Raw genomic sequence first — 89,619 nt, 5'->3', positions numbered from 1 at the left:
CACCGGCGACTCGTCCAGCAGTTGGGCTCCCATCCCGGCCCACTGCGTCCCCTGCCCCGGGAACACCAACACCGTCCGCCCCGACGACTCCGACGACCCCGCACCCTCCACGACGACCTCGCCGAGCCGCACCTGCCGGTACTCGAACACCGACCGGCCCGAAGCAAGACTGAACGCCACATCCAGCGGGCGCAGTTCACCGACCGGCTCCAGCAGTCCCCGTACACGATCGGACTGCTCACTCAGGGCCTTCGCGGAACGCGCCGTGACGACCAGCGGGGCCACGGGCAGTTCCCGTACCACCGACTCCTCAGCCGGTTCGGTCGGGGGAGCCTGCTCCAGGATCACGTGCGCGTTCGTCCCGCTCACCCCGAACGCGGAGACACCCGCCCGGCGCGGACGCTCGACGTCCGGCCACTCGCGCCGCTCGGTCAGCAGTTCCACCGCGCCCGTGGACCAGTCCACGCGGGTGGTGGGTTCGTCGACATGCAGGGTCTTCGGCAGCACGCCCTGTTCGAGGGCCATCACCATCTTGATGACTCCGCCGACACCCGCGGCGGCCTGTGGATGGCCGACGTTGGACTTCAACGAGCCCAGCCACAGCGGTGGTTCGTCGTCCTGCCGTTGCCCGTAGGTCGCGAGCAGCGCCTGCGCCTCGATGGGGTCCCCCAGCCGCGTCCCCGTGCCGTGCGCCTCCACGACGTCCACGTCGGAGAAGCCGAGTCCCGCGTTGGCGAGGGCCTGGACGATGACGCGTTCCTGGGAGGGGCCGTTGGGCGCGGTCAGACCGTTGCTGGCGCCGTCCTGGTTGACGGCCGAGCCGCGCAGGACCGCCAGGACGCGGTGTCCCCTGCGCCGGGCGTCGGACAGCCGCTCCACGAGAACGACGCCGGCGCCCTCACCCCAGCTCGTACCGTCGGCCGCGTCGGCGAACGCCCTGCTGCGGCCGTCGGCCGAGAGCCCGCGCTGACGGGAGAACTCCACGAACAGACCGGGCGCGGCCATCACCGTGACACCGCCCGCGAGGGCGAGGTCGCACTCCCCCGCGCGCAGCGCCTGCGCCGCCTGGTGCAGCGCCACCAGGGAGGAGGAGCAGGCCGTGTCCAGCGAGACCGACGGTCCCTCCAGTCCGAGGACGTACGAGATGCGTCCGGAGACCACGCTGGCGGACTTGCCGGTGAGCAGATAGCCCTCGTGCTCCTCGTCGGCCTCGTGCAGCCGTGAGGCGTACTCCTGGTGGGTGAGGCCCGCGTACACGCCGGTGCGGCTGCCGCGCAGGGAGCGCGGGTCGATACCGGCCCGTTCCAGGGCCTCCCACGAGGTCTCCAGCAGCAGCCGCTGCTGCGGATCCATGACCAGGGCCTCGCGGGGTGAGATGCCGAAGAACTCGGCGTCGAACCCGGCGGCCTCGTGCAGGAAGCCGCCCTCGCGGACGTAGGTGCGGCCGCGCGGCAGGTTCTCGGGTTCGGGGACGAAGATCTCGTCCAGGTTCCAGCCGCGGTCGTCCGGGGCGGGGCCGATGACGTCCCGCTCGGTCATGACCAGGTCCCACAGCGCCTCGGGGGTGGCGGCATCGCCCGGGTACCGGCAGGCCATGGCGACGATGACGACCGGGTCGGCGTCCTCGGCGGAGCCGGAGCCGGTGGCCCTGGCCGTGACGGGAAACGGCGCGGCAGCCCGGGCCTCGCCGAGCAGCCTGCCGAGGAGGTGTTCGGCGAGCACGGCCGGGCTGGGCCGGTCGAAGACGACGGTCGCCGGCAGGGTGAGCCCGGTGGCCGCGTTGAGGCGGTTGCGCAGTTCGAGTGCGGTCAGCGAGTCGAAGCCGGCGTCCTTGAAAGAACGGTCGGGGCGGATGGCGTCGGTGTCAGGGTGCCGCAGCACGGTGGCCGCCTCGGCGCGCACCAACTCGACCAGCACGCGCGGGCGTTCGGCCTCGGGGAGGGCGGCGAGGCGTCCCGCCAGACCGTCGGCCGGTCCGGTGGTGGCGGACCCGGCCGCGGACCCGGCCGTCCTGCCGCGCTCGGCCTCCAGGGCACGGCGGGCCTCGGGCACGGTGGCGAAGGCGGGGCCGGGCCGCAGGGCGCAGGTACGGGGAGCGAAGTCCGCCCAGTCGACGTCGACGACGGTGACACAGACGTCCTCGCGGTCCAGGGCCCGGTGCAGGGCCTCGATGCCCTTGCCGGGGTCCATGGGCCGGATGCCGCGGCGGCGCAGGCTCTCCTCACCGGCGCCTTCGGCCATGCCGCCGCCGCCCCACAGTCCCCAGGCGACGGAGGTGGCGGGCAGCCCTTGGGCGTGGCGCCGCTCCGCGAGCACGTCGAGGGAGGCGTTGGCGGTGGCGTACGCGGCCTGTCCGCCGTTGCCCCAGCTGCCGGTGACGGAGGAGAACAGCACGAAGGCGTCCAGTTCCAGGCCGTGCGCCGAGGTCAGCTCGTGCAGGTGGTGGGCCGCGTCGGCCTTGGGGGCGCGGACGTCCCGCAGGCCGTCGGCCGAGACGGTGCCGATCACGCCGTCGGCGAGCATGCCTGCTGTGTGGAAGACGGCGGTGGGCGGATGTTCCGTGAGCAGCGCGGCGAGCGCGTCCCGGTCGGCGACGTCGCAGGCGGCGAGGGTCACCTCGGCACCCAGGGCGCGCAGTTCGGCGGCGAGGTCGGCGGCGCCGGGGGCGTCGGGGCCGCGCCGGCCCGCCAGGACCAGGTGTGCGGCGCCGCCGCGGGCGGCCCACCGGGCGACCTGGGCTCCGAGGGCACCGGTGCCGCCGGTGACCAGGACGGTGCCGCGCGGGGTGTAGGCGCGGCGCACGGGTGCGGTGCCGGCGCGGCTGATCCGGCGGCCGTACGTGCCGGACGCCCGTACGGCGACCTGGTCCTCGCCGTCCCGGCCGGCCAGCGCGGCGACGACCCGCTGCCAGGCGCGGGCGGCGGCGTCGGCGTCGCCGTCGGCGGGCAGGTCGATCACCCCGCCCCACAGGGCGGGCAGTTCGAGGGCGGCGACCCGGGCGAAGGCCCAGATCTGCGCCCCGGCGTCCTCCGGCACCTCGCCGGGTGCGACAGCCACGGCCGCGCGCGTCAGCGCCCACAGCCGCGTCTCGGCCCCCGCGTCCGCGGCGGCCTGGACGAGGGCCAGGGTCCCGGCGACGGCGGCCGGGGTACGGGCGATTCCGAGCAGGGACAGGATGCCGGTGAGTCCGTCGTGAGCCGCGTCGGCCACGGAGTCCGCGTCGGCCGCGAGGTGCGTGTGGGTCGTCAGCAGGGCGGTCAGTTCCTCGCGGCCGGTGGCCGCCGGGTCGATCACGAGCCGTTCGACCTGGGCCCCGGCGCCGGCGAGCGCCGCCTCGGCCTCGTCGGCCGTCCCCGGCTCCACACCCTGCGGGACGACCAGCAGCCACCGCCCGCTCAACGCACCGGGCGCGTCACCGCCCAGCCCCTGCCAGGTGATCCGGTACCGCCAGGAGTCGGTCTCAGAGGCATCAGCGTCGGCATCGGCAGCGGCAGGAGCAGCCGCGGGGGCAAGGGGCTCGTGCCAGTAGTGCCGGCGCTGGAAGGGATAGGTGGGCAGGTCCACCTGTCGGGCGCCGGTGCCCTCGAACACGGCCGCCCAGTCGATGTGCGTGCCGTGGACGAACAACTCGGCGGCGGAGATGAGGAACCGCGCAAGACCGCCCTCGTCCCGGCGCAGGGAACCCACGGCTGTCACGTCGGCGGTCTCCTGCACGCCCATCACCAGCACGGGGTGCGCACTGGACTCCACGAACGTGCCGAACCCCTTGCCGGTCAGCAGCTTCACGGTGTCCTCGAAGCGGACCGTGTGCCGCAGGTTGCGGTACCAGTACGACGCGTCCAGCGAAGTCGTGTCGACCAGGGCCACGTCCACGGTCGAGTAGAACGGGATGCGGGCGGTACGGGGAGTGATCGGGCCGAGGACGTCCAGAAGTTCCGCCTCGATACGCTCCACATGAGCCGAGTGGGAGGCGTAGTCCACCGGCACCTGACGCGCCCGCAACCCCTCCGCCTTGCACGCCTCCACGAACTCCACCACCGCGTCCGCGTCACCCGCGACCACCGTGCTGGAGGGACCGTTGACGGCGGCCACGTCCAGCCGGCCCGCCCAGCCCGCGAGCCGGGCCTCCACCTCGGCACGCGGCAGGGACACCGACGCCATGCCACCCAGCCCGGCCAGCTCCCGCCCGATCACCTGCGCCCGCAACGCCACCACCCGCGCCGCGTCCTCCAGCGAGAGCGCGCCACTGACGGCAGCCGCGGCGATCTCACCCTGCGAGTGACCCATGACCGCGTCCGGCTCGATGCCCAGGGAACGCCACAACTCGGCCAGGGAGACCATCACCGCCCAGGTGACGGGCTGGATGACCTCCACCCGCTCCAACGCCTCGCCACCCCGCAGCACCTCGACCACGTCGAAATCCACGAACGGAGACAGAGCCGCCGCGCAGTCATGCATACGGGCCGCGAACACCGGCGACTCGTCCAGCAGTTGGGCTCCCATCCCGGCCCACTGCGTCCCCTGCCCCGGGAACACCAACACCGTCCGGCCCAACGCCTCCGACGCCACACCCTCCACGACGACCTCGCCGAGCCGCACCTGCCGGTACTCGAACACCGACCGACCCGAAGCAAGACTGAACGCCACATCCACCGGACGCAGCCCACCGACCGGCTCCAACAGCCCCCGCACACGACCGGACTGCACGCCCAGAGCGGTCTCCGACTTCGCGCTGACCACCAACGGAACCACGGGCAGTTCCCGCACCACCGCATCCTCGACCGGTTCAGTCGGGGGAGCCTGCTCCAGGATCACGTGCGCGTTCGTCCCGCTCACCCCGAACGACGACACCGCCGCCCGACGCGCACGCCCCACCCCCGGCCACTCCCGCAGCTCCGTCAACAGCTCCACCGCACCCGCCGACCAGTCCACCCGGGTACTGGGCTCATCCACATGCAAGGTTTTCGGCAGCACACCCCGCTCCAGGGCCATCACCATCTTGATGACCCCGCCCACCCCCGCAGCGGCCTGCGCATGCCCGATGTTCGACTTCAACGACCCCAGCCACAACGGCTGATCGGCATCCCGGCCCTGCCCATACGTCGCCAGCAACGCCTGCGCCTCGATCGGATCACCCAACCGCGTCCCCGTACCGTGCGCCTCCACCACATCCACATCAGCGGACGTCAGCCCCGCCGACTCCAGCGCCGCCCGGATCACCCGCTGCTGCGACGGACCATTCGGAGCCGTCAGACCATTGCTCGCCCCGTCCTGGTTCACCGCGCTGCCCCGCACCACCGCCAGCACCCGATGCCCCAGCCGACGCGCGTCCGACAACCGCTCCACCAGGAGCATCCCCACACCCTCACCCCACCCCGTACCGTCCGCACCCTCCGCGAACGCCCGGCACCGCCCGTCCACCGACAACCCCCGCTGCTGCGAGAACTCCACGAACATGCCGGGGCCGGCCATCACCGCCGCACCACCGGCGAGGGCGAGGTCGCACTCGCCGGCGCGCAGGGCCTGGCCCGCCAAGTGCAGGGCGACCAGCGACGAGGAGCAGGCCGTGTCCACCGTCACCGCGGGACCCTCAAGACCCAGCGCATAGGAGATCCGGCCGGACAGGACGCTGGCGGTGTTTCCGGTCAGGAGGTAGCCGTCGTAGCCCTGTGCGGGTTCGTGGAGGCGAGGCCCGTACTCCTGCGACATGGCGCCGACGTAGACGCCGGTGCGGGAGCCGCGCAGTGCCGTCGCCGGCATCCCCGCCCGCTCCAGCGCCTCCCACGACGTCTCCAGCAGCAACCGCTGCTGCGGATCCATCGCCACCGCCTCGCGGGGTGAGATGCCGAAGAACTCGGGGTCGAAGTCCCCCGCCACATGCAGGAACCCACCCTCACGCACATACGTACGCCCCGCACGACCCGGCTCCGGATCGAACAACCCCTCCACATCCCAGCCCCGGTCCCCCGGAAAACCCGACACCGCATCCGTCCCCGACACCACCAGATCCCACAGACCCTCCGGCGAACCCACCCCACCCGGAAAACGGCACGCCATCCCCACGATCGCGAGGGCGTCGTCGTCCGGGTCGCCGGCGCGGGTCCGGCCGTGACGGAGCTCGGGGGCCGGCGCGACGCCCGCGGTCTCCTCCCCCGCGACGCCGTCCCGGATCAGGCGGGCGACATCGAGCGGCGTCGGGTGGTCGTAGACCAGGCTCGTGGGCAGCTTCAGGCCGGTCGCGGCGCGCAGGCGGTTGCGCAGCTCGATGCCCTGGACGGATTCGAAGCCCTGGTCCTTGAAGGTCAGACCGGGGCTGATCGTGTCCGCGGAGGGGCGGCCGAGGACGGTCGCCGCGTGCACCTGGACCAGTTCGAGGACGTGGTCCAGCTGGTCGGTCTCGGAACGGACGCGCAGCTCGCGGCTGAGCAGGGTCTCCTCGGGGTCCGGGACGCCGTGGCCCGCGTCGGCCTCGGGTACGGAGTCGAACCAGTACCGGGTGCGCTGGAAGGCATAGGTGGGCAGGTCGACCTGCCGGGCACCGGTGCCCTCGAACACCGCCGCCCAGTCGACGTGCGTGCCCTGCACGAACAACTCGGCCGCCGACGCGAGGAACCGCTCAAGACCGCCCTCGTCGCGCCGCAACGAACCGACCGCCACCACATCGGCGGTCTCCTGCACGCCCATCACCAGCACCGGGTGCGCGCTGGACTCCACGAACGTGCCGAAGCCGTCGGCGGCCAACAGCCGCACGGTGTCCTCGAAGCGGACCGTGTGCCGCAGGTTCCGGTACCAGTACGACGCGTCCAGCGAGGCCGTGTCCGCCAGGGCCGCATCCACCGTCGAATAGAACGGGATCCGGGCCGCACGCGGAGAGATCGGGGCCAGGACGGCCAGAAGTTCCGCCTCGATACGTTCCACATGCGCGGAGTGGGAGGCGTAGTCGACCGGCACCTGACGCGCCCGCAACCCCTCCGCCTTGCACGCCTCCACGAACTCCACGACCGCGTCCGCATCACCCGCGACGACCGTGCTGGACGAACCGTTGACCGCCGCGATCTCCAGCCGGCCCGCCCAGTCCGCGAGGCGGGCCTCCACCTCGGTACGCGGCAGGGACACCGACGCCATGCCACCCAGCCCGGCCAGCTCCCGCCCGATCACCTGCGCCCGCAACGCCACCACCCGCGCCGCATCCTCCAGCGACAACGCACCACTGACGGCAGCCGCCGCGATCTCACCCTGCGAGTGACCCACCACCGCATCCGCTACGACACCCAAAGAGCGCCACAGCTCGGCCAGCGACACCATCACCGCCCACGTCACGGGCTGGATGACCTCCACCCGCTCCAACACCGCACCACCCCGCAGCACCTCGACCACGTCGAAGTCCACGAACGGGGACAGCGCCCTCGCGCAGTCATGCATACGGGCCGCGAACACCGGTGACTCGGCGAGGAGTTGGGCGCCCATCCCGGCCCACTGCGTCCCCTGCCCCGGGAACACCAACACCGTCCGCCCCGACGACTCCGACGACGCCACACCGTGTACGGCGGAGCGTTCCAGGCGGGTGAGGAGTTCCTGCGGGGTCGCGGCCAGGACCACCGCGCGGTGGGCGAAGACGGTGCGGGCGCGGGCGAGGGTCCAGGCGACGTCGGTGAGGGCGAGGTCCGGGGTGTGCTCCACGTGGGCGCTCAGCCGGGCGGCCTGGTCGCGCAGGGCCTCGGCGGTGCGGCCGGAGACGACGACCGGTACCACCGGGAGGCGGTGGGCGGGCTCGGGGCTGGGAGCGGGCTCGGGGGCCTGGGCGAGGACGAGGTGGGCGTTGGTGCCGCCCATGCCGAAGGCGGAGACGCCGGCGAGGCGCGGGGTGCCGGACGGCTCGGTCCAGGGCCGCAGTTCGGTCTGGACGGTGAGGTTGAGCCGGCCGAGGTCGATGTCGGGGTGGGGTGCGCTGTGGTGCAGGCTCGGCGGCAGTTCGCCCTCGCGGACGGCGAGGGCGGCCTTGAGGAGGCCGACGATGCCCGCGGCGCCTTCGAGGTGGCCGACGTTGGTCTTGGCGGAGCCGACGGCGAGGGGGGTGGTGCGTCCCTCGGCGGTACCGAGGACGGCGCCCAGGGCGGCCGCCTCGACGGGGTCTCCCGCGGGCGTGCCGGTGCCGTGCAGTTCGACGTACCGTACGCGGTCGGCGGGGACGCCTGCCTGTTCGTACGCCTCGCGGAGCACGGCCTCCTGGGCCGCCCGGTCCGGTGTGGTCAGGCTGGGGCCGCCGCCGTCGTTGTTGACGGCGCCGCCCTTGATGACGCAGTGCACGCGGTCGCCGTCGGCGAGGGCGCGGCGCAGCGGTTTGAGGACGAGGAAGGCGCCGCCCTCGCCGCGTACGTAGCCGTTGGCGCGGGCGTCGAAGGTGTGGCAGCGGCCGTCGGGTGAGAGGGCGCCCATCATCTCCATGGCGGTGGTGCTGTCCTCGGCGAGGACGAGGTTGACGCCGCCGGTGAGGCAGAGGTCGCTCTCGCCGCGGCGCAGGCTCTCGCAGGCGAGGTGGACGGCGACGAGCGCGGAGGACTGGGCGGTGTCGACCGCCATGCTGGGGCCGCGGAGTTTCAGCAGGTGGGAGAGGCGGTTGGCGGCCATGGCGCGGTGCCGGCCGGTGGCGCTGTAGCCGTCGGTGCGGCCGGCGGCGCGGGTGAGGGTGGCGTAGTCGTCGGAGGCGATGCCGACGTACACGCCGGTGCGGGTGCCGCCGAGCCGGGCGGGGACGATGCCGGCGTGCTCCAGGGCTTCCCAGCCGAGTTCGAGGGCCAGGCGCTGCTGCGGGTCGGTGGCGGCGGCCTGGGCGGGGCTCATGGTGAAGAATCCGGCGTCGAACGCACCGTGTTCCGGCAGGGCGCCGCGCCAGGTGCCGTCGGCCTGCCGGGTGACGGCGTCCCGGGCGTCGCGCAGCAGGTGCCAGAATTCCCCGACGGTGGCAGCTCCGGGGAGCCGGCACGCCATCCCTACGACGGCTATGTCGTTGTCGTCCGCGTGCTGCTCACGGGTCTTGGGCGTCATGAGTTCTCCATAGCCAGGGATAAGTGCGGCAGAGCCACGGGCAAGGATGGGGAACGCGGCAAGAGCGCCGCTGGATCACCAGACGACGGGGAGTTCCACCAGGCCGCGTACGAGCATTCCGCGGTGCCAGTCGAGTTCCGTGGCGGGCCGGGCGAGGCGCAGGCCGGGAAGGCGGCCGGTCAGGGCCTCCAGGGCGCACTGGAGTTCGGCGCGGGCCAGGGGCGCGCCGAGGCAGAAGTGCGGGCCCTGGCCGAAGGCGATGTGGGGGTTGGCGTCGCGGTCGAGGACGATGTCGTCGGGGTTCTTGAAGACGGCCTCGTCGCGGTTGGCGGAGGCGAGGGAGTAGACGACGGCCTCGCCCGCGCGGATGGTGACGCCGCCGATCTCGACGTCCTCGGTGGCGACCCGGCTCGGGCCGACGCTGGCCCACAGGGGGACGTAGCGCAGGAGTTCCTCGACGGCGGCGGGGACGAGGTCGGGGCGGGCGACGAGCCGCTCGTAGCGGCGGGGGTCGTCGAGGAGGACCAGGACCTGTCCGGCGAGCTGGTTGGCGGTGGTCTCGTGGCCGCCGACGAGCATGCCGCCGGTGAGCATGAGCAGTTCGTCCTCGCTGAGCCGGCCGCCTTCGTCGCGGGCCTCGATGAGGGCGCTGAGCAGGTCGTCCTCGGGGTGGGCGCGCCGCTGGGCCACGTAGCCGCGCAGGTAGTCGGCGTACTCCTCGGCGGCCTGGGCGACCTCTTCCTCGGTGAAGCGGCTGGCGGACATCAGCGCTTCGGTGAAGGAGCGGAAGATGTGCTGGTCGGTCCGGGGGATGCCGAGCATCTCGCAGATGACGTCGGTGGGCAGGGGCAGGGCGAGCCCGGACACCAGGTCGGCGGGGCCGCCGCCCGCCACCAGGTCGTCGACGAGGCGGTGGGTGATCTCGGCGATGCGGGGGCGCAGGCCGGCGACGCGGCGGGCGGTGAAGGCGCGGGAGACGAGGCGGCGCAGCCGGGCGTGGGAGTCGGGCGGCATGCCCATGAGGCCGACGGAGTCCAGGGCCCGGGGGGCGGCGCGCGGGACGTCCCGGTCGGCGGCGGCGTGCATGCTCAGCCGGGGGTCGGCGGAGGCTTTCCTGACGTCGGCGTGCCGGGTCAGCAGCCATGCCTCGCCGCCGTAGGGCATGCGGACGCGGGCGACGGGTGCGGTGGCCCGCAGTTCGGCGTAGGCGGGGTCGAGCCGGAGGTCGGCGTGGTCGCCGAAGGGATAGGTGCGGACGGTTCCGCCGCCCGTGGCGGCATGTGGGCAGGTCATGGCGGAATCTCCTCTGTGTGCGGACCCGGGGACATGTCACCGGACGGCGTCCGACCGCGCCGCGGAACGAAAAGCCGCGGGCAGGAGAGGAATTGTGTCAACGGATGACGGGGGAAAGCGGGAATTCGAGTCGCGCTGGAGCGGAATGCGAGCGACCTGCGACGAGCATTTGAGGGCACCGGTACACGGTGGTCACGCACCGCAGGACGACGGGTGACCGCGCCGAGTTCACTCCTGGCAGCCGTGGTGTCGCGATCCTCGACCGGGGGCGTGCCGGCACACCGTATCCGTTTCGCCTCGAAGGGCTGGCCCGATGGCGCACATCGCCTTTTTCATTCTCCCCGCGGCAGGGCATGTGAATCCGACTCTGTCCGTGGCGAGAGAACTCGTCGCGCGCGGCCACCGGGTCACTTACGCCTTGTCGGAGAATTACCGTGACCGTGTGCTGGACACCGGGGCGGAATTCCTTCCGTACGCCATGGACCAGGATCGTTTCTGGGACACGATGGTGCCGAAGCAGGACGCGGCCGAATACACGGACCAGCAGGAGTTCGTGAACATGATGACGTGGATGCTGGATCTCACCCGGCAGACACTGGGGGACTTCGAGCGGCGTCTCGGGGACGCGGCCGACCGTCCCGACGTGTTCGTGTGCGACCCGTCGTCGTTCTGGAGCGGGCACATCCTGGCGGCGAAGTGGGGTGTGCCGGTGATCCGCAGCACGCCGACGTACGTGGCCAACGAGCACTGGTCGCTGCACCCGCCGGTGGACACAGCCGAGGAGCAGGCCGAGGACCCGCAGACGGGCGCCCTGTTCGAGGCGGTGGCCGGACTGCTCGCCGAGCACCGGGTGGAGAAGTCCATCGGGGACTTCGCGGCCGAGGTGCACTCGGGTCCGGCGCTGGTCTATCTGCCGCGGGCGTTCCAGTACGCGGGTGACACCTTCGGTGACGAGGTCGGGTTCGTCGGCCCGTGCACGAGCGCGAACTCCTTCCACGGCACGTGGGAGGCGCCCGGCACCGGCCGGCCGCTGGTGCTGGTCAGTCTCGGCACGCTCTACAACAAGCAGCCGGAGTTCTTCCGGGCCTGTGTGGACGCCTTCCGGGACACCGAGTGGGACGTCGTCATCACGCACGCGGGCGGGGTCGCCGAGGGGGAACTCGGCGAGGTTCCGCCGCACATCCAGGTGCACGACTTCGCGCCGCAGGGCGCGGTCCTCGCGCACGCCTCCCTGATGATCAACCACGGTGGTACGAGCACCGTGCTGCAGGCCGTGTCCGAGGGCGTGCCGGTGATCGCCGTGCCGCAGATGGCGGAGCTGCACGCGACCGCCACCCGGGCCGAGCAGCTCGGCGTCGGCGCCAAGATCCTGCGCAAGGACGTCACGGCGGAGCGGCTGCGCGAGACGGCGCTGGCCCTGACCGGCAGTGCCGAGGTGCGGGCGGCGGTGGCGAAGCTGCGTGGCGAGATCGAGGCGGCGGGTGGTCCGGTGGCCGCCGCCGACGCGATCGAGGCGCTGCTCGTGCCGGTTCCGGCCGCCGCGGCCTGAGCGTCGCGGCGCTGGCCCCTCACCGAACCCCTACCGACCACCAGGAAGCGACATGACGACACAGACCGCCGAAGCCCCCGCTCCCGAGGCCGTCCAGGACGCCGAGACACCCCATCCGCTGGCGCAGCCGGCGGACGCCGACGCCGCCGGGCTGCTCGCCTGGTTCGCGCGCGCCCGGGAGGAGGCGCCGGTGTTCTGGGACGCCACGCGGTTCGCGTGGCAGGTCTTCTCCTACGCGGACTACAACACCGTCTCGACCAACCCTCAGCTCTTCTCCTCGGACTTCTCGCCGGTGTTCCCGGTGCCCGAGGAGCTGGCCCTGCTGATGGGTCCGGGCACCTTCGGCGGTATCGACCCGCCCCGGCACGCGCCGCTGCGCAAACTGGTCAGCCAGGCGTTCACGCCGCGGCGGATGGCGGCGCTGGAGCCGCGGATCGCGGAGATCACCGGCCGGCTGCTGGCGGACCTGGCGGGGCGCACCGAGATCGACGTGGTGAAGGACCTGGCGTATCCGCTGCCGGTGACGGTGATCGCGGAGCTGCTGGGTGTGCCGGCCGAGGACCAGGACCTGTTCCGGGAGTGGGTCGACGTCATCCTCAACAACGAGGGGATGGAGTACCCGAACCTGCCGGACGACTTCGCCGAGACGATGGGCCCGGCCATCAAGGAGTGGGCGGCGTATCTGTACGCGAAGATCGCCGAGAAGCGGGAGCGGCCGTCCGACGACTTGATGAGCGCGCTGATCGAGTCCGAGGTCGACGGGCGCCGGCTCACCGACGAGGAGCTCGTCAACATCGTCGCGCTGCTGCTGACGGCGGGTCACATATCGAGCGCCACGCTGCTGAGCAACCTGTTCATCGTGCTGGACCAGCACCCCGGGGCGCAGGCCGAGCTGCGTGCGGACCGGTCGCTGATCCCGGCGGCCGTGGAGGAGACCCTGCGTTTCCGCAGCCCGTTCAACAACATCTTCCGGCTGCTGAAGGAGGACACCGACATCCTCGGTGTGCCGATGAAGGCGGGCCAGATGGTGGTGGCGTGGAGCCAGTCGGCCAACCGCGACCCGCGGCAGTTCCCGGACCCGGACACCTTCGACGTGCACCGCTCCGCGAACAAGCACATGGCGTTCGGCCACGGCATCCACCACTGCCTGGGCGCGTTCCTGGCGCGGATGGAGGCGAAGGTCTTCCTCAATCTGGTCTTCGACGCGTTCGCGTCGTTCACCGTCCACCACGACCGGGCGGAGTTCTACGAGAACGACCAGCTGACCAGCCGCCATCTGCCCGTCACCGTCGCCCGCGGCTGAGCGGGCCCGCATCCAGGGGAGCTCGATCGTGACGGTGGGGATCACTACGGAAGTGGCGGTGGGCAGGGTCAAGCCCTGCACCGTCATCGACTTGGAACAGCACGTCGACGAACGCGGCAGCCTGTCGGTCGTGGAGTCCGAATGGACGGCCGGGTTCCCGATCCGGCGCGTGTACTACCTGCACGACCCCGATGTCGGCTCCTCCCGGGGCGGTCACGCGCACCGGGCGCTGGAGCAGCTCGTCATCGCCGTGCACGGCGGTTTCACGATCACCGTGGACGACGGGGAGAACCAGGGCGAGTACCGGCTGGACGACGCGGGCCAGGGGCTCTTCATCGGGCCGATGGTGTGGCGGGACCTGAAGGACTTCTCGCCGGGCGCGGTGGCCCTGGTGCTGGCCTCGCTGCACTACGACGAGGCGGACTACTACCGCGACTACGCGGAGTTCCTGGCCGCGACGGGGGGACCGCGGTGACCGCCGCCGCGCCGGCGCGCGCACGGCGGGTGCCCTTTCACGACCTGCGGGACCTGCACCGCCTCGACGGGGTGCAGGAGCTCCTGGACGCCGCCGTGCTGCGGGTGGCGCGCTCGGGCCGCTATCTGCTGGGCCCGGAACTGGCGGCGTTCGAGGAGGAGTTCGCGCGCTACTGCGAGAACGACCACTGTGTCGGCGTCGGCAGTGGCCTGGACGCGCTGGAGCTGACGCTGCGGGCGCTGGAGGTGGGGCCGGGGGACGAGGTGATCGTGCCGGGGCACACCTACATCGCCACCTGGCTGGCGGTGACGGCGGTCGGGGCCCGGCCGGTGCCGGTGGAGCCGGAGGCCGGCTCGTACCTGATCGACCCGCAGCGGTTGGCGGACGCGGTCACGCCCAGGACCCGGGCCGTGCTGCCGGTGCACCCCTACGGGCATCCGGCGGACCTCGACGCGATCGACGCCGTGGCCGCCGCCCGGGGCATCCCGGTGCTGGAGGACGCGGCGCAGGCGCACGGGGCGCGGTACCGGGGGCGGCGGGTCGGTTCCCGGTACGTGGCCGCGTTCAGCTTCTACCCGGGCAAGAATCTGGGGGCGCTGGGCGACGCGGGCGCGGTGGTGACCTCCGACGCGCGGCTCGCCGAGCGGGTGCGGCTGCTGCGCAACTACGGTTCGCGGGTCAAGTACCGGCACGAGGTGCCGGGTACGAACTCGCGGCTCGACGAGATCCAGGCCGCCGCGCTGCGGGTGAAGCTGCCGTACCTGGACCGGTGGAACGCCCGCCGGGCCGAGGTGGCCGCCCGCTACACCGAGGGGCTGGCCGGCCTGCCGGGGCTGAGTGTGCCCGCGGTCCGGCCGTGGGCGGAGCCGGTGTGGCACCAGTACGTGGTGCGCGTGGCCCGTCGGGCCGGCCTGGTGTCGGCGCTGGAGGCGGCCGGGGTGGAGACGCTGGTCCACTATCCGGTGGCCGTGCACCGCTCGCCGGCCTACGCCGGGGCGGTCACCGGGCCGCTGCCCCGCTGCGAGCGCCTGGCGGGCGAGGTACTGAGCCTGCCCATGGGGCCGCAGCTGACCGCGCAGGACGTCACGGCCGTCATCGCGGCGGTCCGCGAGGCGACGGAGACCAGTCATGATTGACGTAGTACGCAACAGCCCGGCCGCTCCCGCGGGGCCCACGCCCTGGCAGTCGCCCGGTGCGAGGACGGGCCGGCCGCGGATGAAGGGGATCGTCCTGGCCGGCGGCAGCGGCACCCGGCTGCGCCCGCTGACGGGCACGATCTCCAAACAACTGCTCCCGGTGTACGACAAGCCGATGATCTACTATCCGCTGTCGGTGCTGATGCTGGCCGGCGTCAAGGACATCCTGATCATCTCGACCACGGACCACCTGGAGATGTTCCGCTCGATGCTCGGCGACGGCGCCCGGCTCGGCCTGGAGCTGAGCTACGCCGCACAGGACGAGCCGCGGGGCATCGCGGAGGCGTTCCTGATCGGGCAGGAGCACATCGGGGACGACCCGGTCGCGCTCATCCTGGGGGACAACGTCTTCCACGGCCCCGGCTTCTCGTCGCTCATCCACCGGGCCGCGGCCCGGCTGGAGGGCTGCGAGCTGTTCGGCTACCCGGTCAAGGACCCGCAGCGCTACGGCGTCGGCGAGGTCGACGCCGAGGGCCGGCTGGTGTCGCTGGTGGAGAAGCCGCCCCAGCCGCGCTCCAACCTGGCGATCACCGGCCTGTACCTGTACGACAACGACGTGCTGGACATCGCCCGCGGGCTCACCCCCTCGGCCCGCGGCGAGCTGGAGATCACGGACGTCAACCGTGAGTACCTGGCCCGCGGCCGGGCCCGGCTGACCGAGCTGGGACGCGGCTTCGCCTGGCTGGACATGGGCACCCACGACTCCCTGCTCCAGGCCGGCCAGTACGTGCAGCTGCTGGAGCAGCGCCAGGGCGAGCGCATCGCCTGCGTGGAGGAGATCGCCCTGCGGATGGGGTTCATCGGTCCCGAGCAGTGCCACGCCCTGGGCCGGGAACTGGGCGACTCCGGTTACGGCCGCTACGTGCGGGAGACCGCCCGCCGGGCGGCCGCCGCCGCGCCGGACGCCGCGGTCGGCTTCTCCGCCGCCTGAGCACCGCGCACGACCCCATCCATCCCCTTCGCGGAAAGGCCCCTGCCGATGCGTGTCCTGGTGACCGGAGGAGCGGGCTTCATCGGCTCGCACTTCGTCAGAGAGCTGCTGTCCGACGCCTACCCGGGCCTCGCGGCGACCCAAGTGGTGGTGCTGGACGCGCTGACCTACGCCGGCAACCCGGCCAACCTCGACCCGGTGCGCGACGACGAACGGCTGCTGTTCGTGCACGGCGACATCTGCGACGCCCCGCTCGTCGGCCGGCTGATGCAGGGCACCGACCTGGTGGTGCACTTCGCGGCCGAGTCGCACGTGGACCGTTCGATCCAGGACGCCACGGCGTTCGTACGCACCAATGTGGTGGGCACCCAGACCCTGCTGGACACCGCCGTCCGGGCCGGCGCGGGACGGTTCGTGCACGTCTCCACGGACGAGGTGTACGGGTCGATCGAGACCGGCTCCTGGCCCGAGGACCACCCGCTGGCGCCCAACTCGCCGTACGCGGCCTCCAAGGCGTCCTCCGACCTGCTGGCGCTGGCCTTCCACCGCACGCACGGGCTCGAACTGTGCGTGACCCGCTGCTCCAACAACTACGGGCCCTACCAGTTCCCGGAGAAGGCCGTTCCGCTGTTCACCACCAACCTCATCGACGGCCTCACCGTCCCCCTGTACGGAGACGGCGGCAACAGCCGGGACTGGCTGCACGTGGACGACCACTGCCGCGGCATCGCGCTGGTCGCCGCGAAGGGCCGGCCCGGCGAGGTCTACAACATCGGCGGCGGCACCGAACTGACCAACCGTCAGCTCACCGGGCGGCTGCTGGAGCTGTGCGGGCGGGACGCCTCGGCGGTGCGCCGGGTCGCCGACCGCGCCGCACACGACCGCCGGTACTCCGTGGACATCACGAAGATCTCCGAGGAGCTCGGCTACGCCCCGCGGACCGGCCTCGGCCAGGGACTCGCCGACACGGTGGCCTGGTACCGGGACAACCGCTCCTGGTGGGAGCCGCTGAAGACGGGCACGGCGGGGGCGGGTGGCCGTGCGCATCGATGAGACGGGCATCCCCGGCACCTACCGGGTGCTGCCCGAGGTGCTGTCCGACGAACGCGGCCACTTCTACGAGTCCGCCCGGCACAGTGAACTGACCGCGCGGACCGGCCTGCCGTTCACGGTCCGCCAGGTCAACAACTCCGTCTCCCGCAAGGGAGTGCTGCGCGGCGTGCACTGCAACGACGTGCCCGACGGCGCGAGCAAACTGGTGACCTGCGTGCGCGGGGCGATCCTGGACGTCATGGTCGACCTGCGGGTGGGTTCGCCCGCCTTCGGCCGCCACGAGGTCACCCGGCTGTCCGCCGACGACGGTGTCGCCCTGTACCTGCCGGGCAGCATCGGTCACGCCTTCCTCACCCTGGAGGAGGGCACCTGTGTCAACTACCTGCTGTCCACCGAGTACGTGCCCGGCGCGATGGTCGACCTGGACGCCCTGGACGCGGAACTGGACCTGCCCTGGGACCTGACCGGGCCGCCCGTGCGCTCGGCCAAGGACGCGGCCGCCCCCTCCCTCGCCGAGGTACTGGCCTCCGGCAGGCTGCCCCACTACTCGCCGCCCCCCGTCCGAGGAGCTGAGACACCGTGACTGTGCCCACTACGACACGCGGGCCCGCCGCCGGCCCCGGCGGATGGCTGCGCCGCTACCGCCCCGCCGACGACGCGGCCCTGCGCCTGGTGTGCTTCCCGCACGCGGGCGGCTCGGCCTCCGCCTATCTCCGTTTCGCCGCCGCCCTGGCCCCCGCCGGGGTGGAGGTGCTGGCCGTGCAGTACCCGGGCCGCCAGGACCGGCGCGGCGAGCCGTTCCGGGACTCCGTCGAGGACCTGGTCGAGGCGCTGCTGCCGGAACTGCGGCAGTGGACGTCCGGCCCGTTCGCCCTGTTCGGGCACAGCCTGGGCGCGACCCTGGCCTTCGAGACGGCCCGGCGGCTCGTGGGGTACGGCGAGCGTCCGGCGCACCTGTTCCTGTCCGGGCGCCGGGCACCGGTCGTGCCGCGCACCGACACGGCCTACCTGCTGGACGACCGGTCGCTCATCGAGCGGGTGACGCGCCTGCAGGGCACCGACCCGGCACTCCTCCAGGACGAGGAACTGCTGCACATGGTGCTGCCGGCGATCCGCAGCGACTACGCGATGGCCGGTGCCTACCGCTACCGGCCGGGCACACCGCTGACGCTGCCGACGACCGTGCTGACCGGCGACGCCGACCCGAACGTGACGGTCTCGGACGCCGAGCGCTGGTCGGAGGTGGTCGAGGGCCCGTTCGCGCTGCGGGTGCTGCCCGGCGGCCACTTCTTCCTCAACGACCGTACGGCGCAGGTCTGCTCACTCATCCAGGAGGCACTGCGCGATGCCCACTGACCTCCGGACGCCGGCCCCGCCGCGGTCCGCCGCCGCGGACCGCGCGGAGACCGCCCGCCGGGTCCTGCTGTCGGCCGGCTCGGCCGGCGGCACGCCGATGACGGCCGACCAGGTGCCCGCGTGGCTGGCCGAGCAGGCCCGCCGGGGCGAGTACCGGGTCACCCCGGTGCCGTTCGACCGGCTGCGGGGCTGGCACTTCGAGGAGGACGGCGGCAACCTGCGGCACGAGTCGGGCCGGTTCTTCTCCGTGGAGGGCCTGCACGTCACGGCCGACGCCCTGCCCGCGGGGGGCCGGCGGCAGCCGATCATCGTGCAGCCCGAGGTGGGTCTGCTGGGCATCGTGGCCCGGGAGATCGACGGCGTGCTGCACTTCCTGATGCAGGCCAAGATGGAGCCGGGCAACGTCAACGCCTTCCAGCTCTCCCCCACCGTGCAGGCCACCCGCAGCAACTTCACCGGCGTGCACCGGGGGCGGGGCATCCCGTTCCTGGACCTGTTCCTGGAACGGGGGCGCGCACGGGTGCTGGTGGACGTCCTCCAGTCCGAGCAGGCCGACTGGTTCCTCGCCAAACGCAACCGCAACATGATCGTCGAGATCGACGAGGACGTGGAGACCGGCGAGGAATACCGCTGGCTGACCCTCGGTCAGCTGCTGCGGCTGCTGCGGCTGGACAACGTCGTCAACATGGACAGCCGCTCGGTGCTGGCCTGTCTGCCGACGGCGGGCGCCGGGCCCGCCCCGGCGAAGGACACGGCCGCCGCCGCGGTGCTGCGCTCCTTCCACGACCCGGCCGCCCCGTCGGTGAACGGCACGACCGAGCTCCACAGCTGGCTGACCGGCATCCGGGCGCTGCGCGAACTCGACCAGCGGCGGGTGCCGCTGCGCGAGGTCGCCGAGGACGGCTGGCGGTTCTCCGGCACCGAGATCGGGCACGACAGCGGCCGGCGCTTCCGGGTGATCGGCGCGGACATCGCGGCCAGCGGCCGGGAGGTGGCCTCCTGGACGCAGCCGATGATCCAGCCCCAGGTACCCGGGCTGATGGCGCTGATCGTCAAGCGCATCCGCGGCACCGTGCACGCCCTGGTGCAGGCGCGGGTGGACGTGGGACACCTGAACGTGGCGGAGCTGGCGCCGACCGTGCACTGCCGGCCCGCCGACCACACCGGACCGGGCTCCGAGCCGTTCCCGCCGTACCTGACGGACGTGCTCACCGCGCCCGCCGCACGGTTCCGCTACGACACGGTGCAGTCCGAGGAGGGCGGCCGGTTCTACCACGCGGAGAACCGCTACACCATCGTCGAGGCCCCCGACGACTTCCCCGAGGACCTGCCCGAGGACTACGCCTGGCTGACGTTCGCCCAGCTCACCGAGTTGCTGACGCACGGCAACTACCTCAACGTCGAGCTGCGGACCCTGGTGGTCTGCGCCCGCGCCCTCGCCTGACACCCCGCCCTCCCCCGACGGCCGACGCCCGCCGGCCCCCGACCCACGGACGGACATGCCCGCTCCCCTGCGTCTCGGTCTGCTCGGCTGCGGGGACATCGCCGCCCGCCGCACCCTCCCCGCGCTGCTGCGCACCCCGCAGCTGCGGCTGTCGGCGGTGGCCGCCCGGGACACCGCCCGGGCGGCGGCCTACGCGGACCGCTTCGGCGGCACCCCCGCCGCCTCCTACGAGGACCTGCTCACCCGTGCGGACGTCGACGCGGTCTACCTGTGCCTGCCGACCCTGCTGCACGCGCGGTGGGCGGAGCGGGCGCTGGCCGCCGGCAAACACGTACTGGTGGAGAAACCCCTGGCGGCCACGGGCGCGGACGCGGAGCGGCTGTTCGCGCTGGCCGCCGGCCGTGGCCTGGTGCTGCTGGAGAACTTCATGTTCCTCCACCACGGCACCCACCGGAAGGTGACCGGACTGCTCGACTCCGGTGTCCTGGGCTCCCTGCGGTCCGTCTCCGCCGCCTTCACCGTGCCGCCGCGTCCCGAGGGCGACCTGCGCCACGACCCGCTGCTCGGCGGCGGCGCCCTGCTGGACAACGGCGTCTACCCGCTGCGCGCCTCCCTGCGCTTCCTGGGCGGCGCTCTCACGGTGGCCGGCGCGAGCCTGCGGCACAGCACCCGCCTCGGGGTCGACCTGTCGGGCGCCGTCCTGCTGACCGCCCCCGACGGCACGCCCGCGCAGCTGCGCTTCGGCATGGAGCACCACTACCGCTCCTGGTACGAGATCCAGGGCGCCGAGGGCACCCTCGCGGTCGACCACGTCTACACCACGGCCGCCGGCCACGCGCCGGTGATCCGTCTCGCGGCCGGCCGCGGGACGCGGGAGATCGCGGTGCCGGCGGAGGACCACTTCGAGGCGGTGCTGCGGTTCTTCGCCACCGCGGTGCGCGAGCGGGCCGCGGTGGAACCGCACCTGCGCCTGCTGGGCGAGGAGTCGCGGCGGCAGGCCGCGCTGCTGGACGAGGTACGCGCGCGGGCGGTCCGCGTCGAGGTGTGACACGGACCGCCCGGGGTGCGCGTCCCGCGCGGGCGCGGGGTGCGCGGGTCAGCCGGTGACGCGCCGGCCCGCGTCCAGTTCGAGGTGGGTGCCCGTGAAGGCGCGGCGCATCCGGCGGTCGTGGGTGACGGTGACGACCGCCCCGGTGTAGCCGGCCAGCGCGGCCTCCAGCTCCTCCACCAGCAGCGGCGAGAGGTGGTTGGTGGGCTCGTCCAGGAGCAGCAGGTCCACCGGGCGGGTGACCAGGCGGGCCAGGTCGATGCGGCGCCGCTGGCCCACCGACAGGGAGCCGACGGGCAGGGCGAGTTCGGCCCGCCGGAACAGGCCGAGCGCGAGGAGCTCCTCCTCGTACTCGTCGGGGTGGCCGGGGCGGCCCTCGGCGAACTCCGCGAGGACCGGCCGGCGGGGCTGCCTGGGCAGCTCGTCCTGGCGCAGCCAGCCGGTGTGCTCCGCCCGGCGGACCGTGCCGCGGTCGGGTGCGAGGTCCCCGGCCAGCACCCGCAGCAGGGTGGACTTTCCCGCGCCGTTCGGCCCGGTGACGAGGAGCCGTTCGCCGGGGGCGATCGCCAGGCGGTCCAGCCGCAGCCGGCCGTCGACCTCCAGGTCCGTCGCCTCGGCCAGCGGGGTGGCGGGATCGGCCGCGGGACCGGTGGCGGGGTCGCCGCCGAGCGCGAGGGAGGCGGTGAACCGCAGCGGGTCCGGCGGGCGCGGCACCGGGTTGTCCTGCAGCCGCCTGAGCCGCTCGTTGGCGTTGCGGGCCTTGCCCGCGGTGGCCGAGCTGGAGGCCCTGGCCCGGTGGTGCTCGGAGCCGCTGAACGCCCAGGGCCCCTTCTTGGCGATACTGGCGAGCATCCGCCCGGCGTTGGCGGCCAGGGTCTGCTGCCGCTCGATCTCGGCGAGGTGGTCCTCGTACTCGCGTTCCCAGCGGGCCCGGGCCGCGGCCTTGGCGGTGAGGTAGCCCTGGTAGCCGTCGCCGTAGCGGTTGACGGTGCGCCGGTCGGGGTCGACCTCCAGGATGGTGGAGGTGACCGCCTCCAGGAAGGCGCGGTCGTGGGTGATGACGACGACCGTGCCGCGGTGCTCGCGCAGGCGCTTCTCCAGCCACTCCACGGCCTGGTCGTCCAGGTCGTTGGTGGGCTCGTCGAGCAGCAGCAGTTCGGGGGCGGCGGCCAGGGTGGCGGCCAGGGCCAGCCGGGACCGCTCACCGCCGGAGAGGGTGTCCACGTCCCGGTCGCGGTCCAGGCCGGGCAGTCCCAGTCCGTGCAGCGCCGCGTCGGCCCGCGCGTCGGCCTCGTAGCCCCCGCGGTCCTCGAACTCGGCGAGCAGGTCGCCGTACGCGGCCAGCGGGCGCGGGCCCTCGTCACCGGCGAGGTCCGCCTCCGCCTCGTGCATCCGCCGCTCCAGGTCCCGGAGGTCGGCGAACGCCCGGTCCAGGACGTCCCGCACGGTGGCCCCGGCCGGCATGTCGAGGCGCTGGGGGAGATGCCCGACACCGCCCGGGGCGGCGACGGTCACCTCACCGTTGTCGGCGCTCTCCGCTCCCGCGATCAGCCGCAGCAGCGTCGACTTGCCCGATCCGTTGTCACCGATGACGCCGGCCTTCTCACCCGGTTTGACGGTGAGGGAGACCCGGTCCAGCACGACGTGGTCGTCGTAGCGCTTGGTGACCTCCTCCAGCGTGAGCTGGGAATGCGCCCGGGACGCGGTGGGTGAGGACAGTCGCACAGGCATCTCCAGGTGGTGGGGGCCGGGTTGCGGGCGGTGCCGCGTCCATCATCGCGGCCGGACCGCGCGCGGTGTACCGACCGTGGCCGGAATCGCTCGAGGACCGCTCAAGACCCGCTCGGGGCGGGGTGTCCGGGGGCCCGGCCTCAAGTGGTGCCTGACCGGTCCTCCGGTGGTCGTTGACAGGGTGACCGGCGTTCGTCCGTGTCGTCACGCCGCCAGGAGGCCGCCATGACCGCGCAGGTTTCGGAGCAGTCGGTGCTGCGGGAGGCACCTGCGCACGCTCCCCGGATCAGGGGGCGGTCGGCCGCCGCGCTCGGAGTGATCGCCGCGTGCAACGCGATGATCCAGCTCGACGATCCGATCGTGAACATCGCGCTGCCCGGCATGCGCGAAGGGCTGGGACTGTCCGCCGTCGGCGCGTCGTGGGTGATCAACGCCTATCTGCTGACCTTCGGCGGGCTGCTGCTGCTCGGCGGGCGGGCCGGTGACCTGCTGGGCCGCCGCCGGGTGTTCATGGCGGGCGTCGCCCTGTTCACGGCGGCCGCGGCGCTGCGTGGCCTGGCCCCGACGGGCGAGTTCATGGTGGCCGTGCGGGCCGTGCAGGGCGCCGGGGCGGCGCTGGCGGCACCGAGCGGGCTCGCGCTGTTGCTGAGCACCTTCGCCGAGGGCGGCCGGCGCGGGCGGGCCATCGCCGTGTGCACCACCGTGGGCGCCGTCAGCACGGCCTGCGGGCTGCTGCTCGCGGGGGCACTGACCTCCCTCGGGTCCTGGCGCTGGGTGCTCCTGCTGGACGTTCCGGTGGGCCTGGTGATCCTGCTGCTCGCGCCGCTGGTGCTGCGGGAGACACCGCGCCACCGCGGCCGGTTCGACCTGCCCGGGGCCCTGCTGTCCGCGCTGGGCGCGGCCGCGCTGGTGTACGGGCTGACCCGGGCCGCCGAACTGCCGTGGAGCGACCCGCGGGTGACCGGCTGGGTGGGCGCCGGGGTTGCGCTGCTGGCCGTGTTCGCGGTGGTCGAGCGGCGGGCCCGGCAGCCGATCGTGGCACCCCGGCTGTTCGCCGACCGCGACCGGCTGCTCGCCTACGCGGGCACGCTCGCGGTGCCGGGTGCGCTGATCGGGACGTACTTCTTCCTCAACCAGTTCTTCCAGGGGCAGCACGGGTGGTCGGCGCTCGCCACCGCCTGGGCGCTGCTGCCGCTGCCGGTCACCATGGCGGCCACGGCGGCCGCCGCCACCCGCCTGGAACGGCACCTGGGCGCCCGCCGGATGTGGGCCGTCGGCGCCTCGCTGCTGGCGGCCGGCAACCTGTGGCTGGCGACGCTGTCGGCAGACGACCCCTACGCGACGTCCGTGCTGCCCGCCCTGCTGCTGCTCGGCGCCGGCATGGCGTGCAGTGTGCTGCCGGCGACCGTGCTGGCCACCTCGGGGCTGCGCGGCGACGAGGCGGGCGGCGCCGCCGGGGTGCTCAACGCGGTGCAGACCCTGGGCGGTTCGGTCGGCCTCGCGACCCTGGTCACGGTCTCCTCGCACACCGACGGCATGGCGGGCGGCTTCACCACGTCGGCGGCCTTCGCCTGCCTGGTCCTGCTGGCCGCGGCCCTGGTACGGGGCCCCGCCCGTTGACCGGCCCGGACCGCCGGAACGACCCGAACGGCCCCACCGGTGCGAGCCGGTGGGGCCGTTGGCGGGACCGACGGGGTCTACGAGGACGGCGGACCGGTCGCCCCGGGCGGCCGGGCCCGGGTGGCGGTGGATTCGAGTGTGCGGGCGAAGGCGTCGTCGGGGGTCGTGGCGCCGGTGAGGACCACGAACGGGGGCCTGCCGCCGTCCGCGGCGACCAGCCGGGCGGCCTCGCAGGCGGCGGTGCCGCCGCCGGAGAAGGTGGCCAGGACCAGCAGCCGGCCGGTGCCGCCGAGGCGGCGCAGCGCGGTGTGGCCGGCGGAATCGCCGTCCGGCGCCGAGCACAGCAGGACGACCGACTCGGGACCCCGGTAGGCCCCGGCGAGGCCGCCGTAGCGGGCGCGCGGGGTGCCCGGGGCCTGGACGAGGCACACCACGCCCGCCCCGGGCTCGGTGGCGGGGCGCAGCGGGACGAGCGGGAGGTCGGCCGGCGTCCCGGGTGCGGCGGCGCGGGGCGCGGCGGCCGGGGCGGCGGTGGCGGTGGTCCTGGCCAGCAGGCGCAGCAGGTCGGCGACGGTGACGGTGTCGGCCGCCAGGTAGGGCACCTCGGTCAGCAGCGACACGCTGTCGGTGAGCACCTCGGTGGCGTCCGTGTGCGGGACGCGGTCGTAGGAGGCGCTCAGGAGGAGCCCCGCGTCGTCGTGCCGGACGACGAGGCTGACGGGGAAGGCGGTCCGCGCGCCCAGCGGTTCGGGCCCTTCCACGCGCACGCCCTGCGCGGCGAGTTCGCCCGACTGGTCGTCGGCGGGGCGCGGGCGGCCCTCGAAGACCAGGAGGCTGCCGTCGGGGACGGCGGACTCCGGTGGCGGGGACCAGTCGCGGATCTGGCCGGGCGAGACCCACTCGTAGGACGCCATGTCCAGGACCCGGTCGCGTATCTCGGTGAGCAGGGTCGCCACCGTGGACCGGGGGTCGACCCGCACGCTCAGGGGCAGCGGGGTGCGCAGGGCGGCGGGCAGGCGCTCGGCGCCCTCGAACAGGATGCCGCGGCCGGTGGCGGAGACGCCGAAGCGGATCCGTGCCGGGCCCTCGGCCCCGCCGGCCCGGTACAGCAGCACCGCCCACAGGGCCTGCAGCACACCGCTCTCGCTGCTGCCCCAGCGTGCGGCCCAGGCGGTGAGCCGTTCGGTGCGGGCCGCGTCCAGGCGTACCTGGGTGTGTCCGGCGACCGGGGCGCCGGCGTCGGTGAGCGGGACGGGGGAGAGCGCGTCGGCACGGTGGGTGGGCCGCGACCAGTAGTCGCGGGCCGGCGCGGTGTCCTGACGGTGCACCCAGCGGATGTAGTCCCGGATGTCGGGGCGCCGTTCACCGCCGGGCAGCCGCCCGCCCGCCAGGTAGGCGCGGTAGAACTCGCGGACGAGCAGGCGTGCGCTCCAGTCGTCGAGCAGCGCGTGGTGGTAGGTGAGCAGCACCCTGGAGTGCGTGTCCTCGCCGGGCGCGGTGGCCGCGCCGCCGAGGACGGTGGCCCGCAGGCCCGGGGGCAGTCGCGGGTCGAGTCCGCGCCGGACGTCGTGTTCGACGAGGTCGTCCCAGGCGAGCGTGCCGTCCGGCAGACACGCGACGTCGGCGGTGACGTCGTCGTGGACCAGGAGCAGCGGCTCGGCGCCGTCGCCGAACGCGGAGCGCAGCACGCTCTCGTGGTCGACGACGGACTGCCAGGCGGCGCGGAACCGGTCGGGGTCGAGCGGACCGTGCCAGGCCCAGGCCAGCCGCTCCACATGGCGGCCGCAGTGGGCGTCGGCGTCGGCGAGCAGCTCGCGCTGCAGCGGCGTGGGCGACAGGGCCTGCGCGGTACGGGCCCGGGGCGCCGGGTGGGTGAGCAGGTCGGCGAGCAGGCCCCAGGGGACGGTGGCGCCGGGCGCCCCGGCGGCGAGCCGCAGTGTGTGGTGCGCGGGGCCCGCGTGGTCGATGCGGTGCGGCCGGGCGAACGCGTCGGGGTGGCGGACGGCGACCTCGTCGAGGACGGCTTCCAGCCGGCTGCCCTCGAGCGGTCCGTGCACCTCCAGGGCGGGTTCGTCGTGGGGGGCCGGGGCGAGGTCGAGCACGACGGTCGTCTCCCGGCCGGGTGGCGGTGGTGAGCCGTGGTCTGTGGTCATCGGCTGTCCGGGGCGCGCACCTTCCGTGGTCACGCGTACGGCGCACGGTCCACGCGTACGGGCTGTGTGCACGACCTCGGCGTGCGACTCGAAGGCCCCTCCCTCCCCTCTGTGCGAACGCGAACGCGCACGCGGATCGAGTATGTGCGGCGGTGCCGACACGGGCCCGACACGGCGCTGACACGGCGCTGGACGCGGCCGCCGGCCGGGCAGGCCGCCCGCCGGCTCAGGCGTCCGTCCGGGCGCCGTCCCCTCCGGCGCCGTGCGGCCCGGTGCCGTCCGGTGCGGTGGTGTCGGCGGGTGCGGTGGTGTCGGGTGCGGTGCCGGCCGCGTCCGGCGGGCCGGGGGCGAGCAGGCCCGCGACGGCGCCCATGAAGCCCTCGTCGAGCATGGTGCGGGCGGCGGTGTCGCGGGAGGTGTCCAGGCCGGCGTCGTGACAGGCCACGCTGAGGAGGTAGCGGCCGAGCACCTGGTGCGTGGTGAAGCCCCATTCGCCGCGGGAGGCGGGCTGTCCCTCGGGGTTCAGCAGCCCCGCCCCGTCGGTGCCGAAGCCGAACTCGGTGAAGCCGAGCCGCAGGCCCTGGCCGATCGCCTTGGTGTACGCCTCCTTCAGCGTCCACAGCCGCAGCAGCGCCGCGGTCCGCCGCTTCTCCGGCAGCAGCTCCAGCTCGGCGCGTTCGGCGGGGCTGCACACATGGCTGTGCATCAGGTCGAACGACATGGCCCGGTCGGCGGCCTCGGCGTCGACGCCGATCCGGCCGTTGCGGCTGACGCCCACGGCGATCAGGTCGTCGGTGTGGGTGAGGCTGATGTCGACCTGGTCGAGTCCGCGCAGATAGGGCCGTCCGCCGATCTTGTACGCCAGATTCAGGTCGGCGGGCTCGGCATCCAGCGCGGCGGCGGCCGTGAACTTGGTGACCAGGCGTGAGGTGACGAACCGGAAGCGGATGAGCGGGTCGGCGGTGCGCCGGTAGCGCTGCCAGTCCCGGCCGAGCAGGGGCCGCAGCCCGGGGTCGGTGAGGGCGGTGCCCAGCCACTCGCCCCAGGTGGTGTAGACGACGGCGTTGCCGCGCAGCCGCATGCCCTCGCGCACCGCCTGCCACGGGCCGTCGGGGCCGCCGACGTGGATCGGCTCGCTGATGCGCTCGGTCTCGGCCGGTCCGGTGGGCGCCAGGCTGTTCACTTGAGTCCACCCCTTTCCGTGGGTCGGGCACTCGGTGGTGCGGTGGGTACGGTGCGTGCCGTCGCCGCGCGGGCGTCGTCGTCGCACGCGGCCGGGTGGCGGCGGGGTGTCACTGCGCGAGGGTCGTGGCGTCCAGGTCGCAGCCGAGGCCGGACCGGTAGCGGCGGGTCAGTTCGTCCAGTACCTGGCGCGTGCAGCCGTCGGGCAGGTCCGGCACCGGGATGCCGAGCCGGGCACCGATCCGGGACAGGGCGAGCACGGCCCAGGCCGGGTCGGCGAGGAACGGGTCCGTGCCGTCCTGGCCCTCCCAGATCCCCAGCACCGCGGCGGCGCTGACGAGCAGGCTGTAACGGTCGCTCAGCACGCACACCGCGGGATCGGCGAGCGCCCGGCTCCCGTACGGGGGCAGCAGGCGACAGGTCTCGCGCAGGGCGCGCAGGTCGGCGACGAACGCGTCGGCCAATTCGGCGAGCGCGCCGATCTGGCCGCCGACCCTGCGGTTCGGGGCGAGCCGGCCGGCCGAGCCGACGAGGGAGGCGGCCATGAAGTCGCCGCCGCCCGCGATGCCCAGGGCCCGGTAGTCCAGTGCGGGCAGGTCGGCGTCGGTGCGGAACAGTTCGGGCGGCGGCTCCTCCTCGGCGAACCAGGCGGTCTCGGCCAGGGTCCGCAGCTGCGGGACGATCACCGCCTGGCAGGACGCGGTGCCGGCGTGGCCGAGTCCGGCGACCGGCAGGTCGCGGACCAGTTTGTCGAGGGCGCCGTACTCGGGGCTGTCGAGGTCGTAGCTGCGGCCGCCCAGCACGGAGGCCAGTTCCTCCAGGTTCTCCCGCAGCAGGTCGGGCACGACGTACTTGACGGCGGCGGCGAACACATGGGCGCGGCCGGGCAGCAGGCCGAGCGCGCGCAGCGCGACGGTGGCCATGGCGTCGCAGGCCAGCAGGTCGGCGAAGACGCCGGTGAGCGGCTTGTGCCAGCGGCGGGCCACGGGGCCGCTGCGCCCGGTGGTGGCGGCCCGGACCGCGGAGTGCAGGACGGTGTCGGCGGCCGCGGTGACGACGCCGCAGATCACGCTGCGGTTGACCTGGAAGGTGCGCAGGGCCAGGGTGACGCCCTCGCCGAGGCTGCCGACGAGCGCGTCGCCGGGCACGTCCCGTCCGTCGAACTCCAGGCCGCTGAAGAGCGCTCCGCGCATCCCGGAGGTCGCCGCCCGCGGCAGGTGGCGCGTCGTGCCCGGCCCGGCCTGGGCGGGGTCGAGGAGGAACACCGAGTGGCTGTGCGGCCCCCGCGCGGCGTCGGTGCGGGCGTAGACGACGTGGGCGTCGGCGCGCGAGGCGTTGATGACGACGTCCTTGCGGCCGGTCAGGAGATGGCCGCCGCCGGGTGCCGGGCGGGCGGTGAACTCGTCCCGCAGGATGGCGTTGGCGTGGGCGAGTTCGTGGTGCAGGATCGTGGCGCGTCCGCCGCCGAGCAGCAGTTCGGCCAGTTCGTGCCGCTGCTGTTCGCGGCCCGCCGCCCAGACGGCGCCGGTGGCGAACATCGAGGTGATGCCGTGGCCGAAGCCGAGGGCGACGTCCCGCCGGAAGACCGGGCGCAGGGCGCGGGCGAGCAGGTCGGCCCGGGTGAGCCGGCCGCCGTACGCGGCGGGTACGAACTCGGCGGCCCAGCCCTCCTCCGCCAGCAGGTTCTCGGTCGCGGACGGAGGGGTGCGCCGGTCGTCGGCGGCGAACAGGGCCCGCAGTCCGTGCGGGTTGGCCGGGTCGTAGGGGTCGCCGAGCAGGGCCTCCAGCCGGGCCGCACGCTCGCGTGCGGCCGCCGCCCAGCGACCGGGTGGGCCGCCGGGCGGCGCGGGTGCACCGCCGGGCGGCGCGGGTGCGGTCTCCGCTGTGCCGGTCATGGCGTGCTGATCAGCTCCTTCGTACCTCATGGGCCGGTCGCACGCCCGGTCGTCACCTTGACAACGTCGCCTCGCACCCGCCCTGAACGGCACTCGAGCGGTGCCGGAGCCGGGTCGCGGGGCGCGCTCTACCGGGCCGCCGCGAGAGACAGCCTGCGCGTGACGAAGGCATCGAGCGCGCCGAGCGTGCGGAAGTTCTCCAGCTCCATGTCCCCGTCCTCGACCGTGATGCCGAACTCGTCCTCCACGAAGGTGACCAGCTGCAGCGCGAACAGGGAGCCGACGTAGCCGAGCGCGAAGATGTCGTCGTCGTCCCCGAGGTCGTACACCGGGAAGAACCTGGAGAGGTAGGCCGCGATCCTGGCCCTGGCGTCCGTGTTCATCGCCTCACCGTCCTGTGGTCGGGGGGTCCGCCAAAGTCCGCGGGGGCCGTGGGGGCTTCCCGGCCGACTGTCGGGGCGGGTGGTGGTGTGTGTCCGGAGCGGCGGTGGACCCCGGGCGCCCGGGTGGTCAGCCGGCCCGGACCACCGACTCCGCGTGCCTGCGGGCCAGTTCGAGGGTCGCGGTGGAGTTGCGGCCGAGCGCCTCGCGGACGTACCGCCTGGCCTGCGTGAGGTCCGCGCCCGGGCCGAGGACCCGTTCGACGGCGTCCTCGCGCAGCACCACGCTGTGCTGGGCCACGGCGGTCGTGCCGTTCTCGCCGGACACCACGGACCACTCGCCGGTGTGCGCCTCCATCAGCGCGGGCGTGGTCGTCTGCTTGTAGACGATGCGGCCGGCGTGCGGGAAGCAGATCCGTACGGACTCCGTGGTGTGCACGGCGCCGTCCGCGGTGAGCGTGTCCATCGCCATGACCTGGACGCCGGGTGTGTCCTCGGTGAGGTCCAGCCGGGACACGTGGGGGATCAGCCGGGGCCAGTCGCCGGCCCGGTGGAGGAAGTCGTGGACCAGTTCGGCGGGCGCGTCCACGTGGACCGAGTCCTCGAAGGACAGCACCAGGTCGTCGAGTCGTGTCCAGCGCTCGGCGAGCCCGCGCAGACTGGCCAGCTCGGCGCGGGAGTTGGTGTCGACCGCCCGCTCCACCCAGGCCACGTCCTGCGCCCGGTCGCCGTGGACGGTGAAGTCGTGCAGCAGGGTCAGCAGGGTGGTGCCGCCCGGCAGTTCCGCGACCGCCCAGGTGCCCCGCATCATGTCCACCGGCGCCTGGGGGTGCGCCTGGCTGAACTCCACCCGCCGGGTGCCCGGGTCCTGCACGCGCCGCGATATCCAGGACCGCACCTGGCCGTTGGCGGTCGCCCACATCCGCAGCCGCTCGTTGGTGCCGTCCGTCTCCAGGCGCTCCACGTGGAGGTTCGGTGGAAAGAACAGCGGCCAGCGCACCGCGTCCGAGATCAGTCCGTAGACGATCCCGGCCGGCGCGTCCACCTCGGTCGAGTGCGACGTCCTGTGCACGCGCTCACCCGTCACCACACACCTCTGCTTCCCTGCCGTGTCTCAGAAATTGCCCGGCCCGCCGCGTCGGGGGCCCGGGGTGGGGGGCCGCTCATCCCGTGCTCGCCTCGACCGTCTCGAACAGTCCGGGCTCGGGGGTGGCGAGCGGGCCGAGCTGCCCGACCAGCGACTGGAACTCCGTGCTGCGTACCGCCCGCCGGTGTGCGTCGGCGTCCTCCCAGACGGCGAGCTCCAGGTAGACGTTCGGGTGCCAGGCGTGCCGCATGACCTGGTGGCTGACATAGCCGGGCTGGGCGGCCATGAAGGCGGTCAGTTTGTTCTTGACGCCGAGGAAGGTGTCGAGGTCGCCGTGCACGGTCAGTTTGTTGACGAAGGTCACCATGGTCGTCCTCCTGCGGATCTCGGGGGGCGCTTCCCACGTTCTGCCGGACCGCTTGAGGAAGGTTCGAAGAGTGCTCGATCCGGGCGGCGGACAGTGGGGTCCATCCGACGGCACGAAAGGCTGGTCCGCATGACCACCGAGACGCTCGACCGCATCGAAGACCTCGCCGGGCAGCGGGGATTCGGTGACCTGTACGCCCGGGTGCAGCGGTTCTACGCGCACCAGATGCAGCTGTTCGACCTGCACGACGCCGACGGGTGGGCCGCGACGTTCACCGAGGACGCCGTCTTCACCGTGCCGACCGTGCCCGGCCCGGTGCGCGGCCGGGCGGAACTGGCGGCCAACGTGCTGCGCAACCGGGCCCGTCAGGGGGACAGCGGCGAGCAGCACCGGCACTGGATCGGCATGCTCGACGTGCAGGGCGGCCCGGACGGCTCCCTGCGCACCCGCTGCTACGCGCTGGTGTACGTCACTCCGCGGGGCGGCAGTTCCGAGGTGCTGCGGGTGTGTGTCATGGAGGACGTACTGGTCCTCGTGGACGGCGAGTGGCTCACCCGGCGACGGGTGGTCACCCGGGACGACCTGGCCTGAGGGGGCTGACGACATGACGGTGCAGACCACGGAACAGCACACGGCGCCCACCGCGGCGGGGACAGCCAGCGAGCGGTTCGCGGCCGGCGACTCCGCCCTGTACGCGCGCGTCCAGCAGTTCTACGCGGACCAGGTCGCGCTGCTGGACGAGATGCGCGCGGAGGAGTTCGCGGCGACGTTCACGCCCGACGGCGTCCTGTCGCCCTCGCCCGCGGTCCCCGCCGCCCACGGGCGGGCGGCCATCGCGGCGGCGCTGCGTGCCGCGCACGAGAGGCGGTTCGGCGCGGAGGCGGTGCGCCGGCGGCACTGGTACAACATGCTGCGGGTGTCGGTGCGTCCCGACGGGGCCCTGCAGACGCGCTACTACACGCTGGTGGCGGTCACCCGGCCCTGGAACCCGGTGCCGGACATCGGGCCGAGCGCCGTGGTGGAGGACCTGCTGGTGTGCGAGGACGGCCGGCTGTTCACGCGGGAGCGCCGCGTCGTCCCGGACCACCTGTCCTTCTGACGGTCCGTCCGCGCGGGGAACGGCTCACGGAGGTCCACGGAGGGCTCCCGGTCCGGCGTGCTCAGGCGCGGCAGACCGGGAGCCCTCCGTGGTAGCGCGTCATCTCCGCGAACAGCGCGGGGATGTCCAGCGGGTCGCCGGGCCGGCCGCCGAGGGCCTCGTGGAAGGCGCGGTGCAGGTTGGGCACGAGCCGTTCGGCGTCGAGCAGGTCGGCGTACGGGCCGGGGCCTGCCTCGCGGGCGGTCTCCAGCGGGCCGAGTCCGGCGGCCAGACCGTCGGCGGCCAGTCGCTGCAGGCGGCGCAGATAGCCCTCGTCGGCGTCGAACAGCTCCGGTCCGCCGACCGGCCCGTGGCCGGGGACGACCGTGCGGGCGCCGAGGGCCCGCAGGGTGCGCAGTGCCTCCAGGGAGCCGGCGACCGATCCCATCGGGCAGAACGGTGTCACCCCCGACATGACGAGGTCCCCGGTGAACAGCACCCGCTGCTCGGGCAGCCAGACGACGGTGTCACCGGTGGTGTGGGCGGGCCCCGGGTGCAGCAGTTCGGCGCGCAGGGTGCCCGCGTGCACGGTCATCCGGTCGCGGTAGGTGAGGTGCGGCGTCACCACCTCCGGTTCGCCCCAGCACACGTCGGGCCACAGGGCGGTCAGGTGCAGTCCGGCCGCGGTGATGTCGTCGCGGGCCCGTTCGTGGGCGACGACCAGCGCCTCGGGGAAGAGGTGGTTGCCGAAGGTGTGGTCGCCGTGGAAGTGGGTGGCGACCAGCAGGCGCGGAGGGCGCGGCACGGTGCGCAGCACCGCCTCGCGCAGCCGCAGGGCCCGTGCGCGGGTCGCGGCGGTGTCGACCAGGACGGCGTCGGCGCCGTCGGTGAGCAGTCCGGCGTTGCTGAGGCACCATCCGCCGTCGGGCTGGACGTGGACGTGCACGCCGTCGGCGACCTCGGTCAGCGGACCGGGGCCGCCGCCCGCGCTCACGCCCGGCTCCGGGCGGCCCGGGGTGCCTGCGATGCCTGCGGTGTCCGGGGCGCGGGGGCCGTGAACAAATCGGTGCGTACGGTGGCCGGGTCGGGGCCGTGGGCGATGCGGTGGGTGATGCGTTCGCCGACGCGGGAGCGGGTGACCACGGCGGCGGCCCGGGAGCGCAGCCGGGTCACGACGGGGCCGCTGCGGCCCAGCAGCGCCTTGGCCTGGACCCGCTGGATCCGGTGCACGGTCGCGGCCGCCGGCCGGCGCCGACGCTCGTAGGGCAGCAGCCGTGTCCGGCTCGCGTCGCCCGCGCGGACGGCGTCGAGCAGGACGGGATGGGCGGCGGCCGCGTCCTGCAGGGCGAGGTTGATGCCCTGGGCGCCGATCGGCCCGTGGGTGTGGGCGCTGTCGCCGACGAGCAGCAGCCCGTCGTCCACCCACCGGTCGGCCTGCGCGGCGAACACGTCGAGCAGGGTGAGGTCCGACAGCGTACGCAGGTGCTCGTGGATCAGGTCCGCGAAACCGGGCAGCATGGCCGCGAGTTCCTGGCGGATGTCGTCGATGCCGCGGACCGCGACCAGGTTCCAGGTGCGGTGCGGCAGGGTCCAGCCGACACGCAGCCGGTCCGGGTGGGCGTCGTGCACGAGCAGCGCGCCGTGGCCGGTGCGGTGCACCCGTACCGCTCCGGTGGCGCGGCCCGGGGCCGGCAGCGAGAACCAGGCCACGTCCTGGTCGAACACCTCCCGGCGGCCGGCGTCGATCCTGGCCAGCATCCGGGTGCGGGAGTGGCGGCCGTCGGCGCCGACGACGACCCCGGTGCGCACGGTGGTGGTCCCGCCGTCGTGCCGGCGGGCCACCACGCCGGTGATCCGTTCGTCCTCGCGCACCAGCGCGCAGACGCGGTGCCCCTCCAGGAAGGTGAAGCCGGGCAGTGCCCGGCAGGCGGTGAGCAGTTCGTCCAGCAGGTGCCGCTGGGGCAGCGCGAGCAGGCAGTCGTACGGCGGTGTCAGCCGGCGGTAGTCGATGTCGAGCAGCACCCGCTCGTCCTGCAGGACCTGGAAGCCGCCGAGTTCGCGGGCGCCCCGGGCACGGGCGGCGGCGAGGACGCCGAGTTCGTCGAGGACGCGCTGTCCGCCGGGCTGGAGTATCTCGCCGTAGAAGTCGCGGCGCAGTCCGGTGGAGCGTTCCACCAGGGTGACGCCGACGCCGGAGCGCAGCAGCATCAGGGTGAGGGCGAGCCCGGCGGGGCCCGCGCCGACCACACAGACGTCGGCGCGCGGGCCGTCGGCCCGGCTCATGGCGGGCACGTTCAGTGAGGAGGTCATCGCGGTGGTCCCCCGTCAGGCGGCGGTGCGTGCGGACAGGGCGCCGTTGACGAGGTCGAGGTACTGGCGCGGCGTCTCCGCCTCGTCCAGCGCCTCCTCGTCGAGCGTGATGCCGTGGTCGCGCTCGACGACGCCGGTGACCTGGAGCAGGGCCAGGGAGTCGTAGCCCAGGTCGAAGAAGGGGGTGTCCAGGACGTCGTCGGTCAGGTCGATGCCTTCCCCCTCGCCGGCGAACGTGCGCAGCAGGACGGTGAGTTCGGTGAGCTCCAGCCGGTCCACGATGGTGCCTCGTCTTCCTTGGGTCCAGGGGTGTCGGGTCCGTCGTCAGCGGGCTGCCCGTACGACCGTCGCGGCGTTGAAGCCGCCCCGGCCGCGGGCCAGTACGAGCGCGGTGCGCAGCCGGGCGGGGCGGGCCCCGCCGGTCACGAGGTCCAGGGGGCAGTCGCCGGCGACGCGCCGGGTGCCGGTGGTCGGGGGGATGACCTGGTCGCGCAGGGCCAGCAGGGCCGCCGCCAGGTCCACCGCGGAGCCGCCCGAGAGCAGCCGCCCGGTCATCGACTTGGGGGCGGTGACGGGCACGCCGAACGGTCCGAACAGGGCGGTCAGGGCCTGTGCCTCCGCCCGGTCGGCGTCGCGTTCGCCGGCCGCGTCGGCGAACACGACGTCCACCTCGGCCGGGCCGATCCCGGCGTCCGCCAGGGCGAGTTCGGCGGCGGCGAGCAGCCGGGGCGGTCCGGTGCCGGGCGCCGGGTCGAAGGTGGCCGCGCAGCCGGCGACGGTGCCGAGGACGGTGGCGCCGCGGGCGCGGGCGGTGTCGCCGTCCTCGATGACGAACAGCGCGCCGCCCTCCCCCACGACGTGGCCGCGGGCGTCGGCGTCGAACGGCAGGTAGGCCCGGTCGGGGTCCTCGGCGGTGCTCATGCCGCCCGCGGCCAGGTGGGCGGTCCACCCCCAGGGGCACAGGGTGGAGTCGGCGCCGCCGGCCACCACGGCGTGCACGCCCCGGCGCAGCTGGCGGCGGGCCTGGGCGACGGCGTCGAGGCCGCCGGCCTGTTCGGAGACGATCACGCCGCTGGGCCCGCGCAGGCCGTGCCGGATGGAGATCTGGCCGGAGTTGGCCGCGTAGAACCAGGCGAAGGACTGGTAGGCGCCGACGTGTTTGCTGCCGCGGCTCCACAGGGCCTGCAGTTCCCGCTGGCCGAACTCGAACCCGCCGGCCGCGTTGGCGGTGACCACGCCGACGGCGTAGTCGGGCAGCTCGGCGGGGTCCAGTGCGGCCGTCTCCAGCGCCTGCGCGGCGGCGGCGAGCGCGAGCCGGGTGACCCGGTCGGTCTGCGGGAGCAGCCGTCCGGGCACGTGCTCGGCGTCGTCGAAGCCGTGCACCTCGCCGGCCAGCCCGACGGGCCAGCCGGAGACGTCGAAGCGGGTGACGGGGGCGATGGCGTTGTGCCCGCTCAGCACGGAAGCCCACCAGGTCTCGGTGCCGACGCCGCCGGGTGCGACGACGCCGAGGCCGGTGACGGCGGCCGTCATGTCGCGGGCCCCGATGAGCCCTCTCTCCTGTGCCGCGAGGGCGGTCATACGGCAACCTCCGGTCGCCTGTCGGTGAGGACCATCGCGCTCTGGAAGCCGCCGAAGCCGCTGCCGACGCTGAGTACGGTGTCGGTGCGCTGCGCACGGGCGGTCAGGGGCGTGTAGTCGAGGTCGCAGTCGGGGTCGGGGTCGTGCAGGTTGGCGGTGGGCGGCACGGTGTCGTGGGCGATGGCCAGGGCGCAGGCGGCGATCTCCAGGGAGCCGATCGCGCCGAGCGAGTGCCCGATCATCGACTTGATGGAGCTGACCGGGACGCGGTGGGCGTGCTCGCCCAGGCTGCGTTTGAACGCGGCCGTCTCGTGCTTGTCGTTCTGCTTGGTGCCGGATCCGTGGGCGTTGACGTAGTCGACGTCCGTGGGGTTCAGGCGTGCCTCCAGCAGCGCGACGCGGATCGCCTCGGCCATCTCCGCGCCGTCCAGCCGCAGCCCCGTCATGTGGTAGGCGTTGGAGCGGCTGGCGAACCCGGCGATCTCGGCGTACACGCGGGCGCCGCGCCGCAGCGCCCGCCCGTACTCCTCCAGGACGAGCACGGCGCAGCCCTCGCCGAGGACGAAGCCGTTGCGGGTGCGGTCGAAGGGGCGGGAGGCGGTCGCGGGATCGTCGTTGCGGGCCGAGGTGGCGCGGATGGCGTCGAAGGAGGCCAGGGTGATCGGGGTGATCGGCGCCTCGGCGGCGCCCGCGACCATCACGTCGGCGCTGCCCTCGCGGATGAGTTCGACGGCGTGGCCGAGCGCGTCCAGGCCGGAGGTGCAGCCGGTGGAGACGACGGCGACCGGGCCCTGCGCACCGGCGTCCCGGGCGACCTCTGCGGCCAGCGAACTGGGCACCAGGTAGTCGCCGAGCCGTGCCTCGGCGCGGGTGTGGTCCAGTTGCCAGTCGGCGCCGTGCTCGCTGACGTGCGCGTAGATCTCGTCGAGGCCGCTGCTGCAGCCGACGGCGCTGCCGAGGACCACGCCGGTGCGCTCGGCCGTGGCGGCGGTGTCCAGGCCGCTGTCGGCGACCGCCTCGCGGGCCGCGACCAGCCCGAACTGGGCGGCCCTGTCCAGGCGTCGGGCCTCGGCGGCGGTGAAGCCGTGCCGGGCCGGGTCGAAGTCGACCTCGGCGGCGATCCGCGACCGGAACGCCGAGGCGTCGAAGAGGGTGATGGGGCGGGTGGCGGTGCGGCCCTCGGTCAGCAGGGACCAGAACGCGGCGGTGCCCACGCCGCCGGGCGCGACCACACCGATCCCCGTGATGGCGACTCGTCTCATCGGCTGTCCCTCACGTCGGTCCTCCTGTGGTCGTCGGTGCGGGGTGCGCCGCCAGCCGGCGTACGACGCGGCAGGCCCGTCCGAGCAGACGGGGCAAAGAGTGCTCCCGTACGAAGAAGTGGTCCCCGGGCAGCGTGCGGGTGATCACCGGTCCTGCCGTCCAGCGGTGCCAGCCGGCCACCACGGCGGGTGGGGCGAGCGGGTCGTCCGCGCCCGCGACGGCGAGTACCGGTACCTGGAAGGGGCCGCCGGTCACCGGCCGGCGGGCGGCGTGGCGCAGGGCGTTCGCGAGGGTCAGGTCGTCGCGCAGCACCGGCAGGACCATGCGCCGCCACAGGTCGCCGGGGACCGTGTCCCCGGGGCCGGCGCCCACGGCGTCGAGCATGTCCCGCAGCCGCTCCGCGGATGTGCCGCAGGCGTCGGAGAGGGCCGAGGCGGCGTCGGGGGGCGGGCAGGCGCCCACGGCGAGCAGCGCGGGGGCGGGAAGGCCGGCTTCGTGCAGGGCGCGGGCAAGTGTGTAGGCGACCAGCGCGCCCAGGCTGTGGCCGTAGAGCACGTACGGGCCGGCGGGGGTGCGGAAGTGGTCGAGCAGGTCGGACAGCAGCGCCTCGCGGCCGGTCACCCGGGGCTCGCGGCGGCGCCGTTCGCGGCCCGGCAGCAGGTGTGGCACGGGCGGCACGCCCTCGCCCAGGCCGGCGGACCAGCCGTGGAAGGCGGAGGTTCCGGCTCCGGCGTGCGCGAAGCAGTGCAGCGGCACCGGCGGTGCGTCGGACATGGACCGTCCCTCCTGTGCGGGCTCCCCGGACTGCCCGTGCTTGTGGCAGCCACGCCCGCCCAGCGTCGTGCGCGCGCCTCGAGCCGTACTCGGACTCAGGCGGCGTACAGGTTGAAGGTGGAGGTACGGCGCGGCCCGCAGACCACGTCGAGGGCGGGGTCGACGGTGAGCATCGCCTGGTGCAGCCGCTGCAGTTGCGGCGACGGCTCCACGCCCAGGTCCTCGATGAGCCGGCCGCGCAGCCGGCGGTAGACGTCCAGTGCGGTGGCCTGCCGGCCGGAACGGTACAGCGCGACGATGGCCTGGGAGTGCAGGCCCTCGTGCTGCGGGTGACGGGCGATCAGGTCGGTCAGCTCGGCGATGAGTTCGGCGTGCCGGCCGAGCCTGAGGTCGGCGTCGATGCGCCGCTCTATGGTGCCGAGACGGCTCTCCTCCAGCCGCATGACCTCGATCTCCAGGATCGGCCCCACCCGGACGTCGACCAGCGCCGGCCCCTGCCACAGGGCGAGGGCGTCCCGGAACAGGTCGGCGGCCCGGTCGTCCCGCGCCTCCTCGAAGGCGGCCTGGCCGGCCGTCACGAGCTGCTCGTAGCGGTGGACGTCGACGCTCTCCGGCGGGACCTGGAGCAGGTACCCGCCGTGCCGGGTGGCGAGGACCTCCTTGGCCCGGCCGGGGACGTCGGGTCCCATGGCGGTGCCGAGGCGGCGGCGCAGCTGGAGTATGTACGTCTGCATGGTCGTCATGGCGCTCTGCGGCATGTTGGTGCCCCAGATCTCCTCCATGAGCGTGGGCACGGGCATGACCCGGCCCGGATAGAAGGCGAGCAGCGCGAGGATCTGCCTCGGCTTGCCCGCAGTCGGAACGATCGAGACCCCGTTGACGTCGGCGCGCAACGGACCCAGAACCTGTATCTCCACGGTTTCCTCCCGTACCGGTTGGAGTGGTCGAGGCCCCTCGTGGCTCAAAGCCGTCGGCCGTGAAGCAAGCTAGCCCGGTTCGCGCCGTACCCCTCGACATCTTTAGTGGCGTTCGAGCGACTCTGCACACGCGGGCCCTTCACCTGGCGACGCCCTGCTCAAGAACGGTTTCACGACCGCTGGAGCGGCACTCGCGGGCACCGGCGCCGATGCCGTTCGGCGGCTATCGTCCGAAGAGTCCGCCCTTGCCACCGGAGCGCCGTCGGACCGGATTACGACCCTCCGGTTTTCGGCCGGACCACCCCGCGGGACGACCCCGCGGGACGACCGGCCCGCACCGCACGACCGGCCCGCCGCCCCATCGCCCCATCGGCCCACCGACCCACTTGTCCGCCGACCCAGCTGTCCGCCGACCCGCCGACCGACGAGGGAGCCCCCATGGATCGCCCACCGGACGGTGCCGTACCGACCGCGTGGCCCGCCGGCGCCGACGGCGGTCCGCCGGCGGGGCCCGAGGCCGCCGGGGAGACGGAGTTCCGGCTGCTGGGCCCGGTGGAACTGCACGACGGCGCGACGGGCGCCGGCATCGTGCCCCCGGGCTCCAAGCAGCGCGCCCTGCTGTCGGCGCTCGTCCTGCACGCCGACCGGCTGCTGTCCGCCGACCGGCTCACCGAGGAGCTGTGGGGCGACCACCCGCCGACGAACGCCGGCAACGCCCTGCAGGCCCATGTGGCCCGGCTGCGGCGGCTGCTGCCCGAACCGGGCGGGAGCGCGGACGGCCATGAGTGGATCAGCACGCTGCCGACCGGTTATCTGCTGAGCCTCGGGCCCGCCACCACCGACGTCCAGCGTTTCCACCGTCTGTCCGACCGGGGCCGGGCGGCGGTCTCGGCCGACCCGCGGCACGCGGTCCGGCTGCTGCGGCACGCCCTGTCCCTGTGGCGCGGCCCCGCCCTCCAGGACAGCCGGTACGGCCCGATCTGCGCGGGTGAGGCGGACCGGCTGGAGGAACACCGGCTGGCGGCCCTGGAGGCGCTGTACGAGGCGAGCCTGCGCTGCGGCCGGCACGGCCAGATCACCGGCGAGCTGGAGAAGCTGACCGTCGACCATCCGCTGCGCGAGCGGTTCTACGACCTGCTGATGGTCGCGATGTACCGCGGCGGCCGGCAGGCCGAGGCGCTCGGCGTCTACGAGCGGGCCCGGCGGCGCCTGGTGGACGCGCTCGGCATCGAGCCGGGCCCGGCGCTGCGTGCCCGGATGGAGGCGATCCTCCACCACGCCCCCGACCTGTCGGCCCCGGCCCCGCAGCTTCCCCGGGGCGAGCCCTCGACCCTGACGGAGGCGCTGGAGCTCGGTGGCGAGATCGCCCGACTGCAGTGGCGCATCGACGAACTGAACCGTTCCCAGGAGGACCTCGTACGCCGCTACGACACGATGGTCGCCCGGCTCCCGCAGAGTCCGCCCCGGCACGTCACGCCCTGACCGGCGGGCCGGAGCCGGCCCTCCCTGGGCCGGCCTCCTGTCCGGCCCCCCTGTCCGGGCGGCCGGCCGTCAGCGTCCCCAGCGCAGCAGCGTCGTCCCCAGGGTCATCCCGCCGCCGAACCCGGCCATCAGCACCAGTTCGCCGTCGCGCGGCTCCCCGCCGCGGCGGGCATGGTCGAGGGCGAGCGGGATGGAGGCGGCGCCCGTGTTCCCGTGCCGGTCCACCGGCAGGTGCACCCGGGCCGAGGTCAGTCCCAGGTGCCCGACGACACCGCGCAGCATCTCCCCGTTGGCCTGGTGCGGCACGAAGTGGTCGACGTCGGCCGCCGCCACCCCGAACGCCGCCAGCGTGCCGGCGACCTCCCGCGGCAGCTCCCGCTCGACGAACTCCCGCACCTCGCGGCCCCGCATCCGGAACCAGTGGTCGCCGCGGGCCACGGTCTTCTCGGAGGCGGGCAGTCTGCTGCCGCCCGCGTGGACCCCGATCAGCTCGTGCAGCCGTCCGTCGGTGCGCATGCCCGTGCCGAGGAAGCCGCGGCCCTCGCGGACCGGCCCGACCACCACCGCCCCCGCGCCGTCGCCGAACAGCGGCGCGGTCCTGCGGTCGCCCGGGTCGATGATCCGCGAGTACACCTCGGTGCCGACGACCAGGGCCAGCCGGCGTCCGCCGCCGTCCCCGTCGGACGCGAGCAGCCGGGTCCCGGTGTGCAGGGCGGCCACGAACCCGGCGCACACGGCGTTGACGTCGAAGGCCGCGGCGCCGTGGGCGCCCAGCCGGTGCTGGAGGAAGGCGGCGGTGGCGGGCTGCGGATGGTCCGGTGTCGAGGTCGCCACGATGATCCAGGCGAGGTCCTCGGGCCGCGCCCCGGCGTCGTCCAGCGCCCGGACGGCCGCCGCGGCGGCCAGGTCGGACGCCGCCTCGTGATCGGCGGCGTAGCGGCGCTCCACGATGCCCGTGCGGCGCTCGATCCACTCGGCGCTCACGCCGGCCGGCGCCGCGACCGTCTCGTTGCTCACCACCCGCTCGGGGAGGTAGGAGCCGGTGCCCAGGACGCCGAGCCCGCCGAGGGCCGGCGCGTACACGGTCATGACGCGACCGCGGGTGCGGCGAACCGGTCCAGACGCTCCGTCAGGAGCCCGGTCATCTCCGCCTGCCGGTCGGCGAGGAAGAAGTGGCCGCCGGCCAGCACGTGCAGGGCGAAGCCGGCCGTGGTGTGCGTGTGCCAGGCCCGCACCTCGTCGACCGACGCCTTGGGGTCGCGGTCGCCGGTGAACGCGGTGACGGGGCAGTCCAGCGGGGCACCCGGCCGGTAGCGGTAGCGGCCCAGGGCCCGGTAGTCGGCGCGCAGCGCGGGCAGGATCATGCGCAGGGTGTCCGGGTCCTCCAGCAGGGTGCTGCCGGTGCCGTTCAGGGCCCGTATCTCGGCGACGACCTCGTCGTCGGTGGCCGGCTGCGGGTCGTCGTCACGGTGCAGCGAGGGGGCGCGGCGCCCGGAGACGAACAGTTCCGCGGGCGCGTGGCCGGCGGCCTCCAGGCGGCGGGCCGCCTCGAACGCGACGACCGCGCCCATGCTGTGCCCGAACAGCGCGTAGGGGCGGTCGGTCAGCGGCAGGAGTTCCTCGGCGATCCGGTCGGCGAGGGTCTCCAGGTCGGTGGCGGCCGGCTCGCCGCGCCGGTCCTGCCGGCCCGGGTACTGCACGGCCAGTACCTCGGCCCGGGGGGCCAGGGCGCGAGCCAGGGGGAAGTAGAAGCCGGCCGAACCACCGGCGTGCGGCAGGCAGACCAGGCGTACGGGTGCCTGCGGTGCCGGGTGGAAGATCCTGCACCAAGGGCTGTCGCCGGGTGTTCCGGTCATGAGCTCTCCTAAGGGCCTGGCGTGCGCGAACCAGCATGCGCGCCGGCGGGGCCCCGGGGACTCCCCTGTCCTCCCCCTGGAACCGGGGCGGGCGAACACCGGGGGTGGTCTGGGGTGCCCGGGCGGCGGCCCGGTGTTCCACGCTGCTGTCCGGGGTGCAGTCGCGCAGCCGTGTCGAGAGGACCGGGAACTCACATGGACGAGATCATCAGTGCCGTCGCCAGTGGTGACGCCTCGTCGGAGGACTTCGCCGCGCTGCCGCTGCCGGAGTCGTACCGGGGCGCGGTGGTGCGCCGCGAGGACGTGGCCATGTTCGAGGGCATGGCCTCCCGGGACAAGGACCCACGGAAGTCACTGCACGTCCAGCGGGTGCCGGTGCCGCTGCCCGGGCCCGGTGAGGCGCTGGTGGCGGTGATGGCGTCGTCGGTGAACTACAACACCGTCTGGTCGTCCGTCTTCGAACCGCTGCCGACGTTCGGGTTCCTGGAGCGCTACGCCCGGCTGTCGCCGCATGCCGCCCGCCACGACCTGCCCTATCACGTGCTCGGCTCCGACCTGGCCGGAGTGGTGCTGCGCACCGGTCCGGGGGTGAACCGGTGGAAGCCGGGCGACCGGGTGGTGGCGCACTGCCTGTCGGTGGAACTGGAGTCGTCCGACGGCCACGGCGACACGATGCTCGACCCCGAGCAGCGCATCTGGGGCTTCGAGACGAACTTCGGCGGCCTCGCGGAGCTCGCCCTGGTCAAGTCCAACCAGCTGATGCCCAAACCGGGTCACCTCAGCTGGGAGGAGGCCGCGTCGCCCGGCCTGGTCAACTCCACCGCGTACCGGCAGCTGGTGTCCCGCAACGGCGCCCAGATGAAGCAGGGCGACAACGTCCTGATCTGGGGCGCGAGCGGCGGACTCGGCTCCTACGCCACGCAGTTGGCGCTGGCCGGCGGAGCCAACCCGGTGTGTGTCGTCTCCAGCGAGCAGAAGGCCGGGATCTGCCGGGCGATGGGCGCGCAGGCGGTCATCGACCGAAACGCCGAGGACTACCGGTTCTGGAAGGACGAGCAGAACCAGGACCCCCGGGAGTGGAAGCGCTTCGGCAAGCGCATCCGTGAACTGACCGGCGGCGAGGACGTCGACATCGTCTTCGAGCACCCGGGCCGCGAGACCTTCGGCGCCTCCGTCTACGTCACCCGCAAGGGCGGCACGATCGTCACCTGCGCCTCGACGTCCGGTTTCCGGCACGAGTACGACAACCGCTACCTGTGGATGTCCCTGAAGCGGATCATCGGCTCCCACTTCGCCAACTACCGCGAGGCGTGGGAGGCCAACCGGCTCGTCGTCAAGGGCAGGATCCACCCGACGCTCTCCAAGGTGTACCGCCTGGAGGAGACCGGGCAGGCCGCCCACGACGTGCACCGCAACCTCCACCAGGGCAAGGTCGGCGTGCTGTGCCTGGCCCCCGAGGAGGGCCTCGGTGTCACCGACCACGCTCTGCGCGCCCGACACCTCGGCGCCATCAACCGCTTCCGCGAAGGGCAGGCTCCGACCTCATGACCCAGCAGACCCCGCGCACCCCCGCCGCGCCGATCGGCATCGTCGGCCTCGGCTCCGTCGGCGAGGCGCTGCTGCTCCTGCTGCACGCGGCGGGCCGCCGTGTCGTCGGCGTGGACACCGACCTCGACGTACTCGCCCGGGTCGGCGCCCGCCTGAAGGCGACGGCCGCCCCCGCCGGGGCACCGGAACCCCTCCTCACCGACGACCTCACCCACCTGCGCGGCGCCGGCCCCGTCGTCGAGGCCGTCGTCGAGGACCGGGCCGTGAAGACGGAGGTCCTGCGCCGCATCGCCGACGTCTGCCCGCCCGGCACGCCGCTGGTCACCACCACGGCGGCCCTGCCCGTCGCCCGGCTGGCCATCGCCTGCGGGCGCCCCGCCGACCTCGTCGGACTGCGCCTGTTCACCCCGCCCTCCCCCGGCGGTCCGGCCGAGCCCGTACCGACCTCCCTCACCTCCGCGGAGGCGGCCGCCGCCGTCCGCGCCCTGGTGACGGAGGCGGGGCTCACCGAGGTCGAGGTCGGCGCGGGCCCCGCCGCCGACGCCGCCGCCCTGGTGTACGGGCTGCTGAACCGGGCGGTCGTCCTGTGCTCCGAGGGCTACGCCTCCCACCAGGACATCGACACGGCGATGCGCCTGGGCTGCGGACTGCCCGCCGGGCCGCTGGAGACGCTGGACCGCATCGGCATCGACACCGCCCACAGCGCCCTGACGGACCTGTGGCGACGCACCGGCGACGCCGCCTTCGAACCCGCGCCGCTGCTCAGCCGGATGGTCTCGGCCCGGCGTCTGGGCCGTAAGTCCGGCAGCGGCTTCTACTCCTACGACGAGACCGGCGCCCAGGTCCGGGAACGGGCCGAGGCGCCGGACGAGACCGGTGCCGGGCCCGTGGGCCGGGTCGGCGTCCTCGGCTCGGGCGCCATGGCCCGGGGCATCGCCGAGGTCACCGCCCTGGCCGGCCACCCCACCGTTCTGGTCGCGCGCAGCGCGGCGAAGGCGGAGGCCGCTCTCGGGTCCGTCGCCGACTCCTTCACCCGGGGAGTGCGGCGGGGCCGGCTGACACCGGAGGCCCGCGAAGCGGCGCTGGGCCGGCTGCGGGCCGCCGCCGGCCTCGCCGCGCTCGCCGACTGCGACCTGGTGATCGAGGCGGTCGCCGAGGACCCGGACGTCAAACGGGCGGTGTTCGCCGCCCTGGGCGAGACCTGCGCCCCGCACACCGTGCTGACGACCACCACCTCCAGTCTGTCGGTGGCCGCCTGCGCCGAGGCGTCCGGCCGGCCCGCCGACGTCGTCGGCCTGCACTTCTTCAACCCGGCCCCGGTCATGCGGCTGGTGGAGCTGGCGCACGCCCCCGCCACGGCCCCCGGCACGCTCGCCACCGCCCGGGCCTTCTGCCGCGGGCTCGGCAGGATCGTGGTGGAGTGCCCCGACCGCACCGGCTTCATCGTCAACAGCCTGTTGTTCCCCTACCTCGGCGCGGCCCTGGCCCTGCTCGACCGCCCCGGCGCCGACGACCGGGTCCTGGAGCGGACGGACGCCGCCGTGGAGCGCGGATTCGGCTACCCCATGGGCCCGTTCGCGCTGCTGGACACCATCGGCCTGGACGTCTCCCACGCCATCCAGCACCGCCTGTACGAGCGCTTCGAGACGCCGGAGCACGTGCCCTCCGGCGCACTCGCCGAGCTGGTGTCCGCCGGGCTGCTCGGCCGCAAGAACCGCCGGGGCCTGCGCACCGCGGCGGCCACCCGCTGACCGGCCCCGAACCCGTCCCCGGCGCTGTCTCCGTCTACGGCGTCCCCGCCTACGGCGTCTCCGTCCACGGCGCGGTGTCGGCCGGCCCGGCGGCACGGGCACCGATCAGTTGCGCCAGGTCGCCGCGCGAGCGCACGCGCAGCTTGCGGTAGACGTGGGTGAGGTGCTGCTCGACCGTGCTGGGCGTGACGTACAGGCGGGCGGCGATGGCCCGGTTCGTGCAGCCGGCCGCGGCGAGCAGCACGACGCGCCGCTCGGCCCGGGTGAGCGCGGCGACCGGGTCGCCGTCCGGGGCGTCCCCCAGCCGGCGCAGCGCCTCGTCGGCGGGCGTCCGCCAGTCGAGCCCGTCCCGCTCCTCCTCGCCCCAGTCCGCCAGCAGGTCGCGGCAGGCGTGGAAGTCGGCGAGCGCGGTCCGCGCCCGTCCGACGGCCAGCAGATGACCGCCCCTGGCCAGCAGATAGTGCAGCCCGGCACGGGTGGTGAACATGGTCTCCGGCACCGGGACGTCCAGCAGCCCCGCCGCCCGGTCGTGCGCCTGCCGGGCGGTCGCCGCCCGCACGGCCGCGGCCAGCGGCACGCCCACGGCCACCCCCCAGGCCGCGGGCGACAGCAGGGCCAGCGCCCGCGCCGCGTGCCGGGCCCCGGCCTCGTACAGGCCGGTACGGACGTGCAGCACGGCGGCCAGCGCCGCCGCGACGGCCTGCCGGGCCGGTGTGGCGGCGGCCGGGTCCGGGCCGGCCGTCAGCTCGCACCACTGCGCGGCCCGGTCCGTCTCCCCGGCGGACAGCAGGGCAAGGAGCAGGGCGGGTACGGAGGGCGGCGGCGCGAGGCCGTGCACGACCGACTCCAGCACCCGTTCGACCGCGTCGGCCCCCGGCGCCCCCGTTCCCGGGACGGCGCCCGGACGCAGCTGGCCGAGCGCGGCCCGCACCTCCCGGACCGGCGCGCCGGCCGATGCGCCGGCCGACGCGTCCGCCACGGCCCCGGCCACCGGTTCGTACCGGCCGTGCCACAGCAGCAGGCCCGCCGCTTCCGTCCAGCGTGCGTCGTCCGGGCGCCGTCCGGCGAGGTCGCGTTCCAGGGCGGGCAGATGACGGATGACGGACGCCGGGTCGCTCTCCCACTCGGCCCGGGTGAGCGTGAGCAGCATGCCGTCCGGCCACCGTCCGCCGTCCTGGAGACGGTGGGCGGTCCGCAGGAACTCGGCGGCGCGGCGCGCCTGCCCGGCCGGCATCGCCTGCCGCGCCGCCTCGGCCAGCAGCGGGACGGCCCAGGGCGGGGCGCCCGCCGCGCCGCCGTCCGCGGCCCGGGCGGCGTCGGCGGCGACGAGGTGGCGGGCCACGGCGGGCGGTTCGGCGCCGGCGTCGTAGAGCACCCGGGCCGCGCGGGCGTGCAGCCGGGCACCCTCCTTCGCGGACAGCGTCCCCAGCACGGCGGCGCTCACCCCCTGGTGCCGCAGCCGGCCCGCGTCGAGCAGCCCGGTCGCCGCGAGTTCCGCCAGGCACGGGCCCACGGCCCGTTCGGGCACGCCGAGGAACCGGGCGAGCACCGTCAGGGTGGCCTGGTCCGCGAGCACGGCCAGGGCGTGCGCGGTCCGCGTGACCTCGCTCCGCGGGCCCGGCAGGCAGCCCGCGACGGCCCGCCGGAAGGCGGTACCGGCGACGGGCCGGGCGGGACGCACCGGCCCGCACTCCCGGTGGTCGGCCAGCAGGCCGTGCAGCAGCCGGGGGTTGCCGCCGGTGAAGCGGTGCCAGTCGGGAGCCTGCCGCCCGGCCGCCGCCGGGTCCACGGCACCCGCCGGATGGACGCGCAGGAACTCCGCGACCCCGTCCTCGGACAGCGTGCGCAGGGGTACGGGCACACAGCGCGGATGCCGCAGGACCTCGCCCAGCGGCAGCGACGGCGCCGCCTGCGGGCGCCCCGCCAGCACCACCAGTACGCCGGCCGCGGTCAGCCGCCCGCACAGGTACAGCAGGCAGCGCGCGGAGGGCTCGTCGGTGTGGTGGACGTCGTCCACGGTCACGACCAGGGGCCGGCCGGCGCCGAGCGAGCGCAGCGCGTCGTGCAGCGCCTCGGGCCGGTTCCCACCGCCGGGGCCGGTCCCGCCCGCCGCGGTGCCCAGGGCGCTCGTGGTACCGCTGAGGAGCTGGCCCACCACACCGAGCGGCAGGTCCGTCTCCGCTTCGGTGGCGCACGCGCTCAGCACCAGCGCGCCCGCGTCGGTGGCCCGGGCGGCCAGGGTCCGCAGCACGGCGCTCTTGCCGGTGCCGGGGCTGCCCGTGAGCACGGCGGCGCTCCCGCGCCCCTGCCGGGCGTCCGTCAACAGGTCCTCCAGCAGCCGGAGTTCACCGTCCCGCTGGACCAGCCTCACTGCCGTTGCCATCCGCTCACCCCGATATCAGCACCGGATCGGGCAGGACCACCAGCCGTGGGGCGGACCGGCCCCACGGGAAACCGTGGTGCAGCTGGAGGACGGGCGCCGCGTCGGTGTCGGCCAGGACGGCCACCGCGACCAGCACATCGGGCACCGGCTCCAGTTCGACGAACCGCCACCGCCGCTCGGTGTCGTTCCCGGGCGGCCGGAACCCGAGGACACCGCGGTCCTCGGCCAGCGTGAAGGAGAACTCGTCGAAGGGCAGGCCGAGACCGAGGCCGCGCGCCTTGGCGTACGCCTCCTTCAGCGTCCACAGCCGCAGCAGCCGCCGGTCGCGGGGCCGGCCGGGCGCCGCCTGCGCCACCCAGTCCCGTTCCGGCGCGGCGAACGTCTCCACGATCGCGTCGAAGCCCTGGTCGCCGCGGTCGAGGCGTTCCACGTCCACACCGATGCGGTGCCGTCGCACCACGCCGAGCAGGTTGTGGCCGCCCGCGTGCGAGAGGTTGAAGTCCAGCTCCCGGCCACCGCGCGGCAGTCCGTCCGGCGGCTTCTGCAGGAACGGCCGGCCCCGGGAGGACCGCCAGATGACGGCCTCGGCCTCCGGCAGCCCGCTCTCCAGGGCCAGTACCCGCCGTACGAGCGTGTGCGCGACGAGGTACTGGCGCCGGTCGCGTTCGAAGAGGAACCGGCCGGCGATCTCCTGCTCGTGTTCGTCCATCCAGTGCCGTGCCAGGGTCGCGGCGATGCCCGGCGCCAGCTCGTCGTTCGGACAGAACCACAGCTTCACGGGCTCGGATTGCGCCTCGGTGGCCGGGGGGCCGGGGGCCAGGGCCTCCTCGGTCATGGGGTCTCCTCGGTCATGGGGCCTGCTCCGTCCGGGCGCCGTCCGCGGGGGCCCGGTCCAGCCACAGCGGCCGGCGCAGCAGGACGGACGGCGGCGGCTCGGCCGGCGCCCCGTGCGGCGACGCGGCCTCCAGCGCGACCCAGTCGACGTCGACGCCGCCCAGCCAGAGCCGGGTCAGCTGCTCGTGCCGGCCCGCGCGCCACAGGGCGGCGAGGTAGTCACGGGTCTCGGGGACGTCGTTCAGGCCCAGCGGATCGGCTCCGCCCGCGCGCAGATCGGCCGTGTCCGCCTCGTCCCCGCCGGCCGCGGTGTCCGCGTGGCGCCGCAGCACGGCGACGAGCCGGGGTACGTCCGGGGCGCGCACCGCGAGGCGGCACGGCATGGCGGCCCGTCCGGTGCGCAGGGCACGCGCGACGCCCGCGAGCAGGGACCGCCCGTCCGCCGGGGGGCCGCCGTCCACGGTCGCGGACAGCCAGTCGGCCAGTCGGCGGGCGGTGGCGGCCAGATGGCCGGGCGTCGGCGCGGACAGCAGGAACGGCCCGTCGTCCCCGCGGGTGTCCTCTTCGCCGTCCTGCCCGGCCGCCGGTTCCGGCGCCTCGTACTCCTCCACCACGGCCCGGGCCCGGCACCCGCCGTCGGTCTCGATCTCGACGGTGGCGGTGCGCGGCAGCCGCCTTCCCGTCCCGTCGTCACTCCGCGGCCACGGGGTCTGTGCGTCCTCACCGTCCCCGGGGGCGGGCGCCTCGTGCCGTACCCGCAGCACGGCGGCGGTCAGCGCCGCGATGCCGGTGACCGCCCCGGCCGAGCCGATCCGCCGCGCGGTCGTCCCACGCGTCTCGTGCTCACCTGTCCCGGCGGCGGCGGCGCCGGGGCGGTTCCCGCGCGGGGCACCACGGCCACTGGCGGTGTCACGGATCAGCGCGTGCACCCGGTCCCCGTCCGCGAGCGCCGCGTGCAGGGGCTTGAGCACCACGGCCCCGACGCCCTCACCGGCGCCGTCCCTGACACGTGAGGGGTGCAGCAGCAGTTCGACGCCCCCGGCGACCGCCGCCGCGCACTCACCGCGCCGCAGCGCGCCGACCGCGAGGTGGACGGCGGTGAGGGCGGAACACTCGGCGGTGTCGACGGCCTGCGCGGGCCCGGTCAGCTCCAGCAGCGCGGCCAGCCGGCCCGGCAGGCCCCAGTGGCCGCCGTCCGGGGGCGTCCCGCGTGCGCCGGCGGCCCATGCCTCGGCGGCCAGCAGGGCGTAGTCGTGGCTGCTCACCCCGACGAACACGCCCACGGCGCGCCGTTCCCCGTCCGCGGTGGTGAGCGCGTCCAGTCGCGGGCCGGTGCATCCCGCGTCCTCCAGCGCCTCCCAGGCGACCTCCAGGAAGAGCCGTTCCTGCGGGTCGATGAGGGCGGCCTCGGCGGGCGCGATGCCGAAGAACTCGGGGTCGAAGGCGGCGACGCCGTCCAGGAAGTGCCCGCGCCGTCCAGGTGCCGCCGGGGAGAGGCCGGGCCGGTCGACGGGCACGGCCGAGGAGGTGTCACGGCCGGTCCGCACGTTCTCCCAGTAGGCACGCAGGTCGGGGGCGAGCGGATAGCGTCCGGCGAGGCCGACGACGGCGTAGCGGTCGTCCACGACGGGGCCCGCGACGGAACCCTCGGGGGGCGGCACGGTGCCCGGCTCCGGGTACGGGTACGCGGCCGCCGGCTCGGGGTACAGGCCGGGCGGCTCGGCATACGGGGCGGGCGGCTCGGCGTACGGGGCGGGCGGCCGGCGGACGAGGTCCGTCCCGGCCGCCGGGGCCCGCGCCGCCGCCAGCAGGCGGGCGGCCTGGTCCCGGTCGAGGGTCCCGGCCTTGAACCGGGTCAGCAGTTCACGTTCGTCCATCGCACACCGGTCCGTTCAGGCCCGCCGGGGCAGCAGGGTGAGGGCCTCGTCCACGGAGATCCGGTCGTCGCGCACGGCGTCGAGGAGGTCCGCGAGGTCCATGGTCCCGTCCGGGGCCGGCGCGGTGGAGGGGATGACGGAGGCGAGGTGCGCGGCCATCGCCGCCAGGTTGGGATGGTCGTAGAGCGTGACGGCACGCTCGTGCAGCCCGTAGATGCCGTTGACCGTCGCCACGAACTCCGCGCCGAGGATGGAGTCCACGCCGAGGAGGTTGAAGGGGTCCGTGGTGCTGACGTCCCAGGGGTCGCAGCACAGGATGCGGGCGAGTTCCTCGCGCAGCACCTCCAGCACCGCCTCCCGGGCCGGGGCGCCGGGCCGGGCGTGCTCGGGCGGCGCACCGCCCTGCGGCCGTCCGGTCACCCGTGCCGCGGGGGCCCCGGTCCGCCGTGGCGGTCCGGACGCCCGCGCCGGGGGGTCGGCGGGCCGCGCGCCGTGGCGGAGCGGCGGGGTGGCCGACGGGTTCCCCCGTTCGCGGATCACGTGCCGGGCGAAGGCCAGCGGAGTGGGCTGGTCGAACAGCGCGTCGGGCCGGACCGCGATGCCGTAGTACGCGTTGACGGTGGCGACGAACTCCACGGTCCGCAGCGAGTCGAGGCCGAGCGACCGGAACGTCTGGTCGGGGTCGATCTTGTCGGGCTTGAGGTGCAGGACGACGGCGAGCATGCCGACGAGTTCGGTCAGCAGGTCGGCCGGGGCCTCGTCGAACGTCGTGGGCGGTCGTGTCCGGCCGCTGTCATGGGACATGGTCTGGCTCCTGAGGGTCCGTTCCGGTCGGCCGGAGAGGGACGGTTCGAAGATGCGTCCGGCCCGCGCGGGACACGGACGGGATACCAACGGTCATGGGTCAGGCCACCTCGGCGGACCGCGCGCCCAGCGTCACGGAGCGGACGTCGTAGCGCCCCACGTGCTCGGCGGGGACGAGGGAGGGCAGCAGGAACCGCCACAACGCCTCGACCCTGCTGCTGAGTTCACCGGGTGACGCACCGGAGCCGGACAGCACCTCCAGTCCGCACACGGCCGCGGACAGCAGGGCCTCCGCCCCTCCCGCGTCGAGGTGCTCGCGCAGTTCCCCGGCCTCGCGGGCGAGGCGGACCAGCCGCAGCACCTCGGCGATCCATGCCTGCCGTACGTCGGCGACCGGGGGCTGCCGCCCCACGCACTCGTCGGTGATGCGGAAGCCGGCCCGGACCACCGGGTCCTCGTGGAGCATCCGCGTCAGCCAGTGCGAGGTGTCGATGAGGCTCTGCACGGGCGGCACGCCGGCCTCGCGCTGCCGGTGCGCGAAGTCGCGCAGTACGGCGTGGGCCTCCTCCTGGACGGCATCGACCAGCCGGTCCTTGGAGCCGAAGTGGAAGTAGAGGGCGCCCTTGGTCATGCCCGCCGACTCCGCGATCTGTTCCAGTGACGCGCTGGCACAGCCGTTCCGGTCGAACATCCGCGCCCCCGCGCGGACCAGCCTGCGCCGCGTCCGCAGCGACCTGGCCTGCATAGCTGTTCACCCCCTCCGGTGCTACCCGACCCGGCTGAGGCGCTCGCCGCCCGCGGGCGCACCGGTCGGGACGGGCTCGGGACCGGACATGAGGATCGAGCGCTGCATCCGGCGCAGCCCCGCGGACGGTTCGAGGCCGAGTTCCCGGACCAGCGCGTTGCGCAGCCGCTGGTAGACGTCCAGTGCCTCGCTGCGCCGGCCGGAGCGGTGCAGGGCGAGCATGAACTGGCCGTGCAGGTTCTCGTGGGTGCGGTAGCGGCTGACCAAAACGGTCAGTTCGCCGAGCAGTTCACGGTGGCGGCCCAGCCGCAGATCGGCCTCGATGCGCTGGTCCAGCGCGCACAGCCGGGTCTCCTCCAGCCGCCTGGTCTCCATCTCCAGCTGGACGCCCGTCTGTACGTCGGCCAGGGCGGACCCGGTCCACAGGGACAGGGCGTCGCGCAGCTGACGGGCCGCGCCCGCGAAGTCGTCGGCGTCCATGGCCCGGTAGCCCAGGCCGGCCAGCCGCTCGAACTCACGGACGTCGCTGGTGCCCTGCGACGTGTTGAGCAGGTAGCCGCCGGGCAGGGTGACGAGCACGTCCTTGGCGGTGCGGGTGGTGTTCTCCGGGTCGCGCTCCAGAGCCACCGAGATCAGCTCCCGGAGCTGGAGCACGTAGGTCTGGAGCGTGGTGCGCGCGCTGCGCGGCGGCCGGTCGCCCCACAGTTCCTCGATCAGCGTCTTGACCGGCACCACCTGGTCCGCCTGAAGGGCGAGCAGTGCCAGCACCTGCCGCGGTTTCGGTGCCGTCGGGGTCACCGATACGCCGTTCTCCCTGACGCTCAGCGCCCCCAGAACGTCGATGTCCATGCCGTCTCCCCTATCCCTGCATGAGTCGTCCTGACACAGCCGCTTCCTGGCATGACTCCACTAAAAAACAGGACGGTTGGTTTGTCAATATCAAACCAACCATGCTGTTTTATTATTCATAACTGACTGGAGTGCCGCTCGAGCCCTCGTGGACGACCTCCGCGAGGAGGGCATGCCGCGCACCCGACCAGCCCGTCCGGTCGGGTGCGGGGGACGCGGAACAGGCCGGCCTCAGGTGCCGTCGTCGGCGCCCGGCACCGGCACGACGGCCCCGCCGCGGTCGGCCCAGGCCGGGCCGACCAGCGCGTGCCGCTCCGTCAGACGCGGCAGGATCAGCTTCCAGAAGCTCTTGACCCGCCCCTCGGAGAGCCACGCCTTGTTCTCACCGCCGAGCACCTCGAAGCCCACCGTCGCGGCGACGACGGCGGTCGCCGCGTCGTCCGCGGAGATGCCCGGGGCGAGCCAGCCGTCCCGCTCCGCGCGGTCCACCATCTCCTCGACCCAGTACTGCCACTCCCGCCGGAGCAGGGCGCCCTCGCCGCGCCCGGGGTCGTCACCCAGCTCGAAGCCGGCCCGCACCACGGTGTCGTCGGCGATCCGGCTCACCAGGCTGTACGTCGCGTCCACCAGGACCGGCAGGGCACGCCCGTCCCGGTCCAGCGCCTCCTGGATGATCCGGCGCAGCGTGGCCAGCGCCTCGTCCTCGACGGCCTGGGCCAACGCCTTCTTGTTCTCGAAGTGGAAGTGCAGGGCGCCGTTGCTGACCCCCGCCGTTCTGCTGATCGTCGACAGCGAGGCGGCCACGAATCCTTCTTTGGCGAACAGTTCCGCCCCGGCACGGATGAGTGCCTGGCGCGTACGGAGCGCCCGCTCCTGCTTGACCATCAGTCGTCTCCTGGCTGGGCCCTGGCCGCATGACACAGGGCACCCGGTGCCGTCATTGCCGCGTCTGTCGTTCGTCGGTTCGTTGCGGGGAGGATTGCCGCACCCGCGTGCGGGCTTTCCGGCGCGTCCGGTCCGGAGGGTCGCCGGGGACCGGAAGGGCGCCCCGGGGCCCCCGATGGGGCCGACGCCGTCGTCGACCGGGCGCGTCCGGCCCGGTGGCGGAGGTTCCGCGGGAGCCGGGGCACCGCACGGGCAGTAGAGGTCGCCATGTCAGGTCCCTCCTGAGACGGGCCGAGGGATCCTGCCTCGGGTATCCACATTAACAAACCGTCCTCGCGGTTTTCAATGTTTGCCCCGTTAGCGACACGATACGCTTCGTCTCATCGCCAGCCGCCGGGGGCCCGGTAGTAATCCCTGCGCCACCGCGGCTCGCTCCAGTCGCCGGGCCCGCGGCCCGCCGGCGTCGCGCACGGCCGCTCCCCGCCGTACAGCGCGAGCACCACCACGGCGACAGCGGCCAGTTCCGTCTCGTCGGCCCGGCCGCGCTCCACGCGCAACGCGGAGCGCGTTCCACTTCGTCCGCCCACACACACCTCCTTGGCCTTCGGCCACGGTCGGCCACCGGCCTGGAGGGGGGCTCTGATTCCGCTTGAGAACGGTCCGACCGACCGCGGAGGCGTCGGCGCGGCCCGGAAGTGCACGGGCGGAATGCGCCGGCGTACACACGCGCGCATTCCGGATTAACGGAGTGCCTCGTACCGCTAGAAATAAAACCGGTTGGTCTCTATCTTTGACGCCCAGAGGTGCTGTCAGCCTCTTTCCCACCATCGTGACCAGGGGGATCAATGACTGTGAGCACGTTCCACGACGAATGCACACCGGTCGACGGAGCGCCGGCGGAGAGCCTGCGGCGGACCGTGAACGTCCTCGGGGCTTTTCACCATATGGCCCTGACCACCACCGTGCCCAAGGAATTCGTCCACCGTGCCGCAGTTGCCGAGGTCATGCTCACGGACTGGCAGCGCACGGACGAGGCACACTTCACGGTAGCCGCCCAGTGGCCTCGCAGCCACAGCTTCTTCACACCGAGCCAGACGGGCCACCACGATCCCCTGATCGCCGCTGAAACAATCCGGCAGGTCGGTACCCTGCTGGGGCACGCGGAGTTCGGTGTGCCCCTCGATCACCAGTTCCTGCTGCAGGAACTCGTCGTCGAGGTGCAGCCGGAGCAGCTCGCGGTCGGCGGCACCCCCGCCTCCCTGGACCTCGACATCACCTGCACGGAGATCAAGAAGCGCGGCGAGAACCTCTCCGGGCTCCGCTACGAGGCGGTGATCCGCCGCGACGGCGTCCTCGCCGCCACGGGCAGCCTCTCCTACACCTGCACCACTCCGGCGGTCTACCGGCGCCTGCGGGGCCACCACGTCCTGGACGGCCCGCTCAACCCGATCGCCCTCACGGCGCCGGCGGCACCGCAGGGCGTCGGGCGCATGTCACCGGTGGACGTGGTCCTCTCCCCCATCGGCGAGGCGGACCGCTGGCAGCTGCGGGTGGACACCCGGCACCCCGTCCTCTTCGACCACCCGGTCGACCACATACCCGGCATGCTGCTGATCGAGGCCGCCCGCCAGGCCGCGGCCGCCACCCTGGGACACGAGTCCTTCATGCCGCTCGGCCTCACCAGCGAGTTCAAGCATTACGCCGAACTGGACGCGCCCTGCTTCATCGAGGCGCGCCGGCTGCCCCGTACGGCTGCGGGCGTGGAGACGGTGCTGGTCAGCGGCCACCAGGACGGCCACGAGGTGTTCCGCTCGACGGTGACCGCGGCGGCGGTCACCGGCTGACGTGCCGCCCGGCGTACCCCCGCACGGCCGCCGGGCGGCACGGCAACCGGTGGGCCTCACCGCCCGCCCTCCTGTTCCGGCGCGGCGGCGAACGCCTCCAGATGGTCCCCGGCCCACGTACGGAAGGGCCGGGCCGGCCGGCCCGTCAGCTCCAGGACCGTGCTCTCGACCTGCGCCTTGGCCCCGGCCCGCTGCCGTTCCGCCGAGGCCAGCAGCGCCTCGACGACGTCCGGGGGCTGTCGCTGCGCCAGCTGTGCCCGCGCCTCGCCCGGACCGATCTCCTCGAAGCGCAGCGGACGGCCCAGCAGGCGGCCCAGCTGGTCCGTCTGTTCGACCGCGCTGATCGGCTCAGGACCGGTCAGGGTGTGCACCCTGCCCGCGTGGCCGTCCTCGGTCAGCACGCGGACGACCACCTCCGCGACGTCCCGCGGGTCCACGCACGCGTTGGGTGACGCCCCGTACAGCGCCCGTACGACCTGCTTCCCCCGCAGGGAGGCGGCCCAGGACAGGGTGTTGGACATGAACGAACGCGGCCGCACCAGGGTCCACTCCAGCCCGCAGTCGCGCAGCAGGTCCTCGTTGCCGCGCTGCCACCGGGTGATCAGGTCGTCGGCCCCGCTGTCCCTGACGGCGGCGGCGGACAGCTTCACCAGGTGCCGCACCCCGGCCGCCCGCGCGCTCCGGACGAGACGGGCGTCGTCGTCGCCCCCGATCCGGCTGGTGACGAGAAAGGCACGGATCACGCCATCCATGGCCCGGCCGAGCGACTGCGGATCCCGGTAGTCGCCGGCGACGATCTCCGCCGTGGCCGGCGCGCCCGTGACCAGCGAGGGGTCCCTGGCCAGGATGCGTACCGCCCGGTCGGCGGGAAGCCGGCGGACCACCTCGCGTCCGATCGCTCCGGTGGCTCCCGTCACGAGGATCATCGCCGTTATCTCCCATCCATCACTCTTCGTCCATTGGTTTTACAGACGTTCTCCGTGTCCGGCTCGCCAAAGGGGGAACACGTAGCTGTAAGATACAAACTGAGCGGTTTTTTTGTGGCCTCGATGACGACGGATTTCTTCCAGGAAGGCGGGGCGGCACTGTGGCGAAGCAGGACCGAGCCATCCGTACCCGACAGTCGATTCTCGCGGCTGCGGCCAGGGTCTTCGAAGAGCGCGGCTACCAGTCGGCGACCATCGCCGACATCCTCACCGCGGCGGGCGTCACCAAGGGGGCTCTGTACTTCCACTTCGCGTCGAAGGACCAGCTGGCCCAGGGCGTGCTCGCCGAGCAGGACCAGCGGTTCGTCATCCCCGACCGGGCCTGCAAGCTGCAGGAGGTCGCGGACGTGGTGCTGCTGCACGCCTACCGCCTGCAGAACGACCCCATGGTGCGGGCCGGCGTCCGCCTGACGATGGACCAGCGGGCGGAGGGCCTGGACCGCAGCGGACCCTTCCTGCGCTGGAGCGCCGTCATCCAGCAGCACCTGGAGAAGGGGCAGGCCCAGGGTGAGCTGTTGCCTCATGTCGTGCCCTCCGTGACCGCCGACATCGTGGTCAGCACGTTCGCCGGCGTCCAGTCCATGTCACAGGCCGTCAGTGACTACGCGGACCTGCGCACCAGGTCCTCGGATCTCCTACGCCACCTTTTCCCCAGCGTGGCGGTGCCGTCCGTGCTCGGTTCGCTGGACCTCTCCGAGGACCGCGGTGAATGGGTCTACCAGGAGATCGTCGGTCTGCTGCAGGAGCGGGACCTTGCGGCCGCCGGCTGAGCCCGGCCGGCCCGCGCCCGTCAGGGGCGAAGGGACCCTGGACAGCACACGGTGGCCGAACCACAGCGTCAGCGCCTCCTCCAGACCGTCACCGCCGGACGTCCAGGCGACGTAGCCGTCGGGCCGTAGCAGCAGGGCGTCGTACGGCACCTCCGCCGTGGGCTCCGCGTGGACGAGGCGCACCACGTCCCCCCAGCGGTGCGCCGGCCTCCCGTACCGGCTTCCCCGCTCGCCGAAGAGCAGCAGCAGGGGGCCGCCCGCCGCCCGCAGCAGGTCGACCACGTCGGTGCGGCCCTGCGGTGTGTCGAGCCCGATGTTCCGCAGAAACCTTCCTTCCCCCGCGGAGGAGCGCTCGGTGCGGCGCGGCAGGACCGTGTCCTGGGCGCTGATCAGGTCGCCGAGGTGCCCGCCCGCCCGGTCCCCCGCCAGCAGCCCGGTGAACAGCGAGCGCAGCGGGTCCAGTTCGGGATCCGGCCGCATCAGGGCGAGCTGCGCCCGCGTGTTGTCGATGACCCGCTGGGCCGCGGGCCTGCGCTCCTGGTCGTAGGTGTCGAGCAGGTCCTGCCCCGCGAGGCCCCGCACGGTGAGCGCGAGCTTCCAGCCGAGGTTGACGGCGTCCTGCACGCCGGTGCTCAGCCCCTGCCCCCCGATCGGGAAGTGCGTGTGGGCGGCGTCCCCCGCGAGGAGGATCCGCCCCGCGCGGTAGGTGTGGGCCAGCCGCGAGAAGTCGCTGAACCTGTTGAGCCAGCGCGGGTCCCGCATCCCGATGTCACGGCCGGCGATCCAGGACGTCTCGTCGCGCAGCTCGTCCAGGGTGAGCGGCAGGTTCCGCCGGGGGGACGATCCCGTCCAGTTCACCGTCCTGATGTGCATGCCGTGTTCGGGGTCGGCCTTGGCGACGATCCAGCCGCGTTCGGTGCGGTGCCAGCCCGGCCGGAGCGCCTCGGGGTCCTCCAGCCGTACGGTGCCCGCCAGGGCGGACACCGTCGCCGGGTACGTCGTGGCGTCGATGCCCGCCTGCGCCCGCACCGTGCCCCTGGCGCCGTCCGCTCCGACCAGGTACTCCGCGACGCAGGTGACCGCGCCCGACGGGCCCTCGACGGTGACCCGCACCCGGTCCTCGTCCTGGTGCACCCCGACCACCTGGTGGCCGCGCAGGATCCGGACACCGGCGGACCGCGCCCGCCGCTCCAGCATGTGCTCGAGTTCGGCCTGCGGGCGCTTCAGGATCGGCTCCGGTTCCCCGGCCGGAGCGGCGATGGACAGTCCGGGGATCCCGGCGAAGTGGAACGGCGCGGTGACCTCGGCCGCGGCATCGCCCGCCGCCTCCGCGGTCCCGGCCGCGCACTCGGTCAGGTAACCGCGTCTGACCAGGGACTGCAGCGCACGGGCATGCAGTGTGGTGGCCCGGGGCCCGTCGTACACCTCGGCCCGCGACTCCACGACGACGGTACGCACTCCCTGGGCGCCCAGCTCGGCCGCGACGAGCATGCCGACGGGCCCTCCCCCCACGACAAGCACCTGAGTGTGCAGACGGCCTGTCATCATTACGACCTCCCCTTGTCCTCGGCCGGCAGCTGCCGCGTGCCCGACGACGCATCCGTGCGCGAAGGGCCGAAGTGCCAGGAGTCCGTCCCCGCGCGTGCCGCCGTCGTGGCGGACTCCCGGGCGCGGGATGAGCACCGCGCTGTCCGGGCGCGCCGGAGTCCCGGCGACCGGTCACCCTTCGGGCGCACCGGCCCGGTTGTGAGAAGCGGATGTCCGGCCCCTGCCGGAGACACCGAATGTGGCGGTGAACGTTCGCACAGCGCCCTCCCCCGTACCGCGGCCCGTCCGGGCCGCCCCCAGATCATGCAGTCGTTCGCTGCGACACAGAAAATATACCGGATGTGCGGTTCTTTTCAACCCTCTGAAAAATCCGCCGCCGAGGGCCACCCGTCCTGAACGACGCACCTGCCGGAAGGAGCGTTGCTCTGCCAGGTCAGGGGGCGGTCGGGGGTGTGTCGGGAGGTGTGTCAGGGGGTGGTGTCAGGGGCTGGTGTGTCAGGGCGCGGCCGGCGGGGACAGGTGCATGAGCGCCCGGGCGGCGAGGCGGTAGCCGAAGGAGCCGAGGCCGACCACGACACCGCTCGCCAGCGGGGCGATCACCGACTCGTGCCGGAACTGCTCGCGGGCCCACACGTTGCTGAGGTGCACCTCGATCCACGGCGGTGCGTAACTGGCGAGCGCGTCGCGCAGGCTCCAGCCGGCGATCATCAGGGCACCGGGGTTGACGATGGCGCCGAGGGTGTCGCCGTGCCGGTGGACGGCGCCGACGAGTTCCCCTTCCGAGTCGTGCTGGACGGAGAGCACCTTCCAGCCGCGTACGCCTATCTCCTCGGCGACCGCCGCCTCGATGTCGGCGAGTGTGTCCGTGCCGTATATCTCCGGCTCCCGCCGTCCCAGAATTCCCAGATTGGGGCCGTTCAGAAGAAGCACGGTACTCAAGGGGGCCACCTCGGTATTCACCTGCGCCCGCGAACTCGGCGGCGGACTGCGGACGTCCTCATGCTGTCGTCGCCGGGCGCGGTGCGCCACTCCCAGAGCTGATAGTCCGGGCGGGCCGCCGCGAGGCGCCCCGTGCGCCCCGGGCCTGCCGCTCAAGGCCCGCTCGTGCGATGGTCCGGACCGCCTACACGCCGCATCGGCGCACGCCGCCGTCGCACCGCCCCGCCCTTACCCTGACCGCACGGACCCCCACTCGGACGGCACGTGTCCCATGACTGGAGATGTGATGCTCGATTCTCCGTTCCGCTTGCGGCTGCCCCCCGTCTTCTCCGTCGTACGCGTCTGCCGGAACGGTTCCTGCGAAACGGCCCGCCTGTCCGAGTCGTCCTTCTCCGCCTGGTCCCGCGGCGCACTCGAAGAGGGAATGCGTCTGGCGGAGGCCGCCGTCCGGACGGAACACGCATGCGACGGAGAGTGCGGGGGTCCGGCGAGACTCTGGTACGCGGCGCTCCTGGTGCATGTCCGTGACCTCCCGGGCGCGGCGCGGATCGTCACCGGCGTCGACGAACCGACGGCGGCCCGGCCCGCGACCGGCCACGGAATCGAAGCCGCCTCGCTGCTCTGTGCGGCGGACCTGGCGTTCGCCGGCGGGGACACCGCCCGCGCCGTCGCTCTCGCGGGCCGGGGCGCCGACCGGGCGCGGCGGGCCGGCCTCCACCACCTCCTGCCCGACGCGCACACCGTGATGGCACTGAGTGCCCTGCGGCAGGGCGACCTGAGCGGGGGCACGGGCTTCGCCGACCAACTGCGGGACTACGCGCTGCTGGGGCGGACCGCGCACGGGCCGAGCCGGTGTGCCTGGGCCGCGGCGCAGCTCCTGGAGGTGCAGGGCGGTGCGGCGAGCGCGGCGCAGCTCGTCGCGGGCATCGTCACCGACGACGGGTTGCTGGGGGAGTTGCTGGCGTCGCAGCCCACCGCCGCCGCCTGGCTGGTCAGGGCCACGCGGAAGCTGGGTGACGAGACGCTCGCCCGGCGGGTGGTCACGGCGGCCTCCGTACTCGCCCTGCGCAACCGGGGGCTCCGTTCCGTGGGGGCGGCGGCGGCGCACGCCCGCGGTCTCCTCGAAGGTGATCCGGAGCAGGTCGTCACCGCGGCCGCCGCGCATCTGGACCCCTGGGCCGCCGCGTCCGCCCACGAGGACACCGGGAAGCTGCTGGCCGCGCGGCCCGCGGAGCGCGAGCGGGCGGTCGCGGCCCTCACGCTGGCGGCGGACGGCTACGCGGCCGCCGCGGCGCCGCGTGACGCGCGCCGGGCCGAGAGCCGGCTGCGCTCGCTCGGGGTCCGGCGCGGGCGCGGCCCGCAGTACGCCGGCCGGGGCGGCCTGAGCACGGGCGCCCTCACCGGCACCGAGGCCGCGGTGGCCGAGCTGGTGAGCCAGGGGTTCACCAACTCCCAGGTCGGCGAACGCCTGTTCATCTCCGGCCACACCGTGGCCTTCCACCTGAAGAAGATCTTCCGCAAGATGAACGTGGCCTCACGCGTGGAACTGACCCGGGCGTGGAGCCGCGTGCCGACCGCGACCACGGGCAGCGACGCCCGCTGACGTCGGATTCAGCGGGGGGCCGGGGTGGGGGTCAGGTCGTGGGGGGCCGGGGTGGTCAGGGTCAGTTTCGCCTCGGCGTTCTCGTCGATACGGGTCATCGCGATGCGGAGGATGGGCGGTGCCATCAGTGAGGTCACGATCGCGACGAGGATGATGACGGTGTACATCTCGGCGCCCAGGACCCCGAGTTGCAGGCCCACCATCGCCACGATGACCTCGATCACCCCGCGGGAGTTCATGCCCGCTCCGAGCGCGAGGGCCTCCCACCGGTCGAGGCCGCTCATCTTGGCGCCCACGTAGGCGCCCACGAACTTGCCGACGATCGCCACGGTGAGCACCAGGCAGGCCGTGGCGAGGACGGTGGGACTGGTCAGGGCGGTCAGGTCCATCCGGATGCCGGCCGTGGCGAAGAAGACCGGCGCGAGGAAGGCGAGGACGGTGGTCCGCAGCGGGGCCAGTTTCTCCCGGTCCAGCTCCCCGCTCGTACCGACCAGGACCCCGCACACGAACGCGCCGAAGACCGCCTCCAGACGCAGCGCCTGCGTGGCCGCCGCGCCGAGCAGCACGATCAGTGTCGCCACCGCGACGGTGGGGACCGGCGACGGGGAGCGGCCCGCCGCCCGCAGTGCCGCCTTCACCAGGGGGCGGCCCACCAGCCAGGCGGCGAGTACGACACCGATCGGGTAGAGCAGGGAGGTGGCGATCGTCCCGGTGCTCAGTCCGGCCGTCGCCATCGCCGACACGATGGAGAGCAGGAACCAGCCGACGACGTCGTCCAGGACACCGGCGGCGAGGGTCAGCTGTCCGATGTCACGGTGCAGCAGGTTCATGTCGATGAGGGTCTTCGCGATCACCGGGATCGCGGTGACGCACATGGCCACACCGAGGAACAGCGAGAAGACCGCCGGGCTCGTGCCGTCCGGTACGAGCGAGGAGGGCAGCAGCAGGCCCACGCCGACGCCGAGCCCCAGGGGCAGGAGCAGACCGGCGAGGCTCACCCGGGCCGCGGTGGCCCGGCGGCGCCTGACGAGGTCGAACTTCAGCTCCATGCCGGTGAGGCCGACGAGCAGCAGGACCCCCAGCTGTCCCACCGCGTCGAGCAGGTGCATCTGCCCGGGGTCCTTCGGCAGCAGCCAGTCGGCGAGGGCGGGCCACAGGTGGCTGAGGACCGAGGGTCCGACCAGCACGCCGGCGAGCAGTTCGCCGACGATCGCCGGCATTCTGAGCCGCGCGGCCAGCTGCCCGAGTGTCAGCGCCAGGCAGAGCAGGAGCGCCAGTTGGAGAAGGAACACCAGCAGTGAGTGATGGGGGATGGTCGGTACGGGCGTGGAACTCAACTCGGTCACCTCGGATTCTGGAGCAGCAAAAGCGTCCGCGGCCCGGAATTGCTCGACCTGACGGACCGTTGCTGCCGATTGCACGGAGGACGCCCGCAATTCTCGTCCCGATTCTGTTCAGGACGCCTCGAATTCCGCTGGAGCGGCACCTTCGATATCCCGGTGAAGGGGCGTCGTATTCGTCCGCCTCGGGCATCATGACCGGGAGCCTGCCGTTCACCCCCGTAGGAGGCGATGACCGTGCGGATAGTCGCGGACACCGGAAAGTGCGTCGGTGCGGGGCAGTGTGTGCGCGTCGCGCCCGAGCTGTTCGACCAGGACGAGGACGAGGGCACGGTGGTCGTACTGGACGCCGAGCCCGAGGGGGTCCTGCTGTCGGCGGCCGACGAGGCCGCCGACCTGTGTCCGGTCCGGGCGCTCTCCGTCGCCGGCTGATCCGGCGCCGTTCTCCGACACCTGCGAGTAGGGACGACGATGACCTCCATGCGCCCGCACGACCTGTACGAGGCCACGCCGGACACGGACGTGGCGGACGTGGCCGTCGTCGGCAACGGGCCGGTCGGTGCCGCCCTTTCGGTGCTGCTCGCCCAGCGCGGTCTGCGGGTGACCGTCCTCGAGCGCCGGCCGCGGCCGTATCTGCTGCCGCGCGCGACCAGTTTCGACGGGGAGACCGCCCGGCTGCTCGCGGACACCGGCATCGGCGACCGGATCGGCCCGGTCACGGAGCCGGCCACCGGCTACCAGTGGCACACCGCGGCCGGTGAGACGCTGCTGGACATCGCCTTCTCCCGCGTGGGGCGGTACGGCTGGCCGGACGCCAGCACCATGCACCAGCCCGCCCTGGAGGAACTGCTCGCGGCCCGGGCGGCCGAGCTGCCCGGCGTCTCGGTGCTGCGCGGGCACCGGGTGGTGGACATCGCCGAACGGGACGAGCGGGTGACGCTGACCGCCGAGGCCGACGACGGGTCGGCCCGTACCGTCGCCGCCCGCTGGGTGGTGGGCTGCGACGGCGCGAACAGCTTCGTACGCGAGCACCTGGGTGTCCCCGTCACGGATCTGGGGTTCTCCTACGAGTGGCTGCTGTGCGACGTCGAGCTGCGCGAGCCGCGCGAGTTCCGTCCGACCAACGTCCAGATCTGCGACCCGGCGCGGCCCACGACGCTGGTGGGCAGCGGTCCCGGACACCGCCGCTGGGAGTTCATGCGGCTGCCGGGCGAGAGCAGCGCCGAGCTGAACAGGGCGGAGACGGCCTGGCGGCTGCTCGCACCGTTCGGGGTCACCCCGGACACCGCCACGCTGCTGCGCAGCACCACCTACATCTTCCGGGCCGCCTGGGCGGACCGGTGGCGGTCGGGCCGGGTGCTGCTCGCCGGTGACGCGGCGCATCTGATGCCGCCCTTCGCCGGGCAGGGCATGTGCTCCGGGATCCGGGACGCGGCCAATCTGGCGTGGAAGCTGGATCTGGCGCTGCGCGGCCTGGCCGGCGACTCCGTCCTCGACACGTACGCCGAGGAGCGGATGCCGCACGTGAAGGAGTCGATCCTCTCGTCGGTGCAGTTGGGCAGGGTGATCTGCGTGACGGATCCGACGGCCGCCGCGGAGCGGGACGCCACGGTGCTCGCGGGGCGGCGCGGCCGTACGGGGCCGGGGGCGCCGGAACCGGCGAAGCCGCTGTCGGGCGGGCTGCTGCGCCGCACACCGGCGGGCGGCCCGGCCGGCGCGGTGGTCCCGCAGGGGCGCGTGGGCGCGCGGGGCCGCCCGGGCCTGTTCGACGAGGTCGTGGGCCGGGGCTTCGTCCTGCTCACCACGGAGGATCCGCGTCCCGCGCTCGGCGAGGACCGGTGGTCCTTCCTGACCTCCCTGGACACCCGTGTGGTGCACCTGCTGCCGGCCGGCCGGGCCGGCTCGGACCCGGCCGGGGTGACCGACGTGGACGGCTTCTACGGCGCGTACCTGGCGGAACACGACGCGACCGCGGTACTCGTCCGCCCGGACCACCACGTCTTCGGCACCGCGAACGGTCCCGAGGACACGGCCGCGCTGGTGGACGCCCTGCGCGCCATGCTGACCGCGCCCGCACCCGCGCCCGTGCCCGTGCCGGCCGCCCCCGGACTGAGCCGGGCAGGCTGACGCGGCCGAACGGGCGGCCCCGCCCGGCCGGTTGCGGGAGGCGGCGCGGGCGAGCGCGCCGGATCACCCCGGGCCGGGCGGCCGTCCGGCGGGGGGACGGATCGTGCGGGAGAGGGCGAGTGCTCCGCGCAGGGAGGACAGGGCTCCCAGGGCGGCGGGGCGTACGGCGAGCGGGGGGTGGCCCGGGCGGGACAGCTCCGCGAGGTGTGCGGACAGGAGGGTGTGCAGGCCCGGGAGGCCGTTGGCGAAGCCGCCGCCGAGCAGCAGGAGCCGTGGATGGACCAGTTCCTGCACACCGACTGCGGCGGCGGCCAGGGCGCGGCAGGTGTGCCGCAGCGCGGTGACCGCCCAGGGCCGTTCGTCGTGCCATGCCTGCCGCAGCGCGTCGAAGGTGACCTCGCTCCCCCGCAGCCGGGCGGCGCGCCGCAGGGTGGCCGGGCCGGAGGCGATCGCCTGGAGGCATCCGCGTCGCCCGCACACGCAGGGCGGGCCGTCCGGTTCGACGACCGTGTGCCCGATCTCGAAGGAGCCGCGGTCCGGGCCCGGACACAGTTCGCCGCGCAGGACGAGGCCGCCGCCGACCCCCGTACCGACTCCCAGGTAGAGGAGGTCCGCGCAGTCCGCGGCCTGTGCCTCGGCGAGGGCGCCGAGGTCGCCGTCGTCCGCCCAGGCGACACCCGCGCCGGGGAACAGCGCGCGCAGCGCGGCGCCCAGGTCGGTGCCGGTCCACTCGGGCCGGCTCGGCCAGGCCGTGATCCGCCCGTCGGGTGCGACGGTCGCCGGCATCGCGACGCCCACGGCCGTCGGGGGCGTACCCAGCCGTTCGCGCACCGAGGCGACCTGTGCGGCCAGTTGGGCCAGGTCGTGGCCGGCGCTGTGCCGTGGTCGCCAGGCGAAGACGCTCTCGTCCACGCACCGCGTGCCGGCCTCCACGCGCAGGGCGACCTTGGTCCCCCCGATGTCGACACCGAGGTGGAGGGTCCTCTCCATGGCGCCGGGCCTGTTCTCAGGCGCCCGGCACGGCCGGGCACAGGGCCAGCAGGTCGGCCGGGCGGCGCAGCACGACGACCGGTTCGGCGGCGAGCAGTTCGCCGGCGTCGGACAGCGCCCACAGCGCGCCGGCCGAGGTCACGCCGGCGCCGTGGGCGCTGGCGATGTCGGTCGGTGCGTCACCGACCATGACGGCCTGCTCGGGCGGGAAGCCCATGAGCTCCAGCGCGAGCTCCACGATGTCCGGCGCCGGCTTCGGGCGGGCGACCTCGTCGGAGCCGATCACATGGTCGAAGAAGGGCAGCAGTCCCAGCCGGCCGAGCAGCGAACGCGCCCGCTCCCCGCTCTTGCCGGTGGCCACGGCGAGCCGCAGTCCGCGCGCCCGCAGGGTGGTGAGCAGGTCCACGATGCCGTCGAAGACCGGTACCTCGGGTGCGAGCCGGTAGCTCTCGCGAACGAAGGGCCCCTCCATCTCCAGGGGCAGGTCCATGATCCGCATGATGTCCGGGAAGAAGCGCCCCAGATGGCGGCGGTACTCGTCGAACGGCGCCGGGCCGTCACCGACGACCTCCCGGTACGCGACGGCGAACGCCTCGTACATCACCGCGAAGCTGTCGACGAGGACGCCGTCCAGGTCGAAGACCACGGCGCGGGTGACCGGCTCCAGCGTCGCCGTCGCCGACCGGCCGGCGTCCGGGGCGGTGGCGGGACCGCGGCCCGTGACGTCGGCCGGGGCTGTCGAAACGGGTGATATCACTGGTTCCTCACTTCCTGGTGATGAGTTCCGGGGTGACGGGTTCCGGGTGACGGGTTCCGGGGTGATGACGTCTAGTGCGGGGCGGGCACGGCGGTCTGCTCGTGCGCGCGGCGGGCGGACGCGTAGAAGCCCTCGATGACGCGGACCGCCGTACGGGCCTCGTCGACGGCCGCGCCGCGCCGGCCCGGGTCGGCCAGGAAGCCGGCCAGCCCGTCCAGCTGCCGCCGGTACTCGGTGCCGACGGGCTCGTCCGGCACCGGCAGGGAGGTCGTGGTGCCCTCCCGGGTCAGCGTGAGCCGCGCGTACGGGTGGCGGTTGGGGCTGAAACCGAAGGTGCAGCTCAGGTCGGCGGTCGCGGCACTGCCCACCACCCGGACCCGGGTCACGTCCCGCGCCTCGTGCGAGGCCCAGCCGGCCCGCAGGAAGACCGAGACGCCGTCGTCGCGTACGAGGAAGCCGCGTGCGGTGTCCTCGACGTCACCGGGGGTGCCGGCGGTGGGCTCGTCCTGCCGCCAGGCCGCGCTCCAGGCGCCGGCGCCCACGAAGTCGTTCGACGTCATGCCGACGACCTGGGTGAAGCGGGCCGGGCCCAGCAGGAACGCGAGCGTGTCGAGCAGGTGCCAGCCGAGGTCGAACAGGACACCGCCCCCGGCCTTGCTGCGCTGGGTGAACCAGCCGCCGGCCCGCGGGATGCCGCGTGCCCGCACCCACGACAGGTCGACATGGCGGATGCGGCCCAGCTCCGGCAGGAGGCGCGCCAGGGCGTTCACATCGGCGCGGTGCGGGGCGGCGCTGCCGGCCAGGAGGGTGGCGCCGCCGTCGCGTTCGGCGGCGGCCAGGGTGCCCGCCTCCTCGGAGGTGAGGCAGACCGGCTTCTCCAGGAAGACGGGGACGCCCTTGCCGAGCAGCTCCGCGGCGACGTGGGCGTGCAGATGGTTGGGTACGGCGACGACGGCGAGGTCGACCGCGGCGGCGGTGAGCGCGTCCACCGTCGGGTGCACGGGGACGCCCGGTACCGCGTCGAGTGCGGCCCGCGCCGCCGGCGCGGGGTCGACGACACCGACCACGTCGAAGTCGGCGTGGTCGGCCAGCCTCGGCAGCCACAGTTCCCGCCCCGCCCAGCCGAGCCCGACGACGGCGGTCCTGACGGTCATACGGCGGCCACGGCGTCCGCGACGATCTCGGCCGTCCGGTGCATGTCCTGCTCACCGGCGAGCAGGACGCGGTGGTGCAGCCAGACGCAGTCCTGGCTGACGGCCTCGGTGTTCGGGCAGCGCCGGGCGATCTCGTCCGCGCTCTCGTCGGGGGCGCCCATCTCCCAGAAGGCGTCGGTGCGGTAGATCGCGCGGAAGGCCGTGAACGCCGGCAGGCCGGCCGCCACGAGCTCGTCCACCAGGGCGTTGCGGCGGTCCTCGCCGATGCCGGGCACGCGGAACATCGCCATGTAGTGCGAAGGGGAGTCGGTGCGGCCGTCACCGCGCTGCGGGACGACGCGGTCGATCGCGTCGAGGAGCGGGGAGAGGGTGGCCCAGCGGCGCTGACGGGTGGCTATCTGTTCCTCCAGGCGGCCGAGCTGAGCCCGCAGGACGGCCGCGGAGAACTCGTTGAGCCGCAGGTTGGTGCCGGCGACCTGGTGCAGGTAGCGGCGGTCGGTGCGCGGCCGGCCGCAGCTGTGCCGCAGGAACGCCGCCTCGTAGGTCTCGGTGTCCGGGAACAGGAGGGCGCCGCCCTCGCCCGCGGTCATCAGTTTGCCGTTCTGGAAGCTGAACGCGGCGACCGTGCCGAGTTCGCCGATGCGTTTGCCCTGCCAGCGGGCGGCGTGGGCGTGCGCGGCGTCCTGGAGCAGCGGGACGCCGGTGTCGGCGGAGAGACCGGCCAGGGCGTCCATGTCGGCCAGGAAGCCCGCCATGTGCACGGGCATGATGGCGCGGGTGCGCGGCGTCACGGCCGCGGCCGCCGCCGCCACGTCGATGTTGAAGGTGTGCGGGTCGATGTCCACGGGGACCGCGACCGCGCCGAGCCGCTGCGCCGCCTGCGAGGAGGAGATGAAGGTGAACGCCGGGACGACGACCTCGGTGCCCGGGCCGACTCCCATGCACTGCAGGGCGAGTTCCAGCGCGTGGGTGCCGTTGGTGACGGCCAGGGCGTGGGGGGCGCCGTGGAGTTCGGCGAATTCCCGCTCGAAGGAGTCGACCTCGTCTCCGCCCATGCGCCACCACTGGCCCTGCTCGAGTGCGCGAATGAGACCTTCCCGCTCCTTTCCGTCGTACTGCGGCCACGCGGGGAATTCTGGCGCCTGTCGCACGTTCATGATTCTCCAAGAATCTCAGGTGGCTCGATGCACGGCACAGAACGGCTTAACGACAGGTCCACGTTAGGTTCCCGCCGGTACCGTCACATCCCTTGGTCCGGTAGTTCTCGACCGAATTCAGCGAAGGTCGAAGAAGGCCCTATAGGAATTCAACTGGCCCTCCAGCATGTGAATACCGTGATGAATACGGTGGCCCCGTGCGGCGGCCTCGCGCAGGAGCCGCGTCTCGTGGGGGCGCATGACGATGTCGGCCACGACGCAGCCCGGATCCAGGGATTCCGGCGAGAAGGGCAGCGGATCGTCCGCGCGCAGCCCGAGGGGGGTGGCGTTGACCGCGAGGCCGACGTCCCGCGGGGGCGGACCGCTCAGGGCGTGCACCCGTCCCGGCCAGTGCGCGTCGAGCCGGGCGGTCAGCGCGGTGAGCTTCGCGGTGTCCGTGTCGTGGAGGGCGAGCCGGTCGACGCCGGCCGCGAGGAGTGCCACGGCGATGGCGCTGCCCGCGCCGCCGGCGCCGACGAGCATCGCCCGGCGGCCCGCCGGTTCGTGTCCGGCCTGGACGAGGCCCGCCACGAAGCCGGAGCCGTCGAAGTTCTCCGCGAGCCAGCCGCCGTCGGCCTCGCGGCGCAGGACGTTCGCGCCGCCGACGAGGTCGACGGTCGGGCCGCACCGGTCGGCGAGGTGCCGGACGGCGGCCTTGTGCGGCACGGTGACGAACATGCCGTCGAGGTTCCGCACGTGCCGCAGGCCGCGTACGACGGTCTCCAGGTGCCGCGGCCCGACGTGCACCGGGACGACCACCGCGTCGAGGTTCAGCCGGGCGAGGACCGGGTTCAGCAGCGCGGGTGCCCGGACCTGGGCGACGGGGTCGCCCAGGACGGCGTACAGCCGGGTGGTGCCCGTGATGGGCGCGACGGGCGGTGGTCCGGTCATCGCGGCCCGTCCTTCGGGGTCTCGGCTCCTCGGGCCGCCAGTTCGGCGATGACGTGGGCGAGTTCGTGTGCCTGGTCCGTGTTGAGGCGGGGGTCGCAGGCCGTGCGGTAGCGGGCGGGCAGGTCGGCCTCCGTCACTCCCGCGGCGCCTCCGACGCACTCGGTGACGTGGTCGCCGGTGACTTCGAGGTGGACTCCGCCGGGGTGGGTGCCGAGTGCCCGGTGCACGGCGAAGAAGCCGGCGATCTCGTCGGCCACCGCGCCGTAGTGCCGGGTCTTGTGGCCGCCCGCCGTCGTGTAGGTGTTGCCGTGCATCGGGTCGCACTGCCAGATCACCTGGTGGCCGCGGGCGGTGACCTTCTCCACGATCGGCGGCAGCACGTCCCTGACCCGGGTGTGCCCCATGCGGCTGATCAGCGTCAGCCGCCCGGGTTCGGCGTACGGGTCGAGGCGGCTGACGTAGGCGGCGGCCTGCTCCGGGGTGGTGCCCGGGCCTATCTTCAGGCCGATGGGGTTGGACAGCAGTTCCGCGAACGCGATGTGCGCGCCGTCGGGCTGCCGGGTGCGCTCCCCGATCCACAGGAAGTGCCCGAGTCCGCTGGCCAGCCGGGGCCCGAACCCGCTGGTGTCCACCCGCAGCGAGGTCTGCTCGTAGTCGAGGAGCAGCGCCTCGTGGCTGACGTAGAGGCCGCCGTCGGCGGCGCCGGTGCGGGCGAGCCCGCGGACCAGTGCCATCGCGTCGGCCGCCTGGGCGTGGGCGCGCAGCATCCGGTCGGGGTCGGGGGTGCGGTCCGCCCGGGTGGGTCCGGCGCCGTTGACGATGTCGCCGCGGTAGGTGGGCAGCCCCTGGGCGTCCATCGCCCGGGAGCGGGGCTTGGCGTACTGCCCGGCCATCCGGGCCACCTTGACGACGGGCAGTCCGGTACGGCGGGTGAACACGTCGGCCATCCCCGTCAGCGTGCGCAGGTTGGCACGCCGGTGGTGCTCGGTGTTCTCGGCGAACGACTCGGCGCAGTCGCCGCCCTGGAGGAGGAACGCCTCACCGCGGGCGACCGCGGCGAGCGCGCCGCGCAGGCGGGCCGTCTCGGCCTGCGTCACGAGCGGCGCGGCGCGGCGCAGCAGTGCCACGACCTCGCGGGCCCGCTCCGGGTCCGGCCAGCGGGGCTGCTGCGCGGCGGGCCGGCCCAGCGCGTCCACCAGCCGGCCGGCGAGCAGCCGCCCGGCACCGTGGGCTCCGCCGATGCCGTCCGCCAGGCCGATGCCGCCCGCTTCGCCGACACCGTCCGGCCCGGCGGCGCCGGCCGGCGGCTGGAGCAGCTGCCTCATGAGCGTGCCGGATCGGTCGTGGCCACGGACGCGCGGCCGGCGGGAGGCGCGTCGTCGGCGACGAGGGCCGCCAGGGGGGCGCGCGGCATCCCGGTGAGGACGTGGGTGACCACGTCGGACGGGACGTCGTGCACCAGTTCGGCGCCGTGCGGTCCGTCGAGGACGAACGTGAGTCCGCCGGCGGCCTTCTTGTCGTGCCGCATCAGCCGCACCAGGTCCGCCGTCCCGGCCTCGGAGGGCACCGCGGTGGGCAGCCCGTAGGAGCGGACGACGTCGTGGTGCTCGGCCACCCGCGCCCGGCCGATGCGGCCGAGGGCGCCGGCGAGCCGGCCCGCGAAGACCGTCCCGACGGCCACGCCCTCACCGTGGCGCAGGGCGAAGCCGGTCGCCTTCTCCAGTGCGTGGCCCAGCGTGTGGCCGTAGTTGAGGATGTGCCGCAGTCCGGCGTCCCGCTCGTCGGCCTGCACGACGCGGGCCTTGAGGCGCACGCTCGCGGCGATCTGCTCGGCCCGCGGGAGCGAGCACAGGTCAGGGGCGCCGATGAAGTGGCAGCGGGCGATCTCGCCGTAGCCGTTGAGCAGTTCCCGCCGCGGCAGGGTGGTCAGGTAGTCCGTGTCGCACAGGACCGCGCTGGGCTGCCAGTACGTGCCGACGAGGTTCTTGCCCTCCGGCAGGTTCACCGCCGTCTTCCCGCCGACGCCTGCGTCGACCTGCGCCAGCAGGGTGGTGGGCAGGTGCACCACGGGCACGCCCCGGTGGTGGAGGGCGGCGGCGAGACCGACCACGTCGGTGGTCGTTCCGCCGCCGCAGGAGACGACGACGTCGGACCGGGTGAGCCCGAAGCGTACGAACTCGCGGCACAGTGCCTCCACCGTGGCGAGCGTCTTGTCCCGCTCGCCGTCGCGGGCCGGCAGCAGCAGGGTCTCCACACCGGTGTCGGGCACCCATTCCCGCGGGCGGGCCGACACGACGACGGCCCGCCCGGCGCCGAGCCGTCCGACGACCTCGGGGAGTGACGTGCGCACCCCGGGGCCGATGAGCACGTCGTACGAGTGATCTCTCAGGCGCAGCGGAATGGATGCCATGACGCCGCTACCGGCCCGCCGTCACCCGGCGGACGCGCGACTCGGACCGCTCCTTGCGGTCGAGCTCGTCCAGTTGCGGGTAGGCCGGGCAGCCGTAGACCCGCTGGAACGGCTCGAACGTGTCCCACTCCTTGCGCCGCCGCATCTCCTGGGCCACCGAGTTGTGCTCGCTCCAGAAGTCGCCCCCGATGAGCCGGACGAGGTACCTCTCCAGGGTGTCGCGGTCGGTGGACCGGGCGGCGTCGGCGGCCATGGCGACCAGCTCGCCGTCGTAGTACGCGTGGATGAGCCGGATGTAGGTGTCGTAGCCGGTCTTGAAGTAGTTGGAGTACCGCTCCAGCAGGCGCTCCTCGGCCGACGGGTCGCTCAGTATCTCCCCGAGTGTCTCCGCGGCGCGCACGGCGGTGGCCGTCGCCACCAGGACGCCGCCGGAGAACATGGGGTCGCCGAAGCAGCCGGCGTCACCGACCAGGAGCCAGCCGGGGCCGGTGACCGTGTCCGCGTGGTAGCAGTAGTCGGTCTCGACCTTGATGTCCATGGCGGGGCGGGTGCCGGTCAGACGGGTGACGATCCGCGGGATCCGGCTCAGGTGCTCCTCGAACCGCTGCTCGGGCGTCGCTCCGCGCAGCACGTCGCGCGGCATGACCGTGCCGACGCTGATGGTGTCCTTGGTCAGCGGGATCGCCCAGACCCAGCCGTCGTCGTGGGCGCCGACCTGGATGTCTCCCTCGACACCGAGGTTGTGGCTCTCGTCGAGACCGCTGTAGTGGCGGAACACGGCGACCATGCGGAGCTTCTCGAGGGTCTTGCGCAGTCCGAAGCGGTGGGCGATGCGTCCCTGCCGGCCGCTGGCGTCGACCACGTAGGCGGAGCGCACCTCGTGCGTCTCCCCGTCGCGCTCGTAGCGGACGCCGACCATCCGGTCGCCCTCCATGAGCAGGTCGGTCACGTCGGCGCCGAAGAGGACCTCGGCTCCGGCGGCCTCGGCCTGTTCGCCGAGCAGCCGGTCGAACCTGGCCCGCTCGACCTGGAACGCGTTGTCGTGGCGGCCCGCGCCCTGCTTGGTGAAGTCCGCCCGGAAGACGCCCTCGAAGAACTTCTTCTCGGTGGGGTCGATGAACTCGCCGCCGAACTTGCGCACATAGCCCTGGGCCGCCACCGTCTCCCGCAGCCCGATGCGCTCGAACAGGCCCATCATGTACGGCAGCAGGGACTCGCCTATGTGGAACCGGGAGTCGCGCTCCTTCTCCAGCAGCACGACGGAATGCCCCTGCCTGGCGAGCACGTAGGCGCTGACCGCGCCTGCCGGCCCTCCGCCGATCACGACCACATCGGCTGTTTCCTTCGCCATCGTTTTCCCTTCCTGGTGCCAACTCGCCGGGCCGGAATGCGGGGTGTTCGGGGGGTGCGGGGTGCGGTTCACCTGGTCGCGCTGAACGCGTCCGAGAGCAGGTGGGAGACCAACCGCTCGTGTTCGGCGTCGTCCGTGACCGTGCGTATCTCCTCGCGGCCGTCACGGACCGTCAGATGGCGTCGCCCCTTCAGGACGACCTGGCCGTTGTCGAAGGTCCGGCCGCACAGGATGTTCCGGCCGTCCTGCGGTCCGGTGTCCGTGTCCGCGGCGATCTCCCTGACGAGGAACTCCTCCATCTGTCTCCAGTCGCTCCACTGCCTGGGCCGGAGCGTGAAGGTGTAGACGACGGTCCACCGGGTGATCCTTCCGCGGCGCTGTAGAGCGATCCTGGATCCGCGGTCGACCAGGCGGTACTGGGAGCCGTACTGGCTCTGCACCGCCTCGCCGACCAGCAGCGGTTCCAGGTAGGAGGGGCCGGGGTAGCCGACGTCCACGAGCCAGTCCTCGCCGTCCAGGGCGACGCGGCCGAACATGTGCTCCACGTCGAGCCCGGACGCCTCCCGCCCCTCGGCGGTGCTGGCGGCCAGCACCGCGACGTCGTAGCCCAGTTCGGTCAGCAGCCGGGCGAACAACCGGTTCAGCTGGAAGCACGTGCCGCCGCGCCCTTGGACGACGCTCGTCTCGAACGTGGCGTCCTCGTCGAGGTCGACGAGCCGCACCCCGTCGCTGAAATCCTGGGTGGCGCCGTTGTACGGCAGCGTCATGAGGTGCTTCTTGTGCAGTCTCCGCAGCGTCGCGATGTCCACACCGGTTTCTCCGGCGCAGCCGATCCGTTCGAGGTACCTGTCCACGTCGAACACGTTCATCACCTTCTTTCGGGGGATCGCCGCTTCACACGGAGACCGCTACGGGGGGCGCGGCGGGGAGCGCCGCCTGTTCGCCGCACATCAGCTCGTGCAGGTGGGCGGCGAGCATGCCCGCCGTCGGGTGGTCGAAGACGAGGTTGGGCGGGAGCTTGCGCTCGCTGAGGTCGCGGAGCCGGTTGCGCAGTTCGATGGAGGTGAGGGAGTCGAAGCCGACCTCGAACAGCCCCTGGTCCGCGTCGATCCGGTAGGTGGCGCTGTGGCCCAGCACCGCGGCGACCTGGGCGCGGACGAGGTCGAGCAGCACGGCCGCCTGCTCGGCGGCCGGGAGTCCGGCCAGCCGCTCGGACAGCGCCTTGCCCTGGTCACCGGCGCTCGCCGTGTGGGCGAGCTGCCGGCCGGCGCGGACCAGGCCGCGCAGCAGGTGCGGCACTCCCCCGCCGCCCGCGGACTGGGTACGCAGTGACTGCAGGTCCAGTCTGGCCGGCACCAGCTGTGCCCGCCCGGAGCCCACGGCGGCGTCGAACAGCTCCATGCCCTCCGCGGGTGAGATCGCCTGGAGGCCGCCGCGCCGGTTCATCCGGGTCCGGGTGAGGTCGTCGGTGTCGGCCGCCATGCCGCTGGTCTGCTCCCACAGACCCCAGGCCAGTGAGAGCCCCGGCAGGCCCGCCGCGCGGCGGGCCGCCATCAGCCCGTCCAGGAAGGCGTTGGCCGCCGCGTAACTTCCGCTGCCCGCGCCCATGAAGACCGCCGACACGGAGGAGTAGACGACGAACGCGTCCAGGTCCAGGCCGCGGGTGAGCTCGTCGAGGTGCCGTACGGCGTCCACCTTCGGCGCGAACACCCTCGCCAGGCGCTCCGGGGTCAGCGACCCGATGACGCCGTCGTCGGTCACGCCCGCGGTGTGGACGACCCCGCGCAGGGGGTGCTCGTCGGGCATCGAGGCGAGGAGCGCCTCGACCTGCCCGCGGTCGGACACGTCACAGGCCACGACGGACACGGCTGCGCCGTGCCCGGTGAGTTCGGCGGCCAGCTCCCGTACGCCCTCGGCGTCCGGGCCCCGGCGACTGGCCAGGACCAGACTCCGTACGCCGTACCTGGCGACCAGGTGCCGGGCCGCCAGGCCACCCAGCGAACCACCGCCCGAGACCAGGACGGTCCCCTGCGGCCCGAACACCGCGGAGGGGTCCGCCGCGGAGAGGTCCGGGGACGGGGTCCCGGCACGGACGAGCCGGGGGACGGAGAGCACCGCGCCGCGCACCGCGACCTGCGGTTCACCGCCGGCCAGCGCCACCCCGAGCGCGGGCATCGCTACCTCAGCGGGCGCCGCCACCTCAGCGGGTGCCGCTCCGTCGGCGGAGACCGCTCCGTCGCCGGAGACCGTTCCGTCGGCGGAGACCGTTCCGTCGGCGGAGACCGGAGAGGCCGGATCGGTGTCGATCAGGATGATGCGGTCGGGGTTCTCGGCCTGTGCGCTGCGCACCAGGCCCCACACGGCCGCCGCGGCCGGATCGGTCACCGTGTCCTCGCCGTCGGCGGGCACCGCGCCCCGGGTCACCACGGCCAGCCGCGTCTCCTCCAGGCCGGGCCCGTCCAGCCAGCACTGCACGACCTCCAGGACCCGGGTGGTCAGCTCCAGCACCGCGCCCTGTCCGTCGTCACCGAGGGCTTCCAGGACGGCCAGCGCCGGGGCCTCGGCCCCCGACTCCACGTCGTCGGCGAGAGTGGCCACCTCTTCCGCGGTGGCCACCGGGACCCAGGACGGGCTGAGCTCCGTCCCCTGCAGCGGCAGCAGTTCGGTCCACTCCACGCGGAACAGCGAGTCGGCGCGTGTGGTGTCCGCCGCCGTCTCCAACTGTTCGGCGGACACCACCCGGGACACCAGCGAGTCCATCGTCACGACCAGGGCGCCGGTCTCGTCCGCCGCCGCCAGCGACAGCGCGTCGCCGTCGCGGCGCGCGAGGCGCACCCGCAGGGCCGAGGCACCCGCGGCGTGCAGCACCAGGCCGTTCCACGCGAACGGCAGCCGCAGCTCCGGCACGCCGGGCCCGTCCGGCCCGGCCTCGGCCTGGGCCTGGGCTTGGGCGTCGCTGTCGCCCGCGGTCGTGCCCGCGCCCGTGATCTGCAGCAGCGGGGAGTGCAGGGCGGCGTCGAGCAGGGCGGGGTGGAGGCCGAACCGGTCGGCGTCCCCGCGGTGTTCCGCGGGCAGGGCGACCTCGGCGAAGATCTCGTCGTCGCGCCGCCACAGCGCGCGTACGCCCTGGAACGCCGGCCCGTAGCCGTAGCCGACCTCGGTGAGCAGGTCGTAGCCGCCGTCGACGTCCACCGCCCGCGCGCCGGGCGGCGGCCAGGCGGCGAAGTCGAACCCGTCGACCCCGGCCCCCGGTTGCCCGGTGGCGGCCAGCATGCCGGTGGCGTGCCGCGTCCACGCGTCCGCGCCGGTCCGGCCGGTGGCGTCCTCGGGTCGCGAGTACACGTCCACGGTGCGTGCGCCGTTCTCGCCCGGCGCTCCCACGGCGACCTGCACGCGCACGCCGCCGTGCTCCGGCACCACGAGCGGCGCCTCGATCACCAGTTCCTCCAGGACGCTGCACCCGGCCTCGTCACCGGCCCGTACGGCCAGCTCCACCAGCCCCGTGCCCGGGACCAGCACCACTCCGCCGACCCGGTGATCGGCCAGCCAGGGCTGCGCCTTCAGCGACAGGCGTGAGGTGAAGACGAGCCCGTCGGAGTGCGGCAGCTCGACGACCGCGCCGAGGAGCGGGTGGTCGGTTCCGGCGAGCCCCAGCGAGGTCGCGTCGGTGACCGCCTGGGTGGACTCCAGCCAGTAGTGCTGGTGATCGAAGGCATACGTCGGCAGATCCACACCCGCCGCAGCGGCACCGGCCCCCACCGGAAGCACGCCGGACCAGTCCACCGGTACGCCCCGCACGAACAGCTCCGCCATCGAGGCCAGCAGCCGACGCAGACCGCCGTCCTCACGGCGCAGCGAACCGGTCACCACCGTGCTGACATGGGTGTCACTGCCGTCGTCGATGATCTCGGTGATCGGCTGGACCAGCACCGGGTGCGCGCTGACCTCGACGAACGTGCCGTGGCCCTCGCGGATCAGCTCGGCGACAGCCGGGCCGAAACCGACCTGGCCGCGCAGGTTGCGGTACCAGTACCCGCCGTCCAGAACACCGGCGTCCTCCACCCAACTGCCGGTGACGGTCGAGTAGAAGGGGATGGTCGGTGCTTGAGCTTCGATGCCGAGCAGGGTCTCGGCGAGGGTGTCACGGATGTCCTCGACGTGGCGGGTGTGGGACGCGTAGTCCACCGCCACCCGACGCACCCGAACTCCGTCGCCCGACAGTACGGCCAAAGCCTCGTCCAGGGCTTCGGCGTCACCGGCGACGACCACCGAGGACGGACCGTTGACCGCCGCCACCTCGACCCGGTCCTCCCACCGCACCAGACGGGCGACGGCTTCAGCTTCACTCAGCGCCACCGAGGCCATACCGCCACGCCCGGCGAGCTGTTCGGCGATGGCCTGACTGCGCAGTGCCACCACCCGCGCCGCGTCCTCCAGCGACAGCGCACCCGACACGCACGCGGCTGCGATCTCACCCTGGGAGTGGCCCAGTACCGCGTCGGGCTCGACACCCACCGAGGACCACACCGCCGCCAGACCCACCATCACCGCGAAGCTCGCGGGCTGCAGCACATCGACCCGCTCCAACAGACCGGGGTCGGCGTCACCACACAGGACGTCGAGGAGCGACCAGTCGATCCACGGCTCAAGCGCCACCGCACACTCCGCGATCCGCTCCGCGAACACCGGCGACGTATCCAACAACTCCCGGCCCATACCCGCCCACTGCGAGCCCTGACCGGGAAACACCCACACCACCTTGCCGGGTGCTCCCGAACCGGTCGCCCTTCCGGTGACCGCGCCGGCCGGGTTCTCGCCCCGCTCCAGCGCCCGCAGCGCGGCGAGTGCCTCGGCTCCCGACCCGGCCACGACCACCGCGCGCTCACCCAGCAGCGCACGGCTGGACACCAGGGCTCCGGCGATGCCCGCGAGCGGCGCCCGGCCGGCTCCGTCGGCTTCCTCTACGTTCCCGATGCGCTCGATGTCTTCGATGAACGCCGCGAGTCGCCCGGCCTGCCCCGCCAGAGCTCCCGCGCTGCGCGCCGACACCACCAACGGCACCACCGGGGGCACCGCCTCGCCGGAGGACAGCGGCGGTTCGTCCATGGCGGGCGCGACGCCGTGGTCCGGCGCCTCCTCCAGGATCAGGTGCGCGTTCGTGCCGCTGATGCCGAAGGAGGACACGCCCGCCCGGCGCGGACGGCCCTCGCTCGGCCACTCCCGCGCCTCGGTCAGCAGTTCCACCGCACCCACCGACCAGTCCACCTGCGAGGTCGGCGCGTCGACGTGCAGCGTGGGCGGCAGCACACCGTGCCGCAACGCCTGCACCATCTTGATGACACTGCCGACGCCCGCGGCGGCCTGCGTGTGCCCGATGTTCGACTTCAACGACCCCAGCCACAGCGGCCGTTGGGGATCACGGTCGCGGCCGTACGTGGCCAGCAGCGCCTGCGCCTCGATCGGGTCACCCAGAGCCGTACCCGTCCCGTGGCCCTCCACCACGTCCACGTCCGCCGGGGAGAGACCCGCACTGGTCAGGGCCCGCCGGATCACCCGCTGCTGCGAGGGTCCGTTCGGAGCGGTCAGGCCGTTGGACGCGCCGTCCTGGTTGACCGCGCTGCCCCGCAGCACGGCCAGGACCTTGTGGCCGCGCTCCCTCGCCACCGAGAGGCGCTCCAGGACGACCAGGCCGACGCCCTCGGCCCAGCCGGTGCCGTCCGCGCCGTCCGCGTACGCCTTGCAGCGGCCGTCGCCCGCCAGGCCCCGCTGGCGCGAGAACTCGACGAAGCTGACCGGTGTCGCCATCACCGTCACGCCGCCCGCCAGTGCCATGGAGCACTCGCCCTGCCGCAGCGCCTGCGCGGCCAGGTGCATCGCCACCAACGACGACGAGCACGCCGTGTCCACCGTGACGGCCGGGCCCTCGAAGCCGAAGACGTACGAGATCCGGCCCGACGCCACGCTCGACGCGGTGCCCGTGCTCGCGAAGCCCTCCAGTTCGGGTGCGACCACGCCGGCCCCGTACCCCTGGCTGGACACCCCGGAGAACACGCCGACGTCCGTGCCCTTCATGGAGGTCGGGTCGATGCCCGCCCGCTCCAGCGCCTCCCACGACGTCTCCAGGAGGAGCCGCTGCTGCGGGTCCATGGCGAGGGCCTCACGCGGCGAGATCCCGAAGAACTCCGCGTCGAAGGAGCCCGCTCCGCGTACGAAGCCACCGCGGCTGGTGTACGAGGTCCCCGCGCTCTCCGGGTCCGGGTCGAACAGGTCCTCCAGGTCCCAGCCGCGGTCGTCGGGGAACGCGGACGTGCCCTCGCGGCCCTCGGACACCAGCCGCCACAGGTCCTCGGGTCCTGCCACCCCGCCGGGCAGCCGGCACGCCATCCCCACGATCGCGACCGGCTCGTCGGGGTCGGCGGCGGGAGCGGCGGTGGCGGCCGGGCTGCCGGTCGTCGCGGTGTCCCCGAACTCCTCGCGCAGGAAGCCGGCGAGGGCCTGCGGGGTCGGGTAGTCGAAGATCAGTGTGGCGGGGAGCCTGAGGCCGGTCGCGTCGCGCAGGCGGTTGCGCAGTTCCACCGAGGTGAGCGAGTCGAATCCCGCCTCGTTGAACGCGGTGTCCGCGCGGACGCTCTCCGGCCCGCTGTGGCCGAGGACGACCGCGGCGTGGGTCCGTACGAGATCGAGGAGCAGGGCCTCCTGTTCCGCCGCGCCGAGTCCGGACAGCCGGCGGGACAGGTCGCCGTCCGCCCCCGCCGCCGCCCGCGCCTGCCGGCGTCCCGCGGTCACGAGAGCGCGCAGCAGGTGCGGGACCACTCCCCCGGCCGCCGCACCGGACCGCGCCCCGCGCAGATCCATCTTGATCGGCACGAGCAGCGCCCGCCCGGACACGAGCGCTGCGTCGAACAGGTCCAGGCCCTCGGTCGCCGCGATCGCCAGGACACCGCCCCGGCTCGCCCGCGCCTGGTCGGCGCCGCCCAGGTGGGCGGTCATGCCGGCGTTCTGCTCCCACAGGCCCCAGGCCAGGGAGAGGCCCGGCAGGCCCGCCGCGCGGCGGGCCGCCATCAGCCCGTCCAGGAAGGCGTTGGCCGCCGCGTAGTTGCCCTGGCCGGCGGACCCGAACACACCCGACGCGGACGAGAACACGACGAACGCGTCCAGGTCGCGGTCACGGGTCAGCTCGTCGAGGTGGCGCACCGCGTCCACCTTGGGCGCGAACACGCCCGCGAGGCGTTCCGGGGTCAGCGCCCCGATCACCCCGTCGTCCAGCACGCCCGCCGTGTGCACGACACCGCGCAGCGGGTGCTCGTCGGGCACCGAGGCGAGCAGGGCCCCGGTCTGGTCCCGGTCGGACACGTCGCAGGCCACCACCGACACGGTCGCGCCCTGTGCGGTGAGGTCGGCGACCAGTTCCCGCGCTCCTTCGGCGTCCGGGCCGCGCCGGCCGGCCAGCACCAGGTGCCGTACGCCGTGCCGGGCGACCAGGTGCCGGGCCACCAGGCTGCCCAGCGACCCGGTGCCGCCGGTGATCAGTACCGTGCCGTCCGGGGCGAACACCCCGGCGGCTTCCGGGACGTGCCGGGCGGCGCGGGCGAGCCGGGGGGCCCGCAGCCCCGTACCGCGGACGGCGACCTGGGGTTCCCCGCCGGCCAGTACCACCCCCAGTACGGGGACCACTCCGTCGTCGGCGGCCGGGTCGGCGTCGATCAGGACGATCCGGTCGGGGTTCTCGGCCTGCGCGGCCCGCACCAGCCCCCACACCGCCGCCCCGGCCGGATCCGTCACCACACCGTCCGTGCCATCCGTGCCATCCGCGGCGGCGGGCACCGCGCCCCGGGTCGCCACGACCAGGCGCGACTCCTCAAGGCCGTCCGTGGACAGCCACGCCTGCACCACTCCCAGCACACGGGAGGTCAGGGCCAGTACGGCGTCCTCACCGTCGCCGTCGCCGTCCCTCCCGCCGCCGACGGCCTCCAGGACCGCCACCGCCGGAACCCCGGCACCGAGGTCCTGGGCCGTCAGGGCCGTCACGTCCTCGGCCGTGGCGACCGGCGCCCACGTCGGGGCGGGCACGGCGCCCTCGGCCGGGGGCAGTTCGGTCCAGTCCACCTGGAACAGGGAGTCGGCGACCGCCGAGTCCGTGGCCGTCCCCAGCTGGTCGGCGGAGACCGGCCGGGACACCAGGGAGTCCAGCGTCACGACGAGGCCGCCGGTCTCGTCGGCCGCCTCCAGCGACACCGCGCCGGGTCCGGCGGAGGTCAGGCGGATGCGCAGGGCGGACGCACCCGCGGCGTGCAGCTCCAGACCGTTCCACGCGAACGGCAGGACCGGCTGCCCGGTGCTCTCCGCCGCCGCGCCCGCGTCCCCTGTGTCCGTCGCCGTGTCCGCGCCGGTGCCGAACATCCCGGCGTGCAGCGCGGCGTCGAGGAGCGCCGGGTGGATGCCGAACCGGTCGGCGGTCTCCCGCTGTTCGTCGGGCAGGGCCGCCTCGGCGAAGACCTCCTCGCCGCGCCGCCACACGGCCCGCAGGCCCTGGAACGCCGGGCCGTAGCCGTAACCGCTCCCCGCCAGGCCGTCGTAGAAGTCGCCGACGTCGAGCCGCTGGGCGCCGGGCGGCGGCCAGGCCGCGAAGTCGAACCCGCCGGCACCGGCGCCGTCGCCCGCGCCGGGTCGGACCGCGGCGGCCAGTGTGCCGGTGGCGTGCCGTGTCCAGAGGTCCGTGCCGCCCGCACCGGTGGCGTCCTCACGCTGGGAGTAGACCTCCACGGTCCGCGAACCGTTCCCGCCGGGCGCGCCCACGGCGACCTGCACGCGCACCCCGCCATGCTGCGGCACGACGAGCGGTGCCTCGATCACCAGCTCTTCCAGTACTCCGCACCCGGCCTCGTCACCGGCCCGTACGGCCAACTCCACCAAGCCCGTACCGGGGAGGATGACGACACCGCCGACGGCGTGATCGCCCAGCCAGGGCTGCGCCTTCAGCGACAGCCGTGAGGTGAAGACGAGCCCGTCGGACTGCGGCAGCCGCACCACGGCGCCGAGCAGCGGATGGTCGGCCGCCGCCTGCCCGAGCGACGCCGCGTCGGTGGCGGCCTGCGCCGTCTGGAGCCAGTAGTACTGGCGGTCGAAGGCGTACGTCGGCAGGTCCACGTCCGCCGCGCCGGTCCCGGCGGCGGCCGGGGTGACCGGGAGCAGGCGGCTCCAGTCCACGGCGACACCCCGCACGAACAGTTCCGCCACCGCGGTCAGCAGGGTCTGCTCCTCCGGGCGGCCGTCGCGCAGTGCGGCCACACAGGTCACCTCGGCGCCCGCCGCGGTGGCCGTCTCCTCGACGAGCCCGCTCAGGGCCGCGCCCGGGCCGAGTTCCACGAACAGCGCGCCGCCGTACCCGACCGCGGCCGCGATCCCCTCGGCGAAGCGCACCGGCCGCCGCACGTGCCCGGCCCAGTACTCGGGGCTGGTGAGGTCGTCGGGCGCGGCGAGGCGCCCGGTCACGTTCGAGATCACCGGGACGGCCGGTGCCCGCCACTCCACATCGGTCAGTTCCGCGGCGAGGTCGGCGAGGACCGGCTCCATCCGCAGGGAGTGGAACGCGTGCGACACCGTGAGGCGCTTCGTCTTGTGACCCCGGTCCCGCAGCAGGCCGGCCGCCGCGAGGACCGCGTCCTCGTCGCCGGAGAGCACCACCGAGGACGGGCCGTTGACCGCCGCGACCTCCACACCGTCGCCGAGCAGTCCGGTGACCTCCTCCTCGGTGGCGGCCACCGCGACCATCGCCCCGCCGGGCGGCAGGGCCTGCATCAGGCGGCCCCGGGCCGCGACGAGACGCGCCGCGTCCCGCAGGGACAGCACGCCCGCCACATGGGCCGCGGTGACCTCGCCGACCGAGTGGCCGATGACCGCGTCCGGCCGTACGCCCCAGGACTCCACGAGCCGGAACAGGGCGCTCTCGACCGCGAACAGGCCCGCCTGCGTGTAGACCGTCCGGTCCAGGAGCCCGGCGCTGTCCGCGACCCTGCCGAGGACCACGTCCCGCACCGGGTGGTCGACCCGTCCGGCGAGCTGCGCGTCCAGTTGCTCGCACGCCTCGTCCAGGGCCCGGGCGAACACGGGGTGGCGTTCGTACAGTTCCCGGCCCGTCCCCACGCGCTGGGAGCCCTGGCCCGGGAAGACCAGCACGACCTTGCCCGGTCCGCCCGAGCCGGGAGCGCGGCCGGTCACGACACCGGCCGCGTGCTCGCCCCGTGCCAGCGCCCCGAGTCCGGCGAGGGCCTCCTGCTCCGAGCCGGCCAGGACCACCGCGCGCTCGCGCAGGAGCGCCCGCTCCGACAGCAGGGCCCCGGCGACGCGCGCCAACGGCACAGCGCCGGTACCTGTGTCTGCACCTGTGTCTGTGTCTGTGTCTGTGTCTGTGTCGCTACTCGTACCGGCGCCGGTGCCGGCGCTGGTGTCGGTGCCGGGCCGGGCGTCCAGGTACGCGGCCAGTCGCTCCGCCTGGCCCGCCAGGGAGGCCCCGCCCCGCGCGGACACCACGAGAGGCACCACACCCGCGGCCGCCGTCCCGTCCCGGGCCGGAACCTCATCCCCGGCCGCACTCCCGTCCCCGGCCGCAAGCTCGTCCCCGGCCGGTGGTCCGTCCTCGGCGGGGGCCTCTTCGAGGATCATGTGCGCGTTCGTGCCGCTGATGCCGAACGAGGAGACGCCCGCGCGGCGGGGGCGGCCGTCGCGCGGCCACTGCCTGGCCTCCCCGAGGAGTTCGATCGCGCCCGCGGACCAGTCGACCTCGGTCGTCGGCTCCTGCGCGTGCAGCGTCGGGGGCAGGACGCCGTGCCGCAGTGCCTCCACCATCTTGATGACACTCGCCACGCCCGCGGCGGCCTGCGCGTGCCCGATGTTCGACTTCAACGAGCCCAGCCACAGGGGGCGTTCAGGATCACGTCCCTGTCCGTACGTCGCCAGCAGCGCCTGTGCCTCGATCGGGTCACCCAGGGCCGTTCCGGTCCCGTGTCCCTCCACCACGTCCACGTCCGCGGAGACCAGTCCGGCACCGGCGAGGGCCTTGCGGATCACCCTCTGCTGCGACGGGCCGTTGGGCGCCGTCAGCCCGTTGGACGCGCCGTCCTGGTTGACGGCGCTGCCCCGGATGACCGCGAGGACCTTGTGCCCGCGCTCCCGGGCCTCCGAGAGCCGTTCCAGGACCACCACGCCCGCGCCCTCGGCCAGGCCCATCCCGTCCGCGCCGTCCGCGTACGCCTTGCACCGGCCGTTGGCGGCCATGCCCTGCTGCCGGGAGAACACCACGAAGGTGCCGGGCGTCGCCATCACCATCACGCCGCCGGCCAGGGCGAGCGAGCACTCGCCCTGCCGCAGCGCCTGCGCGGCGAGGTGGATCGAGACGAGGGACGACGAGCAGGCCGTGTCCACGGACACGGCGGGCCCCTCGAAGCCGAACACGTACGACACCCGGCCCGACGCCACACTCGACGCCACGCCGGTGCCGGTGAAGCTCTCCAGTTCCGGCGCGACTCCGCCCGCGCCGGAACCGTACCCCTGGCTGGACACCCCGGCGAACACGCCGACATCGGTGCCCTTGAGCGAGACGGGGTCGATGCCCGCGCGCTCCAGGGCCTCCCACGACGTCTCCAGGAGGAGCCGCTGCTGCGGGTCCATCGCGAGCGCCTCACGCGGTGAGATGCCGAAGAACTCCGCGTCGAAGAGGCCCGCGCCCTGGAGGAAGCCGCCCTGATCGGTGTAGGAGGTGCCGGGGTTGTCGGGGTCCGGGTCGAACAGGCCCTCCAGCTCCCAGCCCCGGTCCTCGGGGAACCCCGCCACGGCGTCCCGGCCCTCCCGCACCAGCTGCCACAGGTCCTCGGGCCCCGTCACGCCGCCCGGCAGCCGGCACGCCATGCCCACGATCGCTATCGGCTCACCCGCGTGCGAGGAGCCCTGCTTGCGCAGGGTGTGCAGTTCCGTGGTGACGCGCTTGAGGTACTTGAGGAGCTTCTCGTCCGTGGCCATTCTTCAGTCCTCACGAGAGATGTGACGGAGCGGGACACTCAGAACCGGTCTCACACGAGCCCGAGTTCTCCATCGATGAAGTCGAGGACCTCGTCGGCCGATGCGGATTCCAGCTTGTCCGCCACCGTGGCCCCGCCCCCCTGCTCGACGACTCCATTGCACCTGGCCACCAGGCCCTGGAGGCGCAGTGCGATACCGGACCTCATGGATTCGTCGAGGCGCACTGCACCGAGCAGCGACTCGACGTCTGCTATCCGCGCGTTCACCTGCGACAACCCGTCGTCACCGATACCGAGTTCGTCGCGCAGGTAGCGGGCGAGCACGAGCGGGGTCGGGTGGTCGAAGACGAGCGTGGCGGGCAGCTTCCGGCCGGTCACCTCGCGCAGCCTGTTGCGCAGTTCCACCGAGGTGAGCGAGTCGAACCCGACGTCCTTGAACGCGGTCTCCGCCCGGACGCCCTCCGGCCCGCTGTGCCCGAGCACCACCGCGGCCTGGGCCCGCACCAGGTCCAGGAGCACGGCCTCCTGCTCCGGCCCGGTGAGCCCGGACAGCCGGCCGAGCAGGTCGCCGTCCTTCCCGGCCGCCGCCCGCGCCTGCTGCCGCCCGGCGGGTACGAGGCCGCGCAGCAGATGCGGCACCGCGCCACCGGCCGCCGCACCGGCCCGTACGCCCCGCAGGTCCAGCTTGACCGGCACGAGCAGCGGCTCTTCGAGGGCCACCGCGGCGTCGAACAGGTCCATGCCCTCGGCGGGGTCGAGCGCGACGACTCCGTCGCGGTTCGCGCGCCGGCTCATCCGTGCCTGGTCGTCGGTGCTGAGGTGGGTGGTCATGTTGGTGGCGTGCGCCCAGGTGCCCCAGGCCAGCGAGAGTCCGTGCCGACCCGCGGCGTGGCGGCCCGCCATCAGGCCGTCGAGGTAGGCGTTGGCCGCCGCGTAGCCGGCGCTGCCCGCGCCCATGAACACGGACGAGGCGGAGGAGTAGACGACGAACGCGTCCAGGTCCAGGCCGCGGGTGAGCTCGTCGAGGTGACGTACGGCGTCCACCTTCGGCGCGAACACCCTCGCCAGGCGCTCCGGGGTCAGGGTGTCGACGAGCCCGGCCTCGAAGACACCGGCGGTGTGGACGACTCCGCGCAGGGGGTGCTCGTCGGGCATCGAGGCGAGGAGCGCCTCGACCTGCCCGCGGTCGGACACGTCACAGGCCACGACCGACACGGCCGCGCCGTGCCCGGTGAGTTCGGCGGCCAGCTCCCGTACGCCCTCGGCGTCCGGGCCCCGGCGGCTGGCCAGGACGAGGTGCCGTACGCCGTGCCGGACGACCAGGTGCCGGGTGATGAGCTCGCCCAGTGAACCGCCGCCCGAGACCAGGACGGTCCCCTGCGGCCCGAACACCGGTGCCGCGTCCACGAGTCCGGCGCCGGTGGCGCGGGCGAGGCGGGGCACGGAAAGGCGCGTCCCGCGCACCGCGAGCTGCGGCTCACCGCCGGCCAGCACCGCGGCGAGCAGGGAGTCCGGCACCCCCACGACGCCCTCGGTGTCGGCGCCGCTGTCGGTATCGGGATCAGTGTCGGTATCGGGGTTGGTGTCGGTATCGGGGTTGGTGTCGGGGTCGGTGTCGAGCAGGACGATGCGGTCGGGGTTCTCGGCCTGCGCGGCCCGCACCAGCCCCCACACCGCCGACCCGGCCGGATCGGTCACCGTGCCGTCGGCGCCGGCGGGCACCGCGCCCCGGGTCACGACGACGAGCTGCGACTCCTCCAGACCGTCCGCGGCCAGCCATGCCTGCACCACTCCCAGGACACGGGAGGTCAGCGCCAGTACGGCGTCCTCGCCCTCGCCGCCGACGGCATCCAGGAGTACCGCCGCCGGAGCCTCGGCACGTGCGGCCGCCAGGACCCCGACCTCGTCCGAGGTGCCCACCGGCACCCACGACGGCAGGGGGTGCGGTCCCCGGGCCGTGGGCAGTTCGCTCCACTCCACCTGGAACAGCGAGTCGGCGCGCGTGGTGTCCGCCGCCGTCTCCAACTGGTCGGCGGACACGGCCCGCGACACCAGCGAGTCCATCGTCACGACCAGCGCGCCGGTCTCGTCCGCCGCCTCGACCGACAGGGCGTCCGGACCGCTCGGTGCGACCCGCACGCGCAGCGCCGAGGCACCGGCGGCGTGCAGCACCAGGCCGTTCCACGCGAAGGCGAGTACCGGCTGCCCGGCCTCCCCGTCCCCGTCCGCGTCCGGTGTGTCTCCCGCGGACCCGAACGTGCCGGTCTGCAGGGCCGCGTCCAGCAGGGCGGGGTGGATCCCGAACCTGCCGGCGTCCTTGCGCTCCTCCTCGGGCAGGGAGACCTCGGCGAAGATCTCCTCGCCGCGCCGCCACACGGCGCGCACCCCCTGGAACGCCGGCCCGTAGCCGACACCGCGCTCACGCAGTTCGTCGTAGAAGGCGGCGGCATCGACCTCGACGCGCTGGGCACCCTGCGGCGGCCAGGCGGCGAAGTCGACCTCGGTCACCGGTGCCGCCGATGCCGACGCGAGCGTGCCGGTGGCGTGCCGCGTCCACGCGTCCCCGTCCCCGCCGGCGTCCGCACGCCGGGAATGGACCTCCACGGTACGTACGCCGTTCTCGCCCGGCGCTCCCACGGCGACCTGCAGTTGTACGCCGCCGTGCTGAGGCACCACGAGGGGTGCCTCGATCACCAGCTCCTCCAGCACCCCGCACCCGGCCTCGTCACCGGCCCGTACGGCCAGTTCGACGAGTCCCGTGCCCGGGAGGAGCGCCTTGCCGCCGATCGCGTGGTCGGCCAACCAGGGGTGGGACTTGAGCGACAGGCGTGAGGTGAAGACGAGCCCGTCGGAGTGCGGCAGCTCGACGACCGCGCCGAGGAGGGGGTGGTCGGTTCCGGCGAGCCCCAGCGAGGTCGCGTCGGTGACCGCCTGGGTGGACTCCAGCCAGTAGTGCTGGTGCTCGAAGGCGTACGTCGGCAGGTCGAGCCGCGCCGACGTGGCTCCGGCCGGAAGCACGCCGGTCCAGTCCACCGATACGCCCCGGACGAACAGCTCCGCCATCGAGGCCAGCAGCCGACGCAGACCGCCGTCCTCACGGCGCAGCGAGCCGGTGACCACCGTACTGACGTTGCTGTCGCTGCCGTCGATGATCTCGGTGATCGGCTGCATCAGCACCGGATGGGCGCTGACCTCGACGAACGTACCGTGGCCCTCGCGGATCAGCTCGGCGACAGCCGGGCCGAAACCGACCTGGCCGCGCAGGTTGCGATACCAGTACCCGCCGTCCAGAACACCGGCGTCCCCGACCCAACCGCCCGTGACGGTCGAGTAGAACGGGATGGTCGGTGCCTGAGCCTCGATACCGGCCAGGGTCTCGGCGAGGGCCTCGCGGATGTCCTCGACATGGCGGGTGTGGGACGCGTAGTCCACCGCCACCCGACGCACGCGGACACCATCAGCGGCCAGGGCTGCCAGAGCCTCGTCCAGGGCTTCGGCGTCACCGGCGACGACCACCGAGGACGGACCGTTGACGGCCGCCACCTCGACGCGGTCCTCCCACCGCAACAGACGGGCGTCGGCTTCACTCTCGTTGAGAGCAACCGAAGCCATGCCACCACGCCCGGCAAGCTGTTCGGCGATGGCCTGGCTGCG

Annotated in this window: 59 protein-coding genes and 3 pseudogenes (1 of these 62 running past the window's edge); 21 read left to right on the top strand and 41 right to left on the bottom strand. The window is 74.0% G+C overall.

The annotated features are described in order from the left end of the window. Both ACFYXC_RS29805 and ACFYXC_RS29800 read right to left on the bottom strand, forming a co-directional pair. Positions 1 to 9,045, bottom strand: a 9,045-nt coding sequence (locus ACFYXC_RS29805; RefSeq protein ID WP_389555049.1) for a beta-ketoacyl synthase N-terminal-like domain-containing protein, incomplete at its 3' end; no start/stop codon positions are given. Between the two features lie 75 nt (positions 9,046 to 9,120). Continuing rightward, the gene (locus ACFYXC_RS29800) at positions 9,121 to 10,338 is read right to left on the bottom strand and encodes a cytochrome P450 (protein WP_388915716.1); all 1,218 of its coding nucleotides are present in this window, start codon (positions 10,336 to 10,338) and stop codon (positions 9,121 to 9,123) included. 313 nt (positions 10,339 to 10,651) lie between these two features. Here ACFYXC_RS29800 and ACFYXC_RS29795 point away from each other — a divergent pair, with 313 nt between their 5' ends. The 10 genes from ACFYXC_RS29795 to ACFYXC_RS29750 all read left to right on the top strand — a co-directional run bounded on the left by ACFYXC_RS29795 (position 10,652) and on the right by ACFYXC_RS29750 (position 20,693). Further along, positions 10,652 to 11,887 (top strand): macrolide family glycosyltransferase, encoded by a 1,236-nt coding sequence (locus ACFYXC_RS29795; protein WP_389555047.1) that lies wholly within the window; start codon positions 10,652 to 10,654, stop codon positions 11,885 to 11,887. Between the two features lie 52 nt (positions 11,888 to 11,939). Next, the gene (locus tag ACFYXC_RS29790) at positions 11,940 to 13,190 is read left to right on the top strand and encodes a cytochrome P450 (RefSeq protein ID WP_389555045.1); all 1,251 of its coding nucleotides are present in this window, start codon (positions 11,940 to 11,942) and stop codon (positions 13,188 to 13,190) included. Between the two features lie 28 nt (positions 13,191 to 13,218). Beyond that, complete coding sequence (locus tag ACFYXC_RS29785) at positions 13,219 to 13,665, top strand: sugar 3,4-ketoisomerase (protein WP_388915726.1); 447 nt, start codon at positions 13,219 to 13,221, stop codon at positions 13,663 to 13,665. Beyond that, positions 13,662 to 14,801 (top strand): DegT/DnrJ/EryC1/StrS family aminotransferase, encoded by a 1,140-nt coding sequence (locus ACFYXC_RS29780; protein ID WP_388915729.1) that lies wholly within the window; start codon positions 13,662 to 13,664, stop codon positions 14,799 to 14,801. Before ACFYXC_RS29785 ends, ACFYXC_RS29780 begins: the two co-directional genes overlap by 4 nt. Positions 14,802 to 14,880: 79 nt before the next feature. After that, complete coding sequence (gene rfbA / locus ACFYXC_RS29775; RefSeq protein WP_388916048.1) at positions 14,881 to 15,792, top strand: glucose-1-phosphate thymidylyltransferase RfbA; 912 nt, start codon at positions 14,881 to 14,883, stop codon at positions 15,790 to 15,792. 48 nt (positions 15,793 to 15,840) lie between these two features. Further along, on the top strand, positions 15,841 to 16,845 hold the full coding sequence (gene rfbB, locus ACFYXC_RS29770; RefSeq protein ID WP_389555043.1) for a dTDP-glucose 4,6-dehydratase: 1,005 nt from the start codon (positions 15,841 to 15,843) through the stop codon (positions 16,843 to 16,845). Further along, entirely contained in the window at positions 16,832 to 17,428 is a 597-nt protein-coding gene (locus tag ACFYXC_RS29765) for a dTDP-4-dehydrorhamnose 3,5-epimerase family protein (RefSeq protein WP_389555041.1), read from the top strand. The genes rfbB and ACFYXC_RS29765 overlap by 14 nt, the downstream gene beginning before the upstream one ends. After that, positions 17,425 to 18,201 (top strand): thioesterase II family protein, encoded by a 777-nt coding sequence (locus ACFYXC_RS29760; RefSeq protein ID WP_388915738.1) that lies wholly within the window; start codon positions 17,425 to 17,427, stop codon positions 18,199 to 18,201. The genes ACFYXC_RS29765 and ACFYXC_RS29760 overlap by 4 nt, the downstream gene beginning before the upstream one ends. Beyond that, a complete protein-coding gene (locus ACFYXC_RS29755) occupies positions 18,191 to 19,645 on the top strand; it encodes an NDP-hexose 2,3-dehydratase family protein (protein WP_389555039.1) in 1,455 nt (484 codons plus the stop codon). The genes ACFYXC_RS29760 and ACFYXC_RS29755 overlap by 11 nt, the downstream gene beginning before the upstream one ends. A 55-nt stretch (positions 19,646 to 19,700) precedes the next feature. After that, positions 19,701 to 20,693 (top strand): Gfo/Idh/MocA family protein, encoded by a 993-nt coding sequence (locus ACFYXC_RS29750; protein WP_389555038.1) that lies wholly within the window; start codon positions 19,701 to 19,703, stop codon positions 20,691 to 20,693. Between the two features lie 48 nt (positions 20,694 to 20,741). On the opposite strand, the gene abc-f is transcribed toward ACFYXC_RS29750, so the two are convergent. Continuing rightward, entirely contained in the window at positions 20,742 to 22,424 is a 1,683-nt protein-coding gene (abc-f, locus tag ACFYXC_RS29745; RefSeq protein ID WP_389555036.1) for a ribosomal protection-like ABC-F family protein, read from the bottom strand. A 225-nt stretch (positions 22,425 to 22,649) separates the two neighbouring features. Between abc-f and ACFYXC_RS29740 the strand changes: the two genes are divergently transcribed. Beyond that, positions 22,650 to 24,044: an MFS transporter gene (locus ACFYXC_RS29740; RefSeq protein ID WP_389555035.1), complete on the top strand. Its 1,395-nt coding sequence runs from the start codon at positions 22,650 to 22,652 to the stop codon at positions 24,042 to 24,044. A gap of 77 nt (positions 24,045 to 24,121) precedes the next feature. Here the strand turns inward: ACFYXC_RS29740 and ACFYXC_RS29735 are convergent, their stop codons facing one another. The 6 genes from ACFYXC_RS29735 to ACFYXC_RS29710 form a co-directional block, all read right to left on the bottom strand. Then, complete coding sequence (locus ACFYXC_RS29735; protein WP_388915754.1) at positions 24,122 to 26,197, bottom strand: condensation domain-containing protein; 2,076 nt, start codon at positions 26,195 to 26,197, stop codon at positions 24,122 to 24,124. Between the two features lie 226 nt (positions 26,198 to 26,423). After that, positions 26,424 to 27,380, bottom strand: coding sequence for a 4'-phosphopantetheinyl transferase family protein (locus ACFYXC_RS29730; protein WP_389555033.1), 957 nt, complete (start codon positions 27,378 to 27,380; stop codon positions 26,424 to 26,426). Between the two features lie 109 nt (positions 27,381 to 27,489). Beyond that, positions 27,490 to 29,274, bottom strand: a complete 1,785-nt coding sequence (locus ACFYXC_RS29725) for an acyl-CoA dehydrogenase (protein ID WP_389555032.1) — start codon at positions 29,272 to 29,274, stop codon at positions 27,490 to 27,492. A gap of 128 nt (positions 29,275 to 29,402) precedes the next feature. After that, complete coding sequence (locus tag ACFYXC_RS29720) at positions 29,403 to 29,657, bottom strand: acyl carrier protein (protein WP_388915763.1); 255 nt, start codon at positions 29,655 to 29,657, stop codon at positions 29,403 to 29,405. A gap of 127 nt (positions 29,658 to 29,784) precedes the next feature. Beyond that, complete coding sequence (locus ACFYXC_RS29715; RefSeq protein ID WP_389555030.1) at positions 29,785 to 30,741, bottom strand: aromatase/cyclase; 957 nt, start codon at positions 30,739 to 30,741, stop codon at positions 29,785 to 29,787. 76 nt (positions 30,742 to 30,817) lie between these two features. Then, complete coding sequence (locus ACFYXC_RS29710) at positions 30,818 to 31,108, bottom strand: antibiotic biosynthesis monooxygenase family protein (RefSeq protein ID WP_388915769.1); 291 nt, start codon at positions 31,106 to 31,108, stop codon at positions 30,818 to 30,820. A 129-nt stretch (positions 31,109 to 31,237) separates the two neighbouring features. On the opposite strand from ACFYXC_RS29710, the gene ACFYXC_RS29705 reads away from it, so the two are divergent. Further along, positions 31,238 to 31,699, top strand: a complete 462-nt coding sequence (locus ACFYXC_RS29705; protein ID WP_389555027.1) for a nuclear transport factor 2 family protein — start codon at positions 31,238 to 31,240, stop codon at positions 31,697 to 31,699. A gap of 13 nt (positions 31,700 to 31,712) precedes the next feature. Next, positions 31,713 to 32,207 carry a nuclear transport factor 2 family protein gene (locus tag ACFYXC_RS29700; protein WP_389555026.1) on the top strand — a complete coding sequence of 165 codons (495 nt, stop codon included), beginning with the start codon at positions 31,713 to 31,715 and terminating at the stop codon, positions 32,205 to 32,207. Between the two features lie 61 nt (positions 32,208 to 32,268). Here ACFYXC_RS29700 and ACFYXC_RS29695 read toward each other — a convergent pair whose 3' ends face one another. The 7 genes from ACFYXC_RS29695 to ACFYXC_RS29665 form a co-directional block, all read right to left on the bottom strand. Further along, a complete protein-coding gene (locus tag ACFYXC_RS29695; RefSeq protein ID WP_389555024.1) occupies positions 32,269 to 33,180 on the bottom strand; it encodes an MBL fold metallo-hydrolase in 912 nt (303 codons plus the stop codon). After that, the gene (locus ACFYXC_RS29690; RefSeq protein WP_389555021.1) at positions 33,177 to 34,496 is read right to left on the bottom strand and encodes an FAD-dependent monooxygenase; all 1,320 of its coding nucleotides are present in this window, start codon (positions 34,494 to 34,496) and stop codon (positions 33,177 to 33,179) included. Before ACFYXC_RS29690 ends, ACFYXC_RS29695 begins: the two co-directional genes overlap by 4 nt. Before the next feature lie 15 nt (positions 34,497 to 34,511). Further along, positions 34,512 to 34,775, bottom strand: a complete 264-nt coding sequence (locus tag ACFYXC_RS29685; protein WP_388915785.1) for an acyl carrier protein — start codon at positions 34,773 to 34,775, stop codon at positions 34,512 to 34,514. Between the two features lie 45 nt (positions 34,776 to 34,820). Further along, a complete protein-coding gene (locus ACFYXC_RS29680; protein WP_388915788.1) occupies positions 34,821 to 36,077 on the bottom strand; it encodes a ketosynthase chain-length factor in 1,257 nt (418 codons plus the stop codon). Continuing rightward, positions 36,074 to 37,339, bottom strand: coding sequence for a beta-ketoacyl-[acyl-carrier-protein] synthase family protein (locus ACFYXC_RS29675; protein ID WP_389555019.1), 1,266 nt, complete (start codon positions 37,337 to 37,339; stop codon positions 36,074 to 36,076). Before ACFYXC_RS29675 ends, ACFYXC_RS29680 begins: the two co-directional genes overlap by 4 nt. A 10-nt stretch (positions 37,340 to 37,349) precedes the next feature. Next, the gene (locus tag ACFYXC_RS29670; RefSeq protein ID WP_389555017.1) at positions 37,350 to 38,114 is read right to left on the bottom strand and encodes a thioesterase II family protein; all 765 of its coding nucleotides are present in this window, start codon (positions 38,112 to 38,114) and stop codon (positions 37,350 to 37,352) included. Positions 38,115 to 38,209: 95 nt separating this feature from the next. Continuing rightward, the gene (locus ACFYXC_RS29665; protein ID WP_388915797.1) at positions 38,210 to 39,031 is read right to left on the bottom strand and encodes a BTAD domain-containing putative transcriptional regulator; all 822 of its coding nucleotides are present in this window, start codon (positions 39,029 to 39,031) and stop codon (positions 38,210 to 38,212) included. Positions 39,032 to 39,469: 438 nt separating this feature from the next. On the opposite strand from ACFYXC_RS29665, the gene ACFYXC_RS29660 reads away from it, so the two are divergent. Then, the gene (locus ACFYXC_RS29660) at positions 39,470 to 40,513 is read left to right on the top strand and encodes a BTAD domain-containing putative transcriptional regulator (RefSeq protein ID WP_389555015.1); all 1,044 of its coding nucleotides are present in this window, start codon (positions 39,470 to 39,472) and stop codon (positions 40,511 to 40,513) included. 69 nt (positions 40,514 to 40,582) lie between these two features. Here ACFYXC_RS29660 and ACFYXC_RS29655 read toward each other — a convergent pair whose 3' ends face one another. Both ACFYXC_RS29655 and ACFYXC_RS29650 read right to left on the bottom strand, forming a co-directional pair. Next, a complete protein-coding gene (locus ACFYXC_RS29655; RefSeq protein ID WP_389555014.1) occupies positions 40,583 to 41,602 on the bottom strand; it encodes a 3-oxoacyl-ACP synthase III family protein in 1,020 nt (339 codons plus the stop codon). Further along, positions 41,599 to 42,369 (bottom strand): thioesterase II family protein, encoded by a 771-nt coding sequence (locus ACFYXC_RS29650; protein ID WP_388915806.1) that lies wholly within the window; start codon positions 42,367 to 42,369, stop codon positions 41,599 to 41,601. Before ACFYXC_RS29650 ends, ACFYXC_RS29655 begins: the two co-directional genes overlap by 4 nt. Before the next feature lie 195 nt (positions 42,370 to 42,564). On the opposite strand from ACFYXC_RS29650, the gene ccrA reads away from it, so the two are divergent. Both ccrA and ACFYXC_RS29640 read left to right on the top strand, forming a co-directional pair. Next, entirely contained in the window at positions 42,565 to 43,917 is a 1,353-nt protein-coding gene (ccrA, locus tag ACFYXC_RS29645) for a crotonyl-CoA carboxylase/reductase (protein WP_389555012.1), read from the top strand. Continuing rightward, positions 43,914 to 45,668 (top strand): 3-hydroxyacyl-CoA dehydrogenase family protein, encoded by a 1,755-nt coding sequence (locus tag ACFYXC_RS29640; RefSeq protein WP_389555010.1) that lies wholly within the window; start codon positions 43,914 to 43,916, stop codon positions 45,666 to 45,668. The genes ccrA and ACFYXC_RS29640 overlap by 4 nt, the downstream gene beginning before the upstream one ends. Before the next feature lie 49 nt (positions 45,669 to 45,717). On the opposite strand, the gene ACFYXC_RS29635 is transcribed toward ACFYXC_RS29640, so the two are convergent. From ACFYXC_RS29635 to ACFYXC_RS29600, 8 genes are all read right to left on the bottom strand, one after another. Beyond that, positions 45,718 to 48,051 carry an AAA family ATPase gene (locus ACFYXC_RS29635; protein ID WP_389555008.1) on the bottom strand — a complete coding sequence of 778 codons (2,334 nt, stop codon included), beginning with the start codon at positions 48,049 to 48,051 and terminating at the stop codon, positions 45,718 to 45,720. A gap of 4 nt (positions 48,052 to 48,055) precedes the next feature. Continuing rightward, positions 48,056 to 48,886, bottom strand: a complete 831-nt coding sequence (locus tag ACFYXC_RS29630; RefSeq protein ID WP_388915818.1) for a 4'-phosphopantetheinyl transferase family protein — start codon at positions 48,884 to 48,886, stop codon at positions 48,056 to 48,058. A gap of 13 nt (positions 48,887 to 48,899) precedes the next feature. After that, a complete protein-coding gene (locus tag ACFYXC_RS29625; RefSeq protein WP_389555006.1) occupies positions 48,900 to 50,762 on the bottom strand; it encodes a beta-ketoacyl synthase N-terminal-like domain-containing protein in 1,863 nt (620 codons plus the stop codon). Between the two features lie 15 nt (positions 50,763 to 50,777). Continuing rightward, entirely contained in the window at positions 50,778 to 51,566 is a 789-nt protein-coding gene (locus ACFYXC_RS29620; RefSeq protein WP_389555005.1) for an acyl carrier protein, read from the bottom strand. A gap of 100 nt (positions 51,567 to 51,666) precedes the next feature. Beyond that, positions 51,667 to 52,311, bottom strand: a complete 645-nt coding sequence (locus ACFYXC_RS29615) for a ScbR family autoregulator-binding transcription factor (protein ID WP_388915827.1) — start codon at positions 52,309 to 52,311, stop codon at positions 51,667 to 51,669. Between the two features lie 21 nt (positions 52,312 to 52,332). Then, complete coding sequence (locus ACFYXC_RS29610) at positions 52,333 to 53,160, bottom strand: BTAD domain-containing putative transcriptional regulator (protein WP_388915830.1); 828 nt, start codon at positions 53,158 to 53,160, stop codon at positions 52,333 to 52,335. A gap of 231 nt (positions 53,161 to 53,391) precedes the next feature. Beyond that, on the bottom strand, positions 53,392 to 54,045 hold the full coding sequence (locus tag ACFYXC_RS29605) for a ScbR family autoregulator-binding transcription factor (protein ID WP_388915833.1): 654 nt from the start codon (positions 54,043 to 54,045) through the stop codon (positions 53,392 to 53,394). Positions 54,046 to 54,425: 380 nt separating this feature from the next. Beyond that, entirely contained in the window at positions 54,426 to 54,632 is a 207-nt protein-coding gene (locus ACFYXC_RS29600; RefSeq protein WP_388915837.1) for an acyl-CoA carboxylase epsilon subunit, read from the bottom strand. A gap of 258 nt (positions 54,633 to 54,890) precedes the next feature. On the opposite strand from ACFYXC_RS29600, the gene ACFYXC_RS29595 reads away from it, so the two are divergent. Beyond that, entirely contained in the window at positions 54,891 to 55,889 is a 999-nt protein-coding gene (locus ACFYXC_RS29595) for a ScbA/BarX family gamma-butyrolactone biosynthesis protein (RefSeq protein WP_389555002.1), read from the top strand. A 56-nt stretch (positions 55,890 to 55,945) separates the two neighbouring features. Here ACFYXC_RS29595 and ACFYXC_RS29590 read toward each other — a convergent pair whose 3' ends face one another. After that, positions 55,946 to 56,815, bottom strand: coding sequence for an NAD(P)H-binding protein (locus tag ACFYXC_RS29590; protein ID WP_389555001.1), 870 nt, complete (start codon positions 56,813 to 56,815; stop codon positions 55,946 to 55,948). A gap of 161 nt (positions 56,816 to 56,976) precedes the next feature. Here ACFYXC_RS29590 and ACFYXC_RS29585 point away from each other — a divergent pair, with 161 nt between their 5' ends. Then, positions 56,977 to 57,645 (top strand): ScbR family autoregulator-binding transcription factor, encoded by a 669-nt coding sequence (locus tag ACFYXC_RS29585; protein ID WP_388915846.1) that lies wholly within the window; start codon positions 56,977 to 56,979, stop codon positions 57,643 to 57,645. 114 nt (positions 57,646 to 57,759) lie between these two features. Here the strand turns inward: ACFYXC_RS29585 and ACFYXC_RS29580 are convergent. Continuing rightward, positions 57,760 to 59,136: pseudogene (locus ACFYXC_RS29580) on the bottom strand (FAD-dependent monooxygenase); the annotation flags it as partial. A gap of 552 nt (positions 59,137 to 59,688) precedes the next feature. Further along, positions 59,689 to 60,132 carry a type II 3-dehydroquinate dehydratase gene (locus tag ACFYXC_RS29575; RefSeq protein ID WP_389554999.1) on the bottom strand — a complete coding sequence of 148 codons (444 nt, stop codon included), beginning with the start codon at positions 60,130 to 60,132 and terminating at the stop codon, positions 59,689 to 59,691. Positions 60,133 to 60,418: 286 nt separating this feature from the next. On the opposite strand from ACFYXC_RS29575, the gene ACFYXC_RS29570 reads away from it, so the two are divergent. Then, complete coding sequence (locus ACFYXC_RS29570; RefSeq protein ID WP_389554998.1) at positions 60,419 to 61,735, top strand: LuxR C-terminal-related transcriptional regulator; 1,317 nt, start codon at positions 60,419 to 60,421, stop codon at positions 61,733 to 61,735. 8 nt (positions 61,736 to 61,743) lie between these two features. On the opposite strand, the gene ACFYXC_RS29565 is transcribed toward ACFYXC_RS29570, so the two are convergent. Next, entirely contained in the window at positions 61,744 to 63,072 is a 1,329-nt protein-coding gene (locus ACFYXC_RS29565) for a cation:proton antiporter (RefSeq protein WP_388915855.1), read from the bottom strand. A gap of 234 nt (positions 63,073 to 63,306) precedes the next feature. Here ACFYXC_RS29565 and ACFYXC_RS29560 point away from each other — a divergent pair, with 234 nt between their 5' ends. Beyond that, on the top strand, positions 63,307 to 63,507 hold the full coding sequence (locus ACFYXC_RS29560; protein ID WP_388915858.1) for a ferredoxin: 201 nt from the start codon (positions 63,307 to 63,309) through the stop codon (positions 63,505 to 63,507). Positions 63,508 to 63,546: 39 nt separating this feature from the next. Continuing rightward, positions 63,547 to 65,202, top strand: coding sequence for a bifunctional 3-(3-hydroxy-phenyl)propionate/3-hydroxycinnamic acid hydroxylase (locus ACFYXC_RS29555; RefSeq protein WP_389554996.1), 1,656 nt, complete (start codon positions 63,547 to 63,549; stop codon positions 65,200 to 65,202). Positions 65,203 to 65,265: 63 nt separating this feature from the next. On the opposite strand, the gene ACFYXC_RS29550 is transcribed toward ACFYXC_RS29555, so the two are convergent. The 11 genes and pseudogenes from ACFYXC_RS29550 to ACFYXC_RS29500 form a co-directional block, all read right to left on the bottom strand. Then, on the bottom strand, positions 65,266 to 66,192 hold the full coding sequence (locus ACFYXC_RS29550) for an ROK family protein (protein WP_389554994.1): 927 nt from the start codon (positions 66,190 to 66,192) through the stop codon (positions 65,266 to 65,268). Between the two features lie 16 nt (positions 66,193 to 66,208). Beyond that, positions 66,209 to 66,859 (bottom strand): HAD-IA family hydrolase, encoded by a 651-nt coding sequence (locus ACFYXC_RS29545; protein ID WP_389555061.1) that lies wholly within the window; start codon positions 66,857 to 66,859, stop codon positions 66,209 to 66,211. A gap of 161 nt (positions 66,860 to 67,020) precedes the next feature. Then, entirely contained in the window at positions 67,021 to 68,103 is a 1,083-nt protein-coding gene (locus tag ACFYXC_RS29540) for a Gfo/Idh/MocA family protein (protein WP_389554992.1), read from the bottom strand. Further along, positions 68,100 to 69,260, bottom strand: coding sequence for a DegT/DnrJ/EryC1/StrS family aminotransferase (locus tag ACFYXC_RS29535; protein ID WP_389554991.1), 1,161 nt, complete (start codon positions 69,258 to 69,260; stop codon positions 68,100 to 68,102). Before ACFYXC_RS29535 ends, ACFYXC_RS29540 begins: the two co-directional genes overlap by 4 nt. A gap of 117 nt (positions 69,261 to 69,377) precedes the next feature. Then, positions 69,378 to 70,190: a shikimate dehydrogenase family protein gene (locus tag ACFYXC_RS29530; protein WP_388915870.1), complete on the bottom strand. Its 813-nt coding sequence runs from the start codon at positions 70,188 to 70,190 to the stop codon at positions 69,378 to 69,380. Then, the gene (locus ACFYXC_RS29525; protein WP_389554989.1) at positions 70,187 to 71,515 is read right to left on the bottom strand and encodes a 3-deoxy-7-phosphoheptulonate synthase; all 1,329 of its coding nucleotides are present in this window, start codon (positions 71,513 to 71,515) and stop codon (positions 70,187 to 70,189) included. Before ACFYXC_RS29525 ends, ACFYXC_RS29530 begins: the two co-directional genes overlap by 4 nt. Beyond that, a complete protein-coding gene (locus ACFYXC_RS29520; protein WP_389554987.1) occupies positions 71,512 to 72,600 on the bottom strand; it encodes a 3-dehydroquinate synthase family protein in 1,089 nt (362 codons plus the stop codon). The genes ACFYXC_RS29525 and ACFYXC_RS29520 overlap by 4 nt, the downstream gene beginning before the upstream one ends. Before the next feature lie 7 nt (positions 72,601 to 72,607). After that, positions 72,608 to 73,951 carry an NAD(P)/FAD-dependent oxidoreductase gene (locus tag ACFYXC_RS29515; RefSeq protein WP_388915879.1) on the bottom strand — a complete coding sequence of 448 codons (1,344 nt, stop codon included), beginning with the start codon at positions 73,949 to 73,951 and terminating at the stop codon, positions 72,608 to 72,610. A gap of 68 nt (positions 73,952 to 74,019) precedes the next feature. Continuing rightward, positions 74,020 to 74,820, bottom strand: coding sequence for an arylamine N-acetyltransferase (locus ACFYXC_RS29510; RefSeq protein ID WP_389554985.1), 801 nt, complete (start codon positions 74,818 to 74,820; stop codon positions 74,020 to 74,022). A 25-nt stretch (positions 74,821 to 74,845) separates the two neighbouring features. After that, positions 74,846 to 85,963 (bottom strand): annotated as a pseudogene (locus ACFYXC_RS29505) (type I polyketide synthase); the annotation flags it as partial. A 53-nt stretch (positions 85,964 to 86,016) separates the two neighbouring features. Beyond that, positions 86,017 to 89,619, bottom strand: a pseudogene (locus tag ACFYXC_RS29500) (beta-ketoacyl synthase N-terminal-like domain-containing protein); its annotated part runs 2,052 nt beyond the window's last position; the annotation flags it as partial.

The sequence above is a fragment of the Streptomyces sp. NPDC002701 genome (genome assembly GCF_042889045.1).
Taxonomy (GTDB): Bacteria; Actinomycetota; Actinomycetes; order Streptomycetales; family Streptomycetaceae; genus Streptomyces.
Note: the sequence above shows the minus strand (reverse complement) of the source record. Positions and strands in the feature narration are given on the sequence as shown.

What these genes read in the sequence shown, in the direction of transcription:
- ACFYXC_RS29800 (WP_388915716.1), bottom strand. Translation starts at nt 10,338, where the DNA reads ATGACCTGCCCACATGCCGCCACGGGCGGCGGAACCGTCCGCACCTAT.
- ACFYXC_RS29795 (WP_389555047.1), top strand. Translation starts at nt 10,652, where the DNA reads ATGGCGCACATCGCCTTTTTCATTCTCCCCGCGGCAGGGCATGTGAAT.
- ACFYXC_RS29790 (WP_389555045.1), top strand. Translation starts at nt 11,940, where the DNA reads ATGACGACACAGACCGCCGAAGCCCCCGCTCCCGAGGCCGTCCAGGAC.
- rfbA (WP_388916048.1), top strand. Translation starts at nt 14,881, where the DNA reads ATGAAGGGGATCGTCCTGGCCGGCGGCAGCGGCACCCGGCTGCGCCCG.
- rfbB (WP_389555043.1), top strand. Translation starts at nt 15,841, where the DNA reads ATGCGTGTCCTGGTGACCGGAGGAGCGGGCTTCATCGGCTCGCACTTC.
- ACFYXC_RS29755 (WP_389555039.1), top strand. Translation starts at nt 18,191, where the DNA reads ATGCCCACTGACCTCCGGACGCCGGCCCCGCCGCGGTCCGCCGCCGCG.
- ACFYXC_RS29750 (WP_389555038.1), top strand. Translation starts at nt 19,701, where the DNA reads ATGCCCGCTCCCCTGCGTCTCGGTCTGCTCGGCTGCGGGGACATCGCC.
- abc-f (WP_389555036.1), bottom strand. Translation starts at nt 22,424, where the DNA reads ATGCCTGTGCGACTGTCCTCACCCACCGCGTCCCGGGCGCATTCCCAG.
- ACFYXC_RS29740 (WP_389555035.1), top strand. Translation starts at nt 22,650, where the DNA reads ATGACCGCGCAGGTTTCGGAGCAGTCGGTGCTGCGGGAGGCACCTGCG.
- ACFYXC_RS29735 (WP_388915754.1), bottom strand. Translation starts at nt 26,197, where the DNA reads ATGACCACAGACCACGGCTCACCACCGCCACCCGGCCGGGAGACGACC.
- ACFYXC_RS29725 (WP_389555032.1), bottom strand. Translation starts at nt 29,274, where the DNA reads ATGACCGGCACAGCGGAGACCGCACCCGCGCCGCCCGGCGGTGCACCC.
- ACFYXC_RS29720 (WP_388915763.1), bottom strand. Translation starts at nt 29,657, where the DNA reads ATGAACACGGACGCCAGGGCCAGGATCGCGGCCTACCTCTCCAGGTTC.
- ACFYXC_RS29710 (WP_388915769.1), bottom strand. Translation starts at nt 31,108, where the DNA reads ATGGTGACCTTCGTCAACAAACTGACCGTGCACGGCGACCTCGACACC.
- ACFYXC_RS29705 (WP_389555027.1), top strand. Translation starts at nt 31,238, where the DNA reads ATGACCACCGAGACGCTCGACCGCATCGAAGACCTCGCCGGGCAGCGG.
- ACFYXC_RS29700 (WP_389555026.1), top strand. Translation starts at nt 31,713, where the DNA reads ATGACGGTGCAGACCACGGAACAGCACACGGCGCCCACCGCGGCGGGG.
- ACFYXC_RS29690 (WP_389555021.1), bottom strand. Translation starts at nt 34,496, where the DNA reads ATGACCTCCTCACTGAACGTGCCCGCCATGAGCCGGGCCGACGGCCCG.
- ACFYXC_RS29680 (WP_388915788.1), bottom strand. Translation starts at nt 36,077, where the DNA reads ATGACCGCCCTCGCGGCACAGGAGAGAGGGCTCATCGGGGCCCGCGAC.
- ACFYXC_RS29675 (WP_389555019.1), bottom strand. Translation starts at nt 37,339, where the DNA reads ATGAGACGAGTCGCCATCACGGGGATCGGTGTGGTCGCGCCCGGCGGC.
- ACFYXC_RS29670 (WP_389555017.1), bottom strand. Translation starts at nt 38,114, where the DNA reads ATGTCCGACGCACCGCCGGTGCCGCTGCACTGCTTCGCGCACGCCGGA.
- ACFYXC_RS29660 (WP_389555015.1), top strand. Translation starts at nt 39,470, where the DNA reads ATGGATCGCCCACCGGACGGTGCCGTACCGACCGCGTGGCCCGCCGGC.
- ACFYXC_RS29655 (WP_389555014.1), bottom strand. Translation starts at nt 41,602, where the DNA reads ATGACCGTGTACGCGCCGGCCCTCGGCGGGCTCGGCGTCCTGGGCACC.
- ACFYXC_RS29650 (WP_388915806.1), bottom strand. Translation starts at nt 42,369, where the DNA reads ATGACCGGAACACCCGGCGACAGCCCTTGGTGCAGGATCTTCCACCCG.
- ccrA (WP_389555012.1), top strand. Translation starts at nt 42,565, where the DNA reads ATGGACGAGATCATCAGTGCCGTCGCCAGTGGTGACGCCTCGTCGGAG.
- ACFYXC_RS29640 (WP_389555010.1), top strand. Translation starts at nt 43,914, where the DNA reads ATGACCCAGCAGACCCCGCGCACCCCCGCCGCGCCGATCGGCATCGTC.
- ACFYXC_RS29635 (WP_389555008.1), bottom strand. Translation starts at nt 48,051, where the DNA reads ATGGCAACGGCAGTGAGGCTGGTCCAGCGGGACGGTGAACTCCGGCTG.
- ACFYXC_RS29630 (WP_388915818.1), bottom strand. Translation starts at nt 48,886, where the DNA reads ATGACCGAGGAGGCCCTGGCCCCCGGCCCCCCGGCCACCGAGGCGCAA.
- ACFYXC_RS29625 (WP_389555006.1), bottom strand. Translation starts at nt 50,762, where the DNA reads ATGGACGAACGTGAACTGCTGACCCGGTTCAAGGCCGGGACCCTCGAC.
- ACFYXC_RS29620 (WP_389555005.1), bottom strand. Translation starts at nt 51,566, where the DNA reads ATGTCCCATGACAGCGGCCGGACACGACCGCCCACGACGTTCGACGAG.
- ACFYXC_RS29615 (WP_388915827.1), bottom strand. Translation starts at nt 52,311, where the DNA reads ATGCAGGCCAGGTCGCTGCGGACGCGGCGCAGGCTGGTCCGCGCGGGG.
- ACFYXC_RS29610 (WP_388915830.1), bottom strand. Translation starts at nt 53,160, where the DNA reads ATGGACATCGACGTTCTGGGGGCGCTGAGCGTCAGGGAGAACGGCGTA.
- ACFYXC_RS29605 (WP_388915833.1), bottom strand. Translation starts at nt 54,045, where the DNA reads ATGGTCAAGCAGGAGCGGGCGCTCCGTACGCGCCAGGCACTCATCCGT.
- ACFYXC_RS29595 (WP_389555002.1), top strand. Translation starts at nt 54,891, where the DNA reads ATGACTGTGAGCACGTTCCACGACGAATGCACACCGGTCGACGGAGCG.
- ACFYXC_RS29590 (WP_389555001.1), bottom strand. Translation starts at nt 56,815, where the DNA reads ATGATCCTCGTGACGGGAGCCACCGGAGCGATCGGACGCGAGGTGGTC.
- ACFYXC_RS29570 (WP_389554998.1), top strand. Translation starts at nt 60,419, where the DNA reads ATGCTCGATTCTCCGTTCCGCTTGCGGCTGCCCCCCGTCTTCTCCGTC.
- ACFYXC_RS29560 (WP_388915858.1), top strand. Translation starts at nt 63,307, where the DNA reads ATGACCGTGCGGATAGTCGCGGACACCGGAAAGTGCGTCGGTGCGGGG.
- ACFYXC_RS29555 (WP_389554996.1), top strand. Translation starts at nt 63,547, where the DNA reads ATGACCTCCATGCGCCCGCACGACCTGTACGAGGCCACGCCGGACACG.
- ACFYXC_RS29550 (WP_389554994.1), bottom strand. Translation starts at nt 66,192, where the DNA reads ATGGAGAGGACCCTCCACCTCGGTGTCGACATCGGGGGGACCAAGGTC.
- ACFYXC_RS29540 (WP_389554992.1), bottom strand. Translation starts at nt 68,103, where the DNA reads ATGACCGTCAGGACCGCCGTCGTCGGGCTCGGCTGGGCGGGGCGGGAA.
- ACFYXC_RS29535 (WP_389554991.1), bottom strand. Translation starts at nt 69,260, where the DNA reads ATGAACGTGCGACAGGCGCCAGAATTCCCCGCGTGGCCGCAGTACGAC.
- ACFYXC_RS29530 (WP_388915870.1), bottom strand. Translation starts at nt 70,190, where the DNA reads ATGACCGGACCACCGCCCGTCGCGCCCATCACGGGCACCACCCGGCTG.
- ACFYXC_RS29525 (WP_389554989.1), bottom strand. Translation starts at nt 71,515, where the DNA reads ATGAGGCAGCTGCTCCAGCCGCCGGCCGGCGCCGCCGGGCCGGACGGT.
- ACFYXC_RS29520 (WP_389554987.1), bottom strand. Translation starts at nt 72,600, where the DNA reads ATGGCATCCATTCCGCTGCGCCTGAGAGATCACTCGTACGACGTGCTC.
- ACFYXC_RS29515 (WP_388915879.1), bottom strand. Translation starts at nt 73,951, where the DNA reads ATGGCGAAGGAAACAGCCGATGTGGTCGTGATCGGCGGAGGGCCGGCA.
- ACFYXC_RS29510 (WP_389554985.1), bottom strand. Translation starts at nt 74,820, where the DNA reads ATGAACGTGTTCGACGTGGACAGGTACCTCGAACGGATCGGCTGCGCC.